Source organism: Pseudomonas sp. S07E 245, assembly GCF_019599025.1.
Taxonomy (GTDB): Bacteria; Pseudomonadota; Gammaproteobacteria; order Pseudomonadales; family Pseudomonadaceae; genus Aquipseudomonas; species Aquipseudomonas shirazensis.
On record NZ_CP080625.1, the window covers coordinates 3,234,352 to 3,347,421 of the forward strand.

105 protein-coding genes and 1 other RNA gene (1 of these 106 only partly in view) are annotated in these 113,070 nt (G+C 62.5%); 39 read left to right on the plus strand and 67 right to left on the minus strand.

The genetic code is table 11. The annotated features are described in order from the left end of the window. Nucleotides 1-116: 116 nt before the first annotated feature. Nucleotides 117-2,852, minus strand: a complete 2,736-nt coding sequence (secA, locus tag K3F44_RS14900) for a preprotein translocase subunit SecA (RefSeq protein ID WP_101321982.1) — start codon at nt 2,850-2,852, stop codon at nt 117-119. 361 nt (nt 2,853-3,213) lie between these two features. Between secA and K3F44_RS14905 the strand changes: the two genes are divergently transcribed. Then, nucleotides 3,214-3,675 carry a DUF721 domain-containing protein gene (locus K3F44_RS14905; protein ID WP_101321983.1) on the plus strand — a complete coding sequence of 154 codons (462 nt, stop codon included), beginning with the start codon at nt 3,214-3,216 and terminating at the stop codon, nt 3,673-3,675. A 60-nt stretch (nt 3,676-3,735) separates the two neighbouring features. On the opposite strand, the gene lpxC is transcribed toward K3F44_RS14905, so the two are convergent. From lpxC to rsmI, 18 genes are all read right to left on the minus strand, one after another. Then, a complete protein-coding gene (gene lpxC, locus K3F44_RS14910) occupies nt 3,736-4,647 on the minus strand; it encodes a UDP-3-O-acyl-N-acetylglucosamine deacetylase (RefSeq protein WP_101321984.1) in 912 nt (303 codons plus the stop codon). A 112-nt stretch (nt 4,648-4,759) separates the two neighbouring features. Continuing rightward, nucleotides 4,760-5,956 carry a cell division protein FtsZ gene (gene ftsZ, locus K3F44_RS14915; RefSeq protein ID WP_101321985.1) on the minus strand — a complete coding sequence of 399 codons (1,197 nt, stop codon included), beginning with the start codon at nt 5,954-5,956 and terminating at the stop codon, nt 4,760-4,762. Nucleotides 5,957-6,011: 55 nt separating this feature from the next. Next, a complete protein-coding gene (gene ftsA / locus K3F44_RS14920; RefSeq protein ID WP_101321986.1) occupies nt 6,012-7,271 on the minus strand; it encodes a cell division protein FtsA in 1,260 nt (419 codons plus the stop codon). A 14-nt stretch (nt 7,272-7,285) separates the two neighbouring features. Then, complete coding sequence (locus K3F44_RS14925; protein ID WP_101321987.1) at nt 7,286-8,155, minus strand: cell division protein FtsQ/DivIB; 870 nt, start codon at nt 8,153-8,155, stop codon at nt 7,286-7,288. Nucleotides 8,156-8,160: 5 nt separating this feature from the next. Then, nucleotides 8,161-9,117, minus strand: coding sequence for a D-alanine--D-alanine ligase (locus tag K3F44_RS14930; RefSeq protein ID WP_150570636.1), 957 nt, complete (start codon nt 9,115-9,117; stop codon nt 8,161-8,163). After that, nucleotides 9,114-10,568 carry a UDP-N-acetylmuramate--L-alanine ligase gene (gene murC / locus K3F44_RS14935; protein WP_220632501.1) on the minus strand — a complete coding sequence of 485 codons (1,455 nt, stop codon included), beginning with the start codon at nt 10,566-10,568 and terminating at the stop codon, nt 9,114-9,116. Before murC ends, K3F44_RS14930 begins: the two co-directional genes overlap by 4 nt. Then, the gene (gene murG / locus K3F44_RS14940) at nt 10,561-11,640 is read right to left on the minus strand and encodes an undecaprenyldiphospho-muramoylpentapeptide beta-N-acetylglucosaminyltransferase (RefSeq protein ID WP_150572129.1); all 1,080 of its coding nucleotides are present in this window, start codon (nt 11,638-11,640) and stop codon (nt 10,561-10,563) included. Before murG ends, murC begins: the two co-directional genes overlap by 8 nt. After that, complete coding sequence (gene ftsW / locus K3F44_RS14945; protein ID WP_101321991.1) at nt 11,630-12,847, minus strand: putative lipid II flippase FtsW; 1,218 nt, start codon at nt 12,845-12,847, stop codon at nt 11,630-11,632. Before ftsW ends, murG begins: the two co-directional genes overlap by 11 nt. Then, nucleotides 12,844-14,190, minus strand: a complete 1,347-nt coding sequence (gene murD / locus K3F44_RS14950; RefSeq protein WP_150570708.1) for a UDP-N-acetylmuramoyl-L-alanine--D-glutamate ligase — start codon at nt 14,188-14,190, stop codon at nt 12,844-12,846. Before murD ends, ftsW begins: the two co-directional genes overlap by 4 nt. Nucleotides 14,191-14,196: 6 nt before the next feature. Beyond that, entirely contained in the window at nt 14,197-15,279 is a 1,083-nt protein-coding gene (gene mraY / locus K3F44_RS14955) for a phospho-N-acetylmuramoyl-pentapeptide-transferase (protein ID WP_101321992.1), read from the minus strand. Then, nucleotides 15,279-16,646, minus strand: a complete 1,368-nt coding sequence (murF, locus tag K3F44_RS14960) for a UDP-N-acetylmuramoyl-tripeptide--D-alanyl-D-alanine ligase (RefSeq protein ID WP_101321993.1) — start codon at nt 16,644-16,646, stop codon at nt 15,279-15,281. The genes mraY and murF overlap by 1 nt, the downstream gene beginning before the upstream one ends. Beyond that, on the minus strand, nt 16,639-18,126 hold the full coding sequence (locus K3F44_RS14965; RefSeq protein ID WP_101321994.1) for a UDP-N-acetylmuramoyl-L-alanyl-D-glutamate--2,6-diaminopimelate ligase: 1,488 nt from the start codon (nt 18,124-18,126) through the stop codon (nt 16,639-16,641). The genes murF and K3F44_RS14965 overlap by 8 nt, the downstream gene beginning before the upstream one ends. Then, a complete protein-coding gene (locus K3F44_RS14970; protein WP_181003854.1) occupies nt 18,126-19,874 on the minus strand; it encodes a penicillin-binding protein 2 in 1,749 nt (582 codons plus the stop codon). The genes K3F44_RS14965 and K3F44_RS14970 overlap by 1 nt, the downstream gene beginning before the upstream one ends. Further along, the gene (gene ftsL, locus K3F44_RS14975; RefSeq protein ID WP_101321996.1) at nt 19,874-20,167 is read right to left on the minus strand and encodes a cell division protein FtsL; all 294 of its coding nucleotides are present in this window, start codon (nt 20,165-20,167) and stop codon (nt 19,874-19,876) included. The genes K3F44_RS14970 and ftsL overlap by 1 nt, the downstream gene beginning before the upstream one ends. Then, complete coding sequence (rsmH, locus tag K3F44_RS14980; RefSeq protein ID WP_409077648.1) at nt 20,164-21,111, minus strand: 16S rRNA (cytosine(1402)-N(4))-methyltransferase RsmH; 948 nt, start codon at nt 21,109-21,111, stop codon at nt 20,164-20,166. The genes ftsL and rsmH overlap by 4 nt, the downstream gene beginning before the upstream one ends. After that, nucleotides 21,108-21,563 (minus strand): division/cell wall cluster transcriptional repressor MraZ, encoded by a 456-nt coding sequence (mraZ, locus tag K3F44_RS14985; protein ID WP_101321998.1) that lies wholly within the window; start codon nt 21,561-21,563, stop codon nt 21,108-21,110. Before mraZ ends, rsmH begins: the two co-directional genes overlap by 4 nt. A 308-nt stretch (nt 21,564-21,871) precedes the next feature. Next, an RNA gene (gene rnpB, locus K3F44_RS14990) (RNase P RNA component class A) lies at nt 21,872-22,231 on the minus strand. A 67-nt stretch (nt 22,232-22,298) separates the two neighbouring features. After that, complete coding sequence (rsmI, locus tag K3F44_RS14995) at nt 22,299-23,174, minus strand: 16S rRNA (cytidine(1402)-2'-O)-methyltransferase (protein ID WP_207073199.1); 876 nt, start codon at nt 23,172-23,174, stop codon at nt 22,299-22,301. A 187-nt stretch (nt 23,175-23,361) separates the two neighbouring features. On the opposite strand from rsmI, the gene K3F44_RS15000 reads away from it, so the two are divergent. The 5 genes from K3F44_RS15000 (at nt 23,362) to K3F44_RS15020 (ending at nt 27,084) form a co-directional block, all read left to right on the plus strand. Next, on the plus strand, nt 23,362-25,176 hold the full coding sequence (locus K3F44_RS15000) for a penicillin-binding protein activator (RefSeq protein WP_220632502.1): 1,815 nt from the start codon (nt 23,362-23,364) through the stop codon (nt 25,174-25,176). Continuing rightward, nucleotides 25,176-25,547: a YraN family protein gene (locus K3F44_RS15005; protein ID WP_181088866.1), complete on the plus strand. Its 372-nt coding sequence runs from the start codon at nt 25,176-25,178 to the stop codon at nt 25,545-25,547. The genes K3F44_RS15000 and K3F44_RS15005 overlap by 1 nt, the downstream gene beginning before the upstream one ends. 88 nt (nt 25,548-25,635) lie before the next feature. Next, a complete protein-coding gene (locus tag K3F44_RS15010) occupies nt 25,636-26,229 on the plus strand; it encodes a phosphoheptose isomerase (protein WP_101322002.1) in 594 nt (197 codons plus the stop codon). Continuing rightward, nucleotides 26,226-26,804 (plus strand): BON domain-containing protein, encoded by a 579-nt coding sequence (locus K3F44_RS15015; protein WP_101322003.1) that lies wholly within the window; start codon nt 26,226-26,228, stop codon nt 26,802-26,804. The genes K3F44_RS15010 and K3F44_RS15015 overlap by 4 nt, the downstream gene beginning before the upstream one ends. 61 nt (nt 26,805-26,865) lie before the next feature. Next, the gene (locus K3F44_RS15020) at nt 26,866-27,084 is read left to right on the plus strand and encodes a YgdI/YgdR family lipoprotein (RefSeq protein WP_101322004.1); all 219 of its coding nucleotides are present in this window, start codon (nt 26,866-26,868) and stop codon (nt 27,082-27,084) included. Nucleotides 27,085-27,136: 52 nt separating this feature from the next. Here K3F44_RS15020 and K3F44_RS15025 read toward each other — a convergent pair whose 3' ends face one another. The 7 genes from K3F44_RS15025 to rplM all read right to left on the minus strand — a co-directional run bounded on the left by K3F44_RS15025 (nt 27,137) and on the right by rplM (nt 32,003). Then, nucleotides 27,137-27,568: a ClpXP protease specificity-enhancing factor gene (locus tag K3F44_RS15025; RefSeq protein WP_101322005.1), complete on the minus strand. Its 432-nt coding sequence runs from the start codon at nt 27,566-27,568 to the stop codon at nt 27,137-27,139. Nucleotides 27,569-27,578: 10 nt separating this feature from the next. Further along, on the minus strand, nt 27,579-28,202 hold the full coding sequence (locus tag K3F44_RS15030) for a glutathione S-transferase N-terminal domain-containing protein (RefSeq protein ID WP_220632503.1): 624 nt from the start codon (nt 28,200-28,202) through the stop codon (nt 27,579-27,581). A gap of 118 nt (nt 28,203-28,320) precedes the next feature. Next, the gene (locus K3F44_RS15035) at nt 28,321-29,100 is read right to left on the minus strand and encodes a cytochrome c1 (protein ID WP_220632504.1); all 780 of its coding nucleotides are present in this window, start codon (nt 29,098-29,100) and stop codon (nt 28,321-28,323) included. Continuing rightward, on the minus strand, nt 29,100-30,311 hold the full coding sequence (locus K3F44_RS15040; protein WP_101322008.1) for a cytochrome bc complex cytochrome b subunit: 1,212 nt from the start codon (nt 30,309-30,311) through the stop codon (nt 29,100-29,102). The genes K3F44_RS15035 and K3F44_RS15040 overlap by 1 nt, the downstream gene beginning before the upstream one ends. Then, nucleotides 30,311-30,904: a ubiquinol-cytochrome c reductase iron-sulfur subunit gene (petA, locus tag K3F44_RS15045; RefSeq protein WP_101322009.1), complete on the minus strand. Its 594-nt coding sequence runs from the start codon at nt 30,902-30,904 to the stop codon at nt 30,311-30,313. The genes K3F44_RS15040 and petA overlap by 1 nt, the downstream gene beginning before the upstream one ends. A gap of 263 nt (nt 30,905-31,167) precedes the next feature. Continuing rightward, nucleotides 31,168-31,560 carry a 30S ribosomal protein S9 gene (gene rpsI / locus K3F44_RS15050; RefSeq protein WP_101322010.1) on the minus strand — a complete coding sequence of 131 codons (393 nt, stop codon included), beginning with the start codon at nt 31,558-31,560 and terminating at the stop codon, nt 31,168-31,170. Nucleotides 31,561-31,574: 14 nt separating this feature from the next. Then, the gene (gene rplM / locus K3F44_RS15055) at nt 31,575-32,003 is read right to left on the minus strand and encodes a 50S ribosomal protein L13 (protein ID WP_101322011.1); all 429 of its coding nucleotides are present in this window, start codon (nt 32,001-32,003) and stop codon (nt 31,575-31,577) included. Between the two features lie 261 nt (nt 32,004-32,264). On the opposite strand from rplM, the gene K3F44_RS15060 reads away from it, so the two are divergent. Further along, nucleotides 32,265-33,305, plus strand: coding sequence for an NADP(H)-dependent aldo-keto reductase (locus tag K3F44_RS15060; RefSeq protein ID WP_220632505.1), 1,041 nt, complete (start codon nt 32,265-32,267; stop codon nt 33,303-33,305). Nucleotides 33,306-33,541: 236 nt separating this feature from the next. Continuing rightward, complete coding sequence (locus K3F44_RS15065; protein ID WP_178080845.1) at nt 33,542-34,438, plus strand: GlxA family transcriptional regulator; 897 nt, start codon at nt 33,542-33,544, stop codon at nt 34,436-34,438. Between the two features lie 129 nt (nt 34,439-34,567). Here K3F44_RS15065 and zapE read toward each other — a convergent pair whose 3' ends face one another. The 3 genes from zapE to K3F44_RS15080 all read right to left on the minus strand — a co-directional run bounded on the left by zapE (nt 34,568) and on the right by K3F44_RS15080 (nt 37,756). Beyond that, on the minus strand, nt 34,568-35,662 hold the full coding sequence (gene zapE / locus K3F44_RS15070) for a cell division protein ZapE (protein ID WP_101322014.1): 1,095 nt from the start codon (nt 35,660-35,662) through the stop codon (nt 34,568-34,570). An 83-nt stretch (nt 35,663-35,745) separates the two neighbouring features. Beyond that, nucleotides 35,746-37,095: a tryptophan--tRNA ligase gene (locus K3F44_RS15075; protein WP_101322015.1), complete on the minus strand. Its 1,350-nt coding sequence runs from the start codon at nt 37,093-37,095 to the stop codon at nt 35,746-35,748. Between the two features lie 25 nt (nt 37,096-37,120). Beyond that, nucleotides 37,121-37,756, minus strand: a complete 636-nt coding sequence (locus tag K3F44_RS15080) for an alpha/beta hydrolase (protein WP_220632506.1) — start codon at nt 37,754-37,756, stop codon at nt 37,121-37,123. Between the two features lie 139 nt (nt 37,757-37,895). Between K3F44_RS15080 and K3F44_RS15085 the strand changes: the two genes are divergently transcribed. Continuing rightward, a complete protein-coding gene (locus K3F44_RS15085; protein WP_101322017.1) occupies nt 37,896-38,333 on the plus strand; it encodes a YhcB family protein in 438 nt (145 codons plus the stop codon). A 184-nt stretch (nt 38,334-38,517) separates the two neighbouring features. On the opposite strand, the gene K3F44_RS15090 is transcribed toward K3F44_RS15085, so the two are convergent. Then, nucleotides 38,518-39,714 carry a methionine gamma-lyase gene (locus K3F44_RS15090; protein ID WP_220632507.1) on the minus strand — a complete coding sequence of 399 codons (1,197 nt, stop codon included), beginning with the start codon at nt 39,712-39,714 and terminating at the stop codon, nt 38,518-38,520. Between the two features lie 127 nt (nt 39,715-39,841). Between K3F44_RS15090 and K3F44_RS15095 the strand changes: the two genes are divergently transcribed. Next, nucleotides 39,842-40,321 (plus strand): Lrp/AsnC family transcriptional regulator, encoded by a 480-nt coding sequence (locus K3F44_RS15095; protein ID WP_101322019.1) that lies wholly within the window; start codon nt 39,842-39,844, stop codon nt 40,319-40,321. A 91-nt stretch (nt 40,322-40,412) separates the two neighbouring features. On the opposite strand, the gene cysN is transcribed toward K3F44_RS15095, so the two are convergent. The 3 genes from cysN to K3F44_RS15110 all read right to left on the minus strand — a co-directional run bounded on the left by cysN (nt 40,413) and on the right by K3F44_RS15110 (nt 44,174). Then, complete coding sequence (cysN, locus tag K3F44_RS15100; RefSeq protein WP_220632508.1) at nt 40,413-42,314, minus strand: sulfate adenylyltransferase subunit CysN; 1,902 nt, start codon at nt 42,312-42,314, stop codon at nt 40,413-40,415. A 16-nt stretch (nt 42,315-42,330) separates the two neighbouring features. Next, nucleotides 42,331-43,248: a sulfate adenylyltransferase subunit CysD gene (cysD, locus tag K3F44_RS15105; protein ID WP_101322023.1), complete on the minus strand. Its 918-nt coding sequence runs from the start codon at nt 43,246-43,248 to the stop codon at nt 42,331-42,333. 167 nt (nt 43,249-43,415) lie between these two features. Next, the gene (locus K3F44_RS15110) at nt 43,416-44,174 is read right to left on the minus strand and encodes a Nif3-like dinuclear metal center hexameric protein (protein ID WP_150570647.1); all 759 of its coding nucleotides are present in this window, start codon (nt 44,172-44,174) and stop codon (nt 43,416-43,418) included. A 223-nt stretch (nt 44,175-44,397) separates the two neighbouring features. Here K3F44_RS15110 and algW point away from each other — a divergent pair, with 223 nt between their 5' ends. Continuing rightward, nucleotides 44,398-45,558, plus strand: a complete 1,161-nt coding sequence (algW, locus tag K3F44_RS15115) for a Do family serine endopeptidase AlgW (RefSeq protein WP_101322025.1) — start codon at nt 44,398-44,400, stop codon at nt 45,556-45,558. Between the two features lie 34 nt (nt 45,559-45,592). Here algW and K3F44_RS15120 read toward each other — a convergent pair whose 3' ends face one another. From K3F44_RS15120 to K3F44_RS15135, 4 genes are all read right to left on the minus strand, one after another. Beyond that, nucleotides 45,593-46,357, minus strand: a complete 765-nt coding sequence (locus K3F44_RS15120; protein WP_103438495.1) for an amino acid ABC transporter ATP-binding protein — start codon at nt 46,355-46,357, stop codon at nt 45,593-45,595. Nucleotides 46,358-46,367: 10 nt separating this feature from the next. Next, nucleotides 46,368-47,465 (minus strand): amino acid ABC transporter permease, encoded by a 1,098-nt coding sequence (locus tag K3F44_RS15125; protein ID WP_101322027.1) that lies wholly within the window; start codon nt 47,463-47,465, stop codon nt 46,368-46,370. Nucleotides 47,466-47,474: 9 nt separating this feature from the next. Continuing rightward, nucleotides 47,475-48,653: an amino acid ABC transporter permease gene (locus K3F44_RS15130; RefSeq protein WP_101322028.1), complete on the minus strand. Its 1,179-nt coding sequence runs from the start codon at nt 48,651-48,653 to the stop codon at nt 47,475-47,477. Nucleotides 48,654-48,719: 66 nt separating this feature from the next. Further along, nucleotides 48,720-49,748, minus strand: coding sequence for an amino acid ABC transporter substrate-binding protein (locus tag K3F44_RS15135; RefSeq protein ID WP_101322029.1), 1,029 nt, complete (start codon nt 49,746-49,748; stop codon nt 48,720-48,722). 336 nt (nt 49,749-50,084) lie between these two features. Between K3F44_RS15135 and K3F44_RS15140 the strand changes: the two genes are divergently transcribed. Both K3F44_RS15140 and rhlB read left to right on the plus strand, forming a co-directional pair. Continuing rightward, nucleotides 50,085-50,741, plus strand: a complete 657-nt coding sequence (locus tag K3F44_RS15140) for an alpha/beta hydrolase (protein ID WP_220632509.1) — start codon at nt 50,085-50,087, stop codon at nt 50,739-50,741. Between the two features lie 101 nt (nt 50,742-50,842). Then, entirely contained in the window at nt 50,843-52,288 is a 1,446-nt protein-coding gene (gene rhlB, locus K3F44_RS15145; RefSeq protein ID WP_101323100.1) for an ATP-dependent RNA helicase RhlB, read from the plus strand. 25 nt (nt 52,289-52,313) lie between these two features. Here the strand turns inward: rhlB and moaE are convergent, their stop codons facing one another. The 5 genes from moaE to K3F44_RS15170 all read right to left on the minus strand — a co-directional run bounded on the left by moaE (nt 52,314) and on the right by K3F44_RS15170 (nt 56,418). After that, nucleotides 52,314-52,760 carry a molybdopterin synthase catalytic subunit MoaE gene (gene moaE, locus K3F44_RS15150; RefSeq protein WP_101322031.1) on the minus strand — a complete coding sequence of 149 codons (447 nt, stop codon included), beginning with the start codon at nt 52,758-52,760 and terminating at the stop codon, nt 52,314-52,316. 2 nt (nt 52,761-52,762) lie between these two features. Continuing rightward, on the minus strand, nt 52,763-53,008 hold the full coding sequence (locus K3F44_RS15155; protein WP_150572142.1) for a MoaD/ThiS family protein: 246 nt from the start codon (nt 53,006-53,008) through the stop codon (nt 52,763-52,765). After that, the gene (moaC, locus tag K3F44_RS15160; RefSeq protein ID WP_101322033.1) at nt 53,005-53,478 is read right to left on the minus strand and encodes a cyclic pyranopterin monophosphate synthase MoaC; all 474 of its coding nucleotides are present in this window, start codon (nt 53,476-53,478) and stop codon (nt 53,005-53,007) included. Before moaC ends, K3F44_RS15155 begins: the two co-directional genes overlap by 4 nt. A 95-nt stretch (nt 53,479-53,573) precedes the next feature. Continuing rightward, the gene (locus tag K3F44_RS15165; protein WP_220632510.1) at nt 53,574-54,968 is read right to left on the minus strand and encodes a PhoH family protein; all 1,395 of its coding nucleotides are present in this window, start codon (nt 54,966-54,968) and stop codon (nt 53,574-53,576) included. 289 nt (nt 54,969-55,257) lie between these two features. Beyond that, nucleotides 55,258-56,418, minus strand: coding sequence for a polysaccharide deacetylase family protein (locus K3F44_RS15170; RefSeq protein WP_220634193.1), 1,161 nt, complete (start codon nt 56,416-56,418; stop codon nt 55,258-55,260). A 137-nt stretch (nt 56,419-56,555) separates the two neighbouring features. Between K3F44_RS15170 and yaaA the strand changes: the two genes are divergently transcribed. After that, a complete protein-coding gene (gene yaaA, locus K3F44_RS15175) occupies nt 56,556-57,329 on the plus strand; it encodes a peroxide stress protein YaaA (protein ID WP_220632511.1) in 774 nt (257 codons plus the stop codon). A 154-nt stretch (nt 57,330-57,483) separates the two neighbouring features. Here yaaA and K3F44_RS15180 read toward each other — a convergent pair whose 3' ends face one another. The 5 genes from K3F44_RS15180 to K3F44_RS15200 all read right to left on the minus strand — a co-directional run bounded on the left by K3F44_RS15180 (nt 57,484) and on the right by K3F44_RS15200 (nt 62,771). After that, entirely contained in the window at nt 57,484-58,626 is a 1,143-nt protein-coding gene (locus K3F44_RS15180; protein WP_220632512.1) for an efflux RND transporter periplasmic adaptor subunit, read from the minus strand. A gap of 76 nt (nt 58,627-58,702) precedes the next feature. Then, nucleotides 58,703-60,160, minus strand: a complete 1,458-nt coding sequence (locus K3F44_RS15185) for a TolC family protein (RefSeq protein ID WP_259406997.1) — start codon at nt 60,158-60,160, stop codon at nt 58,703-58,705. Continuing rightward, on the minus strand, nt 60,153-61,331 hold the full coding sequence (locus K3F44_RS15190) for an ABC transporter permease (RefSeq protein ID WP_220632513.1): 1,179 nt from the start codon (nt 61,329-61,331) through the stop codon (nt 60,153-60,155). Before K3F44_RS15190 ends, K3F44_RS15185 begins: the two co-directional genes overlap by 8 nt. Continuing rightward, the gene (locus K3F44_RS15195; RefSeq protein WP_220632514.1) at nt 61,321-61,989 is read right to left on the minus strand and encodes an ABC transporter ATP-binding protein; all 669 of its coding nucleotides are present in this window, start codon (nt 61,987-61,989) and stop codon (nt 61,321-61,323) included. The genes K3F44_RS15190 and K3F44_RS15195 overlap by 11 nt, the downstream gene beginning before the upstream one ends. Continuing rightward, on the minus strand, nt 61,986-62,771 hold the full coding sequence (locus K3F44_RS15200) for a hypothetical protein (RefSeq protein WP_220632515.1): 786 nt from the start codon (nt 62,769-62,771) through the stop codon (nt 61,986-61,988). Before K3F44_RS15200 ends, K3F44_RS15195 begins: the two co-directional genes overlap by 4 nt. A 1,525-nt stretch (nt 62,772-64,296) precedes the next feature. Here K3F44_RS15200 and K3F44_RS15205 point away from each other — a divergent pair. The 14 genes from K3F44_RS15205 to K3F44_RS15270 all read left to right on the plus strand — a co-directional run bounded on the left by K3F44_RS15205 (nt 64,297) and on the right by K3F44_RS15270 (nt 81,976). After that, the gene (locus K3F44_RS15205; protein WP_220632516.1) at nt 64,297-65,613 is read left to right on the plus strand and encodes a nucleotide sugar dehydrogenase; all 1,317 of its coding nucleotides are present in this window, start codon (nt 64,297-64,299) and stop codon (nt 65,611-65,613) included. A gap of 53 nt (nt 65,614-65,666) precedes the next feature. Beyond that, entirely contained in the window at nt 65,667-67,157 is a 1,491-nt protein-coding gene (locus tag K3F44_RS15210) for a glycosyltransferase family 2 protein (protein ID WP_409077649.1), read from the plus strand. A gap of 39 nt (nt 67,158-67,196) precedes the next feature. Next, nucleotides 67,197-68,363: an alginate biosynthesis protein Alg44 gene (locus K3F44_RS15215; RefSeq protein WP_220632518.1), complete on the plus strand. Its 1,167-nt coding sequence runs from the start codon at nt 67,197-67,199 to the stop codon at nt 68,361-68,363. A 33-nt stretch (nt 68,364-68,396) separates the two neighbouring features. After that, on the plus strand, nt 68,397-69,815 hold the full coding sequence (algK, locus tag K3F44_RS15220; protein WP_220634195.1) for an alginate biosynthesis TPR repeat lipoprotein AlgK: 1,419 nt from the start codon (nt 68,397-68,399) through the stop codon (nt 69,813-69,815). Continuing rightward, complete coding sequence (locus tag K3F44_RS15225; RefSeq protein ID WP_220632519.1) at nt 69,812-71,290, plus strand: alginate export family protein; 1,479 nt, start codon at nt 69,812-69,814, stop codon at nt 71,288-71,290. The genes algK and K3F44_RS15225 overlap by 4 nt, the downstream gene beginning before the upstream one ends. Before the next feature lie 19 nt (nt 71,291-71,309). Then, nucleotides 71,310-72,866, plus strand: coding sequence for a mannuronan 5-epimerase AlgG (algG, locus tag K3F44_RS15230; protein WP_220632520.1), 1,557 nt, complete (start codon nt 71,310-71,312; stop codon nt 72,864-72,866). Between the two features lie 12 nt (nt 72,867-72,878). Next, nucleotides 72,879-74,321, plus strand: coding sequence for an alginate O-acetyltransferase (locus K3F44_RS15235; RefSeq protein WP_101323103.1), 1,443 nt, complete (start codon nt 72,879-72,881; stop codon nt 74,319-74,321). Between the two features lie 7 nt (nt 74,322-74,328). Continuing rightward, nucleotides 74,329-75,432 (plus strand): mannuronate-specific alginate lyase, encoded by a 1,104-nt coding sequence (locus K3F44_RS15240; protein WP_220632521.1) that lies wholly within the window; start codon nt 74,329-74,331, stop codon nt 75,430-75,432. 180 nt (nt 75,433-75,612) lie between these two features. After that, nucleotides 75,613-77,070, plus strand: a complete 1,458-nt coding sequence (locus tag K3F44_RS15245) for an MBOAT family protein (RefSeq protein ID WP_101322048.1) — start codon at nt 75,613-75,615, stop codon at nt 77,068-77,070. Between the two features lie 13 nt (nt 77,071-77,083). Continuing rightward, complete coding sequence (locus K3F44_RS15250) at nt 77,084-78,241, plus strand: alginate O-acetyltransferase (RefSeq protein ID WP_150570661.1); 1,158 nt, start codon at nt 77,084-77,086, stop codon at nt 78,239-78,241. 17 nt (nt 78,242-78,258) lie between these two features. Further along, nucleotides 78,259-78,906 (plus strand): alginate O-acetyltransferase AlgF, encoded by a 648-nt coding sequence (locus K3F44_RS15255; protein ID WP_101322050.1) that lies wholly within the window; start codon nt 78,259-78,261, stop codon nt 78,904-78,906. 32 nt (nt 78,907-78,938) lie between these two features. Then, nucleotides 78,939-80,393 (plus strand): mannose-1-phosphate guanylyltransferase/mannose-6-phosphate isomerase, encoded by a 1,455-nt coding sequence (locus K3F44_RS15260; RefSeq protein WP_101322051.1) that lies wholly within the window; start codon nt 78,939-78,941, stop codon nt 80,391-80,393. Between the two features lie 234 nt (nt 80,394-80,627). After that, nucleotides 80,628-81,092 carry a multidrug transporter gene (locus K3F44_RS15265; RefSeq protein ID WP_150570663.1) on the plus strand — a complete coding sequence of 155 codons (465 nt, stop codon included), beginning with the start codon at nt 80,628-80,630 and terminating at the stop codon, nt 81,090-81,092. A 59-nt stretch (nt 81,093-81,151) separates the two neighbouring features. Next, complete coding sequence (locus K3F44_RS15270) at nt 81,152-81,976, plus strand: SDR family oxidoreductase (protein WP_103438516.1); 825 nt, start codon at nt 81,152-81,154, stop codon at nt 81,974-81,976. Here the strand turns inward: K3F44_RS15270 and K3F44_RS15275 are convergent. The 4 genes from K3F44_RS15275 to K3F44_RS15290 all read right to left on the minus strand — a co-directional run bounded on the left by K3F44_RS15275 (nt 81,962) and on the right by K3F44_RS15290 (nt 87,064). Then, complete coding sequence (locus K3F44_RS15275; protein WP_220632522.1) at nt 81,962-83,428, minus strand: efflux transporter outer membrane subunit; 1,467 nt, start codon at nt 83,426-83,428, stop codon at nt 81,962-81,964. The two genes, K3F44_RS15270 and K3F44_RS15275, sit on opposite strands and share 15 nt — an antisense overlap. Then, nucleotides 83,425-84,486 (minus strand): HlyD family secretion protein, encoded by a 1,062-nt coding sequence (locus tag K3F44_RS15280; RefSeq protein WP_220632523.1) that lies wholly within the window; start codon nt 84,484-84,486, stop codon nt 83,425-83,427. The genes K3F44_RS15275 and K3F44_RS15280 overlap by 4 nt, the downstream gene beginning before the upstream one ends. Nucleotides 84,487-84,513: 27 nt before the next feature. Then, entirely contained in the window at nt 84,514-86,034 is a 1,521-nt protein-coding gene (locus tag K3F44_RS15285; protein WP_101322056.1) for an MFS transporter, read from the minus strand. Between the two features lie 121 nt (nt 86,035-86,155). After that, nucleotides 86,156-87,064 (minus strand): LysR family transcriptional regulator, encoded by a 909-nt coding sequence (locus tag K3F44_RS15290; RefSeq protein ID WP_220632524.1) that lies wholly within the window; start codon nt 87,062-87,064, stop codon nt 86,156-86,158. A gap of 153 nt (nt 87,065-87,217) precedes the next feature. On the opposite strand from K3F44_RS15290, the gene K3F44_RS15295 reads away from it, so the two are divergent. After that, a complete protein-coding gene (locus K3F44_RS15295) occupies nt 87,218-87,667 on the plus strand; it encodes a universal stress protein (RefSeq protein ID WP_101322058.1) in 450 nt (149 codons plus the stop codon). Nucleotides 87,668-87,839: 172 nt separating this feature from the next. On the opposite strand, the gene K3F44_RS15300 is transcribed toward K3F44_RS15295, so the two are convergent. From K3F44_RS15300 to K3F44_RS15315, 4 genes are read right to left on the minus strand one after another with little or no spacing between them, the layout of a single operon-like run. Next, a complete protein-coding gene (locus K3F44_RS15300; protein ID WP_150573823.1) occupies nt 87,840-88,700 on the minus strand; it encodes an HlyD family secretion protein in 861 nt (286 codons plus the stop codon). 10 nt (nt 88,701-88,710) lie between these two features. Continuing rightward, entirely contained in the window at nt 88,711-88,911 is a 201-nt protein-coding gene (locus K3F44_RS15305; protein WP_101322060.1) for a DUF1656 domain-containing protein, read from the minus strand. Further along, a complete protein-coding gene (locus K3F44_RS15310) occupies nt 88,901-91,063 on the minus strand; it encodes an FUSC family protein (protein ID WP_220632525.1) in 2,163 nt (720 codons plus the stop codon). The genes K3F44_RS15305 and K3F44_RS15310 overlap by 11 nt, the downstream gene beginning before the upstream one ends. Further along, nucleotides 91,060-92,586 carry an efflux transporter outer membrane subunit gene (locus K3F44_RS15315; protein ID WP_220632526.1) on the minus strand — a complete coding sequence of 509 codons (1,527 nt, stop codon included), beginning with the start codon at nt 92,584-92,586 and terminating at the stop codon, nt 91,060-91,062. The genes K3F44_RS15310 and K3F44_RS15315 overlap by 4 nt, the downstream gene beginning before the upstream one ends. 177 nt (nt 92,587-92,763) lie before the next feature. On the opposite strand from K3F44_RS15315, the gene K3F44_RS15320 reads away from it, so the two are divergent. Together K3F44_RS15320 and K3F44_RS15325 are read left to right on the plus strand one after the other, a co-directional pair. Next, nucleotides 92,764-93,711 (plus strand): LysR family transcriptional regulator, encoded by a 948-nt coding sequence (locus K3F44_RS15320; RefSeq protein ID WP_101322063.1) that lies wholly within the window; start codon nt 92,764-92,766, stop codon nt 93,709-93,711. Between the two features lie 117 nt (nt 93,712-93,828). Beyond that, nucleotides 93,829-94,803, plus strand: a complete 975-nt coding sequence (locus K3F44_RS15325; protein WP_101322064.1) for a D-glycerate dehydrogenase — start codon at nt 93,829-93,831, stop codon at nt 94,801-94,803. Nucleotides 94,804-94,924: 121 nt separating this feature from the next. Here the strand turns inward: K3F44_RS15325 and K3F44_RS15330 are convergent, their stop codons facing one another. Beyond that, complete coding sequence (locus K3F44_RS15330; protein ID WP_220632527.1) at nt 94,925-95,827, minus strand: DMT family transporter; 903 nt, start codon at nt 95,825-95,827, stop codon at nt 94,925-94,927. A gap of 144 nt (nt 95,828-95,971) precedes the next feature. Between K3F44_RS15330 and K3F44_RS15335 the strand changes: the two genes are divergently transcribed. Next, on the plus strand, nt 95,972-96,847 hold the full coding sequence (locus K3F44_RS15335) for a helix-turn-helix domain-containing protein (protein ID WP_101322066.1): 876 nt from the start codon (nt 95,972-95,974) through the stop codon (nt 96,845-96,847). Here K3F44_RS15335 and K3F44_RS15340 read toward each other — a convergent pair. The 6 genes from K3F44_RS15340 to K3F44_RS15365 all read right to left on the minus strand — a co-directional run bounded on the left by K3F44_RS15340 (nt 96,844) and on the right by K3F44_RS15365 (nt 103,108). Next, complete coding sequence (locus K3F44_RS15340) at nt 96,844-99,246, minus strand: TonB-dependent receptor (protein ID WP_220632528.1); 2,403 nt, start codon at nt 99,244-99,246, stop codon at nt 96,844-96,846. The genes K3F44_RS15335 and K3F44_RS15340 overlap by 4 nt on opposite strands. Nucleotides 99,247-99,342: 96 nt before the next feature. Then, nucleotides 99,343-100,350, minus strand: coding sequence for a FecR domain-containing protein (locus tag K3F44_RS15345; protein ID WP_220632529.1), 1,008 nt, complete (start codon nt 100,348-100,350; stop codon nt 99,343-99,345). Then, complete coding sequence (locus tag K3F44_RS15350) at nt 100,347-100,898, minus strand: RNA polymerase sigma factor (protein ID WP_220632530.1); 552 nt, start codon at nt 100,896-100,898, stop codon at nt 100,347-100,349. The genes K3F44_RS15345 and K3F44_RS15350 overlap by 4 nt, the downstream gene beginning before the upstream one ends. 4 nt (nt 100,899-100,902) lie before the next feature. Continuing rightward, nucleotides 100,903-101,229: a DUF3325 domain-containing protein gene (locus K3F44_RS15355; RefSeq protein ID WP_101322069.1), complete on the minus strand. Its 327-nt coding sequence runs from the start codon at nt 101,227-101,229 to the stop codon at nt 100,903-100,905. Beyond that, complete coding sequence (locus tag K3F44_RS15360) at nt 101,229-102,806, minus strand: PepSY domain-containing protein (RefSeq protein WP_150570676.1); 1,578 nt, start codon at nt 102,804-102,806, stop codon at nt 101,229-101,231. The genes K3F44_RS15355 and K3F44_RS15360 overlap by 1 nt, the downstream gene beginning before the upstream one ends. Further along, nucleotides 102,803-103,108 carry a DUF3649 domain-containing protein gene (locus tag K3F44_RS15365; RefSeq protein WP_101322071.1) on the minus strand — a complete coding sequence of 102 codons (306 nt, stop codon included), beginning with the start codon at nt 103,106-103,108 and terminating at the stop codon, nt 102,803-102,805. Before K3F44_RS15365 ends, K3F44_RS15360 begins: the two co-directional genes overlap by 4 nt. A gap of 169 nt (nt 103,109-103,277) precedes the next feature. On the opposite strand from K3F44_RS15365, the gene K3F44_RS15370 reads away from it, so the two are divergent. From K3F44_RS15370 to K3F44_RS15390, 5 genes are all read left to right on the plus strand, one after another. Next, nucleotides 103,278-103,772 carry a sigma-70 family RNA polymerase sigma factor gene (locus K3F44_RS15370; RefSeq protein WP_150573023.1) on the plus strand — a complete coding sequence of 165 codons (495 nt, stop codon included), beginning with the start codon at nt 103,278-103,280 and terminating at the stop codon, nt 103,770-103,772. Further along, nucleotides 103,769-104,698 carry a FecR domain-containing protein gene (locus tag K3F44_RS15375; protein WP_220632531.1) on the plus strand — a complete coding sequence of 310 codons (930 nt, stop codon included), beginning with the start codon at nt 103,769-103,771 and terminating at the stop codon, nt 104,696-104,698. Before K3F44_RS15370 ends, K3F44_RS15375 begins: the two co-directional genes overlap by 4 nt. Before the next feature lie 84 nt (nt 104,699-104,782). After that, on the plus strand, nt 104,783-107,095 hold the full coding sequence (gene fecA / locus K3F44_RS15380; RefSeq protein ID WP_220632532.1) for a TonB-dependent Fe(3+) dicitrate receptor FecA: 2,313 nt from the start codon (nt 104,783-104,785) through the stop codon (nt 107,093-107,095). Between the two features lie 210 nt (nt 107,096-107,305). Then, nucleotides 107,306-107,656, plus strand: a complete 351-nt coding sequence (locus tag K3F44_RS15385; RefSeq protein WP_101322075.1) for an HPF/RaiA family ribosome-associated protein — start codon at nt 107,306-107,308, stop codon at nt 107,654-107,656. Between the two features lie 154 nt (nt 107,657-107,810). Then, nucleotides 107,811-108,107, plus strand: a complete 297-nt coding sequence (locus tag K3F44_RS15390; protein ID WP_101322076.1) for a DUF3509 domain-containing protein — start codon at nt 107,811-107,813, stop codon at nt 108,105-108,107. A 3-nt stretch (nt 108,108-108,110) separates the two neighbouring features. On the opposite strand, the gene K3F44_RS15395 is transcribed toward K3F44_RS15390, so the two are convergent. Next, nucleotides 108,111-108,581 (minus strand): phosphate-starvation-inducible protein PsiE, encoded by a 471-nt coding sequence (locus K3F44_RS15395; protein WP_101322077.1) that lies wholly within the window; start codon nt 108,579-108,581, stop codon nt 108,111-108,113. A 242-nt stretch (nt 108,582-108,823) separates the two neighbouring features. On the opposite strand from K3F44_RS15395, the gene K3F44_RS15400 reads away from it, so the two are divergent. Then, a complete protein-coding gene (locus K3F44_RS15400; protein ID WP_101322078.1) occupies nt 108,824-109,087 on the plus strand; it encodes a YebG family protein in 264 nt (87 codons plus the stop codon). Nucleotides 109,088-109,093: 6 nt separating this feature from the next. On the opposite strand, the gene K3F44_RS15405 is transcribed toward K3F44_RS15400, so the two are convergent. Beyond that, nucleotides 109,094-110,113, minus strand: a complete 1,020-nt coding sequence (locus tag K3F44_RS15405; protein ID WP_101322079.1) for a Glu/Leu/Phe/Val dehydrogenase dimerization domain-containing protein — start codon at nt 110,111-110,113, stop codon at nt 109,094-109,096. A gap of 123 nt (nt 110,114-110,236) precedes the next feature. Between K3F44_RS15405 and K3F44_RS15410 the strand changes: the two genes are divergently transcribed. Further along, nucleotides 110,237-111,043, plus strand: a complete 807-nt coding sequence (locus K3F44_RS15410) for a SirB1 family protein (protein WP_150570680.1) — start codon at nt 110,237-110,239, stop codon at nt 111,041-111,043. On the opposite strand, the gene maiA is transcribed toward K3F44_RS15410, so the two are convergent. The 3 genes in view from maiA to hmgA are tightly spaced (at most 11 nt apart) and all read right to left on the minus strand, a layout consistent with a single transcriptional unit that may run on beyond the window. Further along, on the minus strand, nt 111,037-111,669 hold the full coding sequence (gene maiA, locus K3F44_RS15415; RefSeq protein WP_220632533.1) for a maleylacetoacetate isomerase: 633 nt from the start codon (nt 111,667-111,669) through the stop codon (nt 111,037-111,039). The two genes, K3F44_RS15410 and maiA, sit on opposite strands and share 7 nt — an antisense overlap. 11 nt (nt 111,670-111,680) lie before the next feature. After that, nucleotides 111,681-112,973 (minus strand): fumarylacetoacetase, encoded by a 1,293-nt coding sequence (gene fahA, locus K3F44_RS15420; RefSeq protein ID WP_150570682.1) that lies wholly within the window; start codon nt 112,971-112,973, stop codon nt 111,681-111,683. Nucleotides 112,974-112,976: 3 nt separating this feature from the next. Then, nucleotides 112,977-113,070, minus strand: the 3' portion of a protein-coding gene (gene hmgA / locus K3F44_RS15425; RefSeq protein ID WP_150570683.1) for a homogentisate 1,2-dioxygenase. 1,202 nt of this gene lie beyond the right edge of the window; 94 of the gene's 1,296 nt are visible here — the last part of the coding sequence; its start codon lies off the right edge, out of view; its stop codon occupies nt 112,977-112,979.

Sequence of the window (113,070 nt, forward strand, 5' to 3'; positions counted from 1 at the left end):
CGCCCCAACTGACACCTTTACGGTGGCTGTAGGAGCGGCCTTGTGTCGCGATGAGCTGCAAAGCAGCCCAAAAATCTCAAGCCAGCAGCGGCCTTAGATCACTTGCATCACTCGCATCACTCAATGGTGCCGTGGCAATGCTTGAACTTCTTGCCCGAACCACACCAGCATGGCTCGTTGCGACCAAGCTTCTGGTCGTTGCGAACCGGCGCGGCGGCAACGGCGACTTCAACGCCCTCTTCGCTCAGCTGCTCGCTTTCCAGGCCTGGTGCCGGCGCATGTTCAAACTGCATACGCTGGGCCAGCTCTTCGGCGTCGCGACGCAGACGGGCTTCTTCTTCGATCGGGTCTTCGCGGCGAACCTGTACGTGCGACAGCACACGGATGGCATCGCGTTTGATCGAATCGAGCAGTTCCTGGAACAGCGTGAACGACTCGCGCTTGTACTCCTGCTTCGGGTTCTTCTGCGCATAACCACGCAGGTGAATACCGTGACGCAGGTGGTCCATGGTCGACAGGTGGTCTTTCCACAGGTCGTCCAGCACGCGCAGCAGGATCTGCTTCTCGAAGGTGCGCAGAGCCTCTTCGCCGGCCTGATCTTCTTTCTCGGTGTATGCGCTGGTGATCTCGCTCAGGAGCTTCTCACGCAGGGTTTCTTCGTACAGGTGGTCGTCTTCATCCAACCATTGCTGGATCGGCAGCTTGATCGCGAAATCGCTGGCCAGCGCCGCTTCGAGACCGGCCACATCCCACTGCTCAGGCAGCGATTGCGGCGGAATATGCTGGCTGATGGTGGTATCGAGGACTTCCTTACGGAACTCTTCGATGGTGCCGCCCAAGTCCTGCGCAGCCAGCAGGCTGTTGCGCATGTGGTAGATCACTTTGCGCTGTTCGTTGGCCACGTCATCGTATTCGAGCAGTTGCTTACGAATATCGAAGTTGCGCCCTTCGACCTTGCGCTGAGCTTTTTCGATGGCGTTGGTCACCATGCGGTGCTCGATGGCTTCACCGGACTGCATGCCCAGGGCCTTCATGAAGTTCTTCACCCGGTCAGAGGCAAAGATGCGCATCAGGCTGTCTTCCAGCGACAGGTAGAAGCGGCTCGAACCCGGGTCACCCTGACGACCGGAACGGCCGCGCAGCTGGTTGTCGATGCGGCGCGACTCGTGGCGCTCGGAGGCGATCACGTGCAGGCCGCCGGCCTCGATCACTTGCTGATGACGCTTCTGCCAGTCGGCCTTGATGTGCGCAATCTGCTCGGCGGTCGGGTTTTCGAGTGCCGCGACTTCCGACTCCCAGTTGCCGCCCAGAAGGATGTCGGTACCACGGCCGGCCATGTTGGTGGCGATGGTCAAAGCGCCTGGCGCACCGGCCTGGGCAATGATCTCGGCTTCTTTTTCGTGGTACTTGGCGTTGAGCACCTTGTGCTCGATGCCTTCCTTGTTGAGCAAGGCCGACATATGCTCGGAGGTCTCGATGGTCGCCGTACCGACCAATACTGGACGCCCGCTGGACATGCTTTCCTTGATGTCGGCAATGATCGCCAGGTACTTCTCTTCGGCGGTCAGGTACACCAGGTCGTTGAAGTCTTTACGCGCCAACGGCTTGTTCGGCGGAATGACCATCACGTTGAGGTTGTAGATCTGAGCGAATTCGAACGCTTCGGTATCTGCAGTACCGGTCATGCCGGACAGCTTGTTGTACAGACGGAAGTAGTTCTGGAAGGTGGTCGAAGCCAGGGTCTGGCTTTCGGCCTGGATGTTCAGGTTTTCCTTCGCTTCGATGGCCTGGTGCAGGCCCTCGGAGAGACGACGACCCGGCATGGTCCGACCGGTGTGCTCGTCGATCAGCAGCACCTGACCGTCCTGGACGATGTACTCGACGTTGCGGTGGAACAGCTTGTGCGCGCGCAGGCCGGCATAGACGTGGGTCAGCAGGCCCAGGTTGTGCGCCGAATAGAGGCTCTCGCCTTCAGCCAGCAAGCCGGCCTGGGTGAGCATCTCTTCGATGTACTGGTGGCCGGCTTCGTTGAGCTCGACCTGACGGCTCTTCTCATCGATCGAGAAGTGGCCTTCCTGGGTGACCTGGCCTTCGACTTCTTCGATGTGCTGGGTCAGCTGCGGGATCAGGCGGTTGATTTCGATATACAGCTTGGAGCTGTCTTCAGCCTGGCCGGAGATGATCAGCGGGGTCCGCGCTTCGTCGATCAGGATCGAGTCGACTTCGTCGATCACGGCGAAGTTCAGCTCACGCTGGAACTTCTCGTCGACGCTGAAGGCCATGTTGTCGCGCAGGTAATCGAAACCGAATTCGTTGTTGGTGCCGTAGGTGATGTCGGCAGCATAGGCGGCGCGCTTGTCTTCCGGCGGCTGAAAGGCCGAGACGATGCCAACCGAGAGGCCGAGGAATTCGTACAGCGGGCGCATCCAGTTGGCGTCGCGGCGGGCCAGATAGTCGTTGACCGTGACCACGTGCACGCCCTTGCCGGACAAAGCGTTGAGGTACACCGCCAAGGTACCGACCAAGGTCTTGCCTTCACCGGTACGCATCTCTGCGATCATGCCTTCATGCAAGGTCATGCCGCCGATCAGCTGGACGTCGAAGTGGCGCATACCCATCACACGCTTGCCGGCCTCGCGGGCTACAGCAAAGGCTTCCGGCAGCAGTTGGTCGAGGGTTTCGCCTTTGGCCAGACGCTCTTTGAACTCGGCGGTCTTGCCGCGCAGTTGCTCATCGGAGAGGGCCAACATTTTCTCTTCGAAGGCATTGACGGTGGTCACCGTCTTGAGCAGGCGTTTGATCTCGCGCTCGTTCTTGCTTCCAAAAAGTTTCTTTAACAAAGGCGCAAACATATCGGCAGGATCTTCCACACTTAGGGATGGAGGGCGGCCCCATGAGTCGCCCGAGCAGCCCTTGGGCCGCATGCGAACGAGCATTCTACCCGGAAACGATGGTGAGGAAAGTGGTCGATTGCCACGATGCTGGCACAGCGCTAGGGTGGGGACGGTTCTTAGATGAGGGTGATTATTACAAGTTCAAGGTTTGCTGAAGATGAAAGCTGCCGAGAATCGCTATTATCCTGCACAACATGCCTTGCCCCCGGCCATTGCGTGCTGATCCAGGGCAACTGCATCATCTGTCGCCACCGGCAATCAATCAGCGCTGGGCACGCAGATGCTAAGATGGCCATTCTGTAACTTCCTGCGTACCGTCATGGCTTACAAACCCTCGCCCGCCCGGCTGCCGGCCGCGCTCCTGCGTGAAGTCCGACCGCTACGGCTGCTGCTCAATCAGGCTGAACGCCTGGTGCATCTGCAGCGTTTGCTCGAAAGTCAGCTGCAACCGGCGGCCCGTGAGCACTGCCACGTGGCCTCCTGGCGCGACGGTGTGTTGCTGCTGGTGGTCACCGATGGCCACTGGGCCACGCGCCTGCGCTATCAGCAAAAACGCCTGCAACGGCAACTGATCGAACTTGAAGTGTTCGCCAACCTGCGGCGGATCCTGTTCAAGGTGCAGCCACCAGTGATCCCGGCCAAACGCGGCGGGCATCCGACCCAGCTCTCCGGCGATGCCGCGCAGAGCCTGCGCGAAACGGCCGCAGGCATTGACGACCCCAAGCTCAAGGCAGCTCTGGAACGTCTGGCCAGCCATGCCCAGCACAAGGATCAGCGTTGAATCTGGCGCAATAAAAAGGCCACCCGAAGGTGGCCTCAATGAACTAGAGAGTGTTCGAACTTACACAGCCGCAACAGGGCGCATGTAGGAGATCGGTGCCGTACTGGCATCTTCGAAGGTGACCACTTCCCAGGCATCTTTTTCTGCAATCAGCTTGCGCAGCAGCTGGTTGTTCAGCGCGTGTCCGGACTTGTAGCCCTTGAACTCGCCGATCAAGCTGTTGCCGAGCAGATACAGATCGCCGATGGCATCGAGAATCTTGTGCTTGACGAACTCGTCTTCGGAGCGAAGGCCGTCTTCGTTGAGCACGCCAGTCTCATCGACAACGATGGCGTTATCGACGCTGCCACCCAGTGCCAGATTCTGCTCGCGCAGATACTCGATGTCGCGCATGAACCCGAAGGTCCGTGCACGGCTGACTTCTTTCACGAACGAGGTGCTGGAGAAGTCGACGCTGGCACTTTGGGTCTGGTCCTTGAGGACCGGGTGATCGAAGTCGATCTCGAAGCTCACCTTGAACCCTTCGAAAGGCAGGAAGGTTGCGCGCTTGTCGCCATCCTCCACTGACACTTCCCGCAGGATGCGGATGAACTTCTTGGCTGCGTCCTGCTCTTCCAGGCCGGCAGACTGAATCAGGAATACAAAGGGACCGGCGCTGCCATCCATGATCGGCACTTCCGAGGCGGAGAGCTCGACGTAGGCGTTATCGATGCCCAGACCCGCCATGGCGGAGAGCAAGTGCTCGACCGTATCGACCTTGACGTCACCGTTGACCAACGTCGTCGACATGGTTGTCTCGCCAACGTTGGCCGCACGAGCCGGAATCTCGACCACAGGATCGAGGTCGGCGCGGCGGAAGACGATGCCGGTATCCACAGGCGCAGGCTTGAGGGTCAGGTAGACCTTCTCACCGGAGTGCAGACCGACACCTGTGGCACGGATAATGTTCTTCAGGGTGCGTTGTTTAATCATGGCATTGGCCGCTTCAGCGCAAATTGCGAATTGGTATCAACAAAGGCTGAGGATGATAACAGACCCGTCCTTTGCTGAATACCAATCACCTTTATAGCCCTGATAAATTCCATCAATCAGCCTGACGACGGAGGAAGGCTGGGATGTCCAGGTAATCCAAGTCATCTTGCGGGTTGAGTTTAGCGGCTGCGGCGGCACCTGCATGGGCCTGGTTACGCATCACGGTTGGACGCTCCAGGTCACGGTAGTTGACCGCTGGCTGCTCCTGGCGAGCTGGAGCCGGGTTCGACGCCTCGTAGGCCGCTTGAGCGGTCTGCAAAGTATTGTCGACAACCTTGACCGGCTTCTCGATGCGCGCACCCAGGCCAGTGGCCACGACGGTTACGTGCAGCTCGTCGCGCATGTCCGGGTCGATCACGGTACCGACCTTGACCATCGCGTGGTCGGAGGCGAAGGCTTCGATGATGCTACCGACGTCGGAGTACTCGCCCAGCGACAGGTCAGGACCTGCGGTGATATTCACCAGGATACCGCGGGCACCCTGCAGGTTGACGTCTTCGAGCAGCGGGTTGCGAATGGCCGCTTCGGTGGCCTCGCGCGCACGGTTCGGACCGCTGGCGCAGCCAGTGCCCATCATAGCCATGCCCATCTCGCCCATCACGGTGCGCACGTCGGCAAAGTCGACGTTGATCATGCCGGGACGCTTGATGATGTCGGAGATACCGCGCACGGCACCTGCCAGCACATCGTCAGCCTTGGCAAAGGCCGACAGCAGGCTGGCGTCCTTGCCGAGAATGGTCAGCAGCTTCTCGTTGGGGATGGTGATCAGCGAGTCGACGCTTTCAGCCAGCATGCGGATGCCTTCATCGGCGATCTGCATACGCTTGCGGCCTTCGAACGGGAATGGACGGGTCACCACCGCAACGGTGAGGATGCCCATTTCCTTGGCCACTTCGGCGATGATCGGCGCTGCACCGGTACCGGTACCGCCACCCATGCCAGTGGTGATGAAGACCATGTTGGTGCCCTGCAGCACCTCGGCAATGCGCTCACGGTCTTCCAGCGCGGCCTGACGACCGACTTCCGGATTGGCACCGGCACCAAGGCCCTTGGTAACACCAGTACCCAGTTGCAGAATGGTCCGTGCGCCAATGCTTTTCAGCGCCTGGGCATCAGTGTTGGCGCAGATGAACTCGACGCCTTCAATGCTGCTTTTGACCATGTGATTGACGGCGTTGCCACCACCACCACCGACGCCGATCACCTTGATGACCGGGCTTTGCGGGACGTTGTCTACGAGCTCGAACATTTTCCCTCTCCTTACAGTTCTCTAGTTGTTTCGCCTACCACTACTGCTTTGAAACTTAGAAGTTGCCCTGGACCCAACGCTTGAGACGCTCAAGCACTGGAGCCTTCGGTTCCTCGCCATAGCTGTTGCTGCTGTTGCTATTGCCGGTCAGGGTCAGGTCCTCGGACTGCTTGAGCAGACCGTAGGTGAGCAGGCCCACACCGGTGGAGTAAATCGGGTTGCGTACCACGTCGCTGAGGCCACGCACGCTGTGCGGGACGCCGAGGCGTACGGGCATGTGGAAAATCTCTTCGGCCAGTTCCACCGCGCCTTCCATCTTCGCCGTGCCGCCGGTGAGGACGATGCCGGCTGGGACCAGGTCTTCGTAGCCGCTGCGACGCAGCTCAGCCTGAATCAGGGTGAACAGCTCGTCGTAGCGCGGCTCGACCACCTCGGCCAGGGCCTGACGCGACAGTTCGCGCGGCGGCCGGTCGCCAACGCTTGGCACCTTGATGGTTTCGCCGGCACCGGCCAGCTTGGCCAGGGCGCAGGCGTAGCGAATCTTGATTTCTTCGGCGTACTGAGTCGGTGTACGCAGGGCCATGGCGATGTCGTTGGTGACCTGGTCGCCGGCAATCGGGATCACTGCGGTGTGGCGGATCGCGCCTTCGGTGAAGATGGCGATATCGGTGGTGCCACCGCCGATGTCGACCAGGCACACGCCGAGTTCTTTCTCGTCATCGGTCAGCACCGAGTAGGCCGAGGCCAGTTGCTCGAGGATGATGTCGTCGATTTCCAGGCCGCAGCGGCGCACGCACTTCTCGATGTTCTGCGCCGCGTTGACCGCGCAGGTCACCACGTGCACCTTGGCTTCCAGACGCACGCCCGACATACCCAGCGGCTCGCGAACGCCTTCCTGGTTGTCGATCACGTAGTCCTGCGGCAGGGTGTGCAGCACGCGCTGGTCAGCCGGAATCGCCACCGCCTGGGCAGCGTCGAGCACGCGCTCGAGGTCGGCCGTGCTGACTTCGCGGTCGCGAATCGCGACGATGCCGTGCGAGTTGAGGCTGCGGATGTGATTGCCGGCCACACCGACAAAGGCCGAGTGAATGCGGCAGCCCGCCATCAACTGGGCTTCTTCGACGGCACGCTGGATCGACTGCACGGTCGACTCGATGTTCACCACCACGCCCTTCTTCAGGCCGCGGGAGGGATGAGTGCCGATCCCGACAATCTCCAGGGTGCCGTCTTCGCCGACTTCACCGACCAGCGCCACCACCTTGGAAGTGCCAATGTCCAGCCCGACGATCATTTTGCCGCTATGCGCGTTTGCCATGGTCCTGCCTCTCTCTAATTCTTCGCAACGGCGGGTTGGGCCGTCGTCGGTGCAATCGGTTCCCGCCAGCCAACAGCCAGGCCGTTGGCGTAGCGCAGATCAATGCGGGCGATATTGGTGATCTGCTCTTTGAGTGTCTTGTCGTATATGGCAATGAAACGGCGCATCTTTTCGACCAGATGGTCGCGCCCGAGCAGCAGTTCGATACCTGGGCCGGCACTGCCGGCACCGGTGGTCAGGAACCAGCTGCCACGTTCACGCAGCTCCAGCCGCGCAATCGAGAAGCCCATCGGGCGCAGCATCTGGCTCAACACCTGATACTGCTGCATGACTTGTTGCTGAGCGCGCTGCGGGCCGAACAGCTGCGGCAGGTGCTCGTAGTTGGCCAGCTCGCGCGGGGTGAACGCTTCGCCCTGGTTGTTGAGCAACGCCTGATCTCCCCAGCGCGCCACGGGCAGTTGTTCTTCCAGGCGAATGACCACTTCGTCCGGCCAGACCCGGCGCACTTCGGCGTGGGCTATCCACGGCATCTGTTCAAGCTCGGCACGCATCGCGCCCAGGTCGACACTGAAGAAGCTGGCCGCTACAAACGGTGCGATACGTTGCTGCACCGCCTGCTGGCTGATGTAGCTGAGGTCACCCTGCACAGCGATCTTGGTGATCGGCCGGTCAGCGTAAGGCATCAATCGCACAGCGCCTTCGTAGGCAGCAAAGCCCGCAGCCACCAGCAGCACCGGCCACAGCAAGCGCTTGAGCACGCTGAAGTTGGCCTTGGGCAGGCGCGCAGACATCGGCTCCTGGGCCACCATTCGGCTGGCACCGCGCGGCACCGGCTTGTTACGGCCGGGTGCAGGAGGCTGCTGACGAAGCATCGCGCCTTGCATGCTGATTAACCTCGCGTCTCGACGCTGGCAGCCAGGATCGCCAGCACCAACTGCTGGAAGTCCAGGCCGGCCGCGCGGGCCGCCATGGGCACCAGGCTATGATCAGTCATGCCTGGCGCGGTGTTTACTTCGAGCAGCCAGAAGCGGCCCTGCTCGTCCTGCATTACATCCAGCCGGCCCCAGCCTTCGATGCCGATGGCATCACAGGCGCGCGCGGTCAGATCGATCAGTTCTTGTTCCTTGACACTGTCCAGCCCGCACGGAATGCGGTACTGGGTGTCATTGGCGATGTATTTGGCGTCGTAGTCGTAGAACACATGCGGCGTACCGAGGGCGATCGGCGGCAGCACCTGGCCACGCAATACGGCGATGGTGAACTCCGGGCCGTGGATCCATTGCTCGACCAGGACTTGCGAGTCGTACTTGGCGGCGTCTTGCCAGGCGGCGACCAGCTCTTGCGTGCTGTTCACCTTGGCCATGCCGATACTTGAGCCTTCATGGGCCGGTTTGACGATCAATGGGAAGCCCAGTTCCGTACCGGCTGCAATACAGTCCTGTTCAGTCGCCAATACCGCATGACGCGGGGTTGGAATACCCAGGCTCTGCCACACCTGCTTGGTGCGCAACTTGTCCATGGCCAGCGCCGAGGCAAGGATGCCGCTGCCGGTGTAGGGAATGCCCAGGCACTCGAGCAGGCCCTGCATGCTGCCGTCTTCACCGCCACGGCCGTGCAGAATGATGAAGGCGCGATCGATCTTCTCGCGCTGCAGACGCTCAAGCAGATCATCACCAACATCGATGGCCACGACGTCGACACCGGCGCTTTGCAGCGCGCCGATTACCGCCTCACCGGATTTGAGCGACACTTCGCGCTCGGCGCTCTTGCCACCGTACAGCACCGCTACGCGGCCAAAGGCGGTGACGTCGAGCGTCGAGTGCAGTTGGGCGTAAGTGGCGGTCATTGTGGCTTCTCCTGTTTGGCGACGGCACCGGCAAACAGCGGGCTCTTCATCAGTTGTGGGGCGAGGCCACCAATGTCACCGGCGCCCTGGCACAGCAGGATGTCGCCGGCACGCAGCAGGGGCTTTACCAACGGCGCCAGCTCGACGCCGCGCTCGATGTAGATCGGGTCGAGCTGACCACGCTGGCGGATGCTGTGGCACAGCTGACGGCTGTCGGCGCCCGGGATCGGCTCCTCACCGGCTGGGTAGACTTCCATCAACAGCAGCACGTTGGCGTCGGCCAGGACCTGAACGAAGTCGTCATACAGGTCACGGGTGCGGCTATAGCGGTGCGGCTGATAGACCATCACCAGGCGCCGGCTCGGCCAGCCGCCGCGCACGGCCTTGATCACGGCAGCCACTTCGGTTGGGTGGTGACCGTAGTCGTCGACCAGCATCACGTCGCCGCCGTCGACCGGCAGTTCGCCATACACCTGGAAGCGTCGACCGACCCCCTGGAAGCCCGACAGTCCCTGAACGATGGCGGCATCGCTGATGCCTTCGTCAGTGGCGATGGCAATGGTCGCCAGCGCGTTGAGGACGTTGTGGTTGCCAGGCATGTTGACCGACACATCGAGCGGCTCGCAGTCGCGACGCAGCACGGTGAAATGGGTCTGCATGCCCTGCTGGCGCACATTGATGGCGCGGATGTCCGCCTCATCGCTGAAGCCGTAGGTCACGGTCGGACGCTTCACCAGCGGCAGGATCTCGCGCACCACCGGGTCATCCAGGCACATCACTGCCAGCCCGTAGAACGGCAGGTTGTGCAGAAACTCGACAAAGGTCTTCTTCAGTTTGTTGAAGTCGCCTTCGTAGGTGGCCATGTGGTCGGCATCGATATTGGTGACCACGGCAACCATCGGTTGCAGGTGCAGGAAGCTGGCATCGCTTTCATCTGCTTCGGCAATCAGGTAACGGCTGGCGCCGAGCTGGGCATTGGTGCCCGCTGCGGTCAGACGACCACCGATGACGAAGGTCGGATCCAGCCCACCGGCGGCGAACACCGAGGCCAGCAAGCTGGTGGTGGTGGTCTTGCCATGGGTGCCGGCCACGGCAATGCCATGGCGATAGCGCATCAGCTCGGAGAGCATCTCCGCACGCGGTACTACCGGGATGCGACGCTCCAGCGCAGTGGCGACTTCCGGGTTGGCCGGGTTGATCGCACTGGACACCACCAGCACATCGGCATTGGCGGCGTTCTCGGCACGGTGGCCGACAAAGATCTGTGCGCCGAACGACTGCAGGCGTTGGGTGACCGGCGACTCTTTGAGGTCGGAGCCAGACACTTCATAGCCCAGGTTGAGCAGGACTTCGGCAATGCCGCACATGCCCACACCGCCGATACCGACGAAGTGGATACGGCGAATACGGCCCATCTTTGGTTGCGGCATGGCTTTCTGCGCTTCAACCATGGGCCACCTCCAGGCAGATATCGACTACGGTGCTGGTTGCAGCAGGCTTGGCCAGGCGCCGTGCGGTGCCGGCCATGGTGTTGAGTTTCTCGGGTTGCATCAGCACCTCGTTCAGGCGGTCAGCGAGTTGCGCTGCGCCAGTTGTCGCTTGTGGCAGCAGGAAGGCAGCGCCTTCCCGGGCCAGATAATGGGCATTGTGGGTCTGGTGGTCGTCGATGGCGTGCGGCAATGGCACCAGCATCGAGGGCAGGCCTGCCGCCGCGAGTTCGCTGACGGTCAGGGCACCGGCCCGGCACACGACCAGATCGGCCCAGCCGTAGACATGGGCCATGTCCTTGATGAACGGCTCGACCTGCGCCTCGACGCCAGCCTCGCGATAACGCTCGGCGGTGATCGGCGCATGTTGTTTGCCAGCCTGGTGGAACACTTCCGGACGCAGCTCAGGGGCTACTTCCGACAGGGCCTTAGGCAGCAATTTGTTCAATGGTTCCGCACCCAGGCTGCCGCCCAGCACCAACAGCCGTGCCCGGCGCTCGCCGAGTGGGGCGCGCTGGGCCTCGAGGAACAGCTCCGGACGTACCGGGTTACCCGTGGTACGGCGCTTGTCGCTGGCGGCGAAGGTGTCCGGGAAGGCTTCGCAGACCCGCGCAGCCAGTGGTACCAACAGACGGTTGGCAGTGCCGGCGCGGGCGTTCTGCTCGTGAATCACCAGTGGCACGCCGCACAGCTTGGCAGCGACGCCGCCGGGGCCGGTGACATAGCCACCAAAGCCGATCACGCACACTGGCTTGAGCTGGGCGATGATCTTGCGCGCCTGCAGTACGGCCTTGATCAGGGTGAACGGCGCCTTGAGCAGCGACAGCTTGCTCTTGCCACGCAGGCCGCTGACCTGAATCTGGTGCAGCGGCAGACCCGCTTGTGGCACCAGCTCGTTTTCGATGCCGCGCGGGGTACCCAGCCAGTGCACGCTATAGCCGCGCGCCTGGAATTCGCGGGCGCAGGCCAGCGCCGGGAACACGTGGCCACCGGTGCCGCCGGCCATGATCAGTACGTTTTTACCGTCAGCGGCCATGATTGCTGGTCTCCTCGGCAAAATCGCTTTCGTTGAATTCATGCTCTTCGCTGCCCAGGTGGGTGCGACTCTCCCACTCGATGCGCAGTAACAAGCCGACGCAGGCGCAACAAATCACCAGCGAGCTGCCGCCGTAACTGAGAAACGGCAGGGTCAGGCCCTTGGTCGGCAGCAGGCCGACGTTCACGCCGATGTTGATCAGGAACTGACCAATCCACAAGAATGCCAGGCCGAACGCCATATAAGCAGCGAAGTACTGCTTGGCCTTTTCGGCCCACAGGCCGATGTACAAGGCACGTACGGTTACGAACACGAACAGCGCCACGGTGCACAGGGTGCCGACCACGCCGAGCTCTTCGGCCAGTACCGAGAACACAAAGTCGGTATGCGCTTCGGGCAGGTAGAACTGCTTCTGTACGCTGTTGCCCAGGCCGACCCCCAACCACTCACCGCGACCAAAGGCGATCAGCGCCTGGGTCAACTGGTAGCCGGAACCGAACTGATCGGACCACGGGTCGGTAAAGGTGATGAGCCGCGCCATCCGATATGGCTGGGCCTGCACCAGGACGAACACGGCCACCACCGCCAGCACCACCATCAGCGAGAAGCGGAACAACCCTACCCCGCCTAGGAACAGCATCGCGGCAGCCGCGCCCATCATCACTACAGTGGCGCCGAAGTCCGGCTCCATCAGCAGCAGCCCGGCCATCGGCAACAGCACGATGAACGGCTTGAAGAAGCCCATCCAGCTTTCACGCACTTCCTGCTGACGGCGTACCAGGTAGCCAGCCAGATAGATCACCACGAAGACCTTGGCGATCTCCGACGGCTGCACGTTGAAGAAGCTGAAACCAATCCAGCGCATCGAACCGTTCACCTCACGGCCAATACCGGGTACCAGTACCAACACCAGCAAGCCAAAGGCGCCGATCAGCATCATGAAACCCATGCGCTGCCAGGTGGCGATCGGCACCAGCATGGTCACGCCGCCGGCGGCCAGGCCGATGGCCACGTACACCAGGTGGCGGTACATGTGATAGAGCGGGTTGCCCGACTGGGCCGCAGCCACTTCCGACGAGGCCGAGGTGATCATCACCAGGCCCAGGCCGAGCAATGCCAGGCAGCCGGCAAGGAAAGCGAAATCGAGGTCGATGCCACGGCCACTGATCAGTGGCGACGGATACGGTTTGAGGATGCCGAAGATCATGCCAGGCCCTCCACCGCTTGCGCGAACAGTTGCCCGCGCTGCTCGAAGTTCTTGAACATGTCGAGGCTGGCACAGGCTGGCGAGAGCAGCACGGCATCGCCGGGCTGCGCCAGCGCAGCGCACTGCAGCACAGCTTCATCAAGGGTGTTGACGTAAATCTGCGGTACTTGCTCGGCCAAGGCCTGACCCAGACGCTGAGCGTCACGGCCCAGCAACACTACTGCGCGGCAGTAGCGTGCGACGGGTTCGCGCAAGGCGGCAAAGTCAGCGCCTTTGCCGTCGCCGCCGGCGATCAGCACCAGCTTGCCGTCGATGTCGGCGCCCAGCCCTTCGATGGCGGCAAGGGCCGCACCGACGTTGGTCGCCTTGGAGTCGTCGTACCAGCTGACAGCGTTGTGCTCGCGCACCCACTGGCAGCGGTGCGCCAGGCCGGCGAATTCGCGCAGCGCTGCAAGCATCGGCTCGAACGGCAGGCCCGCGGCATGCCCCAGGGCCAATGCGGCCAGCGCATTGCTCTGGTTATGCGCGCCACGGATCTTCAGCTCGCGCACCGGCAGCAGGTTCTGGAATTCGAAGGCCAGGTATTTTTCGCCATCGACTTCGCGCAGGCCAAAAGCCTTGAAGTCCGGCGTATTCAAACCAAAGCTGAAGCATGGCCGGCCTTCAACCGGCAGTGGCCGGCTCAGCGCGTCCTGACGGTTGACCACAACCTGGTGGGCACCGCGGAAGATCCGGTGCTTGGCCAGGTGATAGGCCGGCAGGCCGCTGTAGCGGTCCATGTGGTCTTCGCTGATATTGAGCACGGTGGCCACTTCGGCGTTGAGCTGGTCAGTGGTTTCCAGCTGGAAGCTGGACAGCTCCATCACGTACAGCTCGATGCTGTCGTCGAGCAGGTCCAGCGCCGGCGTACCGAGATTGCCGCCAACCGCCACACGCTTGCCGGCCTTGGCCGCCATCTCGCCCACCAGCGTTGTCACCGTGCTTTTCGCATTGGAGCCGCTGATCGCGATGATCGGCGCCTTGGCGTTACGGGCAAACAGCTCGATATCACCAGACAACTTTACTCCGCGCGCGGCAGCAGCCTGCAACGCAGGCGTCGCCAGTGCCAGGCCCGGGCTGACGTACAGCTCGTTGGCGCGGCAGAGGAAGTCGACATCCAGTTCACCACAGCGTACTTCCACCTGCGGGTAGTCCCGACGCAAGGTGTCCAGTTCCGGCGGTTGCTCGCGCGTGTCGGCGACCGCAAAGGCAATGCCCCGGCTCGCCAGGAAGCGAACCAGGGACATGCCGCTCTTGCCGAGGCCGACAACGATGCGGAATTGGTCGGAAGCGATCAATGACACGCTCATCTACCTCAGCTTCAGGGTGGCAAGGCCGACCAGCACGAGAATCACGGTGATGATCCAGAAACGGACAATCACCCGTGGCTCGGGCCAACCCTTGAGTTCAAAGTGGTGGTGAATCGGCGCCATACGAAACACCCGCTTGCCGGTCAGCTTGAAGGAGGCGACCTGGATCACCACCGACAGGGTTTCCATGACAAACACACCGCCCATGATGAACAGGACGATTTCCTGCCGAACGATGACGGCGATGGTGCCCAGGGCAGCGCCCAGCGCCAGTGCGCCGACGTCGCCCATGAACACCTGAGCCGGATAGGTGTTGAACCAGAGAAAGCCCAGGCCGGCACCGATCAACGCGCCGCAGAACACGATCAGCTCGCCAGCGCCTGGCACATAAGGGATCAACAGGTACTCGGCGAACTTCACGTTACCCGACAGGTAGCAGAAGATCCCCAGCGCGCCGCCGACCATGACCGTTGGCATGATCGCCAGGCCGTCGAGGCCGTCAGTCAGGTTGACCGCGTTGCTCGAGCCGACGATGACGAAATAGGTCAGCACCACGAAACCGATGCCCAGGGCGATGGTGACGTCCTTGGCAAACGGTACGATCAAGGTGGTTTCGACGCTGGTCGGCGCGGTCATGAAGAGGAACACCGCCGCGCCCAGGCCGAACACCGATTGCCAGAAGTACTTCCAGCGGCTTGGCAGGCCACGCGAATTTTTCTCGATGACCTTGCGGTAGTCGTCGACCCAGCCAATCGCGCCGAACAACAGGGTGACGATCATCACGACCCACACGTAGCGGTTGCTCAGGTCAGCCCAAAGCAAGGTACTGATGGTGATTGCAGACAGGATCAACGCGCCGCCCATGGTCGGTGTACCCGACTTGGACAGGTGCGATTGCGGACCATCGTTGCGCACTGCCTGGCCGATCTGACGGATCTGCAGGGTGCGAATCATCCAGGGGCCCAGCCACAGCGACAGCGACAAAGCAGTCAGAACACCCAGAATCCCGCGCAGGGACAGGTACTGGAAGACCGCAAAGCCTTTATGGAACTGCTGTAGATACTCAGCCAACAGCAAAAGCATTAATGTTTCTCCCCGCTGACACCGCACAGTGCAGCCACGACGTTTTCCATCGCAGCGCTGCGCGAGCCCTTGATCAAGATTGTGGTGTCGCTGGCGGTTTCGCTGCTAACAGCGTCGATCAGCTCAGCCTGAGTTGCGAAATGTCGGCCTTCGGCGCCAAACGCCCGGACCGCATGAGTCATGTTGCTACCTACCGCGTACAAGGCATCGACCTTGCCGCGTGCGTAGTCGCCCACCAGCTGGTGGCCTTCCTGCGCCCATTGACCCAGTTCGCCGATATCCCCGAGCACCAGAACGGTGCGCCCGGAAAAGCCGGCGAGTATATCAATGGCCGCACACATCGAGGTGGGATTTGCGTTGTAACTGTCGTCGATCACGCGCACGCCGTTGGCAGTGATCTGCGCGACCGTACGGCCCTTGACCGGCTGCACCGCGTTCAGGCCAGCGGCAATACCGGGCAAGCTCACGCCCAAAGCATGGGCAGCAGCCGCTGCAGCCAGGGCGTTGCTGACGTTGTGGGTGCCGAGCAGATTCAACTGCACCGCCACCGAACCGGCGGCACTATGCAAGGTGAACGCCGGGCAGCCACGGGCATCGCGACCGATATCGCTGGCGTAAAAATCCGCCTGCGGGTTGTTCAGGGCGAAGCTCAGCACGCGTTTGTCGCCAGCACGTTTGTGCCAGATGGCAAACGCCTTGTCGTCCAGGTTGAGCACCGCAGTGCCGCCCTCGCCCAGGCCTTCAAGGATCTCGCCCTTGGCCTCGACGATTTTTTCCGGGCCGCCAAACTCGCCAACGTGGGCGGTGCCGGCGTTGTTGAGGATGACCACCTGAGGCTGGGTCAGGCCAACGGTGTAACGAATCTCGCCAAGGCGCGACGCACCCAGTTCGATGACTGCCGCGCTGTGCTCACTGGCGATTTCCAGCAGGGTCAGCGGTGCACCCAGATCATTGTTGAGATTGCCGCGGGTCGCCAGCACCGGGCCACGGGTGCGCAGGATGCAGGCAAGCATCTCTTTCACAGTGGTCTTGCCGCTGGAGCCGGTGATGGCTGCTACTGGCTTGTCGAACCCGGCACGGTTGAGCGCGCCCAGTTGACCCAGCGCCACACGGCAATCAGCGACAACCAGCTGCGGTAGATCGACGCCTTCGACCTCACGTTCGACCAGCGCCGCGACGGCGCCCTTGGCCTGTACATCAGCCAGGTAATCATGGCCATCGAAGCGCGGGCCGGTAAGGGCAACGAACAGTTGGCCGGCGCCGACGCTGCGGCTGTCGATGCTGACGCCATCGAAGCTGACATCGCTGCCAACCAGGCGCGCCTGCAGCGCTGCGGTCAGTTGGCTCAGGCTCAAGGGCTTAAGCATGTGGGCTCCCCCAGGTTGCCAGGGCTTTCTCGGCTTCAACCAGATCGGAGAACGCATGGCGCTCACCGTGAATTTCCTGATAGTCCTCGTGGCCTTTGCCGGCCAGCACGATCACGTCGTCGGCCGCAGCAGAGGCGATCAACTGCGCGATCGCGGCGCCGCGGCCAGCGACGAAGCTGACTTCTGCCGGTTTGGCAAAGCCCGGGCGAATATCGTCGAAGATGGCCGCAGGCTCTTCAGTGCGTGGATTGTCGTCAGTGACCAACACGCGGTCAGCCAGCCGCTCGGCGACTTCAGCCATCAACGGGCGCTTGCCGCGGTCACGGTCACCGCCGCAACCAAACAGGCACAGCAGTTTGCCGTGGGCGTGTGGACGCAGGGCTTCGAGTACTTTTTCAAGGGCATCCGGGGTGTGCGCGTAGTCGACCACCACCAGCGGTTTGTTACCGCCGCCCAAGCGCTGCATACGGCCGACCGGCCCTTGCAGGGTTGGCACGACCTTGAGAATTTCGTCCAGCGAATAATCCAGCGACATCAGCGCGGCAATTGCGGCGAGCACGTTGCTCAGGTTGAAGCGACCGAGCAGCTGGCTGCGCAGTATGCTTTCACCCTGTGCCGTAACCAGCACCGCACGCACGCCGTCGTCGTCGAATTTGGCTTCGCGGCAGTACAGCGAAGCTTCTGGATTTTCCAGGCTGTAGCTGAGCAAGCGAGTCTCGACGTGATCGGCGATTGGCTTGCGAGCAAAGTCCTCGGCCAGCCGCCGACCGAACTCATCATCCAGATTGACCACCTGGCTACGCAGGTTCGGCCAGGCAAACAGCTTGGCCTTGGCCGCTTCATACGCCTGCATGCTGCCGTGGTAATCGAGGTGATCACGTGACAGGTTGGTCATCACGGCGATGTCGAAGGCCAGGGCGGCAACGCGGCCCTGTTCCAGGGCATGCGACGACACTTCCATGGCCACGGCTTTGGCGCCGGCTTTTTTCAGGTCGTACAGGGTTGCCTGTACTGCAATCGGGTCAGGCGTGGTCAAGCGGCCGCTCTGCAGCGCGCCGGAGAAACCGGTGCCCAGCGTGCCGATCAGGCCGCAGCGTTGGCCGAGGGCGTCCAGCGCCTGCGCCAGCAACTGGGTCACGCTGGTCTTGCCATTGGTGCCGGTGACGCCGATCAGGTTGAGCTGACGGCTCGGTTCACCGTAGAAACGCCCTGCAATCTCCGACAGCTGCGCGATCAGGCCCTTGACCGGAATCAGCGCAACGTCGGTCAGCGGCAGCACGGTGGCGCCCTGCTCTTCATAAGCGACGGCAGCCGCGCCGCGCTGCAAGGCGTCGGCGATATGGTCACGACCATCGACCAGCGCACCTGGCACGGCAAGGAACAGATCGCCCGGGCGCACGGCCCGGCTGTCCAGGGTCAACTCGCGGATCATCGGATCGCGGCTGGCATGGGCAAACAGCTTGCTCAATGGCATCGTCATCAACCACGCCCTCCTTTGGCTACGGCGGCATTCACTTGCGCCGGTACGGCAGGCGCAACGGGTGCAGGCGGTGGCAGGTTATCTGGTGGTACGTTCATCAACCGCAGGGTCCCGGACATGACTTTGCTGAATACCGGTGCCGAGACCAGGCCACCGAAGTAGCCGCCTTTGCTCGGCTCATCGATGACCACGACGATGGCGTAACGCGGATCGCTCATCGGGCCGAAGCCTGCGAACAGCGAGCGGTAGGCGTTTTCGGTGTAGCCCTTGGAGCCGACGGTGGCCTTACGCGCCGTACCGGACTTGCCACCAACGTGATAGAACGGCACCTGCGCGCGGTAGACACCGCGCGGGGCTTCGATCACCTGCTGGAGCATGCCCTGGATGGTCTCGGCGGTTTCCTTGGGCACCACTTGGGTGAAGTCAGGGGTCTTGTCGACCTTGACGATGCTCAACGGCACCATCTTGCCGTCGTTGGCCAGTGCGGCGTAGGCGTGTACCAGCTGCAATGCGGTCACGGACAGGCCGTAGCCATAGGACAGGGTCGCCGTCTCGGCCTTGCGCCATTCGCGGTGGTTAGGCAGGTTGCCGACGCGCTCGCCAGGGAAGCCCAGGCCGGTGTACTGACCCAGACCCAGCTGCGACATCACCCGGTAGATGGCTTCGCCGCCGATGTCGAAGGCGATCTTGCTCATGCCGACGTTACTGGAGTTGATCAGGATCCCGGTCAGGTCGAGCACCGGGCCCTCGCTGCGCGAAACGTCCTTGATCGTGTAGCGACCGATCTGCAGGCTGCCCGGATACACTTCGACTTTGTCGGTCGGTTTCCAGCGGCCGCTCTGCAATGCAGCGCTCATCGACAGCGGCTTGACCGTCGAGCCCGGCTCGAACACATCGATGATGGCCCGGTTGCGCATCGCGGCCGGGACCATGCTGCGGCGGTTGTTCGGGTTGTAGGTAGGCTGGTTGACCATGGCCAGCACTTCGCCGGTCTTGACGTCCATGATCACCAGGCTGCCGGCCTTGGCTTCCTGCTCGGCAATGGCGTTGCGCAGTTCGCGCGTAGCCAGATACTGCAAGCGCAGGTCGATCGACAACGCCAAGGTCGAACCGGCCTTGGCGTTTTTGGTGACCTGAATGTCTTTGATCAAGCGGCCACGCCGGTCCTTGATCACCTGGCGCTTGCCAGGCACGCCGGCGAGCCATTCGTCATAGGCCAGCTCGACCCCTTCGCGACCGTGGTCGTCAAGGTCGGTAAAGCCAACCATGTGCGCGGTAACATCACCGGCCGGGTAGAAGCGGCGGAACTCTTCGAGGCCGTACACACCCGGCACTTTCAGGTCGAGCACCTGCTGGCCTTGCTCAGGGGTAAGCCCGCGCACCAGATAGATGAATTCTTTGTTGGCCTGCTGGGTGAGGCGCTCGGTCAGTTGTTGCGGATTTTGCCCAAGCACAGCCGCCAGTTGCGCCCAGCGCTCCTTGTACGGCTGCATTTCCTTTGGGTTGGCCCACAGCGTGGTGACTGGCGTACTGACCGCCAATGGCTCGCCGTTACGGTCAGTGATCAGCCCGCGGTGTGCCGGAATTTGAATGTGGCGCAGGCTGCGCGCGTCGCCCTGGCCCTTGAGGAAGGCACGGTCGACGACCTGCAGGTCGATGATGCGCCAGCAGATGGCACCGACCATCAGCGCCAGCAGGCCGATCACGACGCGGAAGCGCCAAGGGTAGAGTGCGCCTTCGAGTTTCATCATGGCGCCACCATCCGCACTTCGTCGGCGGCCGGAACACGCATTTTCAGCTGTTCGCTGGCCAGGCTTTCGATGCGGCTGTGGGCAGTCCAGGTGCTCTGCTCAAGGATCAGCCGGCCCCATTCTGCCTGCGCCTTGTCACGCTCGTTCAGTTCGCCAAACAAGGTGTTGAGCAATTGCCGGTTCCAGTGCGCGCTGTAGGACACCGCCACCGCTGAAACCAGCACAGCGATAAACAGCAGCAGCATCAGCGAGCTGCCGCCGGGCAATGGCTTGGCGAAGAGCTTGCTCAACGGAGCTTCTCCGCAACGCGCATGACTGCGCTGCGTGAGCGGGGGTTGGCCTTGAGCTCGGCCTCGGAGGCGAACTGCGCCTTGCCGATCAAGCGCACTTTTGGCTCGAAGACGGTGTGCTGCACGGGCAGGTTGCGCGGCAGGTTGTCCGCCTCGCCCTTGACCAGCTTGCGCATGAACAGTTTGACGATGCGGTCTTCCAGCGAGTGGAAGCTGATCACCACCAGGCGGCCACCGATCTCCAGTGACTCCAGCGCAGCCTCAAGGCCCGCCTCCAGGTCACCAAGCTCGTTGTTGACGTGGATGCGCAGGCCCTGGAAGGCGCGGGTCGCGGGGTTCTTGCCCTTTTCCCAGGCCGGGTTGGCGACCTTGAGCACTTCAGCCAGGTCGGCCGTGCGGGTGAACGGCTGCTTTTCGCGGCGCTCGACCACGGCCCGGGCCATACGCCCGGAGAAGCGCTCTTCACCGTACTGCTTGAATACGCGGGCGATCTCTTCAGCCGGGGCGGTGGCGATGAACTCGGCGGCGCTGATGCCTTGCGCAGGGTTCATGCGCATGTCCAGCGGGCCGTCGTTGAGGAAGCTGAAGCCGCGCTCGGGGTCATCAAGCTGCGGTGAAGACACACCTAGGTCCAGCAGCACGCCGCTGACCTTGCCGGCCAGGCCGCGCTCGGATACCTCTTCGCCCAGCTCGGCAAAGCTGCGCTGCACAATGACGAAGCGGCCGTCTTCGGCCGCCAGCGCTTGCCCCGTGGCAATCGCTTGTGGGTCTTTGTCGAACCCGAGTAGCCGCCCCTGCGGCCCCAGCTTGCTGAGGATCAGGCGGCTGTGGCCACCGCGGCCGAAGGTACCATCGAGGTAGCAGCCATCGGCGCGCAGGGCCAGTGCCTCGACAGCTTCGTCGAGCAGCACGGTGATGTGGTTGAAGCCGCTATCTATGGTCACAGGATCAGGTCACGCAATTCGTCAGGCAAAGCGCCCGGTTGTTGAATAGCTGCAAGATCGTCTGCCGAAACCGCGTTCCAGGCATCCTCATCCCACAGCTGAAATTTGTTCAGCTGCCCCACCAACATCGCCTTCTTGTCCAGATTGGCGTACTCACGCAGGCGCGGCGGTACCAGAAAACGGCCACTGCCATCGAGCTCCAGGTCTACCGCATTACCGATCAGCAAGCGCTGCAGGCGGCGGTTTTCCTCACGCAAAGACGGCAAGGCACGCAACTTGGCTTCTATCTGTTCCCACTCATCGAGGGGATATACACATAAGCAGCGATCGACTGCATCGATGGTCACGATCAACTGGCTCTGACAACGCGAATCCAACTCGTCACGGTACCGACTCGGCATGGCGAGTCTGCCCTTTGCATCAAGGCTGACGGCATTGGCTCCGCGGAACACGGCTGCGATTCCCCACAATGTTATCGTTTTTAGGCCAGAAAACCCACTTCAACCCACTTTCTGCCACTTGCGCACACTATAGGAATCCGCCCGGTACACCGTCAAGGCGCGCTCGTAGGGAAATCCCTTACACGGCGGAGATTTAGCTCAACAAAGAGATGAAGGAAGATAAAAAGAAGGAAAAATGGCGGGCAAAAAATGTGTGAACTCAGTCAGATAGCGACCGAAGTTAAAGTGATTTATTAAGAGTAAGATTTTTTCGGTATTACCAAGGTGCTTCTGCCGTCGATTACAGCAGGGAGGGAGAGGTGGAGAGTCGATCTATAAGCCGGGTTTTGTCGAGGACAGTCATTCCTCTACGACGGCCATCACTGGACGCCTCTAGCAACCTACCCGGTTCCGACGCGGGCCACGCCTAATGGAACCCTATTTGGTCTTGCTCCGAGTGGGGTTTACCTAGCCACGAACTGTTGCCAGTCGCGCGGTGCGCTCTTACCGCACCTTTTCACCCTTACCGGCACCGAAGTGCTTAGGCGGTTATTTTCTGTGGCACTTTCCGTAGGCTCACGCCTCCCAGGGGTTACCTGGCACTCTGCCCTATGGAGCCCGGACTTTCCTCCCCCCTCTTTTGCGGAACAAAAGAAGGCAGCGACTGTCCAATCGACTCTCCGCCGACAAGGGTAACGTCAGGCGCGCTCAAGAACAAGCTTTAGAGCAACAGGATGTCGCTAATGCTCAATCGGCTTTCTGCTTTTCCAGGGCCGCCTGATACAGCAGGTTCTTGCGCACCCCGGTAATTTCCGCAGCCAGCGCCGCTGCGCGCTTGAGCGGCAATTCAGCCAACAGCAAGTCCAGAACGCGCTGCGCCTCGGTGCTGATCGCCTGCTCGTCTTCGGGCGCACTCCAGCCCCCCACCAACACCACGCATTCGCCGCGCTGCTGATTACTGTCGGCGGCAACAAACGCGTGCAACTCGCCCAGCGGCAGGCCCTTGAGTGTTTCGAACGCCTTGGTCAGCTCACGCCCAAGCAGCGCCGGGCGATCCGCACCGAACACCGCCTGCATGTCATCGAGGCATTCCAGAATGCGGTGCGGGGCCTCATAGAAGATCAGCGTGCGCGGCTCTTCCTTGACCTGTTCCAGGCGGGCACGCCGCCCAGCAGTCTTGGCAGGCAGAAAGCCTTCGAAGATAAACCGGTCAGACGGCAAGCCAGCGGCCGACAACGCAGCAATCAGCGCGCAGGCGCCGGGCACCGGCACCACTTTCACGCCGGCAGCGCGAGCCTGGCGCACCAGGTGATAACCCGGGTCGGAAATCAGCGGCGTGCCAGCGTCAGAGACCAGCGCAATATCGTCGCCCGCCAGCAAGCGAGTCAGAAAACGCCCGCCCTCGTCGCGCTCATTGTGCTCATGGCAGGCAGCCAGCGGCGTGTTGATACCGAAGTGCTGCATCAGGCGGATTGAGTGGCGGGTGTCTTCGGCGGCGATCAAGGCTACATCCGCCAGCACCTTGAGCGCGCGGGCACTCATGTCATCGAGGTTGCCGATCGGCGTGGCCACCACGTACAGCGTGCCTGTGGTGGATTTCGAAGCCCCTGCTACATCTGTCACTGCGCGCACCTGTCTTTCGGATCAAAGGCGCCATTGTAGCCCGAGCACCGGTAACAGGGCGCAAACATCTTCACCGGCGGCCCGCTTCAAGCCACCTATAGTGAAGGTTGCACGTCAGCGACATCGCGCCCCGGCCAGTGGTTGGGTACAATCGTCGGCCAACCAGATCGAGTAACAGGACTTTTACATGATCGCTTGTCTGCGGCTGCTCACAGCCCTCTGCCTCGCTGCCTTGCTGGCAGCTTGCGCAAGCTCGCCCTCATCCAGCCTGGGCGAACTCCCGCGCACCCCGGACGCCAGTATCGAGCAACTGCTCGAGCAGGCAGCCACCAGCAAGTCGCCCGAGGACGCAGCCCTGCTGCGCCTGAGCGCTGCCGACCTGGCCTACAAGCAAAAGGACTATCCACGCGCAGCGCGGATTCTCGAACAGGTACCACTGGACCCGCTCAAGCCTGCTCAGCAGGTGTTCGCCAGCACCTTGAGCGCTGAGCTGGCCATGAGCCGCAACCAGCCCAAAGCTGCCCTGACCGCCCTCGCCCACCCTAGCCTGCAGCGTCTGGGCGAGATGCCGGCTGAGCTGCAAGTGCGCACCTACAGCGTGCATGCCGCCGCCCTCGAAGCCGATGGCCAGACCTTGGCCGCAGCGCAGCAGCGGGTGCAACTGGCGCCTCTGCTCAGCGGCCAGGCGACCAGCGCCAACAACGACGCGATCTGGGCACTGGTCGCTGCCTTGCCCGCCGAGCAGCTGCAATCGACTGGCAACGACACCCTGGCCGGCTGGACCAGCCTGGCCCTGGCGGTAAAAAGCGCCGGCACGCTGGAGCAGCAACAGGCTGCGATCGACGCCTGGCGCAACCAGCATCCAGAGCACCCCGCAGCCAAGCAACTGCCGACCGCGCTGAGCAAACTCAAGGAACTGGCCAGCCGGCCCCTGACCAAGATCGCCCTGCTGCTGCCTCAGGAAGGCTCGCTGGCAGGCGTCGCCCGCGCCTTGCGCGATGGCTTCATGGCCGCGCACTTCCAGGCCCAGCAGGCAGGCCAACAGGCACCTGCGATCCAGGTCTATGACAGCTCGCGGATCAGCTCGCTGGACGATTTCTACCGCCAGGCTCAGGCCGATGGCGTGCAACTGGTAGTCGGCCCGCTGGAAAAACCACTGGTGAAAAAGCTCGCCGCCTACCCGCAGCTGCCACTGCCGACCCTGGCCCTGAACTACGCCGAAGCCGGCCAGAGCGCACCGCCGCAGCTGTTCCAGTTTGGCCTTGCCGCAGAAGACGAAGCCCGTGAGGTGTCGCGCCGGGCACGCGCCGACGGCCTGGTCCGCGCTGTTGCGCTGGTGCCGAGCGGCGAATGGGGCGACCGCGTGCTGGCCGCCTTCCGCAAGGACTGGGAAAGCAACGGCGGCACCCTGCTGGCTGCCGAGCGTATCGCCCAGCCGGTCGCCCTCGCCCAGCAAATCGCCGAGCTGTTCCAGCTGCGCCAGAGTGAAGGCCGTGCCAAGAGCCTGCAAAGCACGGTCGGTGGCAACATTGCCGCACAACCGTCACGCCGCCAGGACATCGACTTCATCTTCCTCGCTGCCACCCCGCAGCAGGCGCAACAGATCAAGCCGACGCTGAACTTCCAGTACGCAGGGGATGTGCCGGTCTACGCCACCTCCAACCTGTACAGCGCCAGCGGTGACGTCAACCAGTACAACGACATGACCGGCATCCGCTTCTGCGAAACGCCGTGGCTGCTCGACAGCAGTAACAGCCTGCGCCAACAAGTCGTGCAGCAGTGGCCACAAGCCGCTGGCAGCCTCGGCCGGCTTTATGCGATGGGCGTTGATGCGTATAGCCTGGCACCGCGTCTGGGCCAACTGAAGGCACTGCCTGACAACCGCGTACAGGGCCTGTCCGGCAGCTTGAGCATGAACCCGAGTCAGCGCATCGAGCGTCAACTGCCATGGGCAGAGTTCGCCGGCGGCCAAGTCAAACGCCTGCCGGACACGCCGCGCTGATGCAGGCGGCATCGCCTGGTCGCGCCGGCCAGGATGCTGAGGACTACGCCCTGGAGTATCTTTTGGGGCAAGGTCTGCAGTTGCTGGCGCGCAATTGGCGATGCAAGGGAGGCGAGCTTGATCTGGTCATGCTCGACGCCGATACAGTAGTATTCGTCGAAGTCCGCTATCGGCTGCACGCAGACTTCGGCGGCGCCCTCGGCAGTATCGATGGGCGCAAGCAGCAACGCCTGGCGCTGGCCGCCAGCATGTTTCTGCACAAGGAGTTCCGCTGGGCCAATCACCCCTGCCGCTTCGATGTCATCGCTCTACAAGGCAGCGGCCATGCAGGGCAACCGCTGCAATGGCTGAAAAACGCCTTCGAATGCTGAACCCACTGCGAATTTTTTGCTCTATGTTTCGCGGGCTGGTCCCTGTTGCGCGTCGCGCGGGCCACCGCCCCTCTTAAGGTCACACCAGATGGACATGCAATCCCGAATTCGCCGGCTGTTTCAGGCCAGCATCGACACCAAGCAACAGGCAATGGACATGTTGGCGCCGCATATCGAGCAGGCCAGCCTGGTCATGGTCAATGCCATGCTCAATGAGGGCAAGATGCTCGCCTGCGGCAACGGCGGCTCAGCCGGCGATGCTCAGCATTTCTCGTCCGAGTTGCTCAACCGTTTCGAGCGTGAGCGCCCGAGCTTGCCGGCGATCGCGCTGACCACCGACAGCTCGACGATCACCTCGATTGCCAACGATTACAGCTACAACGAAGTGTTCTCCAAGCAGATCCGCGCCCTCGGCCAGCCCGGCGACGTGCTGCTGGCGATCTCTACCAGCGGTAACTCGGCGAACGTGATTCAAGCGATCCAGGCCGCACATGATCGTGAAATGATTGTCGTAGCAATGACCGGGCGCGACGGCGGTGGCATGGCCTCGCTGCTGCTGCCCGAAGATGTCGAGATTCGCGTACCGTCGAACGTGACTGCGCGCATCCAGGAAGTCCACCTGCTGGCGATCCACTGCCTGTGTGATCTGATCGACAGCCAACTGTTCGGGAGTGAAGAATGATCCCCAAGCGTTTTGGCCTGATGGCCCTGACTCTGTGCCTGAGCCTCTCCGGCTGCAGTTCGGTATTGACCTCTACCCGCGACAATCCTATCGAGGACGATCGCGGCACCCGCACCATCGGCAGCAAGATTGACGATTCACTGATCGAAACCAAGGTCTCGGTCAACATCGCCAAGGCCAACCCTGACCTGGACAAAGGCTCGCACATCGTTGTCAGCAGCTATAACGGCGTTGTCCTGCTGGCCGGGCAAACCCCGCGTGCTGACCTCAAAAGCCTCGCCGAGCAGACCGCCGGCCAGGTGCAACGGGTCAAGAAGGTGCATAACGAAATCCAGGTGATGCAGCCGTCTTCGATTCTGGCGCGCAACAACGACGCCTGGCTGACCACCAAGATCAAGGCGCAGATGCTTGGCGACGCCAATGTGCCTGGCTCGCGCATCAAGGTCATCACCGAAAACGGTATCGTCTACCTGCTCGGCCTGGTTACCCAGGGCGAAGCCAACGCCGCGACCAGCGTGGTGCAAAGCGTTTCCGGCGTGCAGAAAATCGTCAAACTGTTCGAATACATCGACTAAGTCGCACCCGGCGGGAGGGCTGCGTCCTCCCGCCCTCCTCACCCGATCCAGGAAATACTCCATGACCAAGTTTCTGCTGCCCGCGCTGCTGATCGGCGCCTGCGCATCCCTGGCTGGCTGCTCCAGCCCGAGCATCATCACCCTGAATGATGGCCGTGAGCTGCAGGCATTGGACCAGCCCCACTTCGATCGCGCTTCTGGCTTTTATGAATTCGAACAGCTGGACGGCAAGCGCACGCGCATCAACAAGGATCAGGTTCGCACCATTACCGACCTGTAATTGCTGATCCAACGCTTACGAAAAAGGCGATCCTCTCGGATCGCCTTTTTTGTTACTTGACCACCTTCAGACTCGGTCGTCCGCTAGGACGCGGCGGCTGGCCACCACCTTCGGGCGGGCCGTCGTTATCCGGCTCGTCAACTTCATCCTCAAGCTCTTCATCATCCAGCAGCGAAGGCTCAAGCTCGAACACCATGCCCTGACCGTTCTCGCGGGCGTAGATGCCCAGGATCGCACCAGTGGGCACGAACAACGAATGCGCGACGCCGCCGAAGCGGCCTTCAAAGCTCACTGCGTCGTTATCCATGTGCAGGCTGCGCACCGCACTGGGCGACACGTTCAGGACAATCTGACCATCACTGGCGAAGCCCTGGGGCACCTGGACGGCCGGAAACTCGGCATTGACCAGCATATGGGGCGTGCAATCGTTGTCGACGATCCACTCGTACAGTGCTCTAACCAGATAGGGGCGACTGGAGTTCATCAACGGCTCCTTAAAGCTTGCGCATTTCACGTTCAGCAGCAGACAGGCTCGCCTGGAATGGCTCGCGGGCGAACTGTCGCTCCATATAATCAAGCAGCGGCTTGGCTTGCCGCGGCAGTTCGATACCCATCACCGGCAAACGCCAGAGTATGGGCAGTAGACAACAATCGACCAGGCTTTGCTCATCACTCATGAAGCAGGCCATCTCGGCAAACAATGGCGCAACCCCGGTCAGGCTCTCGCGCAGTTCCTTGCGCGCCTTTGCCTGCGCAGCCTCGGTGCTGCGCTTGTCGAGCAGCACGTCGGCCAGCGAGCACCAGTCGCGCTGGATGCGGTGCACCAGCAAGCGGCTGTTGCCGCGTGCGACCGGATACACCGGCAGCAGTGGCGGGTGCGGATAGCGCTCATCGAGGTATTCCATGACCACGGTCGACTCATACAGCGCCAGATCGCGATCAACCAGGGTTGGCACACTGGCGTAAGGATTCACTTCAACCAGCTTGGGTGGCACACGCCCAGGATCGACGTCGATGATCTGCACGCTGACGCCCTTTTCGGAGAGCACCAGGCGGACCCGGTGCGAGTAATGATCAGCGGGATCGGAATAGCAGGCTAACCTGTTGGTTACGCCCATGCAGCGCCTCCTCGTGGGGATGCTTGTAAAACACAAATGCAAACGCGCCCTGAGGGGCCCAATGCAGTTGCACGGGGCGCCTCAGGGCGCGTTCAACTAACCAGAAATTACTGCGTGATCAGTGCACGTCCTTCCAGTATTCGCGCTTGAGCAAGTAGGCGAACACGAAGAAGAAAGCCAGGTACAGCAACACATAGGTACCGATGCGCTGGCTCTCCAGTTTGACCGGGTTGGCCGAATAGGCCAGGAAGGTCACCAGGTTCTTGACCTTCTCGTCGAACTGCTCGGGCGTCAGGGTACCGGATTTCGGCTCGATGGTCAGCTGATCACATGCTTCATGGGTCAATGGGCTGCCCGTCAACGGGTCAAATTGCTTCTTGCCGTCGACGACGCTCTGCACCTGCTTGCAGCCAATCACCTGATTACCCTGCAGGCCAACCAGCACGTTAGGCATGCCGACGTTGGGGAAGACCTTGTTGTTGACCCCGTATGGCCGCGACTTGTCCTCATAGAAGCTACGCAGGTACGAGTACAGCCAATCGCTACCACGCACCCGCGCAACCAGGGTCAGGTCTGGCGGCGCAGCGCCGAACCAGGTCTTGGCATCAGCCGGCTGCATGCCGATCTGCATGTGGTCGCCGATCTTGGCACCGGTGAACACCAGGTTTTCCAGCATCAGCTCATGGGGGATACCCAGGTCATCAGCGACCCGCTCATAGCGCTGGAACTTCGCGCTATGGCAGCCCATGCAATAGTTGGCAAAGGTCCGCGCACCATCCTGCATGGCGGCTTTGTCACTCAGGTCGATATCGACCTTGTCCAGCTCCAGGCCGTGTTCCGCGGCAAAGGACAAGGCAGGCATCACTGCCAGGAACAGTACTGCAATAAGCTTTTTCATCAGCCAGTCACCCTTTCCGGAACCGCTTTGGTCTTCTCCAGCCTTGTGTAGAACGGCATCAGCAGGAAGTAGGCGAAATACAGCACGGTACAGACCTGCGACAGCAGGGTCCGCCCCGGCGTAGGCGCCAACACACCCAGCACACCGAGAATCACGAAGCTGACGCAGAACACCAGCAGCCAGATCTTGCTCAGCCAGCCCTTGTAGCGCATGGAACGTACCGGGCTGCGGTCAAGCCAGGGCAACACGAACAACACGGCAATGGCGGCGCCCATGGCGATCACGCCGAACAGTTTGTCGGGCACCGCGCGCAGGATCGCGTAGAACGGTGTGAAGTACCACACCGGAGCAATGTGCTCGGGTGTCTTGAAGGCGTTGGCTTGCTCGAAGTTTGGTTTTTCGAGGAAGTAGCCGCCCATTTCCGGGAAGAAGAACACCACCGAACAGAACACGAAGAGGAACACCACCACGCCGACGATATCCTTGACGGTGTAGTACGGGTGGAACGGGATACCGTCGAGGGGGATGCCGTTTTCGTCCTTGTGCTTCTTGATGTCGACGCCGTCAGGGTTGTTCGAGCCGACTTCGTGCAGCGCCAGGATATGCAGCACCACCAGGCCGAGAATGACGATCGGCAAGGCCACCACATGCAAGGCGAAGAAGCGGTTCAGGGTAATCCCCGAGATCAGGTAGTCGCCGCGAATCCACTGGGTCAGGTCATCGCCGATCACCGGGATGGCGCCGAACAGCGAGATGATTACCTGCGCCCCCCAATACGACATCTGGCCCCAAGGCAGCAGATAGCCCATGAACGCTTCAGCCATCAGCGCCAGATAGATCAGCATGCCGAACAGCCAGACCAGCTCACGCGGCTTCTGATAAGAGCCGTAGAGCAGCCCGCGGAACATGTGCAGGTAGACCACGATGAAGAACGCCGAGGCGCCGGTGGAGTGCAGGTAGCGCAGGATCCAGCCGTACTCGACATCGCGCATGATGTACTCGACCGAGGCGAACGCCTCTTCGGCCGAAGGGGTGAAACTCATGGTCAGCCAGACGCCGGTAACAATCTGGTTGACCAGCACCAGCAACGCCAGCGAGCCAAAGAAGTACAGGAAGTTGAAGTTCTTCGGCGCGTAGTATTTGCTCAGATGCTCTTCCCACATCTTGGTCGCGGGGAAGCGCGCATCGATCCAGTCCATGAACTTGCTCATCATGCGTTCTCCTGATCGACGCCGATGACGATGATGTCGTCCGTCTCATATGAGTGCGGAGGCACTGGCAGGTTGAGAGGTGCCGGCTGGGACTTGTAGACGCGGCCAGCGAGGTCGTAATGAGAGCCGTGGCAGGGGCAGAAATAGCCACCGACCCACTTGGGCCCCAGATCGACCGGCGCCACTTCAGGACGGAAGGTCGGCGAGCAGCCCAGGTGGGTGCACAGGCCAACCAGCAGGAGGATTTCCGGCTTGATCGAGCGCACCTCTGGGTCGACGTAAGTCGGCTGCACCGAGGCCTGCGATTCCGGATCAGCGAGCTCGCCGACGATTTTCTTGAGATTGCCGAGGATCTCTTCTGTGCGTCGCACGATGAATACTGGCTGCCCGCGCCACTCAGCAACCATCTGCTGGCCGGGTTCAATCTTGGCAATATTGACCTTCACCGGTGCACCGGCGGCTTTCGCCTTGGCACTGGGAAACCATGACCCCACGAACGGTACCGCAGCCCCCACAGCCCCCGCTGCACCCACCACGGACGTGGCGGCTACGAGGAAGCGGCGCCGGCCTGCGTTGACGCCGTCATTACTCATTCAGTCCTCTCCCATCAGCTGCTCTGGCCTGTTGAACCAGGCCTGTATTTTGTGAATGTCTGTGGCACTAAATTTTGGTCGCCATGGTAAGAAACAAATCCACACACTGACAAGGTGATTAGCTCCGGCCCGGTCTACAACCCACGCTTTGCTTGATCTGCGTCTATAAGGCGACTCGCCACGGACATGCTGACAGGTTAGTTCAAGGCAAAAAAAAAGCCCGGTTCCAAGGAACCGGGCTTCTTTCGACTGCCGAAGCGAAATTAACGCTTGGAGTACTGAGGACGCTTACGTGCTTTACGCAGACCCACTTTCTTACGCTCGACTTCACGAGCATCGCGGGTTACGTAGCCAGCGCGACGCAGAGCAGGGCGCAGGGCTTCGTCGTAGGCCATCAGAGCGCGGGTGATACCATGACGGATCGCACCGGCTTGACCGCTGACACCACCACCGGAAACGGTGACGTAGATGTCGAACTTGGCAACGTTCTCGGTCAGCTCGAGGGGTTGACGAACAACCATGCGAGCGGTTTCGCGACCGAAGAAAGTGTCCAGAGGACGGTTGTTGATGGAGATGTTACCGGTACCTGGACGCAGGAAAACGCGAGCGGTTGCGGTCTTGCGACGGCCAGTGCCGTAATTTTGAGTCGCCGACATAATGAACTATCCCGTTAGATCTTCAGTTCTTGAGGCTGCTGAGCAGTGTGTGGGTGAACAGCGCCCGCGTACACTTTCAGCTTGCGGTACATGTCGCGACCCAGCGGGTTCTTAGGCAGCATGCCCTTGACCGCGGTCTCGATGATACGCTCAGGGGCCTTGGCGATCAGCTTGTCGAAGCTGATTTCCTTGATGCCACCTGGGAAGCCGGAGTGGGAGTAGTACATTTTGTCAGTAGTTTTAGCACCAGTGACACGTACCTGCTCGGCGTTGATTACGACGATGTAGTCGCCGGTGTCAACGTGAGGGGTGTATTCAGCTTTGTGCTTGCCACGCAGACGAAGAGCGATTTCGGTAGCCAGACGACCCAGGGTCTGACCAGCGGCGTCGACGACGAACCAGTCGCGCGTAACTGTTTCTGGTTTAGCAGTAAAAGTTTTCATTATCTCTAAAGCCTCAGAGGCCGCCCAAGCAATAAAAAATAGACGGCGAATCTTACTGGATAGTGCGCAACTTGACAAGCAAGCACGCAGCCGAATACGGACGCTATTGGGGGCTCGGGTCGGGCACGTCCAATATCCGGCGGGTTTCTCTCGTAATGCAGTGCATCACTTCCGCAAAACGGAGAGGGGCAGGATTATCCAGATTGCAGAAAAAAATTCAACCTGCTTTTATGGTCTTTTTCGCCAGAGAGAAGCTTCCAGATGGAATACCGCAAGCTCGGCCGTACCGACCTCAACGTCAGCGCCCTGTGCCTGGGCACCATGACCTGGGGCGAGCAGAACGATCAGGACCAGGCTTTCGCCCAGATCGCCCGGGCCAAGGCCGGCGGAATCAACTTCATCGATACCGCCGAAATGTACCCGGTGCCGCCGCGCCCGGAGACCTACGCCGCCACCGAACGAATCATCGGTAACTGGTTCAAGGCCAACGGCGATCGCGACCAGTGGACTCTGGCGAGCAAGGTTGCCGGCCCGGGCAACGGCATCAGCCACATCCGCGACGGCCAGCTCAAGCACAATCGCCAGCACATCGTTGCCGCGCTGGACGCAAGCCTTGAGCGCCTGCAGACCGATCACATCGACCTGTATCAGCTGCACTGGCCGGAGCGCAGCACCAACTTCTTCGGCAAGCTCGGCTATCAGCACCTGCCGCAGGACCACTTCACGCCACTGGAAGAAACCCTTGAGGTGCTCGACGAGCAGGTTCGTGCCGGCAAGATCCGTCACATTGGCCTGTCCAATGAAACGCCATGGGGCACGATGAAGTTCCTGCAGCTGGCCGAGAGCCGCGGTTGGCCGCGGGCAGTATCGATCCAGAACCCCTACAACCTGCTCAACCGCAGCTTCGAGATCGGCCTGGCCGAAGTGGCGATCCGCGAGCAATGCGGGCTGCTGGCCTACTCGCCGCTGGCATTCGGCATGCTTGCCGGCAAGTATGAAAACGGCGCCAGACCTGAAGGCGCGCGGTTGACGCTGTTCAACCGCTTTGCCCGCTACTCCAACCCGCAGACCGTGGCCGCCTGCAGCCGTTACGTGCAGATAGCCCGCGAGCATGGCCTGGACCCGGCCCAGATGGCCCTGGCGTTCGTCACCCGCCAGCCGTTCGTGACCAGCAATATCATCGGTGCGACCAGCCTTGAACAACTGCAAAGCAACCTCGCCAGCGCCGATCTGAACTTGAGCGATGAGCTGCTGGCAGCCATCGAAGCGGTGCACCAGGATCAGCCAAACCCGGCGCCGTGATGCAGCCGTAACAAAGCGGCAGCGGGTCAGCCCGCTGCCGCTGGCAGCTGGATCGGGACGGGGTAGACACAATCGCCAAAAAATAAGACGATCCAGCCGGTGATTGACCACTCTACCCTATAAGAACAATGACAATGATCTTTACCCAACCCACCGCTTCATTGCGGCGCGTCAGCATTCTGGCCGTCGATAATGTGTTCGCCTCGACCCTGATGCAGGCCAAGGATTTCTTCCACCTGGCCAGCCTGCGCTACGGCAAGCAAATGGGCCTGGGCCTGCAACCGATGTTCGAAATCTGCCTGGTCAGCCCCGACGCTGCACCGGTGGACAGCTTCAGCAACGTGCAGGTGCCGGTAGACGGCGGCCTGGGCGATGCCGATGTGATCATCCTGCCGGCGTTCTGGGATGACTTCGACAACCTTCAGCAGCGTTATCCGCAGGTCTTGCCATGGCTACGCGAGCAGCATGCGCGTGGCGCGGTGCTCTGTGGCGAAGCCAGCGGCGTGTACTGGCTGGCCGAAGCGGGCTTGCTCGATGGCAAGGAGGCGACCACCTACTGGCGCTTCTTCACTGACTTCGCCGAGCGCTTCCCGGCTGTGCGGCTGAACCAGGACAAGCACCTGACCGATGCCGACAACCTGTACTGCGCGGGCGGCGCGACCTCGGCCTGCGACCTGTACATCTACCTGATCGAGCGCTTCTGCGGGGCCAATGTCGCCCGCGCGGTAGCCCGCGACATCCTCTATGAAGTGCAACGCAACTACACCCCAGGGCGTATGGGTTTTGGTGGGCAGAAGCTGCATCAGGACCTGATCATCCTGCAGATTCAGCACTGGCTTGAAGAGCATTTCGCGGACAAATTCCGCTTTGAAGACGTCGCCCGCAACCATGGCATGAGCATTCGCAATTTCATGCGCCGGTTCCAGACGGCTACCGGCGACAAGCCCCTGCACTATCTGCAACGGCTGCGCATCGAAACCGCCAAGGGTTTACTGTCGAGCACCCGCAAGAGCATCAAGACCATCAGTTATGAGGTGGGCTACGACGATGCGAGCTTCTTTGCCCGGCTGTTCCGCCAGCATACCGAGCTTTCGCCGAACCAGTATCGGCAGCAGTTCATGCAAGAGGCTTGAGGGGCATGGGGGCCGCCTTGCCGCCCTTCGCGGGTGAACCCGCTCCCACAGGATTCGCAGCGCCGCCATGTGAGCTGTGGGAGCGGGTTCACCCGCGAAGGGCCGCAAAGCGGCCCCAACTACACCGAATTAAGGCTTATGCGCTCGCGCCAGAAACTCGTGCGACTGCATCTCCAGCAAACGGCTCAGCGTACGCTGGAACTCGAAGCTCAGCCGCCCGCCGGTGTACAGATCCTTCAACTCAACCTCAGCTGAAATGATCAGCTTGACGTTACGGTCGTAAAACTCATCGACCATGTTGATGAAGCGCCGGGCGATATCGTCGGTAGCCACACCCATCTGCTCGACATTGCTCAGCAGCACGGCATGGAAGATCTTGCCCAGCTCGATGTAGTCGTTCTGGCTGCGCGGCCCGTCGCACAAGGCGCGGAAGTCGAACCAGGCGACATCGTCACAGGTACGCAGGGCGTGAATCTCGCGATTCTCGATCATCAGCACGTCGTTCTCGACCGCCTGCGTGCACTCCGGGGTCAGCGCCTTGAAGCTCTGGCGCAGGCTCTCGTGCGCAGCGGCATCGAGCGGGAAGTGGAACAGCTCGGCCTGCTCGAGGTGACGCAGACGATAGTCGACGCCGCTGTCGACGTTCACCACATCGGTGTACTGCTTGATCATGGCGATGGCCGGCAGGAAGCGCGCACGCTGCAAGCCATCCTTGTACAGGCCGTCAGGCACGATGTTGGAGGTCGCGACCAGTGATACGCCGTTCTTGAACAGCTCTTCCATCAAGGTGCCGAGGATCATCGCATCGGTAATGTCAGAGACGAAGAACTCATCGAAACAGATGACCCGGGCTTCGTTGGAGAAGCGCTTGGCGATCACCGTCAGCGGGTTCTTCTCGCCCTTGAGCGTGCGCATTTCTTCGTGCACGCGCTTCATGAAGCGGTGGAAGTGCGTGCGCATCTTCTGTTCGAACGGCAGCGCCTCATAGAAGGTGTCGACCAGATAGGTCTTGCCGCGCCCTACCCCACCCCAGAAGTACAAGCCCTTGACCGGGGCCTGGTCCTTCTTGCCGAACAGCTTGCCGAGCACGCCGGGCTTGTTGTTCTGCGCCGCGACCAGGTCGTCGTACAGACGCTGCAGATGACGCACCGCTGTTTCCTGCGCCGCATCATGGAAGAAATCGGGACGTTTGAGATCTGCTTGATATCGTTCTAAAGGCGTCATAATTCGCTGGCGAGGTAACAAAAGCGGGCCGTCACTGTAGCGACGGGCCCGCATAATGGCAATCAGACTTGCGGCGAAATGCCTCAGTCGGCTTGTGGCTGGAGCGCTGCGTGCAAGGCTTGCACGGCAGCGTCGCGCGCTGATGCATCGGCAAATTGCGGGCCTTCCGCGACCTGCTCACCGTTCAGCCACAGGGCAAAGCTCAGGCCGTCGACGCGCACATCGGCTTCACCACCCTGCTGCAGTTGCTTGCTCACCGCACCGGCGCTCTTGCCGTCGGCGAAGCTGCGCGACAGCAGCAATTGCTCGCCATCGGCGGCCAGCAGGCGGAAGCGGAAGCTGCCGTCTTCATCACGGAAGCTGACAAAGCGGGCGCTCTTGGCGGCCTTTTTCTTCACGTCGGTGCTGGCCTGGACACTGCTGCGGAACGAGCGCAGGCCGACCGCTTCGCGCAGTTGTTCAAGGAACGGCGTCGCGCTCTTGCGCGCCTTGGCCGCGCCGGCCAGAAGGATGTCTTCAAGGTCGGCAGGACGTGCGATCAGCTGATGGTAATGCTCGCGAGGCGCGGCCAGTTGGCCGTCCAGCAGCTGGAACAGGCGCTGCTTGGCCTCGCCCCAGCCCAGCCCTTGCAGCAGCGCTTCATGTAGCTCTGCCGATTGCGCCGGGGTAGCGAACGCCTGGTACAGGGTGAACAGGTGCGAGCTGTCCGGGTCTTTCGCTTCGCCGGGTGCACGGGAGTCGGTGACGATGCGCGAGATGGCGTCTTTCATGTCCTTGGCGCTGGCGAACAACGGGATGGTGTTGTCGTAGCTCTTGGACATCTTGCGCCCATCAAGGCCCGGCAGGGTCGCCACGCTTTCCTCGATCACCGCCTCGGGCATGGCGAAGAATTCCTTGCCCTGGCCGAACAGGTGATTGAAGCGCTGGCCAATATCACGGGCCATTTCCACGTGCTGGATCTGGTCACGGCCGACCGGCACCTTGTGCGCGTTGAACATGAGAATGTCCGCCGCCATCAGCACCGGGTAGCTGAACAGGCCCATGGTCACGCCGGCATCCGGGTCTTCGCCGTTTTCCAGGTTCTTGTCTACCGACGCCTTGTAGGCGTGGGCGCGGTTGAGCAGGCCCTTGCCGGCAACGCAGGTCAGCAGCCAAGTCAGCTCAGGGATCTCGGGGATGTCGGACTGACGGTAGAAGGTGACTTTGTCCGGGTCGAGCCCGCCCGCCAGCCAGGTGGCGGCGATCTCCAGGCGCGAACGCTGGATGCGCAGCGGGTCATCGCACTTGATCAGCGCGTGATAGTCGGCCAGGAAGTAGAACGAGTCGGCACCGGGCTGCTGGCTGGCAAGGATGGCCGGGCGAATGGCGCCGGCGTAGTTGCCCAGGTGCGGGGTGCCGGTGGTGGTGATACCGGTAAGAATGCGCGTAGTCATGGGTAATCGCTTGATCAGGCTTGGCTCAGTTCGAGAGGCGCGGCAGCACCAGATCCTTCAGATCGGTCAGCTTGCCATGGAAAAAGTGTCCGCATTCTGCCACTTTCAGCAGCTCATGGGGGCGCGACAGGCTGTCGGACCATTCGTAAACCAGCTGAGGATCGACGACTTCGTCGCTGTCCGGCTGGATGACGATCAATGGGCAAACCTGCGGCAGCGGGAAGTCGTCATTCAAACGCATCACAGCAGGTGCGATCATGAACAGCTGCTGCAGCGTTGCGCCCTGGCTTTCCAGACGCCCGGCAAGACTCGCGGCAACGAAACCGCCAAACGAGAAGCCCATCAGAACCAGCGGCAGCTCGTGATAGCTGGTCCGCACCCAGGCGGCGACGGCCTCGGCATCAGCCACTTCACCCGCGCCCATGTCATGGCCGCCAGCGCTTTGGCCGACGCCGCGGTAATTGAAGCGCAGCGTGTTGTAGCCAGCATCGCGAGCAGTGCGTTGCAGGGTCGAGACCACCTTGTTGAGCATGGTGCCGCCCTGCACCGGATTAGGGTGGCAGATCAGCACTACGCCACGCGGCTCGGCCACTTCCAGCTGCAAGGCTTCCAGTTGGCCGCATGGGCCATCGATGAACAAGGGGGTTTCGCGGATAAGCAAAGCACTACTCCGTGACCTCGGAAGGGGTCGACTCGTCTAGCTGATGAATTCTGTTCTGAAATATTTGCGATCGTTCGCGGTATACAGCGCAGGTCTGAGCCGTTAACGTAAAGCAAAGCCGTTTATAGAGGAAGGACTCGTGGAACTCTCGCTCCTTGTTTGGTTGTTGCCGACCCTGGCCCTGGTCGTCGGCGTAGTCGTCGGCTTCGTCGTGGCCCGCCTGCTGCCCAACGCAGCGCCCAGCAGCACACAGCGTCAACTGGATGATATCCAGCAACGTTTCGACAGTTATCAAAGTGAAGTGGTCACCCACTTCAACAGCACCGCAGCCCTGGTTCAACGCCTGACCCAGAGCTATCAGGACGTGCAGGATCACCTGGCCGACGGTGCCAACCGCCTGGCCCTGGACGAGCTGACCCGTCAGCGTCTGCTGGCAGCGCTGCATTCGGAGGCTGCGCAAAGCCATCGCGATCGCCTGACGCCGCCGAAAGACACCGCCGAAGTGCCGCGTGACTACGCGCCCAAGACGCCTAACTCGCCGGGCATGCTCGACGAGAGCTACGGCCTCAAGCGCTGATCCGAGCTGTAAGCACTGGTTCTTCAAGGTTTTATTGCTGATGTTGGGGCTTCTTTGCAGCCCTTCGCGGGTGAACCCGCTCCCACAGGTTTTTGCAGCGCCGCCTTAACCTGTGGGAGCGGGTTCACCCGCGAAGGGCCGCAAAGCGGCCCCTTTTCGATTCATGAACGAAGCCTGAGCCCGCTCAAACGCTGGCGCGCAATGCCTGCTCGATATCAGCCAGCAGGTCCTCGATATCCTCAAGCCCCACCGACAACCGCACCAACCCCTCGCCTATGCCGTGCTGCGCACGCTCTTCAGGGGTGTAGCTGGAGTGGGTCATGCTCGCTGGATGCTGGGCCAGTGACTCGGCATCACCCAGGCTGACCGCGCGGCTGAACAGCTGCAGGGCATTCATGAAGCGCCGACCGGCTTCGATACCACCCTTGAGTTCGAAGGCGATCATGCCACCCGGCAAACGCATCTGCCGCTGCGCCAGCGGGTACTGGGCGAAGTTCGGCAGGCCGGGATAATGCAGCAACTCGACCTGCTGCTGGCCCTGCAGAAACGCAGCCACCTGCGCCGCATTGGCACAATGCCGATCCATGCGCAGGCCGAGCGTCTTGATTCCGCGCATCAGCAGTGACGCATCGTGCGGCGACAGCACTGCGCCAGTCATGTCTTTCAGACCTTGCAGACGAATGCGGTCAATCAGCGCCTTGCGCCCCGCCACCAGCCCGGCAGTGATGTCGCCATGGCCGCTCAGGTACTTGGTCGCCGAGTGCACCACCAGATCCGCGCCAAGCTCCAGCGGCCGCTGCAGGTAAGGTGTACAGAAGGTGTTGTCGACCACCACATGAATGTCACGACCGTGCACGGCCTGCGCTACCGCAGCAATATCGACCAGTTCCAGAGTGGGGTTGGCGGGCGACTCGAAATAGATCATGCGAGTTTTGTCGTTGATCGCAGCGGCCAGCGCCTGCGCGTCGTTGAGGTCGACGTGCCGGATCTTGACGCCGAAATCGCCGATACCGTGGTGCAGGAAGGCAAAGGTGCAGCCATAGAGCGTCTGGCCGACAATCAGCTCATCGCCAGGGCGCAGCAAGGTCCACAGGGTGGCGGTGATCGCGCCCATGCCTGAGGCAAGCGCCAGCCCTGCCTCAGCGCCTTCCAGTGAGGCGATTCGCTGTTCCAGCAAGTCCAGGGTAGGGTTGGAAATACGGCTATAGAAATGCCCCGGCTGCTCCCCGGCAAAGCACGCTGCGCCATATTCGACCGTGGGGAAGGCATAGGTAGCCGTCTGGTAAATCGGCGGCACCAGCGCCCCGCCATGGGCGAGCGGATCGTAACCGTGGTGAATGGCTCGGGTGGAGAATCCGGATTGGCGCTTGGCAACGTCCATGGCTACAGCCTCTTGTGGTTTGTTATAAGCTTATGCCAACGAACCACCGGTATTTTTCCAAATTCGCCCAGCAAAATCGGCGTCTGCGGGCATAAAAACAACAATTGACTCTCTGGAAGGGCAAGCCATGCCTACGACCCTTGACCGCACCGATCGCGCCCTGCTCGGCGCCTTGCAGGACAACGCCCGCCTCACGGTTTCCGAACTCGCCGATCGGGTTTCCCTGACCACTTCGCCCTGCTGGCGGCGGGTCAAGCTGCTCGAAGACAACGGCTACATCACTGGCTATCAGGCAGTGCTCTCGCCCAAGGCCTTGGGCTTTGGCGTGACCGCGTTCGTCAGCATCATGATGGATTCACATACCAAAGAGATGGCCTTGGCATTTGAGCGGCGATTGCTGGAAATTCCCGAGATCGTCGCTTGCCATAACGTGTCCGGACGCTACGATTTTTTGCTGGAGATTCTGGCGCGGGATCTGGAATCGTTTGGGGAGTTTACCCGCGAGGTGCTGCAGCGGTTGCCTGGGGTGAAGGAGATCTATTCGAGTTTTTCGTACAAGGCAGTCAAGGAACGGCGGGTGATTCCGGTATCCGAGAAGCATATTTGAGGGCCCCACTGCAGCCCTTGTCGATCTTCAGGCACACGCAACAAACAAAAAACCCCGCCGAAGCGGGGTTTTTCAGTTACCTCAACTGGCCTTAGATAGCACCACGCTGACGCAACACTTCCAGCACCTGCTTGACGCCGTCTTCGACGCTGCTGCTCTGGGTATCGATAACCAGATCAGCATCCAGCGGCACATCGAACGGGAAGCTTTCGCCCGGGATGTTATCGCCAGCAGCGGCGTACAGGCCCTGCGGGTCACGCTCGCGGCACGCCAGTGGCGAAGCCTGCACGTAAACCGTGATCAAGCGCTCCTTGCCGATCAGCGCCTTGGCCTGTTCGCGGCCTTCGGCATCCGGTGCGACGAACGCAGCCAGGGTCAACATGCCGGCTTCGTTGAACTGACGCGCGACATGCGCGGCGCGACGCCAGTTCTCGGTGCGCCCGGCGCGGTCCTGTGGCAGGCCCTTGTTCAGGTCATGGCGCAGGTTCTGGCCATCGAGCACGTAGACCGCACGGCCCATGTCGAACAGCTTGCGCTCCACGGCGTAGGCCAGGGTGCTCTTGCCAGCGCCGGACAGGCCGCTGAACAGCACGGTGGCTGGCTGCTGACCAAAGCGCAGAGCGCGCTCTTCGGTGGTGACATGGGCCTGCTTGCCATGCTGACCAGTGCTGCCGTGCGGCAGCACCGGCGGTGCGATGATCATGCCGGCACCAACGGTGCCGTTGGTCAGGCGGTCAATGACGATGAACGCGCCCGTAGTGCGGTTGCTGTCGTAGCCGTCCAGCGCGATGGCGGAGTCGAGGCTGACCTTGACCCGGCCGATCTCGTTCAACTGCAGCGAACTGGCCGCGCCCTTGTCGAGGGTGTTCACATCGACCCTGTGGGTGATGCTGGCGATCGAGCCCGGCACGTAGCTGGTGGCGCGCTTGATGTCGTACTTCTTGCCCGGCAGCATCGGCTCTTCGGCCATCCACACGAGCATGGCGTCGAACTGGTCGGTCACCGGCGGCACGTTGTCGGCATGCACCAGCAGGTCGCCACGGGAGATGTCGATCTCGTCTTCCATGGTCAGGGTCACGGCCTGGCCTGGGCCGGCGTGCTCCAGTTCACCTTCATAGGTGACGATGGATTTGACCCGGCTGCTCTTGCCCGACGGCAGTACGACGATCTCGTCGCCCTTGTGCACCACGCCGCTGGCGAGGGTGCCGGCAAAGCCGCGGAAGTTCAGGTTGGGCCGGTTGACGTACTGCACCGGGAAACGCAGGTCGGTGAAGTTGCGGTCGGCAGCGACTTCGACGGTCTCGAGGATTTCCATCAAGGTCTGGCCGCTGTACCACGGCGAACGCTCGCTGCGATTGACCACGTTGTCGCCCTTGAGCGCAGACATCGGCACGAAGTGCAGGCTGCTCGGGGTCAGGTCGATGGCCTGCGCAAACTGCAGGTAATCAGCCTTGATCGACTCGAACAGCTGCTCGTCGAAGCCTTTGAGGTCCATCTTGTTGACCGCAACGACGATGTGCTTGATGCCCAGCAGCGAGGCGATGTAGCTGTGCCGACGGGTCTGGGTCTGCACGCCGTAGCGGGCATCGACGAGGATGATCGCCAGGTCGCAGGTCGACGCACCGGTGGCCATGTTGCGGGTGTACTGCTCATGGCCCGGGGTGTCGGCGATGATGAACTTGCGCTTGGCAGTAGAGAAGTAGCGGTAGGCGACATCGATGGTGATGCCCTGCTCGCGCTCGGCCTGGAGGCCATCGACCAGCAATGCCAGGTCGACTTCTTCGCCCGTGGTGCCGGACTTTTTCGAATCGCGGGTAATGGCCTCGAGGTGGTCCTCGTAGATCATTTTCGAGTCGTGCAGCAGGCGCCCGATCAGGGTGCTCTTGCCGTCATCGACGTTGCCGCAGGTAAGGAACCGCAGCAGTTCTTTGCGCTCGTGCTGAGCCAGATAAGCGACGATGTCTTCGCTGATCAAATCGGATTGATGCGACATGGAGTAACCCTGAAAATTAGAAGTAGCCCTGGCGTTTTTTGTCTTCCATGGAGCCTGCGCCATCGTGGTCGATGACCCGGCCCTGACGCTCGGAAGTGCGCGTCAGGAGCATCTCCTGGATGATGTCGGTCAGGCTGTCGGCATCCGACTCCACCGCGCCCGTCAACGGGTAGCAGCCAAGGGTACGGAAGCGCACCTTCTTCTTGACGATGCGGGCTTTCTCTTCCTCGGAGAGGTGCTCGAGAATGCGCTCGTCGTCGATCATGATCAGGGTGCCGTTCTTCTCGATGACTTCACGCTCGGCGGCGAAGTACAGCGGCACGATCGGGATGCCTTCAAGGTAGATGTACTGCCAGATGTCCAGCTCGGTCCAGTTCGACAGCGGGAAGACGCGGATCGACTCGCCTTTGTTGACCTTGCCGTTGTAGACGTTCCACAGCTCGGGGCGCTGGTTTTTCGGGTCCCAGCGGTGCTTGCTGTCGCGGAACGAATAGACCCGCTCCTTGGCCCGGGATTTCTCCTCGTCGCGGCGCGCACCACCGAAGGCGGCATCGAAGCCGTACTTGTCCAGTGCCTGCTTGAGGCCCTGGGTCTTCATGATGTCGGTGTGCTTGGAGCTGCCATGGGTGAATGGGTTGATGCCCTGCGCCACCCCTTCCGGGTTGACGTGGGTGATCAACTCCAGGCCCATTTCCTCGACCATCTTGTCGCGGAAGCTGTACATCTCCTGGAATTTCCACTGGGTATCGACGTGCATCACCGGAAACGGCAGCTTGCCCGGGAAGAAGGCCTTGCGCGCCAGGTGCAGCATCACGGCAGAGTCTTTACCGATCGAGTAGAGCATCACCGGGTTGTCGAACTCGGCGGCCACCTCGCGGATGATGTGGATGCTTTCCGCCTCCAGCTGTTTCAAGTGCGTCAGTTTGTCGACCATGGCTACTCACGTAAAACGATCTTATGAACGGCCAGCGGGCCGTGTTCGAGCGAGCCACTTTAGCACAGCGACTGCTTCTATTTAGGCAGGCGGCTAGATCGAAACGGTCTAACCATATGACTTCCGGTTTGGGGCTTCAGCAGGTGTAGGAGCACGCAATCTGGCGCTCAGATCGGATTCGGGCAGTCGATGAACAGGTGCTCGACGGCGAAGCGCCGGGCCAGATAGTCACCCAGCGCCTGCACGCCATAGCGCTCGGTAGCGTGGTGGCCGGCAGCGATGAAGCTGATGCCGTTTTCGCGGGCGCTGTGAAAGGTCTGCTCGGAGGCCTCGCCACTGATGAACAGGTCGACGCCCTGGGCAATCGCCGTGTCGATGTAGCCCTGACCGCCGCCGGTGCACCAACCGATCCGCCGCACCAGTTGCTCGCCTTCGATGAGCAACGGCTCGCGACCCAGTACCTCTTGCACGCGGCGAGCGAAATCACGCGCCGAGACTGGCTCGTCGAGCGAGCCGAGCATGCCTACCACCTTGGGATTGGTTGGGTCCAGGGGGCCTTCGACGGTGATGCCCAACTGATGCGCCAGTTGCACGTTGTTGCCAACCTCGGGGTGCACATCCAGCGGCAGATGGAACGCCAGCAGGCTGATTTCATGCTTGAGCAGCGTCTTCAGGCGACGTTGTTTGATCCCGGTGATGCACGGGTCTTCGCCTTTCCAGAAGTAACCATGGTGCACCAGCACCAGATCAGCCTCGGCTTCTACTGCCGCATCAAGCAATGCCTGGCTTGCAGTAACGCCGCTGACGATGCGGCTGACCTGGGGCCGACCCTCGACTTGCAGGCCATTGGGGCAGTAATCCTGGATCCGCGCGCTGTTCAGATAGCGTTCGGCTTCGGTGACCAGCGTGGTGAGGGCGACGGCCATGAAAAATCTCCTCGCAGTGGCATGTAGGCAGGGCGCAAGGCCCTATAATGGCGGCCATTATGAGCTGTCGCCGGCGCTGCGGATACCGCTGGCAGGCGCCCGCCAAACGCACGCCGACGATGCGCCGCAGTGGCCGTCGCCGCGCGCCGTGTTCAGGTGTATCATCGCGCGCGCCTCCCCGGGCCGCTCTGCGACGGCCCTGCCCTACTCCAGGATTGATTCGATGCTCAAGGTTCTGCGTTACTTTGGCTGGCCACTGCTTACCGGCATATTGATCGCCATGCTGGTCATCCAGCGCTTTCCCGAGTGGGTCGGCCTGCCCAGCCAGGACGTCAACCTGCAGCAGGCGCCGCAGACCACGCGGATCATGCAGGGCCCGGTGTCGTACGCCGACGCCGTCACCCTGGCGGCGCCAGCGGTGGTCAACCTGTACACCACCAAAGTGGTCAACAAGAGTGCCCACCCGCTATTCGAAGACCCGCAGTTCCGCCGCTTCTTCGGTGACAACCTGCCCAAGCAACGGCGCTGGGAATCGAGCCTGGGTTCGGCGGTGATCATGAGCCCCGAAGGCTACCTGCTGACCAACAACCACGTCACCAGCGGTGCCGACCAGATTGTGGTCGCCCTCAAGGACGGCCGCGAGACCTTGGCCCGAGTGATCGGCAGCGACCCGGAAACCGACCTGGCGGTGCTCAAGATCGACCTGAAGAACCTGCCGGCGATTACCATCGGCCGCTCCGACACTATCCACATCGGCGACGTTTCGCTGGCCATCGGCAACCCGTTCGGGGTTGGCCAGACGGTGACCATGGGCATCATCAGCGCCACCGGGCGTAACCAGCTGGGCCTGAACAACTACGAAGACTTCATCCAGACCGATGCGGCGATCAACCCCGGCAACTCCGGGGGTGCGCTGGTCGACGCCAATGGCAACCTGGTCGGTATCAACACGGCGATCTTCTCCAAGTCCGGCGGTTCGCAGGGTATCGGCTTCGCCATCCCGGTAAAACTGGCGCTTGAGGTGATGAAGTCGATCATCGAACACGGCCAGGTGATTCGCGGCTGGCTGGGGATCGAGGTGCAGCCACTCAGCCAGGAATTGGCCGAATCGTTTGGCCTCGAAGGCAAACCAGGGATCGTCGTAGCGGGGATCTTCCGCGATGGCCCTGCGCAGCGCGCAGGCTTGCAGTTGGGTGATGTGATCCTGAGCATCAACGGCGAGCCGGCGGGCGATGGGCGCAAGTCGATGAACCAGGTGGCGCGGATCAAGCCGACCGACAAGGTGGCGATCGAGGTGATGCGCAATGGCAAGCAGCTCAAGCTGATCGCCGAAGTGGGCCTGCGCCCACCGCCGGCGCCGGTAGCGCCGAGCGAAGAGAAATAAACAAAAGGGGCCGCAATCGCGGCCCCTTTTTGTATCAGTGCAGGATCTGGCTGAGGAACAACTTGGTCCGATCGCTCTGCGGCCGGTCGAAGAAGTCATCCGGCGCCGCCTGCTCTACGATCTCGCCCTTGTCCATGAAGATCACCCGGTTGGCCACGGTGCGGGCAAAGCCCATCTCGTGGGTCACGCAGAGCATGGTCATGCCGTCTTCGGCCAGGCCCACCATGGTGTCGAGCACCTCCTTGACCATCTCCGGGTCGAGCGCCGAGGTCGGCTCATCGAACAGCATGATCTTCGGCTTCATGCACAGCGCTCGGGCAATTGCCACTCGCTGCTGCTGACCACCCGACAACTGCCCAGGGAACTTGTGCGCCTGCTCCGGGATGCGCACGCGCTCCAGATAGTGCATGGCGATTTCCTCGGCCTTGCGCTTGGGCATCTTGCGCACCCACATCGGCGCCAGGGTGCAGTTCTCGAGAATGGTCAGGTGCGGGAACAGGTTGAAGTGCTGAAACACCATGCCGACTTCGCGGCGGATCGCTTCGATCTGCTTGAGGTCGTTGGTCAGCTCGACGCCGTCAACGACGATGCGCCCTTGCTGATGCTCCTCGAGCCGGTTGAGGCAACGGATGGTGGTCGACTTGCCCGAGCCGGACGGCCCGCACAAGACGATCCGCTCGCCCTGACGCACGTTCAGGTTGATGTCCTTGAGCACATGGAACTGGCCGTACCACTTGTTCACGCCCTGCATCTGGATGATGCCTTCGGGGCCGGCAGGCTGCTTGATCGCTTCACTCATTTTGAAACTCCTAACGCTTGTGGCCAGTGTCCAGCTTGCGCTCCAGGTGCATGGAGTAGCGGGACATACCGAAACAGAAAATCCAGTAAACCAGGGCGGCAAACACGTAGCCCTCGGTCGCCATACCCAACCAGGCCGGGTCTGCCGTGGCTTGGCGCACGCTGTTGAGCAGGTCGAACAGGCCGATGATGATCACCAGGCTGGTGTCCTTGAACAGGGCAATGAAGGTGTTGACGATGCCCGGGATGACCAGCTTCAAGGCCTGCGGCAGGATCACCAGGCCCATCGAGCGCCAGTAACCCAGGCCCATCGCCGACGCGGCTTCGTACTGGCCTTTGGGGATGGCCTGCAGGCCACCCCGTACCACCTCGGCGATGTACGCCGACTCGAACAGGATGACGAAGATCATCGCCCGCAGCAGCTTGTCGAAGCTCATGCCTTCCGGCATGAACAACGGCAGCATCACCGAAGACATGAACAGCACGGTGATCAGCGGAATACCGCGCCAGAACTCGATGAAGGTCACCGACACCGACTTGATCACCGGCATCCGCGAGCGCCGCCCAAGTGCCAGCAGAATCCCCAACGGCAATGCCGCGGCGATACCGACGGTAGCGATCACCAGGGTCAGCATCAGCCCGCCCCACTGCGAGGTCGGTACCTGGCTCAGGCCAAAGCTGCCGCCATGCAGCAGGAAGTACGCCACCGTCGGGTAGACCAGCAGGTAGCCAATGCCGTAGGCCACTTTGCGCGGGAAGCGACGGATGAACAGCGGCGCAGCGCCGATCACGCCCAGCCACACGGTCAGGTCGACGCGCCAGCGCAGATCGCTCGGGTAATAGCCATACATGAACTGGCCGAAGCGCTGCTGGACGAACACCCAGCAGGCGCCCTCCTTGGTGCAGTCGGCGCGGGTAGTGCCGGTCCAGTTGGCGTCGATGAACGCCCACTGCAGCAGCGGCGGCACGGCCAGCCAGACCAGGTAGATGGCAAAGAAGGTCAGCAGCGTGTTGATCCAGCTGGAGAACAGGTTGGCGCGCATCCAGGCCACCACACCAACGGTTTTCACCGGTGGTGGCATATCAGGTTTGAAAACATGGGCGTTCATGCGCGACTCCTACCGCTCGATCAGCGCAATGCGCTTGTTGTACCAGTTCATCAGCAACGAGATGCTGATGCTGATCGTCAGATAAACCGCCATGGTGATCGCCATGACCTCGACCGACTGGCCGGTCTGGTTGAGTACGGTGCCGGCAAACAGCGAGACCAGTTCCGGGTAGCCGATAACGGCTGCCAGTGAGGAGTTCTTGGTCAGGTTGAGGTACTGGCTGGTCAACGGTGGAATGATCACCCGCAGCGCCTGGGGAATGATCACCTTGCGCAACGTCGGGCCTTCGCGCAGCCCCAGCGAACGGGCGGCTTCGGTCTGGCCGTGGCTGACCGAGCGGATGCCGGCACGCACGATTTCGGCAATAAACGCAGCGGTATAGATCGACAGCGCCAGGGTCAGTGCCATGAACTCGGGGATCAGCACCCAGCCACCGGCAAAGTTGAAGCCTTTGAGCTGCGGCACTTCCCACTGCAGCGGGTTGCCGAACAGCAGCACGCACATGGCCGGAATGCCGACCATCAGCGCCAGGCCGACCCAGAACTTGTGGAACGGTTGCCCGGTTAGCTCGAAGCGCTTGTTGGCCTGGCGCACCATCAGCACCACCGCGACAATGGCGACCACCAGCGAAACCACAAACGGCCAGAAGCCATCGGCCATCGACGCGCCCGGCATGTTCACGCCGCGGCTACTGATAAAGAACAGGTCATCGATATTGATGCTGCCGCGCGGCCCAGGCAACGCAGTGAACACCGCGAAGTACCAGAACAGGATCTGCAGCAGTGGCGGGATGTTGCGGAAGGTCTCGACGTAGACCGTGGCCAACTTGTAGACCACCCAGTTGGAGGACAGGCGGCCGACCCCCACGGTAAAGCCGATCAAGGTCGCCAGGACGATACCGATGACACTCGCCAGCAAGGTGTTGAGCAGGCCGACCAGCAGCACCCGCGAGTAGGTGTCCGCTTCGGTGTAGTCGATCAGGTGCTGGGCAATGCCGAAGCCAGCACTGCGCTCGAGAAAGTCGAAGCCCGAGGTGATGCCCCGGTGCTGCATGTTGGTTTGGGTGTTGTGGATCAGGTACCAGCCCAGACCGACCACGCAGACCACCGTGAGGATCTGGAACAGCCACGCGCGCACACGTGGATCACTAAGGGAAAAGCCCTTGGGTGCGCCGATTTGATTTTGCATGAAGTGCCCCGGAAAAAAGGGATCAGAACAGCCTGCGGCGGCAGGATGCCGCCGCAGGTGCAGCCATCAGCGCACCGGTGGTGCGTACTGGATGCCGCCGTTGTTCCACAGGGCATTCAGGCCACGATCGATCTGCAGCGGGGTGCTCTTGCCAAGGTTCTTCTCGAACACTTCGCCGTAGTTACCCACTTGCTTGACGATCTGTACCACCCAGTCCTTGGGCAACTTGAGGTCTTTGCCGTATTCGCCGTCAGCGCCGAGCAGGCGGGCGTTGTCCGGGTTCTTGCCGGATTTGGCTTCAGCCTCGACGTTTTTCGAGGTGAGGCCGGCTTCTTCGGCATTGAGCATGGCGAACAGGGTCCACTTGACGATGCTGAACCACTCTTCATCACCTTTACGCACGACAGGGCCCAGTGGCTCCTTGGAGATGGTCTCCGGGAGTACCACGTAGTCGGTCGGTGCTGCCAGCTTGGAGCGTTGTGCGTAGAGCTGCGACTTGTCCGAGGTGAGCACATCGCAACGGCCCGATTCCAGCGACTTGGCGCTCTCGTCGGAGGTGTCGAAGGTGATCGGGGTGTACTTCAGGCCATTGGCGCGGAAGTAGTCGGAGACGTTCAGTTCGGTGGTGGTGCCTGCCTGGATGCAGACGGTCGCGCCGTCCAGCTCCTTGGCGCTGGAAACACCGAGCTTCTTATTGACCAGGAAGCCGATGCCGTCGTAGTAGGTCACGCCAGCGAAGACCAGGCCCATGCCAGCATCACGCGAGCTGGTCCAGGTGGTGTTGCGCGAGAGTACATCGACTTCGCCGGACTGCAGCGCAGTGAAGCGCTCCTTGGCGTTGAGCTGGCTGAACTTGACCTTGGTGGCATCGCCGAACACTGCAGCGGCTACCGCACGGCACACATCGGCATCGATGCCGACAATGTTGCCCTTGGCGTCAGGTACCGAGAAACCCGGCAGGCCATCGCTCACGCCACACTGGACGAAGCCCTTTTTCTTTACCGCATCCAGCGTAGCGCCGGCCTGGGCAAAACTGGTTGCACCCAGCGCGGCGGCAGCGGTCAGGACTGCCAGCGTGGTTTTCAACATCTTCATCTACAACCTCCAAATCGCTCTTGTTGTGTCGAGCCGGAATTGCACCGCACCCTTATGAGGCGCATCCGACCCCTGTTGGCTTGTTTTTGGGTCACGTGGTGCAATGAGCTGTTCTGTGACAGCCTTTGATCCAAACGAGGGGTGTTACCGTCGCCGGTTAATCCCTTCGCATCGGTAGACCCATAGCAAGGCGCGTACCACAGTTGCCGGCTTAAGCGTTTAAGCGGTCGTCAAGTAGGAAAAGTTGTACAGTTGCGACATCTTGTTAAGGCATTCGCTACCCCTGCCTTTTTTTAATGCACCTAATACGTACACGCGCACAAATTCGGAGCAGTTATGACCAACCCGTTGATTATCGAACCGCAAACCACCGCTGACGCCTGTGTGATCTGGTTGCACGGCCTGGGTGCCGACCGTTACGACTTCCTACCGGTGGCCGAATTTCTTCAGGAGCGTTTGCTCAGCACGCGCTTCGTCATGCCCCAGGCGCCGACCCGCCCAGTCACCATCAATGGCGGCTACGCCATGCCCAGCTGGTACGACATCAAGGCCATGACCCCGGCGCGCGCCATCGATGAAGCGCAGTTGGACGAGTCGGCCGAGCAGATCATCCAGCTGATCAAGGCCGAGCAGGCCAAAGGCATCAGCTTGGCGCGGATCATCCTCGCCGGGTTTTCCCAGGGCGGCGCGGTAGTGCTGCACACTGCCTATATAAAGTGGCAGGAAGCGCTCGGCGGGGTCATTGCCCTGTCGACCTACGCGCCGACCTTCAGCGCCGAGCACCAACTCAGTGCCTGCCAGGAGCGCACTCCTGCACTGTGCCTGCACGGCATCCATGACCCGGTGGTGATCCCGTCGATGGGCCGCACCGCCTTCGAGTACCTGAGCCAATGGAACGTCGCCGCGCGCTGGCAGGAGTACCCGATGGAGCATGAAGTGGCCGTGGCCGAGCTTGCCGATATCTACGACTGGCTCAGCGAACGGCTGCGTTGAACCCGGCCGGCAGGCAGCTGCCGGTGCATTCTCCTACGCCGCGCCCGAATCTTGCATTACACTGGCCGGCGTATATTCCTTAATCAAATAACGAGATGACCGTGCTGAAGGCACTGAAAAAGATATTCGGCAAGGGAGACGCCGCAGCGCAAACGGCTGCTCCCCAAGCCACTGAGACAGCACCCGCACCTGCGGTTCTACCGCCTGCTACCGAGGTCAAGCCTCACCCCGAGCCTGCCGTTGCTGCTGCGCCGGTTGTATCGCCGCGCAGCGAAAAGCCTGCGCAAGCCAAGCCTCGCCGCGAACGCAAGCCCAAGCCACAGGCCAGCCTGTGGAAGCCGGAAGATTTCGTCGTCGAAGCTCAGGAAGGCAAGACCCGCTTCCACGACTTCAAGCTCAGCAACGAGCTGATGCATGCCATTCAAGACCTCGGCTTCCCGTACTGCACGCCGATCCAGGCCCAGGTTCTGGGTTATACCCTGCGCGGTCAGGACGCCATCGGCCGGGCCCAGACCGGTACCGGCAAGACGGCCGCGTTTCTGATTTCGATCATTTCCCAGCTGCAGCAGACGCCGCCGCCGAAAGAGCGCTACATGGGCGAGCCGCGTGCGCTGATCATCGCGCCGACCCGCGAGCTGGTGGTGCAGATCGCCAAGGACGCCGCCGACCTGACCAAGTACAGCGGCCTCAACGTCATGACCTTTGTTGGCGGCATGGACTTCGACAAGCAGCTCAAAGCGCTTGAAGCCCGTCACTGCGACATTCTGGTGGCCACCCCGGGCCGCCTGCTGGACTTCCACCAGCGCGGCGAAGTGCACCTGGACATGGTCGAAGTGATGGTGCTCGATGAAGCTGACCGTATGCTCGACATGGGCTTCATCCCTCAGGTCCGGCAGATCATCCGCCAGACCCCGCCGAAGAGCGAACGGCAGACCCTGCTGTTCTCGGCGACCTTCACCGACGACGTGATGAACCTGGCCAAGCAGTGGACCACCAACCCGGCGATCGTCGAGATCGAGCCGGAAAACGTCGCCAGCGAAACTGTCGAGCAGCACGTCTACGCCGTTGCCGGCAGCGACAAGTACAAGCTGCTGTACAACCTGATCACCCAGCAGAAGTGGGAACGGGTGATGGTCTTTGCCAACCGCAAGGACGAAGTACGGCGTATCGAAGAGCGCCTGGTGCGCGATGGCATCAACGCCGCTCAGCTGTCCGGCGATGTACCGCAGCACAAGCGTATTCGTACTCTGGAGAATTTCCGCGAAGGGCGCGTCACCGTGCTGGTCGCTACCGACGTTGCCGGGCGCGGGATTCACATCGATGGCATCAGCCACGTGATCAACTTCACCCTGCCGGAAGATCCGGACGACTACGTGCACCGCATCGGCCGCACCGGCCGCGCTGGCGCCGCTGGCATCTCGATCAGTTTTGCGGGTGAAGACGACTCGTATCAGTTGCCGGGCATCGAAGCCCTGCTGGGTCGCAAGATCAAGTGCGAAATGCCGCCTGACGAGCTGCTTCAGGCTGTGCCGCGCAAGGCGCACTGATAGTCCGATCGCAGGCCCTGCCGAACTACCAGCGTTCGGCAGCCTGCTGATCGCTGTGCCTGCCCTCGACCCAGCGTGGTCCGTCTTCGGTGGTTTCTTTCTTCCAGAACGGCGCGCGGGTTTTCAGGTAATCCATGATGAAGTTGCAGCCATCGAAGGCGGCCTGACGGTGCGCGCTGGCGACGCCGACAAAAACGATCGGCTCGCCGGGCTGAAGCGTCCCTATACGGTGCAGCACCTCAACCTTGAGCAACGGCCAACGCTGCTCGGCTTCGACGATGATCTTGGTCAGGGCCTTTTCGGTCATGCCGGGGGCGTGCTCGAGAAACATCCCCGCCACTTCGCGGCCATCGTTGAAGTCGCGCACATAGCCGACAAAACTCACCACCGCACCGACGCCGGCATTGGCTGCGTGCATGGCATTGACCTCGGCGCCGGGATCGAACGCCTGTTGCTGCACTCGTACGGCCATGTTCAGCCTCCGGTCACCGGTGGGAAAAACGCCACTTCGTCGCCATCTGCCAGTGGTTCAGCCAAACGGCAAAGGTCCTGGTTGCGCGCGCACATCAGGTTCTGCTCGGCGAGCACGGCATACTCCGGGCCTTTGCCAAGTAGCGCCTGGCGCACTGCTTCAACATTTTCGAAGTCGCCCTCCAGACGCTCGCCGTCACGCCCAAGCAGCTCGCGATAGCGGGCGAAGTACACCACCTCGACGCTCATTGCGCGGCCGCCTTGAAGTCGCCGCTCTTGCCGCCGACCTTCTCCAGCAGGCGCACCTGTTCGATGACCATGCCTTTGTCGACGGCCTTGCACATGTCGTAGATGGTCAGCGCGGCGACGCTGGCAGCCGTCAGTGCTTCCATCTCCACTCCGGTCTGCCCGGCGAGCTTGCAGCGGGCAACGATACGCACGCCATCAACGCCATCGGCTGTGAGCTCGACCTTGACGCTGGTGAGCATCAGCGGGTGGCACAGCGGGATCAGGTCACTGGTCTTTTTCGCCGCCTGGATACCGGCAATACGCGCCACGGCGAACACATCACCCTTGGGGTGATCACCGTCGACGATCATCTGCAGGGTCTGCGGCAACATGCGTACCCGCGCCTCGGCCACTGCCTCGCGCTGGGTCACGGCTTTTTCAGTGACGTCGACCATATTGGCGCGCCCCTGGGAATCGAGATGAGTCAGCACTGCTCTGCTCCTGTGAAGGGAGCAGAGAGTGTAAACCTGCAAGTCAGCTTTTCGCAGCGAAAATAACCGGGCGGCGAACCGCCCGGCCAGATGGTTTACATATGCGACTCGGCGTACTCGGCGAGCACCGAGCGCGGAACACCCTGCAGGGTGATGTGCACGCCGTGGGGGAAGTCCTTGAAGCGCTCGGTCAGGTAGGTCAGGCCCGAGCTGGTTGCGGACAGGTAAGGGGTGTCGATCTGCGCCAGGTTGCCCAGGCAGACCACCTTGGAGCCAGCACCGGCACGGGTGATGATGGTTTTCATCTGGTGCGGGGTGAGGTTCTGGCATTCATCGATCAGGATCAGGCTCTGCTGGAAACTGCGACCGCGGATATAGTTCAGCGATTTGAACTGCAGCGGTACCCGTTCAAGGATGTACTCGACACTGCCGTGGGTACTCTCGTCGTCCATGTGCAGGGCTTCGAGGTTGTCGGTGATAGCGCCCAGCCAAGGCTCCATCTTCTCCGCCTCGGTACCGGGCAGGAAGCCGATCTCCTGATCCAGCCCCTGCACGCTGCGGGTGGCGATGATGCGCCGGTAGCGTTTGCTGACCATGGTTTGTTCGATGGCTGCCGCCAACGCCAGGATGGTCTTCCCCGAACCCGCTGCGCCGGTCAGGTTGACCAGATGGATATCCGGATCGAGCAAGGCGAACAGCGCCAGGCTCTGGTGGATGTCACGCGGTTTCAGGCCCCAGGCTTCCTGGTGCAACAGCGGCTCCTGGTGCAGGTCGAGCAACAGCAGTTCGCCCTCGCGGATGCCTTTGACCCAGCCGACGAAGCCTTGCTCGTCGATGATGAACTCGTTGACGTGCACCGACGGCAACGGGTCGGTCAGTTGTACCCGGTGCCAGGTACGGCCGCGCTCCTGACGCGTGTCGACCTTGTTGACGCGGTCCCAGAAGGAACCGCTGACCGAGTGATAGCCCTTGGACAACAGCGATACGTCGTCAACCAGTTGGTCGGTGCTGTAGTCCTCGGCGGCAATGCCGCAGGCGCGCGCCTTGAGGCGCATGTTGATGTCTTTGGTGACCAGCACCACGTCAAGATCCGCACGTTTGGCGCGCAGTTCCAGCAACTGGTTGATGATGATGTTGTCAGCGAGGTTTTCCGGCAGCAGGCGATTGGGCTCGCTGCGCGGGCCCATCAGGATCGACAGGAAGCCTTTTGCTCCGCTCTTGCCACGCTGGATCGGCACGCCCTGTTCGACGTCATTGGGTGACGCGTCGGCAAGGGTCTGGTCGATCAGGCGAATGGCCTGGCGACAGTCGGCGGCGATGGTCTTTGTGCCCGTCTTGAGCTTGTCGAGTTCCTCCAGCACCGTCATCGGGATAGCGACGTGGTGCTCCTCGAAGTTGAGCAGGGCGTTGGGATCGTGGATCAGGACGTTGGTATCGAGCACATACAGGATTGGCTTGCTGGAGGAAGGGTTGCGTCCATGGTCATCCATACTCGGGCACCTTATGTCAGAACCGCGCGACGCATTCTGGCTGCGTCGCAGAGTGACGCCGTTCTCCCCGTATCCGCGTTGTTACGGGCGGGGGGCTCACCTGGCAAAGGAGGGTCTGGATGACGCCACCTGTGCTGCAGGAATCGGCTGTCTGGTTCTTTCATACCGCAAAAACGATGAACAAAAAAAGCTTTTTTACGTGTTGATGAAGTTTATTTTTCCGAATGACGATCCGACCTTGGCGAAGCCCCGGCATGGGTCTAGAGTCATATATCAAGCTCAATCGCCATCACCCGCCTACGCCGCTTTGCGCCGTTGCGTCAGCGTCTGCGCCGCGCCCGTATTCCTTGCAATCCTGCCAACCGATACCGCTCTGCACCGTGTGCTGCAGCAGCCACTCCAGCGCCGGCTGAGCCTTGCTCTGGTTGTCATGAAACTGGATAACGCCCTTGCGCCACAACAGCATCAGCGTCACCACACGCTGGGCTGATGCCTCGGCGGTCAGTGCGCCATCGTCCATTGCGTCGATATCCCACAACGACACCTGCAGCCCTTCGCTGGCCATGAACGCCTCACCATCGCTGCGCCGCTGGCCATAGGGCGGACGGAACAGCGGCACGTACTGCTCGGGTAACTCGGCCTGCACCCACGCCTGGCTGCGCCGCAGTGAATCCTGCCAACCCTGCCATTGCGCGTGGGAGCGATACTCCCAGCCCTGGATGCCAACGCACTGCTTGCGGTACACGTCCTGCAATCGGCCAGCGCCGCTGTCGCGGCGCTGCTGCAGGCGGTTGCCAAGGACGAAGAAGGTGGCGTTGAGTTTCTGCCGGCGCAGGTAATCGGCCAGGTTGTCGGTGCTGCTGCCCTGCCCGCCTGGTCCGCCAACAAAGGTCAGCAGGAACATCCGGTCATTCAGTTCATCGCCGTTGCGCTCGCGGCTGGACAGCCGTTCGATCTCGCTGCTGGTCTGCGGGAACAGCGCGGCCTTGCGCAGCTGTTCATCCAGGTAACGCCGATGGAAGCTATGGCTGGGTTCGGTCCAGCCGACATAGAACTCGCCGACATCGGCATTGAACGTGGCCGCCCGGGTGCGCAATTCGGCCATCGACTCGAGCGGATAGCAGAACGACGCATCCTGCTCGCAACTGCGCTGCGCCTGCTGGTAGTTCTGCCACAGCCGCTGCCACATCCGCGCCCGCACCGCACGCACTACCGGCAGGTTGACCTGCCTGAGCTGCAGCCGCGCCGCCAGCGCCGGCTCGTCGAGCATTTCGCTCTCCTGCAGCACCTGGGCAAACGACAGGATCTCGGCCCGCGACGCCACATCGAACAGCACCGGGCTGTCCAGTTGCTCTGGCCACAGGCTGCGATCAAAGCTGGCCGGGGCGACCGGGGCGGCTTGCACGGCCAGGCTCAACACACTGGCCAGCACGGCCAAGGCAATGCGCACGATCAGATTCTCCATTTCATCCTGGCCGGCACTATAGCGCGACCCTCGTCGATGTTCTGTGACTATCGTCGGCATAGTTTGGACTTGCCCGGTTCAGCCCGTAGAATCGGCCCAATTCGATTTCAGGAGCCGACCCGATGCTGACGGTGATTTCCCCCGCCAAAACCCTCGACTACGACACCCCGCCGGTGACCGAGCGTTTCACCCTGCCGCAGTATCTGGATCACTCGCAGGCGCTGATCAGCCAACTGCGCGACCTGAGCCCGGCACAGATCAGCGAGCTGATGCACCTCTCGGACAAACTGGCCGGCCTCAACGCCGCACGCTTTGGCAGCTGGAGCGCAGACTTCACCCCAGACAATGCCAAACAAGCGCTGCTCGCGTTCAAAGGTGACGTATACACCGGGCTCGACGCCGAAAGCCTCAGTGAAGACGACTTCAGCTACGCCCAGGATCACCTGCGCATGCTCTCCGGCCTCTACGGCCTACTGCGCCCACTCGACCTGATGCAACCCTACCGCCTGGAGATGGGCACCAAGCTGGCCAACCCACGCGGCAAGGACCTGTACGCCTTCTGGGACACGCGCATCAGCGAATGGCTGAATCAGGCACTGGCCGAGCAAGGCGACGACGTGCTGCTCAACCTGGCCAGTAACGAGTATTTCAGTGCGGTCAAACGCAGCGCGCTCAAGGCACGGGTCATCAACGTCGATTTCAAGGACTGGAAGAACGGCCAGTACAAGATCATCAGCTTCTACGCCAAGAAAGCCCGCGGGATGATGAGCCGGTTCGTGATCCAGGAGCGGATCGCCGATCCGGAGCAGCTCAAGCAGTTCGATGTGCAGGGGTACTACTACAGTGTTGAGCAGTCGAAGCCGGATCAGCTGGTGTTTCTGCGGGATCACGTGTAGGAGCGGCCTTGTGTCGCGAAAGGCCCGCAAAGCGGGCCGGCGATGTCGGCGGCGAAGCTGAAAATGAGGGCACGCTACGCGCGCCTTTCCGACCGGTCCGGCGTTCCGGCGAGGCCGCTCCTACACGCCAAAGGACGTGCTGACCGCCAGCGTCTTACTCCACCCAGACCCAACCCGCCTCCAGCCCTTGAACTTCGACGCCTTGCGGCACTGCGCGCAGGGGCGTGACGACAACATTGCGCCCTGGCTGATAGTCGTCCGCGCGATACAGCACGTAGTGGCCACTGCCGTCGTCAGTACGCAGCGCCGCTGCAGGCACCGCCAGCGCTTGCTCATTGCTGTACAGCAACACGGTCACCTGCGCGCTCATCCCTAGCCGAACGCCCAGCGCGACCGGGTCTGGCTGAGTATCCAGAGCAATCAACAAATCGAACCAGGCGCCCTGCCCCTCCTCGGTCCTGGCCTGCTGACCAACCGCGACGACCCGGCCGTTGAGCGTGTGCCCAGCAAACCCCTCCCCGCTTACCTGCACGAACATCCCCTCGTGAACCTTGTGCAGATCGCTTTGCTCCAGTGCGGCGCGCACCTGTAACTGGCTCAGATCGACCAGCACAAACAGCGGCGTGCCTTGACTGGCCAACTGGCCGACTTGCAGCGCAAGTTGGCGGTCCTCGCTTGGCCGGGGCACCAGCAGCCCACTGAACGGTGCGCGAACCTCGCACTGGTTACGTAACGCCGCCAACTCGCGCTGGCGCGCTTGAGCAGCGTCGAGTTCAATGCTCGCCAGTCGCAAATCTACGCCTTGCCCGCGCTCACGGGTTTGTCGCAGATGCTGCCTGGCATCAAGCAGGTCCTGCTGCAGCATCACCACTTGTTGCTGCAAGGCCTCCACTTCCTGACGGGCGACGATACCCCGGTCGAACAGCCGCTGCGTCTGCTTCAAGGCTGCCTGCGCGAGCTCCAGGCTGCTGCTGGCCATAGCCTGCGCGCGTTTGGCCTGGGCCATCTCCGAGCCGCTTGCCCAGGCTTGCAGTTGCCGCAACGCGCGCTGGCTCTGCAGCAGCTGCGCTTCAGCTTGGCGAACCTGCGGGTCCAGTTCGGCAGTGTCGAGTACAGCAATGATATCTCCCGCTGCCACCTGCTGCCCCGGCGCTATCGGCAGCGCCTGAAGCAGGCCGGCAAACGGCGCCGCCACGGTCACTTGACGAACAGCCTGAATCCGCCCGAGCACGCCAAGGCGCTGCTCGATGAGTTGCGGCTCGATCCGCAGCCATGAGCCGACGCTATTCTCGCTCACTTCTGCCGGCCAAGGGCGCCATGGGCTAAGCAGAAGGCAGCCAAGCACCAGCATCGAAATTGCCAACACCTGCTGCCTAGTCATTGATGGCCACGTCCCAGCTGTCCAATGTCGTGCCCAGAATCAAGTCAAGAGCGGTCTGCGCATTCAAATAGGCGACCTGCGCGTCCAGCCGTGCACTCTGTGCGCCGCGCAGATCGCTCTCGAAACTGAGCACCTGAAAGTTGCTCGACAGGCCGAGCGCTAGCTTCTCCTGTTCGATGGCGAGCTTGCGCCGTGACAGATCCAGTGCTCGCCCGGCGATTTGCAACTGGCGCCAACTGACCTGCACTTCGCGCACGCCATCGACAACCTCGCGCTGCAGTTGCTGACGGGCGTCGGCCAGTTGCAAGCGTCGACTATCAACGGCGACTTGGGCCCGTACCAGCCCTTGCCGCCGGCTCAAGTCAGCAATTGGGATTTCCAACTGCAACCCCAGATAGTGTTCCCAGACCTTGCCGGAACTTGGCCGCTCACGGGCCTGGCTGGTAGCACCGATCAACGACAAGTCCCAGCGCTGCTGATCCTTGGCAAGGCGCAGATCGAGGTCTGCTTGCTGATCGGCCAGCAACTGCAGCAGATAGATCGGCTGCAAGGCTTCAGCCTGGGCTAAAGCCCGCCTCGGATCTAGCCCGATCGGCTCGGCTTCCGCCTCTTCGCTAACGCGCAAGGGCGTGTCCAGGTCCAGAGCCAGTGCTTGCAGCAGCGCCAGGCGGCCAGCGTGCAGGTTATTACGACTGCCCTCCAGAGCCAGTTCCTGATTGGCCAGCTCTGCTTCGGCCTGAACAATCTCGAACGCGGCCATGCGCCCGGCGTCAATCAGCTCGCGGTTGACGGCAATCAGCTGGCTGGCCCGTTGCCGTGCATCATCGGTGATGTTTAGTTGTTCCTGCGCACGTAACAAGTCGCGATACAAGCCAATGATGCTGGTGATGGTGTGTGACACTTGATCTTTGAGGGCCAGTCGATTGGCCTGCTCAGCCAGTTCCGCCTGATGCAACGGTGCCATGGCTATGTCACGCCCTGCACCTCTGAGCAGCGGCTGGATCAGCATAAGGTTAGCGCCGTCACGATAACGCGGCCCAGCTGCATTGCCCCGAGTCTGGCCGTAGGCCCAGTCGAGACTCACGCGGGTGCCGTAAGCCGTCAGCACACTCGCGCTGGGCGTTAACTCCGCCTGGCGATAGCGATCGTCCTGATTGCGGTTGGCCTGATACTGCGCCTTGAAGGAAAGTTGTGGCGCGTAGCGGTCAGCTGCAACGCGCAGCTCGAACTTGTCAGCAATGCGCTGCAAGTAAGCACTGCGAATACTGCGGTTGTCGCGCAAGGCCAAGGCAATCGCGTCGCTCAGACTCAACACCAGCTCGTCACGAGCTGTAACCGCCTTGGCCGAAACCGCCCCGGGGATGATCTGGCCAGGCGAGCGCAAGGCGGCTGCGGTGATACCAGGCAGCAGGCACAGCAGCAGGCAGCAGCGCATCATCCGGTCATTCATCACGCAGCGCTGCCACGGGTTGCAGACGCGCAGCAGCCAGCGCCGGCTGCAGGCCGAAGAACACCCCGATCAGCAGCGCACTGACCACGCCCAGCGGTATCGACCAGGGATCAAGGGCAAAATCCCAGCCCGACAGCCAAGCGAACAACCAGGCGGCCAGTACCCCAACCATCGAACCAAGCACAGCCCCGCCACTTGCCAGAATCACCGCCTCGAGCAGAAACAACCAAGCGATATCCACAGGCCGTGCGCCGAGCGCCATGCGTACGCCGATCTCACGCCGCCGCTCGATGACGCTCATCAGCATTACATTCATGACGCCTACGCCGCCAACCAGCAGTGCGATAGCGCCCAGGCCTGCCAACAACCAGCTGAACAGACGCGCCTGGCTGGCCATGCCATCAAGCAACTGCTGGGGTACCTGCACTTCGACTTCAGCGCCGGGCAGTTGCATGCGCAGATCACCGGCCAATTCATCAGCAGCAACGCGCACGCTTTGTGAATCGCGCGCCAGCGCCACTACCGCGCTGATCTGCGGTGCCGATGACAAGCGGCGCATGGCTTGCAGCGGTATCAGCAAGCCGTCATCGACCGCCACTGGCAGCAACGGGTTGTAGCCAATCGGAGCAAGGATGCCGATCACTTCGAACAGATAGCGACCCAGCTGCAACTGGTCGCCCACGCACGCCTGCAGTTGCTGCGCAGCGATCGCCCCCAGCAGCAGGTAAGGGCTGTGGGCGTCATGCTCTGACAACAACCGTCCCTGGTCGGCGGTCAGGTCGAGAACAGTGGCTAACGCCGGTGTACTGCCTGTGACCATGAGCGCTTCAGTGATAGCGCCCAGACGCACCTCGACCGGCGCCATCGCCAGCGGCGCTGCGCTGATCAGCAGTGGTGAAACCGCTGACAGCTGCGGCGGCTGAACCGTCATCGCCGGGGTCTCGCTATCACGCTGCAAAGTGGCGACCAGCAACTCGCTGCCCATGCCTTGAAATAACTGCCGAGATTGCAAGGCGGCGCTATGGCCGACATTGAGCAACGCCACCACTGCGGCGCAGCCCACCGCAATGCCCAACAAGCCCAGCCAGGCGCGACGCCCCATCGTGCCCAGGTTTGCTATCGATTCGGCCAGCCGCTGAGAAGCGCTCGGCCCGTAATGTTCAGCGAGCATCGCCGACCTGCCCTGCCCACACGTTCAAGCAGCGCTGCATGTGGCTGGCCATCGCGGGATCATGAGTGACCAGCAACAGCGTCACACCGCGCTCACGATTGAGCGCTTTCAATAGCTCAAGCACATCTGCCGCCGCTTCGCCATCAAGGTTGCCGGTGGGCTCATCGGCGAGTAACAACTGCGGCTCGCCGACCAACGCGCGGGCGATCGCGACGCGTTGACGCTGGCCGCCGGAAAGCTCGGCTGGCCGATGGCTCATGCGCGCCCCCAACCCGACCGACTGCAGCTGCCGTCGCGCGGCGCATCTGGCCCGCAGCACAGGCATGCCGCGATAAAAAAGCGGCAAGGCAACGTTGTCCAGCACAGTCAAGCGCGGCAGCAAGTGGAAGCTTTGGAAGACGAAGCCGATGCTGCGGTTACGCATCATTGCCCGTTGCGCACCGCTGGCACCGGTCATGTTCTCACCACCGATCAGCACACGGCCATGACAGGGTTCATCGAGCAGACCGATCAGGTTAAGCAGCGTGCTTTTGCCAGAGCCTGACGGGCCAACGATGGCGCAGGATTGACCATGAGCGATCGACAGCGAGACATCACCAAGGATCACCTCGCCGCCGAGTGAATGGTGGACGTGTTCAAGCGAGATGGCGGGACTCATGAGGGACTTGCCTCGTTGCCAAGACCTTTGGCGCTGCCCTCGTCGCCGGCCGCATCCTCGCGTTCATTAGCGGGTTTCCATTCGTTGGCCAACATATCAAGAAGAGACGTATTGAATTCTGGCCAGTCAACTTCCTGCACGTCCAGCTGAAGCATGATTTCCACTTCGTAATTGCCGTAACGTGACTCCTCTATTGGTGGCAGCGCCTTGTAATATGCCAAGATCTCCTTAAGACCTTCGGTACTTTTTCCTCTCTGCTGATACTCATCCCACATTTTCCCAACCACAGACTTTGACCATTCACTGTACTGCCGACCTGACTCAATCATCGCCGCCTGACGTTCATTAGTCGTGAACGAACCTCCTTCGTCATAGGCAATAACACTCAACTGCTGTGCACTCATGCCAAAGAATGGGTTCTCACTTCGACCATTGATAAAATCCGTCGCTTGCCGGGCACTTGCAAGCCACTGAGGGTCATCGCTGCCAGGTAATTCTGCTTCATGTTTTGCTTTGTTGAGATCGTAACTTGCGCCATACACTTTTTCTCTGATGGATGCAGCCAGAGCGGTTAGTTCCTTACGGCTTAATTGACTGTCACGAGCACTTGCGCGTTGTTCAGCTGCACTCAGCCTCTGAGCAAGGGATGATAGGGTTTCCTGGCTGTTTTCGCTGACAACCACACCATTTACAGGTGAGCTTTGATCACCAGTATTGCGTGCGGAAACTCGTACCTCACTGGCGCTATTCAGGGTGAATTCATTATTCTTTATTTGCATCATGCACCTGTTCATTTCGAGCGCCCGCCTTGGATTAAGCGCACGCCCAGATCATGTGCAACCCACTCGTTACACCTGAGCGGGCGGCGCTGTTGGGTAAAACGCTACTTCATCACGAACTCAACTCGCCATGAGTAATTAGCAGCAGTAGCAGTAATGATCGCCGTACAGGTGGCTCCCCCAGACGGGGTGGCCGTTTTGGTCCATTCCGGCTTTTTTATTCCCCCGGGCAACACCCGCATCTGAAACGTGGTGCCGAAAGCACACGTCTTCTGACCGATCGTGTATCGCACCATAGCCGCGTTCACGTCAGGACTAATTACTCGCTGTACCGTAAAGTTATTGCTAGCCCCAGCAGGGACTTCTTCAGCGGGCTTTGGCTTGGCAGCCAAGTAAGTGCTGGACTCATTGGAAGTAACTATTTTCAGGGTCGCTTTCGCCGACCCCATGCTTTTGAATGTTACCTCTACAGGCGGCCCAGCATGCGCCAGCCCCACAGAGGACAGGGATACAGCGCCCATGATGCCTACCATCAGATTTCTCATATTGACTCTTCCCTATTGGGCAGCTCCGTGGATCGGATCTGCTGGGTGGCAGCGCGCACCCTTCATCGGATGGGCGCTGCTCACTGGCTGCTGAAGGTGACTTCTGATCCAAGGCTGCCCACGACGCTCCATCGTTCCAGGCCAGCACCTGCAGCTCATCCATCATCTCTAACGGCACCCAGCCTCAAACCCTTAAGGTTCGTAAGGTCTTGCTCTGTTACGGCATGTGAGCCCCATTGCAGAGCACCGCGTGATAGACGGGGCGGAGCGGCATTAAACGCCAAACATCAGGCGCCAAATAATCGACAAGCCAAGCTCGACGCCGCCGCGCCAGCAGACCGTTCGTAATTTTTTGACGAATTTTGCAATTATTTTTCCGGTGATGGCATATAACCATCCCGCTGGGTTTTCACCCTTTATATACCGGGGTGAAACCGTCGCGTGCTATCACCATGCAACTATGCGCACTTAGATAAATATTTAGAAATCTTTCACTTCGTCAGTTTCGGTTCAGGAACTTTGCCCCCAAGGTGCCCCTCATAGGACCCGTAACGAATCTTCATCGCTGCATGTGAGAGATGACTTACAGATGACAAGCGGCAGGTACCTACTACCCGGCCGAAGAACTTAGGCAGACGCCACGGTAACCACCAAGCGCGCTGCCAGCTGAAGGAGATGCAAGCCCCTTAAACGTCCTAGTGGTTGATTTCAAAGGATTTATCCACTTGAAAGAACAAGCACAGCAGTTCGCCACGTAGCGCGCTGCAGTAAAGACGGCTGCATTTCAGGGCACGTTTTTTAATGATCAGTCTTTGACTGCCTACTTAGAGTGCACACCGTTGTGCACTCCGGATTTATTCATGCCTGCGTTCGGTGAAGTGTGCACTCGCCTTGGCAAAGTGCGCCCGAATTAATGCTGGTTAATCAAACCGGCCGGCACTTCCGTGGAAGAGTCGGCGTGATAAACACTTGAGGTGAAAGCGATGCGTATCAGCATTTTTGGTTTGGGTTATGTGGGTGCAGTGTGTGCAGGCTGCCTGTCGGCACGGGGCCATGAAGTGATTGGTGTGGATGTGTCGCAGACCAAGATCGACCTGATCAACAAGGGCAAGTCGCCCATCGTCGAGCCGGGCCTTGAGCAACTGCTGCAACAGGGCATCGCCAATGGCCGTCTGCGTGGCACCACGGACTTCGCCGAGGCCATCCGCGCCAGCGACGTGTCGATGATCTGCGTCGGCACGCCGAGCAAGAAAAACGGCGACCTGGGCATTGAGTACATCGAATCGGTTTGCCGCGAAATCGGTTACGTGCTGCGTGACAAAGCCAGCCGCCACACCATCGTGGTGCGCAGCACCGTGCTGCCTGGCACCGTCAAGAACGTGGTCATCCCGATCCTGGAAGACTGCTCGGGGAAAAAGGCCGGCGTCGACTTCGGTGTCGCGGTCAACCCTGAATTCCTGCGTGAAAGCACCGCGATCAAGGACTACGACCAGCCACCGATGACTGTCATCGGCGAGTTCGACACCGCCAGCGGCGACGTCCTGCAAGCGCTGTACGAAGAGCTCGATGCGCCGGTGATCCGCAAGGACATCGCCGTTGCCGAAATGATCAAGTACACCTGCAACGTGTGGCACGCGACCAAGGTCACCTTCGCCAACGAGATCGGCAACATCGCCAAGGCGGTCGGCGTCGATGGCCGCGAAGTGATGGACGTGGTCTGCCAGGACACCGTGCTCAACCTGTCGCAGTACTACATGCGCCCAGGCTTCGCCTTCGGCGGCTCGTGCCTGCCCAAGGACGTGCGCGCCCTCACCTACCGCGCTGCCAGCCTCGACGTACGTGCCCCGCTGCTCGACTCGCTGATGCGCAGCAACGAATCGCAGGTGCAGAACGCCTTCGACATCATCGAGAGCCACGACAAACGCAAGATCGCCCTGCTCGGCCTGAGCTTCAAGGCCGGCACCGACGACCTGCGCGAGAGCCCGCTGGTGGAACTGGCTGAGCGCCTGATTGGTAAAGGCTACCAGCTCAACATCTACGACCAGAACGTTGAGTACGCCCGTGTCCACGGCGCCAACAAAGAGTACATCGAGTCGAAGATCCCCCACGTCTCGTCGCTGCTCAACGCCAACTTCGAGCAAGTCATCAACGACGCCGAAATCATCATCCTCGGCAACCGTGACGAGCAGTTCCGCGCCCTTGCCCAGCAAGCGCCGGCCGGCAAGCAAGTGATCGACCTGGTTGGCTTCATGAGCAAGCCCACCTGCAGCACCAGCCGCACCGAAGGCATCTGCTGGTAAGCCAGCCTGACGCGGGGCCGCAAGGCCCCGCTCTCTACTGAATTTCGTGACGGATGCCGAACATGCATAGGTTCCAGACAGTACTGATGCAGTGCGCCGGATGGCTGCTCTACATGAGCTTGCTCATGTTGATCGCCCTGGCCCTGCCCAGCGACATCTTCGATTCCGAGTCGAAGCATTTCATCTTCCTGGTCGGTGCGGTCGGCATCTGGCGTTACTCGATGGGCGCCACCCATTTCATCCGCGGCATGATCTTCCTGTATGGCGTCTATCCGTACCTGCGCAACAAGGTACGCAAGCTGGGCAACGACGCCGCGCCATCGCATGTGTACCTGATGGTCACCAGCTTTCGCATCGATGCGCTGACCACCGCGCAGGTGTACAGCTCGGTGATTCGCGAAGCGATCAACTGCGGCTACCCGACCACCGTGGTCTGCTCGTTGGTGGAAAAGTGCGATGAGCTGTTGGTGAAAAGCCTGTGGGCCAAATACAACCCACCAGAGCACGTCACCCTCGATTTCGTGCGTATTGCCGGTACCGGCAAGCGCGATGGCCTGGCCTTCGGCTTCCGTGCCATCTCGCGGATGATGCCCGACCAGCATGCCGTAGTGGCCGTGATCGACGGCGACACCGTGCTCGGCGACGGCATCGTGCGCAAGACCGTACCCTGGTTCAAGCTGTACCCCAATGTCGGTGGCCTGACCACCAACGAATTCTGCGAAGTGCGCGGCGGCTACATCATGAGCGAGTGGCACAAGCTGCGCTTCGCCCAGCGCCACATCAACATGTGCTCGATGGCCCTGTCCAAGCGCGTACTGACCATGACCGGGCGCATGTCGATGTTCCGCGCCAGCGTGGTGACCAACCCCGAGTTCATCGCCGATGTCGAAAGCGACTCACTGATGCACTGGCGCCTGGGCCGCTTCAAGTTCCTTACCGGTGACGACAAGTCGAGCTGGTTCAGCCTGATGCGCCTTGGCTACGACACCTTCTACGTACCGGACGCGGCGATCAACACGGTCGAGCACCCGCCGGAAAAGAGCTTCCTCAAGGCCAGCCGCAAACTGATGTACCGCTGGTACGGCAACAACCTGCGGCAGAACTCGCGCGCCCTTGGCTTGGGCCTGAAGCGCCTCGGCCCGTTCACCAGCCTGGTGCTGTTCGACCAGCGTGTGTCGATGTGGACCAGCCTGCTCGGGCTGACTGTGGCGGTGATCGCCAGCCTGAAATTCGGCATGGCATACCTGCTGGTGTACCTGCTGTGGATCGGCATCACCCGGCTGATCCTGACGATCATGCTGCTGTGCTCGGGGCACAAGGTAGGCCCGGCCTATCCCGTGATCCTTTATTACAACCAGATCGTCGGCGCGATGATGAAGATCTACGTGTTCTTCCGCCTCGACAAGCAGTCCTGGACGCGTCAGCCGACTGCCCTCAAGCGTGACCTTGCCAGCTTTCAACAATGGTTCAACACCTGGTCCTCGCGGACCATGACCTTCTCGGCGGCCAGCATCTTCGTTGCTGTGCTGTTCATGGTCGTGTGAGCCCCTCCGGATCAGAACTAACAGGAACTTGAAATCGCCATGAATAACGCCGTCAACGTCAATGTCGTGCATGAGTCCGAAGCCCAGCGCCAACACGCCCGGGTGCGTATCCCCGCCAAGCTGCGTTTTGTGGACGGCAACCGTGAGCCGCAAGAGGCCAAGGTCGATGACCTGTCTGCTGGCGGCCTGTCCTTCCAGGCCAAGCGCGCACTGCCGATCGGCGAAGTGATCCGCGGTCGCCTGCAGTTCGTGGTCGACAACCTCGGCCTGTCGATGGACATCGAGTTTTTGGTGCGCACCAGCGACGCCGCCACCGGCCGTACCGGTGCGGAGTTCCAGAACCTCGAGCCACGTGACATCGCCACCCTGCGCCACATCATCACCTCGCACCTGTCGGGCGAGTTGATCACTGCCGGTGACGTGCTCAGTACCCTGCAACGCGACAACTTCACCAAGGCGCGCAAGCAGAAGGACGGCGGCTCGGGTCTGAGCGCGTTTGGCCGCCTGCGTGCCGTGACCGTGACCCTGGGCGTGTTCGTGGTCGGTATCGCCGCCTTTTGTTTTGTCGCCAAGTCGCTGTATGGCATGTACTTCGTCAGCCACGCCGAAGCCGGTGTGGTCGCCGTGCCGACCACCACCGTGACCATGCCCCGCGACGGCACCGTCAAGAGCCTGGTCGAAAGCGGCGGGCAAGTGGTCAAGGGCGCGCCACTGGCAAGCTTCAGCACCAGCATGCTGGACATGCTCAAAGGCCACCTGGACGACTCGCAGCTGGAGCCGGCCAAGGTCGAGGAACTGTTCGGCAAGCAACTCGCCGGTACCCTTACCAGCCCGTGTGATTGCGTCGTCGCCGAGCAACTGGTGGATGACGACCAGTACGCCAGCAAAGGCCAGCCGATCTTCCACCTGGTACCGCGCACCACCAACCCGATGATCGAGGCGCGCTTCAGCTACCGCCAGTTCGACGAGGTAAAGCCGGGCACCAAGGTTAACTTCCAGATCGCCGGTGAAGACGAAGTGCGCACTGGCCAGATCGTCAGCAGCGCAAGCCTCAACAGCGAAGACCTGGCCTCCGACATCCGCGTGCAGATCAAACCCGACGGTGCCTTGCCCGCCGAACTGGCCGGTCGCCCGGCAGCGGTCAACAGCGATCGCGGCCCTTCGCTGGATTGGCTGATCAGCAAAGCTGCGGCCCGTGGGCTGTAAGAGGATCTGACCATGAGCCTGTTCAACCTACCCATGGCGTCGCCCGGCGCGCGCCCAGCCACCTGGTGCTCACTGGCGATCGCCATTGCCCTGAGTGGCTGCGCCGGCCTGCCCGATCAGCGCCTGGCCAACGAAGCGCTCAAGCGTGGCGACACCGCCACTGCCGAGCGCAACTACAAGGCCTTGGCTGATCTCGGCTACAGCGATGCGCAGGTCGGCCTGGCCGATATTCAGGTGGCCACGCGCGACCCTGCGCAGCTGCAGCAGGCCGAAGCCACCTACCGCGCCGCCGCCAGCACCTCGTCGCGGGCCCAGGCCCGCCTTGGCCGCCTGCTGGTAGCCAAACCGGACAGCACCCAGGCCGAGCGCGAAGAGGCCGAAAGCCTGCTCAAGCGCGCCGCCGCCCAGGGCGAAAGCAACACCCTGATCCCGCTGGCGATGCTATATCTGCAATACCCGCAGAGCTTCCCCAAGGTCAACGCGCAGCAACAGATCGAACAATGGCGCGCTGCCGGCAACCCGGAAGCGGGCCTGGCGCAGATCCTCCTCTACCGCACCCAGGGCAGCTACGATCAGCACCTGGATGATGTCGAGCGCATCTGCAAAACCGCCCTGAACAGCACCGACATCTGCTATGTCGAGCTGGCCACCGTCTACCAGAAACGCAACCAGGCCGAGCAACGCACTGCCCTGCTTGAGCAGCTCAAGTCGGCCTATGCCCGCGGTAGCGTACCGGCCAGCCGGGTCGACAGCGTGGCGCGGGTACTGGCTGATCGCAGCCTGGGCCAGACCGACGAGAAAACCGCCAAGGACCTGCTCGAGCAGGTTGCCCCGGCCAACCCGGCCTCCTGGGTCAGCCTGGCGCAGTTGCTGTATGACTTCCCCGAGCTGGGCGACACCGACCAGTTGCTGGCTTACATCGACAAAGGCCGCGCCGCCGAACAGCCGCGTGCCGAGCTGCTGCTGGGCCGCCTGTACTACGAAGGCAAGACCCTGCCAGCCGATGCGGCCAAAGCCGAAACTCATCTGCAAGCCGCCGCTGCTGCCGGCGAAATCAGCGCCCATTACTACCTCGGCCAGTTGTACCGCCGTGGTTACCTCGGCCAGGTCGAGCCGCAAAAGGCGGTCGATCACCTGCTCAACGCCGCCCGCGGCGGTCAGCTCAGCGCCGACTATGCGCTGGCTCAGCTGTACAGCGAAGGCCACGGCATCCGCCCGAACCCTGGCAATGCCTGGGTATTCGCCAGCCTGGCGCAGGCCAACCCGTCGCAGCAGTCGACCGAACTGCTGCAGCAACTCGATCAGCAACTGACGCCTGAGCAGCGCAGCCAGGCCCAGCGCCTGCTTGCGCAAGAGCAGCAGGCGCGCGGCAGCATGGCCAAAGCCGGCAACAGCATGATGGCCATCGAAGCCCTGCAAGACGATGAAGACGCCGAGGATTCCTCCCTATGACGCTCAACCCCTTCGTGAAGGCCGGGATCGGCCTGAGCTTCGCCCTGCTCTGGTCGTGCCCGACCTTGGCCGATATCACCGCCGAGAAGAACTTCGGCCTCGACGTGAAAATCACCGGCCAGTCGGAAGACGACCGCGACCTCGGCACCCGCTCCGGCGGTGATGTGCAAGGCCTGGGTCTGGACCTGCGCCCTTGGGTCTACGGCGAGCGTGGCAACTGGAGCGCCTTTGCCATGGGCCAGGCGGTCGCGGCCACCGACACCATCGAGACCGACACCCTGCGCCAGTCCGACGATGGCAGCACCGTCGACACCGCTGCCGACGGCCGCAAAGCCGACAAAAGCTACCTGGCCATGCGCGAGTTCTGGGTCGGCTACAGCGGCTTCACCGCCTACCCCGGCGAGCAACTGCGGCTCGGCCGCCAGCGCCTGCGCAACGACGACGGCATGTGGCGTGACAGCAACATCGAAGCGCTCAACTGGACCTTCGACACCACCCTGCTGCGGGCCAACCTGGGCATGGCCCAGCGCTTCAGCGAATACCGCACCGACCTCACCGAGCTGGCTCCGGAAGACAAGGACCGCACCCATTTCTACGGCGACGTTGCCACGCAGTGGACCCCCGGTCACTGGGTTGGCCTGCGCGCGCACCACACCCATGACAGCGGCAGCCTGAAAAACACTGGCGAGAGCCTTGATGGCCTCGACAAGCGCCGCACCGGCGACCTGACCTGGCTGGGCCTGGAAGCCAACAGCGATGCCTACAACTGGCGCAACCAGCACACCGTCAACTACTGGGGCAGCCTGACCTGGCTGACCGGTGACCGCGACAAGCTCAACAGCGAGCTGGTCGGCAACGAGCAAGTCGCCACCGGCAGGCAGAGCGGCGACGTCAATGCCTGGGCCACCGATCTCGGTATCCGCCTGCGCCTCGACCCGCAATGGCAAGTCGGCGCGGCCTATGCCCGTGGCAGCGGTGGCGGCGGCAGCAAGGGTTCGAACAACTACGAGCAGACCGGCCTTGAGAGCAATCGCTCCAGCTTCACCGGCACCCGCTCGCGGGTGCACCGCTTCGGCGAAGCCTTCCGCGGTGAGCTGGGCAACCTGCAGGCAGCCACCCTGTTCGCCTCCTGGCAGCTGCGCGACGACTACGACGCCAGCTTGATCTACCACAAGTTCTGGCGCGTCAACGGCCAGCAGAACATCGGCTCCAGCGGCATCAATGCGGTGGTCGATGACGAAGGCGTCAACCGCCCACTGGTCAACGGCGAGAAGGACCTGGGCCAGGAGATGGACGTGGTCGTCACCAAGTACTTCAAGCAAGGCCTGCTGCCAGCATCGCTGAGCCAGTCGATCGACGAACCGTCGGCGCTGGTACGCCTGCGTGCTGGCGTGTTCAAGCCTGGCGATGCCTACGGCAAAGAGGCCGACTCGTACATGCACCGCGCCTTTGTCGACGTGATCTGGCGTTTCTGACGTGCGCCGAGGACTGGATATGAACCTGCAACCCAAGCTTCGCTACAGCCTGCTTGCCAGCGCCCTGCTGCTGGCCGCAGGCGTGGCTCAGGCCGCCGAGCCAGGCACGGCCAAGGGCCTGCAGCAGGCCAAGACCTACACCGTGACCAGCGCGCCAGTCGAGCCGCTGCACATGGAGCCGCCCAAGCTGCCTGATCTGACTGGCTACACCGCGCAAGCGGTGCAAGCCAAGATCGATCGCAGCCGCAAGGGCAAGGTCAGCGTGCGCCGCATGCTTCAGGAAGAATCGCTCAAGGAATTCATAGGCGGCGACAACAAGGCCGCCGAGTGGGTCCAGCGCCAGCAGGGTATCCCCCAGGCGATCTTTGTCGACGACGGCCATGTCGACCTGACCGAGCTGAGCAAGCAAGTGCCCAAGCAGTACCTGAGTGAAGTGTCGCCGGGCGTGTATCTGGCACGCTTGCCGATCGTGGTCGGGCAGAAGGGCGCGCTGGAAATCAACGGCAAGGTCAAAGAGCTGCGTCTGTCGCAGGAGCGCGGCGCGTTTCTGGTCAACGACGGCAAGCTGTTCGTCAGCGACACCCAGGTCACCGGCTGGCGCGAGAAGGACAACGGCCCGGCCAGCTTCCGCTCGCCCAAGGAGTTCCGCCCGTTCCTGCTGTCGTGGGGCGGCACCGAGACCTACATCGTCAACAGCAAGATGGCCAGCTTTGGCTACTCCCAGTCCAAGTCGTACGGCGTGAGCATCTCGCAGTACACGCCGAACATGGCGAAAAAAATGGGCCGCGCCGAACCGACCGGCTGGATCATCGGTTCCGAATTCAGTGACATGTGGTACGGCTTCTACTGCTACGAGACCAGCGACTTCGTGGTCAAGGACAGCACCTACCGCGACAACATCGTCTACGGCATCGACCCGCACGACCGTTCGCACCGCCTGATCATCGCCGGCAACACCGTGCATGGCACCAAGAAAAAGCACGGCATCATCGTTTCGCGTGAGGTCAACGACAGCTGGATCTTCAACAACAAGAGCTACGACAACAAGCTCTCCGGGGTGGTGATCGACCGTAACAGCGTCAACAACCTGATTGCCTACAACGAGATCTACCGCAACCACACTGACGGCATCACCGTGTACGAAAGCGGTGACAACCTGATCTGGGGCAACAAGGTCATCAACAACCGTCGCCACGGCATCCGCGTGCGCAACAGCGTCAACATTCGCCTTTACGAGAACATCGCCATGGCCAACGGCCTGGTCGGTGTTTACGGGCACATCAAGGACCTGTCCGACACCGACCGCGACATCGCCCTCGACCCGTTCGACGCCAAGGTTTCGCTGATCGTGGTCGGCGGCGAGTTGACCGCCAATGGCTCCGGCCCCTTGTCGATCGACTCGCCGCTGTCGGTCGAGCTGTACAAGGTGGCCATGCTCGCCCCGCGCAAAGCCAGCGGCATCAGCCTCAATGGCGTGCTCGGCGAGCGCCAGGACGAAATCCTCGACCTGCTGGTGCGCCAGCAGAAGGCTGTGCTGATCGACCCGGTCGAACGCCAGACCGAAATGATCGATTAAGGAATGCTGACCATGACCACTGCACCTTTGATGAAACTGCTCGGCCTGACTGCCGCCCTGCTGGCGATCAGCCAGGGCGTGCGCGCCGAACAGGTCCAGGCGCCGAGCTTCACTGCCGAGCCATGCTGCCAGCTGTGCCCGGAAGCGCACGACGCCAGCCGCTACACCACCCGCTACCAGCAGAACTTCACCACCCTGGTGCAGGCGCAGGGCGACTGGTTGTTCCGTACTCGCGAAGACCTGCGCACCGAGTTCAGCACCAGCGCTGCCGGCTACCAGCGCCTGCAGCAGGTGCACGACGCCTTCAAGAAACGCGGCATCGAGCTGGTGATGGTCTATCAGCCAACCCGTGGCCTGGTTAACCGCAACATGCTCAATCCGGCCGACAAGGCCGCGTTCGATTACCAGAAGGCGCTGGGCAACTACCAGGCCATGCTCAAGCGCTTTGCCAAGATGGGCTACACCGTGCCGGACCTGTCGCCACTGACCAACGAGCAGCTGGCGGCAGCCGATCAGGGCAAGGACTTCTACTTCCGCGGCGACCAGCACTGGACGCCGTATGGCGCTGAACGAGCGGCGAAGATCATCGCCAAGAGCGTGCAGCAGATGCCGGCCTTCGCCGACATCCCGCGCAAGGAATTCGAAACCCACAAGTCCGGGCGCATGGGCAAGACCGGCACCCTGCACAACGTCGCCGGCCAGCTCTGCGGCAGCAGCTACGCGGTGCAGTACATGGACCAGTTCGCCACCGAGCCGAAAGGCGCCGCCGGCGACGACGACCTGTTCGGCGACAGCGGCAATGCCGAGATCACCCTGGTCGGCACCAGCCACAGCGGCAAGAACTACAACTTCTCGGGCTTCCTGCAGCAATACATCGGCGCCGACGTGCTCAACGTCGCCTTCCCCGGCGGTGGCCTGGAAGGTGCGATGATCCAGTACCTGGGCAGCGAAGAGTTCAAGACCCACCCGCCGAAGATCCTCATCTGGGAATTCTCGCCGCTGTATCGCCTCGACCAGGAAACCATCTGGCGGCAGATCCTCGGCCTGCTCGACAACGGCTGCGATGACCGCCCTGCACAGATGAGCGCCAGCACCACGCTCAAGCCCGGCACCAACGAAGTCATGGTCAACGGCAAGGGCGGCGTGATCAAGGACCTGGTCAACCGCAACCTGCAGATGGACATCAAGTTCGAAGACACTTCGGTCAAGGTCCTGCAAGCGACCCTGTGGTATCTGAACGGGCGCCACGAGGACATCAAGATCGAAAAACCAGAGACCTCCGACACCGACGGGCGCTTTGTCTTCCAACTGCGTGAAGACGAAGACTGGGCCAGCCAGAACCTGCTCGCGCTGGAGCTGCAAGGCCCGGAACAAGGCACCCAGAAAGTCGAAGCCAAGCTCTGCAAACGCAACAACTTCGCCAGCCCTGCGCACACAGCGCAGGCTGGCCAGTGAGGCGCACATGATCAAGCCACGCACGACCTTCGCCCCTGCCCTGCTCGCCCTGGCCCTGTTTGCCGGCGCTGCGCAGGCCGAGCTGGTACCCCCACAGGGTTACTACGCCGGCATCGAGCAGATGAAAACCACCGACGGCAAGTTCCGCTGTGAACAGGCGCCCAAGCCTTACACCGGCGCCTTGCAGTTTCGCAGCAAGTACGAAGGCTCGGACAAGGCCCGCTCGACGCTCAACCTGCGCTCGGAAAAAGCCTTCCGCGACTCGACCAAAGACATCACCACCCTCGAGCGTGGCGTCAGCAAGATGGTCGGCCAGTACATGCGCGACGGCCGCCCGGCGCAGCTCGATTGCGCGCTTGGCTGGCTGAGCCAGTGGGCGCAGGCCGACGCCTTGCTCTCGACCGATTACAACCACACCGGCAAGTCCATGCGCAAATGGGCCCTGGGCAGCATGAGCGGCTCCTGGCTGCGCTTGAAGTTCTCCAATTCGCAGCCGCTGGCGGCGCACAAAGCCGAAGCCGAAGCCATTGAAAAATGGTTCGCCCGCCTGGCCGAACAGACCGTCAAGGACTGGAGCGACCTGCCGCTGGAGAAGATCAACAACCACAGCTACTGGGCCGCCTGGTCGGTGATGGCTACTGCCGTCGCCACCGACCGCCGCGACCTGTTCGACTGGGCCGTGAAGGAATACCGCGTCGGCGCCAACCAGATCGACGAGCAGGGCTTCTTGCCTAACGAGCTCAAGCGCCGCCAGCGCGCGCTGGCCTACCACAACTACGCTCTGCCGCCGCTGGCGATGATCGCCAGCTTCGCCAAGGTCAATGGGGTCGACTTGCGCAGCGAGAACAACTTTGCCCTGCAGCGCCTCGGCGAAGGGGTGCTGGCCGGTGCCCGTGATCCGCGTCAGTTCGTTGCCCGTACCAGCGTCAAACAGGACATGAAAGACCTCAAGGTCGACAGCAAGTACGCCTGGCTCGAGCCGTGGTGCGCGCTGTACCAGTGCGTTGGCGACACGCTGTCGCGCAAGCATGGCATGCAGCCGTTCGACAGTTTCCGCCTGGGCGGCAACATGACCCGGGTGTATGACCCGAGCGCAGCTGGCAACAAGTAACACTCATCCCTATGGGAGCGGGCTTGCCCGCGAATGAGGCACCGCGTGATGCCAGGCAAAGGCTACGCCTTTGTTCGCGGGCAAGCCCGCTCCCACAGGGTATTAAGTTGCTCCCCGGTCCAGGCTGGGGGGTTTGGGGGGCTGCTGCCCCAGCTACGTACATCCATCAGGAGAACGAGGATGGTCTTCTCGTCAAATGTGTTCCTGTTCCTGTTCCTGCCGATCTTCCTCGGCTTGTACTACTTGAGCGGGCAACGCTATCGCAACCTGCTGCTGCTGGTCGCCAGCTACATCTTCTACGCCTGGTGGCGGGTCGACTTCCTCGCCCTGTTCGCCGGCGTGACCCTGTGGAACTACTGGATCGGCCTCAAAGTCGGCGCCGCAGGCGTGCGCACCAAACCCGCACAGCGCTGGCTGCTGCTCGGCGTAGGTGTCGACCTGGCCATTCTCGGCTACTTCAAGTACGCCAACTTCGGCGTCGACAGCCTCAACGCAATCATCACCTCGTTCGGTTTCGAGCCGTTCATCATCACCCACGTGCTGCTGCCGATCGGCATCTCGTTCTACATCTTCGAGTCGATCAGCTACATCATCGACGTGTACCGCGGTGATACCCCGGCCACCCGCAACTTGATTGACTTCGCCGCGTTCGTGGCGATCTTCCCGCACTTGATTGCCGGCCCGGTGCTGCGCTTCAAGGACCTGGTCGACCAGTTCAACAACCGCACTCACACCCTCGACAAGTTCTCCGAAGGCTGCACCCGCTTCATGCAGGGCTTCATCAAGAAGGTGTTCATCGCCGACACCCTGGCGGTGGTTGCCGATCATTGCTTCGCCCTGGAAAACCCTACCACCGGTGACGCCTGGCTCGGCGCCCTGGCCTACACCGCGCAGCTGTACTTCGACTTCTCCGGCTACAGCGACATGGCCATCGGCCTCGGTTTGATGATGGGCTTTCGCTTCATGGAGAACTTCAAGCAGCCGTACATCAGCCAGTCGATCACCGAGTTCTGGCGGCGCTGGCACATCAGCCTGTCGACCTGGCTGCGCGACTACCTGTACATCACCCTGGGCGGCAACCGCAAAGGCACCTTCAACACCTACCGCAACCTGTTCCTGACCATGTTGCTCGGCGGCCTGTGGCACGGCGCCAACATCACCTACATCCTCTGGGGCGCCTGGCACGGCATCTGGCTCGCGATCGAACGTGCGCTGGGCCTGGACACCAACCCGCAGCGCTTCAACCCGATCAAGTGGGCGTTCACCTTCCTGCTGGTGGTGACCGGCTGGGTGATGTTCCGCTCGGAAAACCTCGACGTGGCCGGGCGCATGTACGCCGCCATGTTCAGCTTCGGCGAATGGCAGCTGTCGGAACTCAACCGCGCCAACCTCACCGGCCTGCAGGTGGCAACCATGTTCATCGCCTACGCAACCCTGGCGTTCTTCGGCCTGCGCGACTTCTACCGCAATGCCAAGCCAACGCCCAAGGCAACCCCGGTACAGATCAACAGCGACGGCTCGATCGGCCTGGACTGGAGCCGGGTCATGGCCCGCGTGCTGGTGCTGCTGTTGTTCGTTGCCTCGGTGCTGAAACTCTCGGCGCAAAGCTATTCGCCATTCCTCTATTTCCAGTTCTGAGGCACGGACGACCATGACCCGGACACTTCGCATCACCTACTCGCTGACCTTCCTTGGCCTGCTCACCGGCCTTGGCGTGTGGTCGCTGAGCGGCGCTTCGAGCTTTCAGCGCACCGAGCAGATGACGGTGCTCAACGGCAAGCTGGCCAAGGCCGCCGAGACCCATTACGACGAGCAGTTCCCGATCAAGCGCCTGAGCACCAACCTGTGGGCTGCACTGGACTACAAGCTGTTCAACGAAGGCCGCCCCGGCGTGGTGCTGGGCCGCGAGCAATGGCTGTTCAGCGACGAAGAGTTCAAACCCACCGCCGGTGCCGACCAGCTGATGCAGGACAACCTGGCGCTGATCCGCGGCGTGCGCGACACCCTGCAACGCCAGGGCGTGCAGCTGGTGCTGGCGATCATCCCGGCCAAGGCGCGGATCTACTCCGAGTACCTCGGCGAAGAGCAGCCGGCCAGCCTGCATGGTGACCTGTACAACCAGTTCCATGCCCAGGCACGCCAGGCCAACGTGTTTGCCCCTGACCTGCAGGCGCCAATGGAGCAAGCCAAAGCCCGCGGCCAGGTATTCCTGCGCACCGACACGCACTGGACCCCGCTGGGCGCCGAAGTCGCCGCGCAGACCGTGGCCGAAGCCGTGTCCCGGCAAAAACTGCTGCAAGCCGAACCCCAGGCCTACGTCACCGACGCTGGCAGCAGTGCGCCGTACAAAGGCGACCTGACCAACTTCCTGCCGCTCGACCCGCTGTTCAGCGAGTTGCTGCCAGCGCCGGACAACCTGCAAAAACGCACTACCCGCCCAGCGGCCGGCAACGCCGACAGCGGTGACGCGCTGTTCGCCGACAGCCAGATCCCGGTGGCGCTGGTTGGCACCAGCTACAGCGCCAACCCGCACTGGAATTTCCTCGGCGCGCTGCAGCAGGCGCTGCACAGCGATGTCGCCAACTACGCCGAAGACGGCCATGGGCCGTTGCTGCCGATGCTCAAGTACCTGCAAAGCGACGCCTTCAAGGATGCCCCGCCGCAAGTGGTGGTGTGGGAGTTCCCGGAACGCTATCTGCCGATGAAAAACGACCTCAGCGGGTTCGACCCGCAGTGGATCGCGCAATTAAAGAACACCCGTAAATCCGAAGAAAACCTGGCCCTGTCGTCCAATCGGACGGAACACTGAAAGAGAGGAACACGCACATGTCCAACAAGCCATCTTTTGCCAAAGTCTTCACCCTCGCTGCGGGCCTGTCGCTGGCCTCGCTGCAAGCCTTCGCCGGCGCCGACGCCGCACTGTACGGCCCAAGCGCACCGAAAGGCTCAAGCTTCGTGCGCCTGTACAACGCCAGCAGCGCACCGGCTGCCGCCAGTGTCGGCAACACCCAGATCAAGCAGGTCGGCGCGCAGTCCAGCAGTGACTTCAGCTTCCTCCCGGGCGGCGACTACAGCGCCCAGGTCGGTGGCAAGTCGGTGCCGGTGAAGCTCGCCTCGGACAAGTATTACACCCTGGTCAACAACGCCAGCGGCAGCCCGCAACTGATCGAAGAGCCACCGTTCAAGAACAAGCAAAAGGCTTTGGTGCGGGTGCAGAACCTCACCGACCAGGCGCTGACCCTGAAAACCGCCGACGGCAAGACCGAAGTGGTCAAGCCGGTAGCGGCCCATGCGCGCGGCGAGCGCGAGATCAATCCGGTCAAGGTCAACCTGGCCCTGTACCAAGGCGACAAGAAAGTCAGCGACATCAAACCTGTCGCGCTGGAACGCGGTGAAGCCGCCGTGCTGTACGTCACCGGCTCCGGCAGCAGCCTGGCCCCGGTGTGGGTAACCCGTCCTGTCTCGACCAACTGATTTCTGCCTCTATCAACCTTTGGAGAAACATCATGATTCCGGTAATCCTTTCTGGTGGTAGCGGTTCGCGTCTGTGGCCTTTGTCGCGTAAACAGTTCCCCAAGCAGTTCCTCGCCCTGACCGGTGAGCACACGCTGTTCCAGCAAACCCTCGAGCGCCTGGTGTTCGACGGCATGCAAGCGCCGATCGTGGTCTGCAACAAGGACCACAAGTTCATCGTCAACGAGCAGCTGACTGCACTGAACCTGCAGACCCAGGCGATCCTGATGGAGCCGTTTGGCCGCAACACCGCGCCGGCCGTGGCCATCACCGCGATGAAACTGGTCAATGAAGGCAGCGACGAGCTGATGCTGGTACTGCCGGCTGACCATGTGATCGATGACCAGAAGGCCCTGCAACGTGCCCTGGCCCTGGCCACCGTGGCGGCCGAGCGTGGCGAGATGGTGCTGTTCGGCGTGCCGGCGACCAAACCGGAAACCGGCTACGGCTACATCCGTTCCAGCCAGGATGCCCTGCTGCCGGAAGGCGTCGCCCGGGTTGCGCAGTTTGTCGAAAAGCCTGACGAAAAACGCGCCACCGAGTTCGTCCGCAGCGGCGGCTACTTCTGGAACAGCGGCATGTTCCTGTTCCGCGCCAGCCGCTTCCTCGAAGAGCTGAAAAAACACGATCCGGATATCTACGACACCTGCCTGCTGGCACTCGAGCGCAGCGAAGAAGACGGCGACTACCTGAGCATCGACGAAGCCACCTTCGCCTGCTGCCCGGACAACTCGATCGACTACGCCGTGATGGAAAAGACCCAGCGCGCCTGCGTGGTGCCACTGACCGCAGGCTGGAGCGACGTCGGCTGCTGGTCGTCGCTGTGGGATGTGCATGAGAAAGACGCCAACGGCAACGTCACCAAAGGCGACGTGGTGGTGCAGGACAGCCACAACTGCATGATCCACGGCAACGGCAAGCTGGTCTCGGTGATCGGTCTTGAGAACATCGTCGTGGTCGAGACCAAGGACGCCATGATGATTGCCCACAAGGACAAGGTCCAGGGCGTCAAGCAGATGGTCAACACCCTCGACAAGCAAGGCCGCAGCGAGACCCAGAACCATCTTGAGGTGTATCGCCCATGGGGCTCGTACGACTCGGTGGACATGGGCGGCCGCTTCCAGGTCAAGCACATCACCGTCAAGCCCGGCGCCAGCCTGTCGCTGCAGATGCACCACCACCGCGCCGAGCATTGGATCGTAGTGTCGGGCACGGCTGAAGTGACCTGTGACGAGAACGTGTTCCTGCTCACCGAAAACCAATCGACCTACATCCCGATCGCCTCGGTGCACCGCTTGCGCAACCCGGGCAAGATCCCGCTGGAAATCATCGAAGTGCAGTCCGGCAGCTACCTGGGTGAAGACGACATCGAACGCTTCGAAGACGTCTACGGCCGCAGCGCCACGCCGATCGAGCGCGGCGTTTCGGTGAAAACCATCGCCCAGTAACCCTTCCAGCCATACACGGTCCGTGTAGGAGCGGCCTTGTGTCGCGAAAGGGCTGCGTAGCGGCCCCGCATTTTCAGCTTCGCCGCTGACATTGCCGGGCCAGCTACGCTGGCCTTTCGCGACACAAGGCCGCTCCTACACGCGACCGCGTCGTCCATGTCGCACCGTTTTTCACCCCCACCACTATTTCAGCTAGGATGTGCAAAACCCGCACACCCAAGGCTTGCCCTTCCCATGATCATCGGCGCTCTGCTCATCCTGACCTGGCTGGTCCTGCTCATTCGCTACCCGGCCAAGGCTCTGCCGATTTCCCTGGCCGCTGTACTCGGCCTCGGTTTGATCGCCCTCTGGGTTGCCTGGCAGGACACCCGCGAATCCAACCAGCTGGCCCGCCTCGACCTGCGCCTGCAATATGCCCCTGAACTGTGCCCAGCCGACCGCAGCCTGCGCGTGAGCATGAAAAACGCCAACAGCGTGCCGCTCACCGAACTGCGCTGGCAGGTCGGCGCCTACGCCCCCGGCGACACGGTCAACCTCGCCGAAAACACCTACAGCAGGCCGCGCTATCGCGGCCCCGGCGACCTGCAGCCAGGCGCCGAGTGGAACGACTGCCTGCCACTGCCGCCGTTGCGCTCCGGCTACCGCGCGCAAACCCTGGAGTTTCGTGCCGAACGCCTGCAGGGCTCGTTTGCCAACTAGCCGCAGGCTGATTTGTCTGGGGTATGATCGAGCACCTTGCACAGCCCACAGGCCCCGCCATGCCCACAGTCCTGATTACCGGTTGCTCCAGCGGCATCGGCCGCGCCCTTGCCGATGCCTTTCGTGATGCCGGTCATGAGGTCTGGGCCACCGCGCGCAAGCCCGAAGCCGTTGCCCAACTGGCTGCAGCGGGCTTTACCGCGCGACAGTTGGACGTCAATGACAGTGCCGAGCTGACACGCCTCACAGATGAGCTGCAAGCCAGCCATGGCGGCCTCGATATCCTCATCAACAATGCCGGCTACGGCGCCATGGGCCCTGTGCTCGATGGCGGTGTCGATGGGTTGCGCGAGCAATTCGAAACCAACGTGTTCGCGCTGGTTGGGGTCACTCGCACGCTGTTCCCGCTGCTGCGGCGTAATCGCGGCCTGGTCATTAACATCGGTAGCGTCTCTGGCGTGCTGGTGACGCCATTCGCCGGTACTTATTGCGCGTCCAAGGCGGCCGTGCACGCGCTGAACACCGCGCTGCGCCTGGAGCTGGCGCCGTTTGGCATTCGCGTGATGGAAGTCCAGCCCGGCGCCATCGCTTCGCAATTTGCCAGCAACGCCCAGCAGCAGGCTGAACACCTGATAGCGGCGGATTCACCGTGGTGGCCGCTGCGCGAGCACATCCGCGCGCGAGCGCGCGCCTCGCAGGACAAGCCAACGCCAACCGCCGAGTTCGCCCAAGGCGTGCTGGCGGCAGCGGGCAAGTCACCGGTGCCGGCCCTGGTGCGGCTGGGCAACGGCAGCCGGGCGCTGCCACTGTTGGCGTGGCTGCTGCCGCGACGTTTGCTCGACAGCATCCTGCGCAAGCGCTTTGGCCTGTTACGACCGCTCTGACAGCCAAGCCTTCGGCGGCGCCTCGGCGAACGCTTGCCAGCCGCCACCGAGCGCCTTGTACAAGCCGACCATCGCCTGCGAGACGGCCGCCGAGCTATCGATCCACTGCTCTTCGCTGGCCAGCAGCGCCGTCTGCACCGTGAGCACGTTGAGAAAGTCCACCGCGCCTTCCACGTACTGCTGCTGAGCGGTGTCCAGGGCGATGCGGTTTTCGCGCACGGCCTCGGCCAGGTGATCGCGGCGCAGCTGGCTGGCGTTGTACAGGCGCAGCACATCGTCGATTTCGTGCCAGGCGCCGAGCACCACCTTGCGGTAGTTCAGCGCGGCCTCCTGCTGCTGCGCTTCACGCAACTGCAGCGTGCCCTTGAGCCGGCCACCTTCAAAGATCGGCAGCGACAGTTGCGGGCCAAAAGCAAACCGTCGTGAGTCCCAGCCGCCAAAGTCCGCCAATTGCAGGGCCTGCATACCGACGTTGCCCGACAGCCGAATACGGGGATAGAAGTCCGCCTTGGCCACGCCGATGCTGGCAGTTGCCGCATGCAGGCGCGCTTCGGCCTGGCGAATATCCGGGCGGCGCTCGGCCAACTCCGACGGCAAGCCAACTGCAAAGCGCTGCTGCGGCACCGGCAGTTCGCCCGGCGCCAGCAGCTCGGCCTGCAAACTGCGCGGCGGCTCGGCGGCGAGCAGGCTGAGGGCATTGATCAGGTCGTCACGCCTCGCTTGCAAGGTAGGTAAACGCGCTTCGATCGAGGCAACCTGAGCGCTGGCCTGGGCGACATCCAGGCGCGTCGCGACGCCCTCGGCCTGACGGTCGCGGGACAGTTGCAGGCTGTGCCGGGCGACCTTGAGATTGTTTTCGGTCACCTCCAGCGTTTGCTGCACGGCACGCAACTGGATGTAATCGCCGGCGGTCTCTGCAAGCAGCGCCAGCAACACGCCGCGGCGGTCCTCCTCGGCAACCGCCACGCTCGCATCGGCAGCTTCCACCTGACGACGCACCCGGCCCCACAGATCCAGCTCCCAGCCCGCAATCAGATCGCCCTGCCAAAGGTTGTAGGCCGATTTGCCGGCATTGCCGGACGGATCATTCAGACCCTCGGCACTGTTGCGCGCGCGACTGTAGCCGGCATCCAGACCTAACGAAGGCGTCTCGTCAGCTGCAATCGTGCTGCGCAGCGCGCGGCTTTGCAGCAGGCGCGCACTGGCAATCTGCAGATCGAGGTTGTTGGCGGCGACGCGCTGGATCAGCGCGCTCAGCCTGGCATCGTGAAAACTCTCCCACCAACGCACTTGCAGTGGTTCGGCCAAGGGCTGGCTGGCGGCGGCCTCACCTTGCACCGGCGCCCATTGCTGTGGAGCCTGGCTGGCCGGGCGCTGAAAATCTGGGCCCAGGCTGCAACCGGCCAATGCGACAGCGAGCAGCAACGGGCTGAAGCGGACAAGTGCACTCATCGCGTGCTCACCTGCTGGCTGTCGAGCGAATCGCCCTGTGTGTCGATAGTGACCACCACCGACATGCCCACGCGCAGGCGCGACAGCAACGGCTGGCCATCATCGAAAACGATCTTCACCGGTATCCGCTGCACAACTTTGGTGAAGTTGCCGGTGGCGTTGTCGGGTTTGACTGCGGCAAAGGTCACGCCGGTGGCAGGGGCGATGCTCTGCACATGGCCTTTGAGGGTCACGTCGGAATAGGTATCGACGCTGATGCTGACCGGCTGCCCCGGTTGCACATGGGTCAGCTGGGTTTCCTGGAAGTTACCGACCACGTAGGCCTGCTCCAGCGGCACCACCGACAGTAGTCGGGCGCCGGGGGTGACATAGGCGCCAACCCGCAGGGCGCGCTCGCCGACCATGCCCGCTACCGGCGCAGTAATGCGGGTGTGCGACAGGTCCAACTGGGCCTTGTCGACACCGGCTTCAGCGCGCTTGAGCTGGCCATCGGCGCTGGCGACCTGGGCCGTGAGAATATCCACCTGCTTGCGCGTCGCTACCAATGCGGCCTGGCTGTTGGCTTGTTGCGCCCGCGCCTGATCGACCCGGCTGCGCGCTTGTTGCGCGTTCTGCACGGTGCCCGCGCCCTGCTCGGCCAGGCGGCCGTAGCGTTTGACCTCCTGTTCGGCAAACGCCGCCTGCGCCTGAGCCGTCTTGAGCGCGGCCTCGGCCTGGGCGATCAGCGCAGCCTGGCGTTCGAGGGTGGCGCGCGCATCGGCGCTCTGCGCCTGGGCGACCAGCACCTGTGCCTGCGCGGCGGCCAACGCCGCCTCATAGTCGCGGGCATCGATGGTGGCCAGCAGCTGACCAGCCTGGACCTGCTGGTTGTCTTCGACCAGCACCTCCTGGATAAACCCGGCAACCTTGGGCGCCACCACGGTGTAGTCCGCGCTGACATAGGCATCGTTGGTCTGCTGCCGGTGATCACTGCCCAGCAGCCACGGCCCAACCAGTGCAGCCAGCACAGCCACGGCCAGCACCGAGCCGATGACGATAGTCTTGCGATTGTTGCTCATGTTCAGTGTTCTCGAATTCAGTCGGGTTCAGGCCACCGCGCGGGGTGGGTAGACCCGGGTGGGCGCAAAAGGAATCAGGCAAATCAGGATCACGGCGACGCAGGCCAGCAGCAGGTAGAGGTCGGCCGAGGTCAGCACCAGCGCCTGCTGGTGCACGCGCTGAGCCAGCCCGGCTGTGCGGTCATCAAGCAGCGGTGCATTGCCCAGGCTGTCCACCAGGTGATTGGAATGAAAGTGCCGGCGCAGCGTGCCGACGGCTTCCAGCAGGCCCGCAGCGATCACTGCGGCAAGACCTTTGACGGTGTTGAACCAGGCCGAAGCGAACGGCCCTTCCTGCGGCGACATGCCGTTGGTGGACAGCATCAGCAACGGCAGCACGGCCATCGGTTGGCCGAACACCTGCAACAGGTAAAAGCCGTAGAAATCATTGCGAATCCACTGCGAGGTCAACTGGCTGCTGCCCACACAAGACAGCGCCAGCATGCCCAGGCCCAGCGCCAGCACCCAGCGGCAATCCACCGCGCGGATGTTGCATAGCGCGGCCGTCAACGGCAGCGCGATCAGTTGCGGCATCGCCACCAGCAGCATCAGCGGGCTGGACTGCGCCGGCCGGTAGCCCTGAATCTGCGCCAGGTACGCCGAAGGGATCGAGCCCAGCCCGGACAACACAATCAGCACCCCGGCGAGGGTCAGCAGGGCAAAACTCAGGTTGCGCCGCGAGAGCATGCGCAACTGAAAGAACGGCACCGGCTCGGACCACTCGTTGTACATGAACAGCAGCAACAGCAGCAGGCCGCCGCCAAGCAGCCAACAGATCAGCGGCGAGTCCAGCCAGCCCCAGCGGTCGCCCAGCGACAACCCGAGGACGATGCAGCTCAGTGCAGGCAAGCCCAGCAGCACGCCGCGCCAGTTGAACTGCTTGAAGCGCTCCAGCCGCAGCGGGTCCTGCGGCAGGCCCCAGGCCACACAGGCCATGGCCAGCAGCGACGGCAGGATGATCTGCCAGAACGCCCATTGCCAGCCGACGTATTCGGTCCACAGGCCCGCCAGAGGTGTGCCGAGATTGGGTCCGAAGGTGGCGGTCAGGGCATAGCAGGCCAGGCCATAGACTTTGATCCCCGGTGGCAGAAAGCGCAGCGCCACGCTCATCAGCATCGGCGGCAAGGCGCCTGCTGCCAGGCCCTGAACAATCCGCAGCAGCATCAGGCTGTGCAGGTTCGGCGCGTAGGGTTGCAGCAGGCCCAGCAGGGCAAACACGGCTATTGCGCAAAGGGTGAAGCGACGCAGGGAAAAGGTCGTCGCCAGCCACGGCGAAAAGGCCATCGCCGACACCGACGCAGCCGCATACACCGCCAGCAACCAGGCGCCCTCGTCGGCACCGATGCCCATCGCGCCGCGAATGTCGTTCAAGGAAATCTTGGTGACCGCCTCGTTCAACCCGGCGCAGAGCACAGCCAGCAGCACACCGAACAGCCCGACCACCACGCGCAGGCCAAATGCGGCCTGAGCGGGGGCGGTAGCCGCAGGGGTGGCGGAAAGCGAGGTCATATCAGGGAAATCTCCAGCAACAAATTGCACTGGAGGCATTTTAAAAAGATCGAATGCTTACGAAAACTGACTTATCGCCAGCTTTAAAGTGCGTCAGACGCAATCCGCTTGTGTCTTGAGTTCAAGGTTCAAGCCCGCAACAGGCCTTCAAGGTCTGGCGCAGCCAACGGTGCGCTGGGTCGCTATCAAAGCGCGGGTGCCAGGCCTGCATGACATTGACCCGCTCCAGCGCCAGCGGGATCTCGAACGAGCGCAGCGGCAGGCCGAGCTTGCTGACACTGCTGAGAATATTCGCCGGCATCGGCAGGATCAGGTCCGAATCGGGCAGAGAAAACAACGCCGAGTGGAAGCTCGGGGTGATCAGCGCTACCCGCCGCTGCACCTTGCAGTGGGCCAGTTCGACATCGATCGGCCCGTTGGCGCGCCCCCGGCGCGATACGCTGATCTGTGGATAACTGGCAAAGCTCTGCGCGGTCACCGGCTCGGCGAAGATCGGATGGTCCTGCCGCGCCAGGCCGATATAGAACGTCTGAAACAGGCTCTGGATCTTGATCTCCGGGCCCAGATCGACAGTCGAGCTGATGATCAGGTCGGTGCGCCCGTCACGCAGCACACTGTCGTCGTCCCCGCCTGGGCTTTCCGGGATGAAGCGCAGCACCGTGCGCGGCGCCTGCTCATGCATCATGCGCAGCAACTGCGCGCCGTACAGGGCAATGAACAGGTCATTGGTGCGGATGTTGAAGGCGCGGTCGAGGCTGGCCAGATCGACCGTATCGGCACTGCGAAAGACCTGCCCGGCCTGCTCTACCAGCACGCTGACCTGCTCGCGCAGGGCGAGCGCCCGTGGCGTCGGCACCAGGCCACGACCGGCGCGGACCAGAATCGGGTCACCGAGCGCATCGCGAATTCGCCCCAAGGTCCGGCTCATCGCCGCCGGGCTCAGGTTCATCCGCTGCGCAGCACCGACCACACTGCCCTCATCAAGCAAGGCATCGAGGGCAACCAGCAGGTTCATGTCCGGGAGTTGCATGGCCGGTTTCCGTGACTGTTGTGGGAATGTGCATGTTAACAGCTCGCACGATTGCGCCAGACGCAACGACGCCGTGCGTGCGGGGCCATTTATCCACAGCTGGCGCTCAGCTCAGAATGGCCTGCCGGCCACATCGCCTCGCGAGGACCCCCTATGCTCCGCTCTGTACTGATCGCCATCGACGCATCCCCTGCCACCAGCAACCTGCTGGCCCTGGCGCAGCGCTTCTGCCGCCCCGATCTGCACCAGTTGCATGTGCTGCTGGCGATCGACTCGACCTTCGCCGTGCACGAGCAACCCGCGCCCTTCACCCAGGCTGAGCGCGAGGAATACCCAGCTGCCTGCGAAGAGCAGCAACACGCAGAGGCCGCCATCGCCGCCGCGGTACAGACCTTGCGCGCTGCCGGCTTTGCAACCGACGGCAGCCTGCGCGCCGACCAACCGGTAGACGCCATCGTCGCTCAAGCCCAAGCGCTGGACTGCGAACTGATCGTCATGGGCCACCGCCACCTGTCACGGCTGGGTCGGCTGCTGGATCCATCGATCAGCGCCAAGGTGCTGGATCGGGTCGAAATACCGGTGCTGGTGGGGGTGACGGATTAGAAGCTTGCGTCTGGTTCGAGTACGCCGGGGGCGCTGCGCACCCCTTTCGCGACACAAGGCCGCTCCTACGGGGACCGTGTAAGTTGATCGTGCGCGGTCACCTGTAGGAGCGGCCTTGTGTCGCGAAAGGGCCGCGAAGCGGCCCCAGCAGTAATGGACACTATGGCGTTCGCTACTTTCCACCTGGCCTCACCACCACCGTACAAGTCGTCCCCGCAGCCAGCAGAAACCCCTCCGGCACGGCATCGATATGAATCCGCACCGGCACGCGCTGGGCCAGACGTACCCAGTTGAAGGTCGGGTTGACATCGGCGATCAGCTCACGGCTTTGTGGGTTGTCGCGGTCGTAGATGCCGCGGGCGATGCTCTCGACATGGCCGCTGAGGCGTTCGCCACTCATCATCTGCAACTCGGCCTGATCGCCGACACGCACGTGCGGCAGCTTGGTCTCTTCAAAAAAGCCGTAGACCCAGAACGAGTGCTCGTCGACCACCGCCATCACCGGCTCACCGATGCGCGCATAGTCGCCGCGGTGGACGTTGAGGTTGGTCACGTAGCCGTCGACGGTGGCAAGGATGCGCGTGCGTTTCAGGTCCAGCTCGGCGGCGGCCAGCTGCGCAAGGGCCTGCTGGTAATCGGCCTGGGCCGAGTTGGCGATGTTGCTAGCGTCGTCGCGGTTTTCCTTGGAGATCACCAGGTTGTCGAGGTCGGCCCGGCGCTTGGCGTTGACCTTGCGCATCTCCCAGGTGGCCTTGCGTGAAGCCACCAGCGCCTTGGCCTGGTCGAGCGCAACCTGGTAATGCTCGGCGTCGATCTGGATCAGCACATCGCCCTTCTTGACCCGCTGGTTATCGCGCACCGGCACATCGGTGACGTAGCCCGGCACATCGGCGGCGACATTGATGATGTCGGCGCGCACGCGGCCGTCGCGGGTCCACGGGGTAGTCATGTAGTGCAGCCACAGCTGGCGGCCGATGGCCACGGCTGCGACCAGCACCAGCAGGGTGGCGATCAGGCTGAAGAACTTTTTCATCGAGGGGTTCTCACCAGTAGACAGTCAGCGCCAGCGCGCCGAAGAGGCAGATGAACAGGCACAGGCGCAGCAGCGCCGGGTGCCAGAAGAAGCGGTAGCCGTCATGGCTGGCGATAAACCGGTCCAGGCCCCAGGCCAGTCCTGCGGCAAGCAGAAACAACAAGGTCATGGTCGGCATGTACACACCATGGAAGGCAATTTCACGGGGCATGCGGCAGTCCTTGCGCCAGTGGCGATTGCGGGTCGAGCAGCGAGCTGCGGATGAAGTGCAGGTAGCTCTGCGCACGGCGCAGCAGCGAGGTGTCGAAGTGCCGGGCGAACGGCTCGTCGGTGGCCTGCACGCGGCTGATGGCGTGGTCGACGGCGACCAGCGCGCGTTCATGGTTGCTGGCGCTGGGCTGCAGGAACAACCGCGCCAGGGCACGGCCCATGACTCGGATCGCCTGGCGCCACGGCTGCGACTCGGCATAGGCCGGGTGCACGGGCGCGTTGTGTTGCTCCTTGCGCAGCTCGATCACGGCGTGGCCGATTTCCAGCACGACGAACATCCAGCGCATCAGTTGGCTCTGCACCTGCGGCTTGCCGGCAGCCAGGCCGTAGGCTTGATGGAGCAGGTCGCGGGTGCGGCTGTCGAAGGCCGAACCGAGCCCGCGCAGGCGCCCACCGATGGCGAACAGCACCTGCTCGCGCAAGTCCTGCTCCAGCCGGCTCCATAACCAGCGGCTGTTCGGCGGCAGGATGATGGCCCCGGCGGCGGCGCAGACCAGCATGCCCAGGAGCATGCCGATGTAGTCGTTGATGAAGGTGTACGGGTTGTAAACAGTCAGGTTGTTCGGCACCGAGCCGATCGCGAAGAACACCAGCAGGCCGATCCCATAACCGGCATAGGCTGGTCGCGACGAGAGAAACGCGCCAAGCACGAACACCGGCGCCAGCACCATGCACAGCAGCGGGAAACCGTCGATCCAGGGGAACACGAAAAAGGTTTCGAAAAAGCCGATGAAGGCCCCGAGCAGCGTGCCGCAGGCCATCTGGAACGACATGCGTTTGGGGTTTGGCGAAGCAGCCGATAGACCGGCGGTGACGGTCGCGATCAGGGTCATCATCGCCCCGCTCGGCCAGTCGCTGAGCAGCCAATAGCTGCCGAGCAAGAGCAGTACCGCCGAGGCGCGCAGGCCGGCCGCCAGCGACACCAGCCAGTTGGTCCGCGACACGTACGGTTCGTCCCACTGCTCGCGCTGGTGGCGGTGCGCCGACAGTGAGGCGTGGGTCTGGGCATAGCTGAACTTCTCGTCGACCAGGCGATAGAGCAGCTCAAAGGCCGTATGAAAATCGAGCAGCTCGGCTTCGCTGGGATGGGTTTGCAGATACTCGCTGCGCAGGCCGCGCACCTGGGCTTGCAGGCCATCTTTGTAGGCGGCCAGTTCGAGGGTCAGGCGCAATGCGTCGGCTTCGGTCAGGGCCCGGCCCACGTAGGGTTCGAGCAGCTCGACGAGGGTTTCCAGGCCCGGCTCGATGGCGCCGACAATCTGCAAAGGGCCGCGCGCGCGCAGCCGTTCGAGCAGTTGATGAAGGGCATTGAAGCGGGTGCTGATGGCCATGAACTCGCTGTTCATGCGCACCAGTCGGCCGCTGCGACGGCGCATGTGCGGGTCTTCGAAGGCGGTGACGTTGCGCAGGCTCTCCAGGCCCACCGCCTCGGCGATGAAGCGCACATTGCTGGCCTCGAAACGGTCGCGCGGAGTGTTGCCGCGCAGCGCCTCGACCACCACCCCGGCAAACACGCCAAAGCGCTGATACAAGGCGTTGCGCATGGCGGCGCTGGCCGACTGCGGCAGGATCGCCGCGCTGACCAGAGTCGACACGAGGATGCCCAGGGAGATTTCCAGCACCCGCCACACCGCCGCCATAAAGGCTTGATCGGGGTGCTCCAGTACCGGCAGGCCGATCATCGCTGCGGTGTAGCCGGCCAGCACGAAGCCATAGGCACGAAAGGTGCGATAGCGCATGGCCCCGGCCGAGCACAGGCCGACCCACAGCGCCAGGCTTGGCAAGAACAGCTCGCTGTTCTGCGGGAAGATCGCAATCAACGCGACCATCATCGCCGAGCCCGCCAAGGTGCCTAACACACGGTAAAAGCTCTTGGCGAAGACATGCCCACTCTGCGGCTGCATGACGATGAACACGGTGATCATCGCCGTGCGCGGCTGCGGCAGTTCCAGGCGCATGGCCAGCCACAGGGTAATGAACGCCGCCACCAGCACCTTGAAGATGTACACCCAGGTCACCCCGTCGGTGCGCGCCCAGGCAAAGAAGCCGCGGCGCCATTCCAGGCTGTGCAGCCAGTTCCAGAGCAGGCTCATCGGCGGTCGCCAAGACGATCGACTATGGCCAGGCTGGCCGGCGGTTTCGGCGCGGCCTGTTGCGCTGGCGCGGGCACGTCGTCCCCGGCCTGCAAGCCGCCGCCCAGCGCCGTGACCAGCTCGGCGTGAGCAGTCAGGCGCGCGGCCTGTACCTGCTGCTGAATCTGCTGCTGGCGAAACAGCAAGGTCTGCGCATTGAGCACGTTGACGTAGTCGGTCAGGCCGCGCTGGAAGGCCACCAGGGCGATATCGTAGGTCTTCTGCGCGGCGGCCACCGACTGCTCGGCGAAGTGCGCCTGCTCGTGCATCGACTCACGGCGGATCAACTGGTCGGAGATGCCTTTCAACGCGCCGACCACCGTCTGGTTGTAGCGCGCCACCGCCACGTCATAACCGGCCGAAGCCACCCCCAGCTGCGCCCGCAGGCGGCCGCCATCGAACACCGGCAGGCTGATCGCCGGGCCGACGTTGTAGTTGAACTTGCGCCCGCTGAGAAACGCCAGCGCACCACCACCGGTGGCCATGAACCCCAGGCTGCCGACCAGATCGACATTGGGCATGAAGCTGGCGTGGACGACTTCGATACCGCGCGCCTGAGCCGCCACCTGCCACCGCCTGGCGACTACATCCGGGCGCTGGCCGACCAGTTCGGCGGGCAGTGTCGAGGGCAATTGCAGCGGCGCGGCGAGGGCCAGAGTCGGCCGCTGCAACTGCGCGCCCTCGCCCGGGCCTTTGCCTGCTAACGCTGCCAGCTGGTTACGCGCCAGGGCAATCGCCTCGTTGACTGCATCCAGCTGGCGGTGGGTTTCGGGCAGCGGCGCCTCGGCCTGGCTGACTTCGAAGTGGGTGCCGATGCCGCCGTCAAGGCGACGCTTGGCCAGGACCACAAGCTGCTCCTGCTGCTCAAGCTCGGCCTGGACGATGTCGCGCTGAGCAAAGTGCAAGGCAAACTGGATGTAGACCTTGACCAGGTTGTTTTCCAGCTCGAGCTGGGCCTGCCGCGCTTCGGCCACGTTCATGTGCGCGAGGTCGAGCGCCTGCTCGCTGGCACTGCGCTCACCGCCCCACAGGTCGAGTGCGTAGCTCAAACCAAGGCCAGCGTTGTTGTCCCAGGTGTTGGCACCCGACAGCGCACCGGGGCCGTAGAACTGGTCCTCCGGCCAGTTGTGCCGTTTCAGGTTTGCCTGGCCATTGCCCTGCAGCTGCTCGGCCGCTTGACTGACACCGGCCAGTGCCCGCGCTTCGCGGACCCGCGCGGCGGCCATGGCCAGGCTTGGGCTGCCGGCTATGGCCAGTTCCAGCCAGCGATCCAGCTGGCGATCGCCATAGGCCTGCCACCACTGCTGGCGCGGCCAGTGGGCGTCCGTGGCGGCCTCGGCGATGGCGTGGTCAGTGAGCAGGGTGTTGGCTTGCAGCGTCTGGGTTTGCGGGGCGATGCCCCAGGTTCCGATACAGCCCGACAAGGTCAGGCTCAGGGCACAGGCACTGAGCGCATTCAGCGCTCCGATGATGCGACGCGGCACAGCTGCGATTTCCCGAGAAGTGGATGAGGCCGGGCAATTCTAGGGGGCCGCCGGACTGGCGATAAGCGCATAATCCTGCGAATCTTTGTTACCAAAACAGCGATAATCCGCCTTTGGTCGAAGCAACGAATTCGTAACTTCATGTCACAATTTCGGCCTCTATTTTGAGAGTGACCCATGGACACCCTGCAAAACATGCGTGCGTTCAGCTGCGTGGCCCAGCTGGGCAGCTTCACCGCCGCCGCTGTGCAACTGGATACCACCACCGCCAACGTGTCGCGAGCGGTCTCCAACCTGGAAGCCCATCTGCAAACCCGCCTGCTCAACCGGACCACCCGGCGCATTGCCCTGACCGAAGCGGGCAAGCGCTACCTGATGCGCTGCGAGCAGATCCTTACCTACGTCGAGGAAGCCGAAGCCGAAGCCAGCGACGCCCATGCGCGGCCCGGTGGGCAGTTGAAGGTGCACTCGATGACTGGCGTCGGCCAGCACTTCGTGGTCGATGCCATCGCTCGCTATCGCGAAACCCACCCGGACGTGACCTTTGACCTGACCATGGCCAACCGCGTCCCGGACCTGCTCGACGAGGGTTACGACGTGTCGATCGTGCTCGCCAGCGAGCTGCCCGACTCCGGCTTCGTCTCGCAGCGGCTGGGCATCACCTACAGCATCGTCTGTGCCTCGCCGGAATACGTCGCCCGCCACGGCATGGCGCACAAGCCGGCCGATCTGCTCAAGCACGCCTGCTTGCGCATGGTCAGCCCGGTCATTCCGCTGGAAAAATGGCTGTTCGACGGGCCTGAGGGCCAGGAGCTGGTCAACATCAACAGCTCGCCGTTTCAGGTCAACTCGGCCGACGCGATGAAGACCGCGATCCGCTCGGGTATGGGCGTGGGCGTGCTGCCGATCTACTCGGCCATTGATGGCCTGCGCGATGGCAGCCTGGTGCGGGTGATGCCGGACTACCGCCTGCAGGAGCTGAACCTGTACGCGATCTACCCGTCCCGGCAATATTTGGATGCCAAGATCAAGACCTGGGTCGAGTACCTGCGCAACTCGCTGCCGGAGATCCTCGCCGCCCATGAAGCCGACCTGAAAACCCACGAGCTGCTGGTTGCCCACTGAAAAAGCTGCTGCATTGGGGCCGGGACCAATGGTAGGTTGCTATGCATTGTTCTGGCGCCAGCCTCGACCTACGCGGTCGAGGCCGGCATACCCGTAGCGCCTTGCAGAGAGTTGCCGATGAAAAAGACCGTCCTGGCCTTCAGCCGCATTACCCCGGCCATGGCCGAGCGCCTGCAGCACGACTTCAACGTGATCGTGCCCAACCCCAAATTGGGTGACATCAGCGCCCAGTTCAACGAAGCACTGCCAGAGGCCCACGGCCTGATCGGCGCTGGGCGCAAGCTCGGCCGCGCGCAGCTGGAAGGCGCGGCCAAGCTGGAAGTGGTATCGAGCGTATCGGTCGGCTACGACAACTACGACGTCGACTATTTCAACGAGCGCGGCATCGCCCTGACCAACACCCCCGACGTGCTCACCGAAAGCACCGCCGACCTCGGCTTCTCGCTGATCATGGGCTGCGCCCGACGCACCGCCGAGCTGGATGCCTGGACCAAGGCCGGCAACTGGAAAGCCACGGTCGGCCCGGAGCGCTTCGGCACTGACGTACACGGCAAGACCCTCGGTATCATCGGCATGGGCAATATCGGCGCGGCGATTGCCCGGCGTGGCCGCTTTGGTTTCAACATGTCGATCGTGTATGCCGGCAACAGCCGCAAGCAGGCACTGGAACAAGAGCTCGGCGCGCAGTACCGCAGCCTCGAGCAACTGCTGGCCGAAGCCGACTTCGTCTGCGTGGTGGTGCCGTTGTCGGAGGCTACGCGCAAGCTGATCGGCGCCCGCGAGCTGCAACTGATGAAGCCCAGCGCGTTCCTGATCAACATCGCCCGCGGGCCGGTGGTGGATGAGGCGGCGCTGATCGAGGCGCTGCAGGCCGGGACCATTCGTGGCGCGGGCCTGGACGTCTACGAGCATGAGCCGCTGGCTGAGTCGCCGTTGTTCCAGCTGCCCAACGCGCTGACCTTGCCGCACATCGGCTCGGCCACCGCCGAAACCCGCGAGGCGATGGCCAACCGCGCGCTGGACAACCTGCGCGCAGCGCTGCTCGGCGAGCGCCCGCGGGATTTGGTCAATCCGCAGGTTTGGAAGCACTGATCACTACCGTTGGGGGCCGCTTCGCGCCCCTTTCGCGACACAAGGCCGCTCCTACAGGGACCCGTGTAGGAGCGGCCTTGTGTCGCGAAAGGGCCGCAAAGCGGCCCCGGCGATCTGAAGGTTACGGCGCCACCGCTACAGCTTCGGGCCGCTTGACCTTGGGCTTGCGAAACACCAGCACGTTGCCTGCCATCACCGCCACCAGGCCCAACAACGCTGGCGTGGTCCATTGGTAGCCTTCGGCAAACGCCGACACGTTCAGCGCTACCAGCGGGAACAGCACCGTGCTGTACGCGGCCCGCTCCGGGCCTATGCGCCCAACCAGGGTCAGGTACGCGGTAAAAGCGATCACCGAACCCGGTATCACCAGGTACAGCAGCGAGCCGATGTAACGGCTGTTCCACTCCATGTCGAACGGAATCCCGCGCAGCACGCAGTACATTCCCAGCATCCCGGCACCGTAGAGCATGCCCCAGGCGTTGGTGGTCAATGGCCGCAGCCCGGCTTTCTGCTGCATGCTCGAGAGCATGTTGCCTGCCGAAAAACACAACGTGCCAAGCAAGGCCAGGCCGATCCCGTACAAGGTTTCGCGGCTGGCGCCGTGGCTACTCAGTTCTGGCGAAAACAGCAGCCCCAGCCCGAACAGGCCCAGTGCACCGCCGGCCAGCACGTTGCTGGCGATGCGCTGGCCGAAGAATATCCGCGCATTCAGCGCATTCCACAGGGTTGCCGTGGAGAACACCACCGCCAGCAGGCCGCTGGCGATCCATTGACTGGCGGTCAAAAAGCACATGAAGTTGACACAGAACAGGCACAAGCCCTGCGCCAGGCAGATCAGATGCCCGCGCCGGTTCATCGGTTGCAGGCGACGGGTGAGCACCAGGATGACGAACAGCAGCAGCCCGGCCAGGGCAAAGCGGTAGACGATCGATACCGGGATGGCGACCACCCCCAGCTGCAGTTTCAGGGCGATCCAGGTGGTACCCCAGATGAGTACGGTCAGCAGGTACAGCGACAGGTTCATGGCGGGACTCTCTGGCAAGGCATGACGATGCAGGCAGTGTCCGGCTCGGCTGCTCAAGGCGCTTGCACAAACTTGCGCTTTTGCGTCGCCAGCGGCTGCCATCCGCGCGCCAGCGCAGTAGGATGGCAATCAGAGGATTTCACCATGACCCCATTCAGCCAGTTGCAAGTCTTCAACGTCATGCATGCGGCGCCCAACGCACGCCTGGAGCACAGCGTGCAGCTGGCTGACGGCCTGTCGGCGGCGGTGTGGAGCAACCGCGACGACGCCCGCGATTATCAGGCGCCGAGCCACCACACGCTGTCGTGCTACATCAGCGACGGCACCGGCACCTTTCGCCGTCAGCGCCCTTCGGACAAGGGCGCCCCGGACAAGCTGTGCATCATGCCAGCTGGCTCCGAGTCGAACTGGGTAGTCAACGGCTCGATCCGCCTGGCCCACCTGTACATCAGCGAGGAACAGTTCGCCCTCGGCTGCATTCGCCTGCTCGACCGTGAACCGCGGGAAATGCAGCTGCGCGAAGCGACCTTCGTCGATGACCGCGAGCAGGCGCAGCGCTTTCGCCAGCTGATCGGCATGGCCTGGGACGAACCCGGCGAACGCCTGCTGGCGAGCAGCCTGGCGCATGCCATCGTCGACCATGCGGTGCTCAGCCAGGCCGGGCTGCGCCAGGGCTTACGCCTCAAGGGCGGCCTGGCGCCAAGTGTGCGCCGGCAACTGGCCGAGTACATCGAAGCGCACCTGGACCAGCCGCTCAGCCTCGGCGAGCTGGCGCTGCGCTGCAACCTCTCCGAATACCACTTTGCGCGGATGTTTCGTGCAAGCTTCGGCCTGCCGCCGCATCAATACCTGCTGGCCCGCCGCCTGCAGCGTGCTTGCCAGATGTTGCGTTACGGCCAACAGCCCTTGCTGCAGATTGCCCTGCACTGCGGTTTTGCCAGCGCCAGCCACTTCAGCAACCGTTTCCGCCAGGCCTTTGCGGCGACGCCTGGCGAATACCGGGCAGCCTGGCGCGGTTAGAACTCCAGGGTGGTCGACAGGCTGACCTGGCGCGCATCGCCAACAGCAACGAAGTAACTATTCACTGCCGAGCTGTAATAGACCTTGTCGAACAGGTTCTTCACGTTCAGTTGCAGACGCACCTTGTGCTCGTCGAGCTGGGTTTCGTAGCTGGCGAAGGCATCGGCCACGGTGTAGGCCGGCAGGTCGAAGTCATTGGCCGCGTTGCCGGCACGCTCGCCGACATACCGGGCGCCAGCGCCCAGGCGCAGGCGGTCGCCGCCGAACAGGCTGCCGTAGTCATACACCGCCGACAGCGAGCCACTGTTGCGCGCCACGTTCTGCAAACGCTTGCCCTTGAGCTCTGGATCCTTGGTCACTTCAGCATCGGTGAAGGCATAGCTGCCGATCAGGCTCCAGCGCTCGCTGAGCTGGCCGCTGAGGTCCATCTCAAGCCCACGCGAGCGAACTTCACCGGCGTTGCTGTAGATGATCGTGCCAGTGTCGCTGGTGCCATTGGCGACCAGGACATTGCGCTTGGTGATGTCGAACAGGGCAATGTTGCCAGTGAGCTGCCCAGGCATGTCCAGCTTGGCCCCCAACTCCCACGACTTGCCCTCCTCCGGAGCGATGCTGCCATCCAGCGTGAGGGTCTGGCCAGCGCCGACGCTGATCGGCGCGATGGTCGAGTTGGGCTTGAACGACTCGCTGTAGCTGGCATACAGCGACAACTGCTCATCGACCTTGTACACCACGCCAGCATTCGGCACCCAGGTCTGGCCATTGCTGTCGGTGTTGGCCTTGAACGGGCGGCCGCGGCCGGCGTACTGGTCATACTGCTGGAAGCGCGCGCCGGCCACCAGAATCCAGTGATCATCGAGGTGCAGCGCGTCCTGCACGAACAGCGAGTCGGTGCGCAGCTTGTCGGTCTGGTCGCTGTCGCTGGCGCGCACGTTGCTGCCTTCCACCTCCTGGCCATACACCGGGTTCTGGTAGCTGAAGGTCGAGCGGCTGGTCTGGCGGATCAGGTCGCCGCGAAACACCTTGCGGTCTTCGTGATCAAGGCCGAGCAGCAGGTCATTGCGCAGCCCGGCCAATTCGAGGTTGCCGTTCAGGCTGACGGTGGCGAATTGGTCGCGGCTCATCGCGCCGTGGGTGCCATCGATACTCCGGGTCAAGGTGCCACGCGCCTCGTTGACGCCGGTCACGCGGACCTGGCTGGCATCGTAGGTTTCGCGGTTGAAGCTGTAGCCGGCATGGACCTTCCAGTCGTCGCTGAGCTGGTGGTCCAGCTCGAGCCGGTACAGGTCGCTGCGCCCCTGCATGTCGTTGAACGGCTCATCAAGACGCCGGGTTGCCGGGATATTCAACGGGTGGCCATTGCTGCCGAAGGCGGTACCGCGGTCGAACGGATAGAGAAACTCGCGGTGCTCGTAGGCCAGCACCACTTGCGTATCCTCGCCCAACCAAGCCAGCGACGGCGCGACCATCGACTCGCGGTGCACGCCGTAGTTGCGCCAGTAGTCTTCGTCTTCGTGGTCGACGATCAGCCGGTAGGCCAGCGGCGTGTCGCCCAGCGCGCCGGTACTGTCGAAGCCGCCGCCGCTGCCGTTCTTGCCGCTGCCGTAGGTCGAGCCGCGCAGGTTCAAGGCGTTGTACTGCTCCAGTTGCGGGCGCTTGCTGACCACGTTGATCACCCCGCCCGGGTCCTGGATGCCATACAACAGCGAGGCCGGGCCCTTGAGTACTTCGACCCGCTCGGTGCTGGCATTGAGGCTGCGCCCCTGCACCAGCGGCATGCCGTCGCGCATGATCGAGCCGTCGCGGTTGTCGCCAAAACCGCGTTTCATCACCGTGTCCGCAGTGCCGCCGAAATTGTTGCCCTGGGTGATGCCGCTGACGTTGGCCAGGGCATCGTCCAGGTTGCGCGGCGCCTGGTCGCGGATGACCTGGGCCGGGACCACGTTGATGGTGTGGGGGATGTCCTGCACCGCGCCCTGGCCGCGCATGATCGAGGCGTTGGCGGGGGGTTGATAGCTGTACAGGTCGCTTTGCGAGTTGACGTTGATCGCCTGCAGGTTGAGCGCACCGGAAGTGTCCACCGGCTCCAGCGTAAGGGTGCGTGCATCGACGCGCCGCCAGCTCAGGCCGGCATTGCCCAGCAGTTGCTGCAAGGCCTGTTCGGCGCTGAGCGAACCGCTCAAGGCCGGGGCCTGCAGGTCGGGCAGTTCGACGGTATAGACCAGGCTCTGGCCGGTGGTACGGCTAAAGGCGTTGAGTGCTGCCGGCAACGGCTGGCTGGGCTGGGCGAAGCTGTACAGCTGTGCTTGCGCCGCAGCACTGGCAGGCGGGGCAACGACGGCGCCGGACAGGCTGGCAAGACCCAGCCAGAGGGGAACGCAACGCGAGGTGAACTTCATGGACGCTGACCTGAAAGAGGGGTGATCGCATGCGAATGAATCGCTTTTCACTCACTACACGGATGGCGTCGCCGGTTACCTCACAACAATTCGCAATTATTTTTCAGAGCCGGCTGATGATGTGAGCAAAGTCAGCCGGCCGAGCAACGTCTGCCGCGAGAAACCCACCACCTGGCCCAGCGAATCCAGCGCCAGCAGCGGCTGATTGGCCGGGATGCTGGCACTGACCAAGCGCTGGCCCAGGGTGTCATCGAGCAGCACGATCCGCCCTGGGTAATAGCGACGCAGGTCTTCCAGCACGTCGGCCAACGGCACCTGTTGATAACTTAGCCAGCCCTGACGCCAGGCCAGGCGGCTGTCACTGTCGACGGCTTCGATTTGCCCGGCGCGGCCTGCGGCATAGGCCAGTTGCTGATTGGCCGTCAGCTCGCGGGCCGACTGACCTGCCGTCGGCGTTACTGCAACGCGGCCGCTGCGCACCGTAACCTGGGCGCCCTCGCCTTGCTCGCGTACTTCGAACTGGGTGCCGAGCACGCGCACTTCACCGCCAGCGGCGTCGACCAGAAAGGGCTGACCGGTGTGGGTCACCTGGAAGAACGCTGCGCCGCGCAAAAACTGAATCCGCCGCTCACCGTGATCGAAGTCGACCGCCACCGCGCTGCCCGCATCCAGGGTCATCTGCGAGCCATCGGCCAGGGTGATTTGCTGCAACTCAGCGCCACTGCGGTAGTCGGCCTGGGCATCCTGCAACCAATGCTGCGGCTGCCAGCCGCCGACGCTGCCCAGCGCCAGCAGCAGGCAGGCGGCGGCAGCCAAAGCACCACCACGACGGCCCCAGCGCTTGGGCTGGCGAGCCTGGCGGATAGCGTCCAGGTAAGGCTGCAGACTGGCCTGCTGTTCTTCGGCCAGTTTGGCCGCCGGCAGTTGGCTCAGTTGCCAGACATGCTCTGCGTGCGCATACGCCGCGCGATTGGCCGGGTCGGCCAGCAGCCAGCGTTTGAACGGCGCAGCCTGGGCTTCGCCTGGATTGTGAATGATGCGGTTCAGCCAATGCAGCGCCGCCTGCTCGGGAGCCTGGCTGCTTGGCTCGGTGTGGCTGGTCATCGGCCGCCTCCTGGCCTGCGCGGCGCGGCAACGCTTGCCTTGCACGCTTCGAGGGCGCGCATCATATGCTTTTCCACAGCGCTCTGGGACAACTGCATGGCCTTGGCGATTTCGCCGTAGGTGCAGCCGTGGACGCGGCTGAGCAGAAATATCTGCCGGCTGCGCTCGGGCAGGCCTCGCAACGCGGCCTCGATCCGCTGCAGATCATGCTCGGCGGCCAGCGCCTGCTCTGGCGCCGGGCTGTCATCGGCAACCGGCAAGCCTTCGACTACTCGGCCACGGCTGCCCTCACTGCGCAGGTGGTCGATCGCCAGGTTACCGGCGCAGCGCAGCAGGTAGATATCCAGTGCTTCGACCTTGACCTCGGGCCGGCGCCAGAAGCGCAGGAACAACTCCTGCACCAGGTCCGCCGCCGTCGCCCGGCAGCCCACCCGGCGGCTGACCAGTGCTTCCATGCGCCCGCGCTGGGCGAGAAACACCTGGACGAAGCGCGCCCGGCCACTGGCGGCGTCGGCGTCTGCCGGGTTGCTGGGCGTTGGCTCGTTCAAGCGCTCACACACCCAGCGCAGCCAGCACCGGCCCGAGCAGCACGCTGACCAGGGCCAGGCCAAGCAACAGCCGTGGCTGATAAGGCAGGCCGAACACCCACAGGGTCAGCCCGGCCATCACCAGCGCAAACCACTCAACCAGGCCGAAGGCCAGGCCGCGGATGTTGACGGCAAGGATCAGCGACAGCACCAGCAGCGCCCAGCCAGCCCAACGCAGGGCAGGTAATTGCCCAGGCTTGGGTTTGCGCTTGAGCAGCTCACCGAAGTGCTTTTCCATCGCCAGACACAGGGCCACCAGCCCGGCGAAGGTGATCAGGGCAACGCTCAGCATCAGTTCACCTCGGCCGTGGTCGAGGCGGCTTTGGCAGCACGCGGTGCGCGCTTGGCCTGCACGTTGGGCGTGCGCAGCATCTTGCCAGCGGCCCAGGCGAGGAACAGCCCGGTGCCCAGCGCGGTAAGGTCAAAGCCGGCCATGGCCCAGTCGCCACGGGCGATCGACTGATCAAGGCCGTGGCCGGTGACCACCGCGTTGAGCAGCGCCAGCCCGGCAAACGCCAGTGCCCCCAGCGCCAATTGCTCGCCCCAGGCCTTGCGCCCCGGCCGCAGCAGCGCGTGCAGCGGCGACAGGGCCCAGGCCAGGAAGAACACGTTGATTTCCCAATCAGCCCGCCCCGGCATGCCGATTGGCAGCAACCGATTGGCCCAGAAGAACCCTGCCACGCCGAGCAACAGCCCGCTCATGCTGGCGATATTGAGCACTTCGACCAGGCGCAGCTCGAACGGCAAGCGGCCACTTTTGGCATGCTTGAGCTGGCGCTTGCCCAGCCACATCACCAGGCCGGTGCCGATCACCGCAGTACCGGCCACGCCAAACACAAAGTACAACCAGCGCAGCCACGGCCCGGCAAAGTTGCCCATGTGCAGGCCGGCGATAGTGAACGAGGTCATCATCGCCGCGCTTTCCGGCTCGCCCTGGCTGAGCTGCGCGCCGCTGACGCCATCGAAGGTCCAGTTGGCGCTGCGCTGATAGGCGACGTGATCGGCGGCGGCCTGGGTCACGGTCACCCGGGCATTGCTGTCGCCGGGGTTGGCAACCTGCAGGTAGCCGATACGGGCGCCGGGCACGATGGTCTGCACCTTGGCATACAGCGCCGGCAGATCGGTCAGCGGCGCTGCCACGCCGGCGGCCTTGGGCGCTTCGTCACGGCCGAACAGCTCGCTGAAGTAAGTGTCGGATTCGCCCTTGTACGCCGCCATGATGCTCGCCGGCATGACCATGTACATGAACAGCAGCAGGCTGCTGTAGCTGATCATCAGGTGAAACGGCAGTACCAGCACGCCGATCGCGTTGTGGCCGTCGAGCCACGAGCGCTGGCCCTTGCCTGGGCGGAAAGTGAAGAATTCCTTGAAGATCTTCTTGTGGGTGATGATCCCGGTTACCAGCCCCAGCAGCATGATCAGCGCACAGAAAGTCGCCAGCCAGCGGCCCCACGGGTGTGGCATCTGCAACTGGAAGTGGAAGCGGTAGAAGAAGTCGCCACCGCGGCTGTCGCGCACCTCTACCCGCTCACCGCTGCGCGCGTCCAGCTCATGGCTGATGAAACCGCGCCGCCCGGTGGCGTTGGGGTCGCGCCAGCTGACGCTGAGGGCAGGCTCGCGGTCGCTGGGCAGGCGGATGAACCAGCTGCCGGCAGTGGCGGCGTTGCTCTGCAGATACCGCTGGGCGAGGCCAAGGCTGGCAGCCGGGTCGAGCTGATGGCGCTGTACCTCGGGCTGGCTCCAATGGGTGATCTCGTCCTTGAAGTACGACAGCGTGCCGGTCAGGAAAATCGCGAACAGCAGCCAGCCAAACAGCAGCCCAGTCCAGGTGTGCAGCCAGGCCATGGCCTGGCGAAAGCCTTCTTTCATGGGTTCTTCATCCAGTAAGCCAGCCCATTGATCAGCGCCAGCGCAAGGCTTGGCAGCAGTACACCAAGCCAGGCGCGGGCGGCCGTGCGGCAGGCGAAGCACCAGATGAACGCCAGCAGGTAAAACACGAACGACAGCATCATCCCGGTCAAGGTCGCGTCGACCGGGGTCATGGGCACCAGCAAGGTGATACAGACGCTTGCCATCGACGCCAGCAGGTAGCCGCCAAGCAAGGCCGCCAGGCAGCGCGAGGCTACAGCCAGTCGATAGCTCAGGAGAATCCCGCCAGCTTTGCGCTTCATGACAAGGTCCGCTAATTGAAGCCATCAATAATAATGATTTCAATTCTCATAAGCAAAGCTCGGCTGCGGCTGCTATCGGTTTTTTGAGGATTGCCGACATGCTGCAGGGAAATTACAATGCGAACCATTCTTACTAGCACTCGCGCCGATCAGCGCCGGAGTCGTTACGGTGTCCAGCGCCCTTTCTGCAACCGTCGAAGGCCTCTATCACGAGCATCACAGCTGGCTCACCGGCTGGTTGCGGCGTCGTTTGGGCTGCCCGCACAGCGCTGCCGATCTGGCCCAGGACACCTACCTGCGCCTGCTCCAGGCCCGCGAGACGCCGCAACTGCTCGAGCCGCGGGCGTTCCTCGCCACTGTGGCCAAGCGGGTGCTGTGCAATCACTTCCGCCGCCAAGAGCTGGAACGCGCCTACCGCGAAGCTTTGGCGCAGGTGCCTGAGCAGTTCGCCCCGTGCGAAGAGCAGAAGGCGATCATCTTCGAGACCCTGCTGGAGCTGGACCGCTTGCTCGACGGCTTGCCGCCGCTGGTCAAGCGCGCCTTCCTGCTGGCCCAGGTCGATGGCCTCGGGCAAAGCGAAATCGCCCGTGAACTGGGTATCTCGCTGGCCACGGTGAAGCGTTATCTGAGCAAGGCAGCCCTGCGCTGCTACTTCGCCCTGTGAACAGCAGCTTTGGCGCCGAGGTCGCCGAGCAGGCGGTGCACTGGCTGATCGAATCCCAGGGCGATGATTTCGACACGCGCCAGCAGCATGCGCTGCAGCGCTGGCTGGAGGCTGACGGCGAGCACCAGCGCGCCTGGGCGCATATCCAACAGGTCAACCAGCGCTTGCGAGGGGTCGCCTCGCCCGTTGTGCATGCGACCTTGCAGGCGCCGCCATCGCCTGCCCGGCGGCGTGCGCTCAAGGCTTTGCTGCTGCTGGGCGTAGCGAGCGCGAGCGGGCTCGCTGTGCAACAACATAGCCCCGTGCCGGGGCTGCTGGCCGACTACCGCAGCCCGGTCGGCCAACGCCGGCGGCTAACCCTCGATGACGGCAGCCAGCTGCAACTCAACACCGGCAGCGCCGCCGATGTGCGCTTCGACAGCCAGCAGCGGCTGCTGCGGTTGGTCGAGGGCGAGCTGCAAGTTGAGGTGGTCAACGATAGCCGGCCAATGCTGCTGCGCAGCGCCGAAGGCGTGCTGCGGTTGGATGCCGGGCGCTTCAACCTGCGTCAGTTCAGCGGCTTCAGCCAACTGGCGGTGTACAGCGGCCGCGCCAGCCTAGGCGGTCAATCATTGCTGGCGGGCCAGCAGGCAGATTTTGCCAACGCTGGCTGGCAGGGTATTGCGCCGTTGCAGGCAGATCGCGGTGCCTGGGTCGACGGCATGCTGGTGGCCGCGCAAATGCGCCTGGCGGACTTTCTCGACGAGCTCAGCCGCTACCGCCACGGCCGCTTGAGCTGCAGCGAGCAAGTCGCCAACCTGCGTATTTCCGGCTCTTATCCACTGGATGACAGCGAGCGGATCCTGCAGATGCTCGAAGTGGCACTGCCGGTCAGCGTGCGCCGTTTCACCCGCTATTGGGTCACGGTCGAGCGCCGCGTTGGCTAGTCAGCAAGTATTTTTCAAATAACCTGAGCCATTTCTGCAAGCTCGCGTGACAGACAAGGCAGACCCCCTCTCAAGGACCCGCTCATGCTGTTGCGTCCCAGCTCCCTCGCCCTGTTGCTTGCCTCCACCTTCAGCCTCGCCGCGCCTGCCGTGCTGGCCGCCGAGTACCACATCGCCGCCGGCTCGCTGGAGCAGGCCTTGAACCAGTTTGGCCGCGAGAGCGGTGCGCTGATTTCGTACGGTTCGCAACTCACCCAAGGCTTGCAGAGCCCGGGCCTGCAAGGCGAATACGCGCTCGATCAGGGCCTGGAGGCACTGCTGCGCGGCAGCGGCCTGCAAGCTCGCCAGGAAGGTGCCAATGCCTTCAGCCTGCAGCCTGTCGCGGCACCTGCGGCCAGCGCGCCGATCGAGCTGGGCGCGTCCACCGTGGTCGGTGACTGGCTGGCCGAAGCGCAAGCCGACAATGTCTTCGACCACCCCGGCGCACGTGACGTGATCCGCCGCGAGCAGTTCGAACGCAGCGGCGCCAGCAGCCCGCGTGAAGTGCTCAACCGCATCCCAGGGGTGAATGCGCCGGACACCAGCGGCACCGGCGGCCACGACCTGGCGCTGAACTTCGGCATCCGCGGCCTCAACCCGCGCCTGGCCTCGCGCTCGACGGTGCTGATGGACGGCATCCCGGTGCCGTTCGCGCCGTATGGCCAGCCACAGTTGTCGCTGGCCCCACTGAGCCTGGGCAACATGGACGCGGTAGACGTGGTGCGCGGCGGCGGTGCGGTGCGCTATGGGCCGCAGAACGTCGGCGGCATCGTCAACTTCGTGACCCGGGCGATCCCCGAACAGGCCACGTTCAAGGCGGCCATGCAGAACCAGCTGACGCCGTCGTCCAGCCACGATGGCATCAAGAACAGCGCCAACCTGCTGGTCGGCGGCACCAACGCCAATGGCCTGGGCGGCGCCCTGCTGTATTCCGGCAGCCGCGGCGGCGACTGGCGTGAGCACAGCGATACGCAGATCGACGATTTGATGCTTAAGGGCAAGCTGCAGCTCGATGAGGCCAACAGCCTGCACGCCATGGCGCAATACTATGAAGGCGAAGCCGAGATGCCCGGCGGCTTGAGCCAGGCAGCCTACGACGCCGATCCATATCAGTCGACCCGACTCAAGGACAAGTTCTGGGGCCGGCGCACGCTGGTCAACGTCGGTTACGACTACAAGCAGGATGATCGCCAGGTCAGCGTCAACAGCTTCTTCACCAAGACCCTGCGCAGTGGCTATCTGGACCAGGGCAACTTCGTCTCGCTGTCGCCACGCGAATACTGGGTACGCGGCATCGAAACGCGCTTCTCGCAAGGCCTGGCTCTGGGTGACAGCTGGCATGAAGTCGGCGTCGGCTACCGTTACATCAACGAAGCCGGCCACGAGTTGCGCTACCAGGCACCGGTCAATGGCGACCTGCCGACCAGCAGCAGCTTTCTCGGTCGCGACACCCGCGGCAGCACCGAAGCGCATGCGATTTACCTGGACGACCGTATCGATATCGGCCGCTGGACCATCACCCCAGGCGTGCGCTACGAGATGATCGACTCCGAGCAGAGCAACAAGATCAGCGGCCAGCGTTACCAGGGCAGTTACAACACCGCCCTGCCCGCCCTGAACGTGCTTTACCACCTGACCGACAGCTGGAATCTGTACGCCAACACTGAAGGCTCATTCGGCAGCGTGCAGTACAGCCAGATGCCCAATCGCGTCAGCAGCGGCGAAGTAAAACCGGAAAAAGCGCGCACCTGGGAAGTTGGCACGCGCTACGACAATGGCGACCTGCAGGCGGCGATCGGCGCATTCTTGATCAATTTCGACAACCAATATGAAAGCAACCAGAGCAACGACGCGGTCATCGCACGCGGCGAAACGCGCCACCAGGGCATCGAGACCAGCCTGCGTTACGCGCTCGATGGTTTGAACCCGGTATTAAGCGGCTTCGATGTGCACCTTGGCTACGCGTTCGTCGATGCGACCATCCGTGAAGACGGCGCCAACAAGGGTAATCAGGTGCCGTTCTCGTCTCGCCACAAGGGCACCCTCGGCCTGGGTTATACCGATGGGCCGTGGCAGCTGAACCTGGACAGCAGCTTCCAGAGCAGCCAGTTCGCCGACAACGCCAACACTCGCGAGGAAAGCGCCAATGGCGCCAATGGGCGCATCCCCGGCTACATGCTGGTAAGCACCCGCGCGGGCTACGACTTTGGCCCGCAGCTATCTAACCTGAAGCTCGCCGTTGGGGTGAAGAACCTGTTCAACCGCGAGTACTACACGCGCTCGTTCGACGATAACAATCGCGGCAAATATGTCGGTGAGCCACGCACGTTGTACGTTCAGACCTCGGTCGAATTCTGACGGGGTGAGGGGCGCATCGGCGCCCCAAGCCGAATCATGCTGCGCTCGGCTGCGTCCATCCAGCGCTGATTTAATTCAAAAAATTTATATTTTAAAAGGGCTTGAAATCGCCGCTCGGATGCCTGACCTTACAGTCAAGAGGCGATAAATTTCCACAGGCCTCAATGGCCTGGGCGACTCTTGCGAGCAAGCTGAATAAGGATTGAAGTCATGCAAATCCAAGTCAACAGCAGCAACCAGATCGACGGCAGCATCCGGCTTGAAGAGTGGGTACGCAGTACTCTTGAGAGCAGTCTTGAACGTTACGAGGACGATCTCACCCGCATCGAGGTGCACCTGCGCGACGACAACGGCGCCAAGCCCGGACCGCATGACAAACGTTGCCAGATGGAGGCTCGCCCCAAAGGCCATCAACCGATTTCCGTAAGCCACACGGCCACTTCGCTGGAGCAGGCTGTCGAGGGTGCCACGACCAAGCTCGACCACGCACTGGATCACCTGTTCGGCAAACTGCGCAGCAAGCGTGTAGTGCTGGAAGTGAACGAAGAAATCGAGGAGTGATGACAGCGCTGTTCGGTTAGTTGCACAAGGGCCGCTCCGCGGCCCTTTCTGATTCAACCAACTCACCACAAAGCCACGCCGATCAGCGGCTGTGAACCATCTGCGCGGATACCCGGTCAACTTTTCCATCCAGTTAACCTGCAGATCCGCGACCATGCACAATCCATTCGATCAGATCAGCAATGCCTTCGCCCCGCGTTATCGGGTCAACCTGAGCATCACCCGCCTCGACGGCAGCATCATGCTGACCCTGTCCGACGACAGCGGCGCCGTCGCCAAGCGTTTGATCAGCCAGGCCCAACGCAACGATCCGGTACGCTTGCAGCGGGTCATCGACAGCATCCGTCTGGGCCTGGCCATCGAACAAGGCGAAAACCCGCTACAGGTACTCGCCGCCCTCACCCGCGACCCTGGCCAGCAACGTCACGCCGCCAGCCAGCTCGCCAACTGAGCGCTAGCGGCCTTCGTCGACTTCCTTGCCGTGAGCGTCCAGCGCCCGGCTTGAGGGATAGCGGTAGGATGCATAGCGCACCACCAGAATCGCGAAGGCCAACAGCAAGATGCCGCCGCACAAGTACAGCAGGCCGACGTCCGGCGCCTTGTGATGGGACACATCGCCGATCAGCAGGCGTGTCAGGGCCGTGATTGCCACGTACAGCAGGAAGCGGATCGGCATGTGGTTGGTCTTGAAATAGATCCCGACCATCGCCCCCAGCTCCAGGTAGATGAACAGCAGCAGAATGTCATCGACGCTGACCCCGCCCTTGCTGAGCATGTCCAGAAACGCCTCGACCGCCGCCCACGCGGTAATTCCGCCGATACCGAACAACGCCAGGTAGTGAAACCCCTCGACGCACAGGTTGCCCAGCGAGTCGGCAGAGCCGTGCAGGCCCTTGCGCATTTTTTCTGCCCATTTGATGTTCACGATGCTCGATTCCCCGATACGACTGAAGGATGGTGCGCCACCTGTGTGACGCTTGTGCCATGCAGTTAAAAGGCCAGACACGAGGGTTGGAAGGCGACCGATTGCCGCAAGGCACCTATGAGCTACGCTTTCGTGCAGATAAATGGCCACTATCGGGTTGCGCTGGGGTGGCCTATGCGAGTACTGTACACCCATACAGTAAATTATTTGCATAACCCGCTATAAAGGCACAGAGGTGATGAATGGCCGTCGAAGTGGTATACCGCAGCAGTCGCGACCCGGAGCAGTTGTTCATGGATAAAGCCGAAGCGGATCGTCACGACAAGATGCTCGAGCTGGCCGAGCGCCTGGCTGATGTACTGCAAAAAGCGGTGCCGTCGCTGACCGAACAACAAGTCGAGGAAGCCGGCATTTACATGGCGAAGAATCGCGATGTGTTCGCCCGAGCGTTCAAGAGCCAGCCCGATGCCTTGGCCGAATTGCTTGAGGGCAACGCGGCAGAATAACTGCCGTCAGCCATACAGCAAACGCTCCGCCAGCATCTGCGCCACCCGCGCTGGCGAGCGTTTTTCCGCCTGGGCATGGCCGAACACTTCGGTCAGGCGTGACGGAATTCGGGCCAGATGCGCGGTAATGGTGCCGAGGCTCTCGCCACGGTGGGTCAGTGCCACGTAGATCAAGCCACCGGCATTGATGACGTAATCCGGCGCATAGAGTATCCCGCGCTTTTCCAGATGATCAGCCACCTGCAGGGTCGTCAGCTGGTTGTTGGCAGACCCCGCCACGGCAGCGCAGCGTAATTGCGTGACACTTTGGCCACTGAGTACCTGACCCACGCCACAAGGTGCGAAGATGTCGCACGGGGTGCTGACCAGCGCATCATTGGTCACTGGTTGGGCATTGAATTGCTCCACCGCCAAACGTACCTTGCCCGCGTCAAGATCGCTGACCAACAGTTCCGCGCCCGCCGCGTGCAGTTGCTCGGCCAACGCGAAGCCAACGTTGCCCAAGCCCTGTACAGCAATCCGCAAGCCTTCCAGATTATCGGTGCCCAGCCGTGCCATTGCTGTGGCCCGGATGCCAGCGAACACCCCGATGGCTGCATGTGCCGAGGGGTCTCCCGAAGCGGTGGTACTGGTAACGTGGGCAGTGCTCTGGGCAATGCAGTCCATGTCCAGGGTTGAGGTGCCACTGTCGACGGCGGTGATGAAGCGCCCATTCAAGCTGTCGAGCGCGCGGCCAAACGCCTCGAACAGTGCTGCGCGGTTTTCCACATGGGCGCCGCGCATGATCACGGCATTGCCACCGCCCTGTGCCAGGCCTGCCAGTGCAGCCTTGTAGCTCATGCCCTGAGCCAGGCGGATGGCGTCGGTGACGGCGCTTTCGTCGTCGGCATAGGCCAGGTAGCGACAGCCGCCCATGGCAGGGCCCAACTGCTCGTTGTGGATCGCCACCACGGCTCTGAGGCCGCTGGGTGGATCGACGAACAGGTGCAGTGACTGCGTGCGGGTGCTTTGCATGAGCGCGAACATCGACCGCCTCCAGCGAGGTGCTCCTGACAGTATAGGCAGCGCGATGCACAGCGCAGGCTGGTCGGACCACTGGACGAACCACGCTGTCAGAGCTAATACTCAAGCATGTCGGGGGAGAGTCTGATGAACCCACGTAAAGCCTGCCTGGCGTGCCTGGAACGCGCGCCTGTCGACCTGCTGGAAGCAACCTTGTGGATCGCCGCCGAGCACGATCCCAGTGTCGTGCCCGCCCACGCCCTCGCCCAGGTGCGCGAGCTGCACCAGCAAATCAATGCCAGCCTGCCGATGTTGCCGCTCAGTGAGCTCGCCCAGCCGCTGTTGCGCCAGCTCAACACGCTGGGCTTTCAGCAAGACGAAATGCTGCCACTGCGTGCCCACGCGGCACTGATGGACAAAGTGTTGCAGCGCCGCCGTGGCCAGCCGCTGGCGCTGGCAATCCTCGCCCTGGAGTTGGCTCGGGGTTTGTCGATCCCGCTGGAAGGGGTCAACTTCCCGGGCCATTTTCTGCTGCGCGTGCCTGGCGCGGATCACCTGCTCGACCCGTGCGGCGGTCGTCGTCTGTACCCGGCTGAGTGCCGCCAGCTACTGGCCCGTCAGTTCGGCCCACAGGTAGCGTTGACGGCTGAACATATGCAGGTGGCCAGCCCGTTGCAGATGCTGCAGCGGCTGTCACGCAACCTGCGCCAGCTGCATATCAGCAACGACAATGACCTGGCCGCATTGATCGACGCCGAACGGGTCATGCAGCTGGGGCCGGTGCTGGTCAGCGACTATCTGGCGCGAGCCACGCTGTACCAGCGCCTGGATTGCCCGCAGGCCGAGCGCTTTGACCTGGAACGGGCATTGCTGCTCAGCGAAGACCCGGCGCAGCGCTTGAAGCTGAGCGAACGTCTTGGTCACCTGCCTGCCAGCAGCCCATCGATTCACTGAATCGGGGTATCAGGCTGACGTGATGGATGCGCCTGGATAAACGCCGGATGCTGCGCCGCCAGCGCTGCCACCCGGTTGATCCGCGGATAGCGGCTCAGATCGACACTGAACCGCTCGGCCGCATACAACTGTGGCAGCAGGTAGGCATCAGCCAAACCCGGCGCCGGGCCAAAGCAAAAGCCCTGGTCATCGATCAACTGCTCCACCGCTGCCAGACCCTGGCCAATCCATTGGGCAATCCATAGATTGACCTGCGCCTCGTCCAGCCCCAACTGACGCAACTGATTGAGTACGCTGACGTTGTGCAGCGGGTGCACATCGCAGCCGATGATCGCCGCGACGCCCCGTACCTTCGCCCGTGCCTCAGCCTCGGCAGGCAATAGCGGCGGCTGTGGATAAACCTCCTCCAGGTACTCGATGATCGCCGCCGATTGCACCAGCACACTACCGCTGTCACAGCCCAGCGCGGGCACCCTGCCCTGCGGATTGAGCGCAAGGTAGGCATCGCCGCGCTGCTCGCCCTTGAGCAGGTTGACCGGCACGTTGTCGAACGCAAGGCCCTTTAACCCCAGGGCAATCCGTACCCGATAGGACGAGGTCGAACGGTAATAGCCGAACAGCCGCATGGCCTGCCCTCTCAGTTGGCCGCGATGACTTTGCCGCGGCACTCGCCGAAGCCGATGCTGACCGCGCCGTCGCGCTTGCAGCGAGCACGCAGGATGATCTCGTCACCGTCTTCAAGGAACTTGCGCACCTCGCCGCTGGCCAGTTCGATCACCTGCTTGCCGCCATCCGTCATCTCCAGCAGGCTGCCAAATGCCCCTGGCTGCGCGCCGGACAATGTCCCCGAGCCGAACAGGTCGCCTGCTTGCAACTGGCAGCCATTGACGCTGTGATGGGCAACCATCTGCGCCACGGTCCAGTACATGCTCAGGGTGTTGCTCAGGCTCAGGCGGTGAGGCGGCAAGCCCTGTTCGCGCAGGCCTTCGGTGATCAGCAACACTTCCAGTTCGATGTCGAGCGCGCCGTTGGCCTGATCGCGTGCATCGAGCAGATACGACAGTGGCTGCGGATCACCCTCGGGACGCGCCGGCTGAGCGCAACGGAAAGGTTCCAGTGCCTCGGCAGTGACTACCCACGGCGACAGCGTGGTGATGAAACTCTTCGACAGGAACGGCCCCAACGGCTGGTATTCCCAAGCCTGGATATCGCGCGCCGACCAATCGTTGAGCAGGCAATAACCAGCGACATGCTCGGCTGCATCGCCAATCGGGATCGCTTGCCCAATGTCATTGCCCTGGCCAATCCAGATGCCCAGTTCCAGCTCGAAGTCGAGCCGGGCGCATGGGCCAAAGCTTGGCTCGGTCTGACCCGCAGGCAGGGTCTGGCCCTTCGGCCGACGCACATCGGTGCCCGACGGGCGCAGGGTCGAGGCGCGGCCGTGGTAGCCGATTGGCACGTACTTGTAGTTGGGCAGCAGCGGGTTGTCCGGGCGGAACAGCTTGCCGACGTTCTTCGCGTGCTCGATGCCGACATAGAAGTCGGTGTAGTCGCCCACCTTGGCCGGCAGGTGCATTTGGCAGTCGCTGGCGAGGTACAGCGCCGCTTGCAGTGCAGCCTGATGTTCGCTGTGCTCGCCCAGCAGTTCCAGCAAACGCTGGCGCAACGCAACCCGGGCCGAACGGCCAAGGGCGAAATAGGCATTCAGCGTGGCGTCGGCGGTGGCCTCGACCGCAGTTTTGGCGTCACCCTCGAACAGGCCGGCGGCAAGCACGGCCTGCAGGTCGAGAATCGAATCGCCGATGGCCACGCCACAGCGCTGCGCTTCACCCGGCCGGCTGAAAATCCCCAATGGCAGGTTCTGCAGCGGGAAGTCGCTGTGACCGTTGGCCTGTTCGACCCAGCTACGGGCAGTCGCGGTGTGGTTCATGGGTTATCTCCGATTCGGGTTGAAGGTGCTCGGCAAGGTGGCCCAGCAGCTGTCGTAGTCGGCCTGCAATTGCGGGCATTCAAGCGCACTCTGGCTC

Excerpts from the sequence above, each read along its gene's own strand:
- secA (WP_101321982.1), bottom strand. The coding sequence starts at position 2,852 with ATGTTTGCGCCTTTGTTAAAGAAACTTTTTGGAAGCAAGAACGAGCGC.
- K3F44_RS14905 (WP_101321983.1), top strand. The coding sequence starts at position 3,214 with ATGGCTTACAAACCCTCGCCCGCCCGGCTGCCGGCCGCGCTCCTGCGT.
- lpxC (WP_101321984.1), bottom strand. The coding sequence starts at position 4,647 with ATGATTAAACAACGCACCCTGAAGAACATTATCCGTGCCACAGGTGTC.
- ftsZ (WP_101321985.1), bottom strand. The coding sequence starts at position 5,956 with ATGTTCGAGCTCGTAGACAACGTCCCGCAAAGCCCGGTCATCAAGGTG.
- ftsA (WP_101321986.1), bottom strand. The coding sequence starts at position 7,271 with ATGGCAAACGCGCATAGCGGCAAAATGATCGTCGGGCTGGACATTGGC.
- K3F44_RS14925 (WP_101321987.1), bottom strand. The coding sequence starts at position 8,155 with ATGCAAGGCGCGATGCTTCGTCAGCAGCCTCCTGCACCCGGCCGTAAC.
- K3F44_RS14930 (WP_150570636.1), bottom strand. The coding sequence starts at position 9,117 with ATGACCGCCACTTACGCCCAACTGCACTCGACGCTCGACGTCACCGCC.
- murC (WP_220632501.1), bottom strand. The coding sequence starts at position 10,568 with ATGGTTGAAGCGCAGAAAGCCATGCCGCAACCAAAGATGGGCCGTATT.
- murG (WP_150572129.1), bottom strand. The coding sequence starts at position 11,640 with ATGGCCGCTGACGGTAAAAACGTACTGATCATGGCCGGCGGCACCGGT.
- ftsW (WP_101321991.1), bottom strand. The coding sequence starts at position 12,847 with ATGATCTTCGGCATCCTCAAACCGTATCCGTCGCCACTGATCAGTGGC.
- mraY (WP_101321992.1), bottom strand. The coding sequence starts at position 15,279 with ATGCTTTTGCTGTTGGCTGAGTATCTACAGCAGTTCCATAAAGGCTTT.
- murF (WP_101321993.1), bottom strand. The coding sequence starts at position 16,646 with ATGCTTAAGCCCTTGAGCCTGAGCCAACTGACCGCAGCGCTGCAGGCG.
- K3F44_RS14965 (WP_101321994.1), bottom strand. The coding sequence starts at position 18,126 with ATGACGATGCCATTGAGCAAGCTGTTTGCCCATGCCAGCCGCGATCCG.
- K3F44_RS14970 (WP_181003854.1), bottom strand. The coding sequence starts at position 19,874 with ATGAAACTCGAAGGCGCACTCTACCCTTGGCGCTTCCGCGTCGTGATC.
- K3F44_RS15000 (WP_220632502.1), top strand. The coding sequence starts at position 23,362 with ATGATCGCTTGTCTGCGGCTGCTCACAGCCCTCTGCCTCGCTGCCTTG.
- K3F44_RS15005 (WP_181088866.1), top strand. The coding sequence starts at position 25,176 with ATGCAGGCGGCATCGCCTGGTCGCGCCGGCCAGGATGCTGAGGACTAC.
- K3F44_RS15010 (WP_101322002.1), top strand. The coding sequence starts at position 25,636 with ATGGACATGCAATCCCGAATTCGCCGGCTGTTTCAGGCCAGCATCGAC.
- K3F44_RS15015 (WP_101322003.1), top strand. The coding sequence starts at position 26,226 with ATGATCCCCAAGCGTTTTGGCCTGATGGCCCTGACTCTGTGCCTGAGC.
- K3F44_RS15020 (WP_101322004.1), top strand. The coding sequence starts at position 26,866 with ATGACCAAGTTTCTGCTGCCCGCGCTGCTGATCGGCGCCTGCGCATCC.
- K3F44_RS15025 (WP_101322005.1), bottom strand. The coding sequence starts at position 27,568 with ATGAACTCCAGTCGCCCCTATCTGGTTAGAGCACTGTACGAGTGGATC.
- K3F44_RS15030 (WP_220632503.1), bottom strand. The coding sequence starts at position 28,202 with ATGGGCGTAACCAACAGGTTAGCCTGCTATTCCGATCCCGCTGATCAT.
- K3F44_RS15035 (WP_220632504.1), bottom strand. The coding sequence starts at position 29,100 with ATGAAAAAGCTTATTGCAGTACTGTTCCTGGCAGTGATGCCTGCCTTG.
- K3F44_RS15040 (WP_101322008.1), bottom strand. The coding sequence starts at position 30,311 with ATGAGCAAGTTCATGGACTGGATCGATGCGCGCTTCCCCGCGACCAAG.
- petA (WP_101322009.1), bottom strand. The coding sequence starts at position 30,904 with ATGAGTAATGACGGCGTCAACGCAGGCCGGCGCCGCTTCCTCGTAGCC.
- rpsI (WP_101322010.1), bottom strand. The coding sequence starts at position 31,560 with ATGTCGGCGACTCAAAATTACGGCACTGGCCGTCGCAAGACCGCAACC.
- rplM (WP_101322011.1), bottom strand. The coding sequence starts at position 32,003 with ATGAAAACTTTTACTGCTAAACCAGAAACAGTTACGCGCGACTGGTTC.
- K3F44_RS15060 (WP_220632505.1), top strand. The coding sequence starts at position 32,265 with ATGGAATACCGCAAGCTCGGCCGTACCGACCTCAACGTCAGCGCCCTG.
- zapE (WP_101322014.1), bottom strand. The coding sequence starts at position 35,662 with ATGACGCCTTTAGAACGATATCAAGCAGATCTCAAACGTCCCGATTTC.
- K3F44_RS15075 (WP_101322015.1), bottom strand. The coding sequence starts at position 37,095 with ATGACTACGCGCATTCTTACCGGTATCACCACCACCGGCACCCCGCAC.
- K3F44_RS15090 (WP_220632507.1), bottom strand. The coding sequence starts at position 39,714 with ATGGACGTTGCCAAGCGCCAATCCGGATTCTCCACCCGAGCCATTCAC.
- K3F44_RS15095 (WP_101322019.1), top strand. The coding sequence starts at position 39,842 with ATGCCTACGACCCTTGACCGCACCGATCGCGCCCTGCTCGGCGCCTTG.
- cysN (WP_220632508.1), bottom strand. The coding sequence starts at position 42,314 with ATGTCGCATCAATCCGATTTGATCAGCGAAGACATCGTCGCTTATCTG.
- cysD (WP_101322023.1), bottom strand. The coding sequence starts at position 43,248 with ATGGTCGACAAACTGACGCACTTGAAACAGCTGGAGGCGGAAAGCATC.
- K3F44_RS15110 (WP_150570647.1), bottom strand. The coding sequence starts at position 44,174 with ATGGCCGTCGCCCTCACCACGCTGGTCACCGAAGCCGAACGCTATCTG.
- algW (WP_101322025.1), top strand. The coding sequence starts at position 44,398 with ATGCTCAAGGTTCTGCGTTACTTTGGCTGGCCACTGCTTACCGGCATA.
- K3F44_RS15120 (WP_103438495.1), bottom strand. The coding sequence starts at position 46,357 with ATGAGTGAAGCGATCAAGCAGCCTGCCGGCCCCGAAGGCATCATCCAG.
- K3F44_RS15125 (WP_101322027.1), bottom strand. The coding sequence starts at position 47,465 with ATGAACGCCCATGTTTTCAAACCTGATATGCCACCACCGGTGAAAACC.
- K3F44_RS15130 (WP_101322028.1), bottom strand. The coding sequence starts at position 48,653 with ATGCAAAATCAAATCGGCGCACCCAAGGGCTTTTCCCTTAGTGATCCA.
- K3F44_RS15135 (WP_101322029.1), bottom strand. The coding sequence starts at position 49,748 with ATGAAGATGTTGAAAACCACGCTGGCAGTCCTGACCGCTGCCGCCGCG.
- K3F44_RS15140 (WP_220632509.1), top strand. The coding sequence starts at position 50,085 with ATGACCAACCCGTTGATTATCGAACCGCAAACCACCGCTGACGCCTGT.
- moaE (WP_101322031.1), bottom strand. The coding sequence starts at position 52,760 with ATGGCCGTACGAGTGCAGCAACAGGCGTTCGATCCCGGCGCCGAGGTC.
- K3F44_RS15155 (WP_150572142.1), bottom strand. The coding sequence starts at position 53,008 with ATGAGCGTCGAGGTGGTGTACTTCGCCCGCTATCGCGAGCTGCTTGGG.
- K3F44_RS15165 (WP_220632510.1), bottom strand. The coding sequence starts at position 54,968 with ATGGATGACCATGGACGCAACCCTTCCTCCAGCAAGCCAATCCTGTAT.
- yaaA (WP_220632511.1), top strand. The coding sequence starts at position 56,556 with ATGCTGACGGTGATTTCCCCCGCCAAAACCCTCGACTACGACACCCCG.
- K3F44_RS15185 (WP_259406997.1), bottom strand. The coding sequence starts at position 60,160 with ATGAATGACCGGATGATGCGCTGCTGCCTGCTGCTGTGCCTGCTGCCT.
- K3F44_RS15190 (WP_220632513.1), bottom strand. The coding sequence starts at position 61,331 with ATGCTCGCTGAACATTACGGGCCGAGCGCTTCTCAGCGGCTGGCCGAA.
- K3F44_RS15195 (WP_220632514.1), bottom strand. The coding sequence starts at position 61,989 with ATGAGTCCCGCCATCTCGCTTGAACACGTCCACCATTCACTCGGCGGC.
- K3F44_RS15200 (WP_220632515.1), bottom strand. The coding sequence starts at position 62,771 with ATGATGCAAATAAAGAATAATGAATTCACCCTGAATAGCGCCAGTGAG.
- K3F44_RS15205 (WP_220632516.1), top strand. The coding sequence starts at position 64,297 with ATGCGTATCAGCATTTTTGGTTTGGGTTATGTGGGTGCAGTGTGTGCA.
- K3F44_RS15210 (WP_409077649.1), top strand. The coding sequence starts at position 65,667 with ATGCCGAACATGCATAGGTTCCAGACAGTACTGATGCAGTGCGCCGGA.
- K3F44_RS15215 (WP_220632518.1), top strand. The coding sequence starts at position 67,197 with ATGAATAACGCCGTCAACGTCAATGTCGTGCATGAGTCCGAAGCCCAG.
- algK (WP_220634195.1), top strand. The coding sequence starts at position 68,397 with ATGGCGTCGCCCGGCGCGCGCCCAGCCACCTGGTGCTCACTGGCGATC.
- K3F44_RS15225 (WP_220632519.1), top strand. The coding sequence starts at position 69,812 with ATGACGCTCAACCCCTTCGTGAAGGCCGGGATCGGCCTGAGCTTCGCC.
- algG (WP_220632520.1), top strand. The coding sequence starts at position 71,310 with ATGAACCTGCAACCCAAGCTTCGCTACAGCCTGCTTGCCAGCGCCCTG.
- K3F44_RS15235 (WP_101323103.1), top strand. The coding sequence starts at position 72,879 with ATGACCACTGCACCTTTGATGAAACTGCTCGGCCTGACTGCCGCCCTG.
- K3F44_RS15240 (WP_220632521.1), top strand. The coding sequence starts at position 74,329 with ATGATCAAGCCACGCACGACCTTCGCCCCTGCCCTGCTCGCCCTGGCC.
- K3F44_RS15245 (WP_101322048.1), top strand. The coding sequence starts at position 75,613 with ATGGTCTTCTCGTCAAATGTGTTCCTGTTCCTGTTCCTGCCGATCTTC.
- K3F44_RS15250 (WP_150570661.1), top strand. The coding sequence starts at position 77,084 with ATGACCCGGACACTTCGCATCACCTACTCGCTGACCTTCCTTGGCCTG.
- K3F44_RS15255 (WP_101322050.1), top strand. The coding sequence starts at position 78,259 with ATGTCCAACAAGCCATCTTTTGCCAAAGTCTTCACCCTCGCTGCGGGC.
- K3F44_RS15260 (WP_101322051.1), top strand. The coding sequence starts at position 78,939 with ATGATTCCGGTAATCCTTTCTGGTGGTAGCGGTTCGCGTCTGTGGCCT.
- K3F44_RS15265 (WP_150570663.1), top strand. The coding sequence starts at position 80,628 with ATGATCATCGGCGCTCTGCTCATCCTGACCTGGCTGGTCCTGCTCATT.
- K3F44_RS15270 (WP_103438516.1), top strand. The coding sequence starts at position 81,152 with ATGCCCACAGTCCTGATTACCGGTTGCTCCAGCGGCATCGGCCGCGCC.
- K3F44_RS15275 (WP_220632522.1), bottom strand. The coding sequence starts at position 83,428 with ATGAGTGCACTTGTCCGCTTCAGCCCGTTGCTGCTCGCTGTCGCATTG.
- K3F44_RS15280 (WP_220632523.1), bottom strand. The coding sequence starts at position 84,486 with ATGAGCAACAATCGCAAGACTATCGTCATCGGCTCGGTGCTGGCCGTG.
- K3F44_RS15285 (WP_101322056.1), bottom strand. The coding sequence starts at position 86,034 with ATGACCTCGCTTTCCGCCACCCCTGCGGCTACCGCCCCCGCTCAGGCC.
- K3F44_RS15290 (WP_220632524.1), bottom strand. The coding sequence starts at position 87,064 with ATGCAACTCCCGGACATGAACCTGCTGGTTGCCCTCGATGCCTTGCTT.
- K3F44_RS15295 (WP_101322058.1), top strand. The coding sequence starts at position 87,218 with ATGCTCCGCTCTGTACTGATCGCCATCGACGCATCCCCTGCCACCAGC.
- K3F44_RS15300 (WP_150573823.1), bottom strand. The coding sequence starts at position 88,700 with ATGAAAAAGTTCTTCAGCCTGATCGCCACCCTGCTGGTGCTGGTCGCA.
- K3F44_RS15305 (WP_101322060.1), bottom strand. The coding sequence starts at position 88,911 with ATGCCCCGTGAAATTGCCTTCCATGGTGTGTACATGCCGACCATGACC.
- K3F44_RS15310 (WP_220632525.1), bottom strand. The coding sequence starts at position 91,063 with ATGAGCCTGCTCTGGAACTGGCTGCACAGCCTGGAATGGCGCCGCGGC.
- K3F44_RS15320 (WP_101322063.1), top strand. The coding sequence starts at position 92,764 with ATGGACACCCTGCAAAACATGCGTGCGTTCAGCTGCGTGGCCCAGCTG.
- K3F44_RS15325 (WP_101322064.1), top strand. The coding sequence starts at position 93,829 with ATGAAAAAGACCGTCCTGGCCTTCAGCCGCATTACCCCGGCCATGGCC.
- K3F44_RS15330 (WP_220632527.1), bottom strand. The coding sequence starts at position 95,827 with ATGAACCTGTCGCTGTACCTGCTGACCGTACTCATCTGGGGTACCACC.
- K3F44_RS15335 (WP_101322066.1), top strand. The coding sequence starts at position 95,972 with ATGACCCCATTCAGCCAGTTGCAAGTCTTCAACGTCATGCATGCGGCG.
- K3F44_RS15340 (WP_220632528.1), bottom strand. The coding sequence starts at position 99,246 with ATGAAGTTCACCTCGCGTTGCGTTCCCCTCTGGCTGGGTCTTGCCAGC.
- K3F44_RS15345 (WP_220632529.1), bottom strand. The coding sequence starts at position 100,350 with ATGACCAGCCACACCGAGCCAAGCAGCCAGGCTCCCGAGCAGGCGGCG.
- K3F44_RS15355 (WP_101322069.1), bottom strand. The coding sequence starts at position 101,229 with ATGCTGAGCGTTGCCCTGATCACCTTCGCCGGGCTGGTGGCCCTGTGT.
- K3F44_RS15360 (WP_150570676.1), bottom strand. The coding sequence starts at position 102,806 with ATGAAAGAAGGCTTTCGCCAGGCCATGGCCTGGCTGCACACCTGGACT.
- K3F44_RS15365 (WP_101322071.1), bottom strand. The coding sequence starts at position 103,108 with ATGAAGCGCAAAGCTGGCGGGATTCTCCTGAGCTATCGACTGGCTGTA.
- fecA (WP_220632532.1), top strand. The coding sequence starts at position 104,783 with ATGCTGTTGCGTCCCAGCTCCCTCGCCCTGTTGCTTGCCTCCACCTTC.
- K3F44_RS15385 (WP_101322075.1), top strand. The coding sequence starts at position 107,306 with ATGCAAATCCAAGTCAACAGCAGCAACCAGATCGACGGCAGCATCCGG.
- K3F44_RS15390 (WP_101322076.1), top strand. The coding sequence starts at position 107,811 with ATGCACAATCCATTCGATCAGATCAGCAATGCCTTCGCCCCGCGTTAT.
- K3F44_RS15400 (WP_101322078.1), top strand. The coding sequence starts at position 108,824 with ATGGCCGTCGAAGTGGTATACCGCAGCAGTCGCGACCCGGAGCAGTTG.
- K3F44_RS15405 (WP_101322079.1), bottom strand. The coding sequence starts at position 110,113 with ATGTTCGCGCTCATGCAAAGCACCCGCACGCAGTCACTGCACCTGTTC.
- K3F44_RS15410 (WP_150570680.1), top strand. The coding sequence starts at position 110,237 with ATGAACCCACGTAAAGCCTGCCTGGCGTGCCTGGAACGCGCGCCTGTC.
- maiA (WP_220632533.1), bottom strand. The coding sequence starts at position 111,669 with ATGCGGCTGTTCGGCTATTACCGTTCGACCTCGTCCTATCGGGTACGG.
- fahA (WP_150570682.1), bottom strand. The coding sequence starts at position 112,973 with ATGAACCACACCGCGACTGCCCGTAGCTGGGTCGAACAGGCCAACGGT.